55 protein-coding genes and 1 riboswitch (1 of these 56 only partly in view) are annotated in these 105,913 nt (G+C 58.2%); of the genes, 52 read left to right on the top strand and 3 right to left on the bottom strand.

Annotated features, from left to right (window positions below):
* The first annotated feature begins 82 nt into the window (after positions 1 to 82).
* From ACFFK0_RS26445 to ACFFK0_RS26430, 4 genes are all read left to right on the top strand, one after another.
* Positions 83 to 373 (top strand): HPr family phosphocarrier protein, encoded by a 291-nt coding sequence (locus ACFFK0_RS26445; protein ID WP_377473609.1) that lies wholly within the window; start codon positions 83 to 85, stop codon positions 371 to 373.
* A 122-nt stretch (positions 374 to 495) separates the two neighbouring features.
* Complete coding sequence (locus ACFFK0_RS26440; RefSeq protein ID WP_377473607.1) at positions 496 to 2,544, top strand: molybdopterin-containing oxidoreductase family protein; 2,049 nt, start codon at positions 496 to 498, stop codon at positions 2,542 to 2,544.
* Between the two features lie 145 nt (positions 2,545 to 2,689).
* Entirely contained in the window at positions 2,690 to 3,271 is a 582-nt protein-coding gene (locus tag ACFFK0_RS26435) for a TetR/AcrR family transcriptional regulator (RefSeq protein WP_377473605.1), read from the top strand.
* A 176-nt stretch (positions 3,272 to 3,447) separates the two neighbouring features.
* Positions 3,448 to 4,488, top strand: a complete 1,041-nt coding sequence (locus tag ACFFK0_RS26430) for an NADH:flavin oxidoreductase (RefSeq protein ID WP_377473603.1) — start codon at positions 3,448 to 3,450, stop codon at positions 4,486 to 4,488.
* A gap of 132 nt (positions 4,489 to 4,620) precedes the next feature.
* Here ACFFK0_RS26430 and ACFFK0_RS26425 read toward each other — a convergent pair whose 3' ends face one another.
* Positions 4,621 to 5,829, bottom strand: a complete 1,209-nt coding sequence (locus ACFFK0_RS26425) for an MFS transporter (protein ID WP_377473601.1) — start codon at positions 5,827 to 5,829, stop codon at positions 4,621 to 4,623.
* A 282-nt stretch (positions 5,830 to 6,111) separates the two neighbouring features.
* On the opposite strand from ACFFK0_RS26425, the gene ACFFK0_RS26420 reads away from it, so the two are divergent.
* The 24 genes from ACFFK0_RS26420 (at position 6,112) to ACFFK0_RS26305 (ending at position 30,336) form a co-directional block, all read left to right on the top strand.
* A complete protein-coding gene (locus tag ACFFK0_RS26420; RefSeq protein ID WP_377473599.1) occupies positions 6,112 to 7,437 on the top strand; it encodes an LLM class flavin-dependent oxidoreductase in 1,326 nt (441 codons plus the stop codon).
* Positions 7,438 to 7,450: 13 nt separating this feature from the next.
* Positions 7,451 to 7,987: a GNAT family N-acetyltransferase gene (locus ACFFK0_RS26415; RefSeq protein WP_377473597.1), complete on the top strand. Its 537-nt coding sequence runs from the start codon at positions 7,451 to 7,453 to the stop codon at positions 7,985 to 7,987.
* Positions 7,988 to 8,032: 45 nt separating this feature from the next.
* On the top strand, positions 8,033 to 8,920 hold the full coding sequence (locus ACFFK0_RS26410; RefSeq protein ID WP_377473596.1) for a transporter substrate-binding domain-containing protein: 888 nt from the start codon (positions 8,033 to 8,035) through the stop codon (positions 8,918 to 8,920).
* Between the two features lie 32 nt (positions 8,921 to 8,952).
* Positions 8,953 to 9,654, top strand: a complete 702-nt coding sequence (locus tag ACFFK0_RS26405; protein ID WP_377473595.1) for an amino acid ABC transporter permease — start codon at positions 8,953 to 8,955, stop codon at positions 9,652 to 9,654.
* Positions 9,655 to 9,669: 15 nt separating this feature from the next.
* Complete coding sequence (locus ACFFK0_RS26400; RefSeq protein WP_377473593.1) at positions 9,670 to 10,386, top strand: amino acid ABC transporter permease; 717 nt, start codon at positions 9,670 to 9,672, stop codon at positions 10,384 to 10,386.
* A gap of 32 nt (positions 10,387 to 10,418) precedes the next feature.
* Complete coding sequence (gene namA, locus ACFFK0_RS26395; protein ID WP_377473619.1) at positions 10,419 to 11,438, top strand: NADPH dehydrogenase NamA; 1,020 nt, start codon at positions 10,419 to 10,421, stop codon at positions 11,436 to 11,438.
* Positions 11,439 to 11,440: 2 nt separating this feature from the next.
* A complete protein-coding gene (locus tag ACFFK0_RS26390) occupies positions 11,441 to 12,193 on the top strand; it encodes an amino acid ABC transporter ATP-binding protein (RefSeq protein ID WP_377473591.1) in 753 nt (250 codons plus the stop codon).
* 27 nt (positions 12,194 to 12,220) lie between these two features.
* Positions 12,221 to 12,694 carry a DinB family protein gene (locus tag ACFFK0_RS26385; RefSeq protein WP_377473589.1) on the top strand — a complete coding sequence of 158 codons (474 nt, stop codon included), beginning with the start codon at positions 12,221 to 12,223 and terminating at the stop codon, positions 12,692 to 12,694.
* Between the two features lie 38 nt (positions 12,695 to 12,732).
* Positions 12,733 to 14,061 (top strand): LLM class flavin-dependent oxidoreductase, encoded by a 1,329-nt coding sequence (locus tag ACFFK0_RS26380; RefSeq protein ID WP_377473587.1) that lies wholly within the window; start codon positions 12,733 to 12,735, stop codon positions 14,059 to 14,061.
* A complete protein-coding gene (locus ACFFK0_RS26375) occupies positions 14,058 to 14,597 on the top strand; it encodes a GNAT family N-acetyltransferase (protein WP_377473585.1) in 540 nt (179 codons plus the stop codon). The genes ACFFK0_RS26380 and ACFFK0_RS26375 overlap by 4 nt, the downstream gene beginning before the upstream one ends.
* Positions 14,598 to 14,641: 44 nt before the next feature.
* Positions 14,642 to 15,256 carry a thioredoxin family protein gene (locus tag ACFFK0_RS26370; protein ID WP_377473583.1) on the top strand — a complete coding sequence of 205 codons (615 nt, stop codon included), beginning with the start codon at positions 14,642 to 14,644 and terminating at the stop codon, positions 15,254 to 15,256.
* Positions 15,253 to 15,801 (top strand): OsmC family protein, encoded by a 549-nt coding sequence (locus ACFFK0_RS26365; protein WP_377473581.1) that lies wholly within the window; start codon positions 15,253 to 15,255, stop codon positions 15,799 to 15,801. The genes ACFFK0_RS26370 and ACFFK0_RS26365 overlap by 4 nt, the downstream gene beginning before the upstream one ends.
* A complete protein-coding gene (locus ACFFK0_RS26360) occupies positions 15,798 to 16,868 on the top strand; it encodes an LLM class flavin-dependent oxidoreductase (RefSeq protein WP_377473579.1) in 1,071 nt (356 codons plus the stop codon). The genes ACFFK0_RS26365 and ACFFK0_RS26360 overlap by 4 nt, the downstream gene beginning before the upstream one ends.
* A gap of 230 nt (positions 16,869 to 17,098) precedes the next feature.
* The gene (locus ACFFK0_RS26355; protein WP_377473577.1) at positions 17,099 to 18,754 is read left to right on the top strand and encodes an ABC transporter substrate-binding protein; all 1,656 of its coding nucleotides are present in this window, start codon (positions 17,099 to 17,101) and stop codon (positions 18,752 to 18,754) included.
* Positions 18,755 to 18,766: 12 nt separating this feature from the next.
* A complete protein-coding gene (locus tag ACFFK0_RS26350; protein ID WP_377473575.1) occupies positions 18,767 to 19,708 on the top strand; it encodes an ABC transporter permease in 942 nt (313 codons plus the stop codon).
* Between the two features lies 1 nt (position 19,709).
* Positions 19,710 to 20,603 (top strand): ABC transporter permease, encoded by an 894-nt coding sequence (locus ACFFK0_RS26345; RefSeq protein WP_377473573.1) that lies wholly within the window; start codon positions 19,710 to 19,712, stop codon positions 20,601 to 20,603.
* Between the two features lie 19 nt (positions 20,604 to 20,622).
* A complete protein-coding gene (locus ACFFK0_RS26340; protein WP_377473571.1) occupies positions 20,623 to 22,728 on the top strand; it encodes an ABC transporter ATP-binding protein in 2,106 nt (701 codons plus the stop codon).
* A 43-nt stretch (positions 22,729 to 22,771) separates the two neighbouring features.
* A complete protein-coding gene (locus ACFFK0_RS26335; protein ID WP_377473569.1) occupies positions 22,772 to 23,323 on the top strand; it encodes a GNAT family N-acetyltransferase in 552 nt (183 codons plus the stop codon).
* A 3-nt stretch (positions 23,324 to 23,326) separates the two neighbouring features.
* Entirely contained in the window at positions 23,327 to 24,538 is a 1,212-nt protein-coding gene (locus ACFFK0_RS26330; RefSeq protein ID WP_377473567.1) for a M20 metallopeptidase family protein, read from the top strand.
* Between the two features lie 178 nt (positions 24,539 to 24,716).
* Positions 24,717 to 25,586 (top strand): LysR family transcriptional regulator, encoded by an 870-nt coding sequence (locus ACFFK0_RS26325; RefSeq protein ID WP_377473565.1) that lies wholly within the window; start codon positions 24,717 to 24,719, stop codon positions 25,584 to 25,586.
* A gap of 28 nt (positions 25,587 to 25,614) precedes the next feature.
* Positions 25,615 to 26,685 carry an LLM class flavin-dependent oxidoreductase gene (locus tag ACFFK0_RS26320; protein ID WP_377473563.1) on the top strand — a complete coding sequence of 357 codons (1,071 nt, stop codon included), beginning with the start codon at positions 25,615 to 25,617 and terminating at the stop codon, positions 26,683 to 26,685.
* Positions 26,655 to 27,827, top strand: a complete 1,173-nt coding sequence (locus ACFFK0_RS26315) for an amidohydrolase (RefSeq protein ID WP_377473560.1) — start codon at positions 26,655 to 26,657, stop codon at positions 27,825 to 27,827. Before ACFFK0_RS26320 ends, ACFFK0_RS26315 begins: the two co-directional genes overlap by 31 nt.
* Before the next feature lie 23 nt (positions 27,828 to 27,850).
* Complete coding sequence (solA, locus tag ACFFK0_RS26310) at positions 27,851 to 29,008, top strand: N-methyl-L-tryptophan oxidase (RefSeq protein ID WP_377473558.1); 1,158 nt, start codon at positions 27,851 to 27,853, stop codon at positions 29,006 to 29,008.
* Positions 29,005 to 30,336, top strand: coding sequence for an LLM class flavin-dependent oxidoreductase (locus ACFFK0_RS26305; RefSeq protein WP_377473556.1), 1,332 nt, complete (start codon positions 29,005 to 29,007; stop codon positions 30,334 to 30,336). The genes solA and ACFFK0_RS26305 overlap by 4 nt, the downstream gene beginning before the upstream one ends.
* A 168-nt stretch (positions 30,337 to 30,504) precedes the next feature.
* Here ACFFK0_RS26305 and ACFFK0_RS26300 read toward each other — a convergent pair whose 3' ends face one another.
* Entirely contained in the window at positions 30,505 to 30,894 is a 390-nt protein-coding gene (locus ACFFK0_RS26300) for an SET domain-containing protein (RefSeq protein ID WP_377473554.1), read from the bottom strand.
* A gap of 212 nt (positions 30,895 to 31,106) precedes the next feature.
* Between ACFFK0_RS26300 and desA the strand changes: the two genes are divergently transcribed.
* From desA to ACFFK0_RS26185, 23 genes are all read left to right on the top strand, one after another.
* Entirely contained in the window at positions 31,107 to 32,171 is a 1,065-nt protein-coding gene (gene desA / locus ACFFK0_RS26295; RefSeq protein ID WP_377473552.1) for a Delta(5) desaturase DesA, read from the top strand.
* The gene (locus ACFFK0_RS26290; RefSeq protein ID WP_377473550.1) at positions 32,129 to 33,262 is read left to right on the top strand and encodes a histidine kinase; all 1,134 of its coding nucleotides are present in this window, start codon (positions 32,129 to 32,131) and stop codon (positions 33,260 to 33,262) included. Before desA ends, ACFFK0_RS26290 begins: the two co-directional genes overlap by 43 nt.
* Positions 33,259 to 33,858, top strand: a complete 600-nt coding sequence (locus ACFFK0_RS26285) for a response regulator (protein ID WP_377473548.1) — start codon at positions 33,259 to 33,261, stop codon at positions 33,856 to 33,858. Before ACFFK0_RS26290 ends, ACFFK0_RS26285 begins: the two co-directional genes overlap by 4 nt.
* Positions 33,859 to 34,039: 181 nt before the next feature.
* A riboswitch (SAM riboswitch) is annotated at positions 34,040 to 34,165 on the top strand.
* Between the two features lie 102 nt (positions 34,166 to 34,267).
* Entirely contained in the window at positions 34,268 to 35,266 is a 999-nt protein-coding gene (locus ACFFK0_RS26280; protein WP_377473617.1) for a methionine ABC transporter ATP-binding protein, read from the top strand.
* 4 nt (positions 35,267 to 35,270) lie between these two features.
* Complete coding sequence (locus tag ACFFK0_RS26275) at positions 35,271 to 35,930, top strand: methionine ABC transporter permease (RefSeq protein WP_377473546.1); 660 nt, start codon at positions 35,271 to 35,273, stop codon at positions 35,928 to 35,930.
* Between the two features lie 40 nt (positions 35,931 to 35,970).
* Positions 35,971 to 36,810, top strand: a complete 840-nt coding sequence (locus ACFFK0_RS26270; RefSeq protein WP_377473544.1) for a MetQ/NlpA family ABC transporter substrate-binding protein — start codon at positions 35,971 to 35,973, stop codon at positions 36,808 to 36,810.
* A gap of 306 nt (positions 36,811 to 37,116) precedes the next feature.
* Positions 37,117 to 37,293: a hypothetical protein gene (locus tag ACFFK0_RS26265; RefSeq protein ID WP_377473542.1), complete on the top strand. Its 177-nt coding sequence runs from the start codon at positions 37,117 to 37,119 to the stop codon at positions 37,291 to 37,293.
* Between the two features lie 1,198 nt (positions 37,294 to 38,491).
* Positions 38,492 to 40,660 carry a non-ribosomal peptide synthetase gene (locus ACFFK0_RS26260; protein ID WP_377473540.1) on the top strand — a complete coding sequence of 723 codons (2,169 nt, stop codon included), beginning with the start codon at positions 38,492 to 38,494 and terminating at the stop codon, positions 40,658 to 40,660.
* Between the two features lie 35 nt (positions 40,661 to 40,695).
* A complete protein-coding gene (gene sbnA, locus ACFFK0_RS26255; protein ID WP_377473538.1) occupies positions 40,696 to 41,667 on the top strand; it encodes a 2,3-diaminopropionate biosynthesis protein SbnA in 972 nt (323 codons plus the stop codon).
* Between the two features lie 15 nt (positions 41,668 to 41,682).
* Complete coding sequence (sbnB, locus tag ACFFK0_RS26250) at positions 41,683 to 42,654, top strand: 2,3-diaminopropionate biosynthesis protein SbnB (RefSeq protein ID WP_377473536.1); 972 nt, start codon at positions 41,683 to 41,685, stop codon at positions 42,652 to 42,654.
* Between the two features lie 37 nt (positions 42,655 to 42,691).
* Complete coding sequence (locus ACFFK0_RS26245; protein WP_377473535.1) at positions 42,692 to 63,031, top strand: non-ribosomal peptide synthase/polyketide synthase; 20,340 nt, start codon at positions 42,692 to 42,694, stop codon at positions 63,029 to 63,031.
* A gap of 32 nt (positions 63,032 to 63,063) precedes the next feature.
* Positions 63,064 to 70,800: a non-ribosomal peptide synthetase gene (locus ACFFK0_RS26240; RefSeq protein ID WP_377473533.1), complete on the top strand. Its 7,737-nt coding sequence runs from the start codon at positions 63,064 to 63,066 to the stop codon at positions 70,798 to 70,800.
* A gap of 61 nt (positions 70,801 to 70,861) precedes the next feature.
* On the top strand, positions 70,862 to 78,517 hold the full coding sequence (locus ACFFK0_RS26235; RefSeq protein ID WP_377473531.1) for a non-ribosomal peptide synthetase: 7,656 nt from the start codon (positions 70,862 to 70,864) through the stop codon (positions 78,515 to 78,517).
* A gap of 21 nt (positions 78,518 to 78,538) precedes the next feature.
* On the top strand, positions 78,539 to 91,207 hold the full coding sequence (locus ACFFK0_RS26230; protein ID WP_377473529.1) for a non-ribosomal peptide synthetase: 12,669 nt from the start codon (positions 78,539 to 78,541) through the stop codon (positions 91,205 to 91,207).
* A gap of 20 nt (positions 91,208 to 91,227) precedes the next feature.
* The gene (locus ACFFK0_RS26225) at positions 91,228 to 93,048 is read left to right on the top strand and encodes an ABC transporter ATP-binding protein (protein WP_377473527.1); all 1,821 of its coding nucleotides are present in this window, start codon (positions 91,228 to 91,230) and stop codon (positions 93,046 to 93,048) included.
* A complete protein-coding gene (locus ACFFK0_RS26220; RefSeq protein ID WP_377473526.1) occupies positions 93,008 to 94,789 on the top strand; it encodes an ABC transporter ATP-binding protein in 1,782 nt (593 codons plus the stop codon). Before ACFFK0_RS26225 ends, ACFFK0_RS26220 begins: the two co-directional genes overlap by 41 nt.
* Positions 94,790 to 94,908: 119 nt before the next feature.
* Positions 94,909 to 95,478, top strand: a complete 570-nt coding sequence (locus ACFFK0_RS26215) for a TOMM precursor leader peptide-binding protein (RefSeq protein WP_377473524.1) — start codon at positions 94,909 to 94,911, stop codon at positions 95,476 to 95,478.
* Between the two features lie 4 nt (positions 95,479 to 95,482).
* The gene (locus ACFFK0_RS26210) at positions 95,483 to 96,772 is read left to right on the top strand and encodes a YcaO-like family protein (RefSeq protein WP_377473522.1); all 1,290 of its coding nucleotides are present in this window, start codon (positions 95,483 to 95,485) and stop codon (positions 96,770 to 96,772) included.
* Between the two features lie 34 nt (positions 96,773 to 96,806).
* Positions 96,807 to 97,592, top strand: a complete 786-nt coding sequence (locus tag ACFFK0_RS26205; protein WP_377473520.1) for a nitroreductase family protein — start codon at positions 96,807 to 96,809, stop codon at positions 97,590 to 97,592.
* Positions 97,593 to 97,620: 28 nt separating this feature from the next.
* Entirely contained in the window at positions 97,621 to 98,694 is a 1,074-nt protein-coding gene (locus tag ACFFK0_RS26200; protein ID WP_377473518.1) for an efflux RND transporter periplasmic adaptor subunit, read from the top strand.
* A complete protein-coding gene (locus ACFFK0_RS26195; protein WP_377473516.1) occupies positions 98,691 to 99,383 on the top strand; it encodes an ABC transporter ATP-binding protein in 693 nt (230 codons plus the stop codon). Before ACFFK0_RS26200 ends, ACFFK0_RS26195 begins: the two co-directional genes overlap by 4 nt.
* Positions 99,380 to 100,588 carry an ABC transporter permease gene (locus tag ACFFK0_RS26190; RefSeq protein WP_377473514.1) on the top strand — a complete coding sequence of 403 codons (1,209 nt, stop codon included), beginning with the start codon at positions 99,380 to 99,382 and terminating at the stop codon, positions 100,586 to 100,588. Before ACFFK0_RS26195 ends, ACFFK0_RS26190 begins: the two co-directional genes overlap by 4 nt.
* Before the next feature lie 20 nt (positions 100,589 to 100,608).
* On the top strand, positions 100,609 to 102,900 hold the full coding sequence (locus tag ACFFK0_RS26185; protein ID WP_377473512.1) for a baseplate J/gp47 family protein: 2,292 nt from the start codon (positions 100,609 to 100,611) through the stop codon (positions 102,898 to 102,900).
* A gap of 454 nt (positions 102,901 to 103,354) precedes the next feature.
* Here the strand turns inward: ACFFK0_RS26185 and ACFFK0_RS26180 are convergent, their stop codons facing one another.
* A complete protein-coding gene (locus tag ACFFK0_RS26180) occupies positions 103,355 to 104,326 on the bottom strand; it encodes a Gfo/Idh/MocA family protein (RefSeq protein ID WP_377473510.1) in 972 nt (323 codons plus the stop codon).
* A gap of 345 nt (positions 104,327 to 104,671) precedes the next feature.
* Between ACFFK0_RS26180 and ACFFK0_RS26175 the strand changes: the two genes are divergently transcribed.
* On the top strand, positions 104,672 to 105,913 hold the 5' portion of the coding sequence (locus ACFFK0_RS26175) for a sensor histidine kinase (RefSeq protein WP_377473508.1). The gene runs 522 nt beyond the window's last position; 1,242 of the gene's 1,764 nt are visible here — the first part of the coding sequence; the start codon lies at positions 104,672 to 104,674; its stop codon lies off the right edge, out of view.

Here is a 105,913-nt window from a genome sequence, read left to right as displayed (position 1 = left end):
TCTGGGGTGGTCAGGGAAAACCCTTGTCCCACCTGACTCGGCGAACGCCGAGAGTCTATATTTCAATAAGGAGGGATTTCCCATGAGCGTTTCGCGCCGGATTCAACTGCCTCCGAACTTCACGTTGAAGCAAACGTTGGATTTCGTAGAGGCCGCCAACAGGTTCAAAAGTAACGTCAGCTTTCACTCTAACGGTTATTTGCTGAATTGTAAGGGTGTGCTGGGCATGGTCTCGTTCTGCTTGCAGTTCCAAAGCAGAGGAGAGCTTCAATTGATCATCGACGGTCCCGACGAGGAAGAGGCGAACGCTGCATTGGAGTCCTTGCTCCATAAGGCGCCGGTATCGCCCGGACTGCTCAGGAAGGCGCTATGAACGGAAATGGCCGGCGTATGGGCGAACGATACCGCTCATACGCTTTTTTTGTTGCTTTAACGGGGGCATTCAATATGATAAGCTTTACATACTGTAGATCGAGATAGAGGAGAGTTTGCACCATGCCTAACTATACAGAATCCTTGAACGGCGTATTTTCGTCGGTATGCTCCCTGGACTGTCCGGATCAATGCGCACTGCTGGTACATAAAGAGAACGGCCGGATCGTGAAAATCGAAGGGGACCCGTCACATCCGGTAACGCAGGGGAAAATCTGCAACAAAGTGCGTCATATGGCGGATCGCATTTATGACCCCGCCCGTCTTCAATATCCGCTGCGAAGAACGGGACCGAAGGGCAGCGGACAATTCGAGCGAATCGGCTGGGAGGAAGCGATCGGCGAAATTGCCGAGCGGTGGAAGAAGCTGATCGAAACGGACGGGCCCGAAAGTATACTGCCCTACAGCTTCTACGGCAATATGGGGCGGATCGGGACGGAAGGAATGGACCGCAGGTTCTTTAACCGGCTGGGCGCAACCCGTTTGCAGTATGCGATATGCGAGGCGGCCGGCACGGTCGGCTATGCCTATACGATGGGCGGCAGCTTCGGCACGGACCCGGAAGCTACCGTCGACGCGAAGCTGCACATCATGTGGGGCGTCAATGCGGTGAGCACGAATATGCACCAGGTGATGCTTTCGGAACAAGCGAGAAGCAACGGTGCGCAGATCGTCTGCATCGACGTGCACCGGAACCGTACGGCCCGCTGGGCGGACTGGTTCATTCCGCTGAAGCCCGGTACGGACGCGGCGCTGGCGCTCGGCATTATGTACGTTTTGTTTGATGAGGGTCTCACGGACGATGCGTTCCTGCGTGAATACACAGTCGGCCACGAGCAGCTAAGGGAGCACGTCAAGCCGTACGACCCGGAGCGGGCATCTGCGATTACCGGCGTGCCCGCAGACGACATCGTCAAGCTGGCGCGCTTGTACGGCGGTACGACGCCATCGTTTATCCGGATCGGCAACGGCCCGCAGCATCACGATAACGGCGGCATGTTCGTACGGACGGTCGCCTGCCTGCCTGCGCTGACAGGGCAGTGGAAGCATCCGGGAGGCGGCGCGATTAAGGGGAACGGCGCTTACCTCGATTTCAACATGTCCGCTCTGCAGAGACCGGACTTGCGCCGAGGCGGCGCGCGCAGCGTGAACATGAATCAGCTGGGTATGGCGCTGCATGAGCTGAATCCGCCGATTCGTTCGCTGTACGTATACAATTCCAACCCTGCAGTGGTGGCGCCGAACGCGGGCAAGGTAAGGGAGGGGCTGGCGCGCGAAGACTTGTTTACGGTCGTTCACGATTTGTTCCTGACGGAGACAGCCCGGTATGCGGATATTGTACTTCCGGCGACTTCGTCGTTTGAGAATACCGATATATACCGATCTTATTGGCACCATTACATTCAGCTTCAGCAGCCGGTCATCGAGCCGTACGGCGAAAGCAAGTCGAATGTGGACGTATTCCGGCTGCTTGCGGCGGCGATGGGCTTTACGGACACGGCGCTGCAGGACTCGGAGGAGGACATGATTCGTCAAGCTCTGAATCATCCCCGCAATCCGAATTTGTCGGGTATTACGCTGGAGCGGCTGGAGCGGGAGAAGTTCGTGAAGGCGAGCAGACCGCAGCTTGTGACGGACATCCTGCGCACGCCTAGCGGTAAAATCGAGCTGTATTCGGCGGCCATGGAAAGGGACGGCTATCCGCCGCTTCCTACGTATATCCCGCTCCCGGACGAAGACGAAGCGCTGCCGTTCCGGTTCATTCCGGCTCCGAATCATCATTTCCTGAACTCGACGTTTGCGCATAACGAAAAGCATGTTTCTTTGGAAAAAGAACAGAAGCTGCATATGAATGAGGACGATGCGGCGGAGCTCGGCATTGCCGACGGCGAGGTCGTATGGGTACGCAACGGGCGGGGCGCGTGCAAGCTGCCTGTGGCCGTAGGGCGGGATGTGCTGCGGGGCGTTGTCGTCAGCCAAGGGCTCTGGGCGGACGTATCCGGCACCGGCAACCTGGTGAACGCTCTAACGCCGGACCGGTTGGCGGATATGGGGGGCGGCGCCGTATTTTTCTCCGGAAAAGTGGCCGTTGAGAAGGTCGGTAACGCATAGTTGAGACGATAAGATCGCCCCGAACCTTTCGGACGAAAGGGCTCGGGGCGTTTTGCTGCGTTCATGCGGAAGGGCTGCCGGAATAAGTGATGGAGTCTTGGCGAACGTTTTTGACTCGGCAGTCAATAACTGCTATCATGAACGTATGAGCAGACCAAGAGAATTTGATATCGATCGTGCATTGCACCAGTCCATGGAACTATTTTGGACGAAAGGCTTTAAGTCCACTTCGTTTGAAGATTTGACCCGTACGACACAGGTCAAGAAGCAAAGCTTGTACTGCGTATTTGAAGACAAGCGGGCTCTATTCTTAAAGGCGCTGGCGCTGTATCGCGTACAAACTATTGCGGTGCTGGAAGAGCTGTCCTCGCAGGAAGTGTCGCCTTTAATCAAGCTGGAGGCCATCCGCGACGTTACGCTATGCCGAAGTAACGAAACACACGGCAGAGGATGTCTTATGGTCAATTCCTCTTTGGAATTTGGAACCGGCGACGAGGAAGTGACCCGTGAAATCGAGATGATGTTTACCGAAGTAGGGCAAATACTCGAGAAGGTCATTCGCAGCGGTCAGGAGCAGCAGCTGATCACGACCCGCCATACCAGCCAAGAGCTTGCCGAATATTTGAGGAACGCGCTGCTCGGCGCGAAAATTATGGAGAAGTCGGGTGCTCCCCGGGAGCGGATCGATGCGGTTCTGCGAACGACATTTGCGCTGCTCGCTCCTTGATCTTTTTTTTTGCGAAGTTTTTGACTGCGCGGTCAAGTATGTCCTTTGCGGTAAAACCGTCATCACTAAAGTGATTCCAAGGAGGTGATCCGCCGAACGTTCTCCAGAAGCTATGTAAGGCAAACTGTTAATATCTGGTTCATCAATTATCATGTATTTGGGAGGTTATTATCGTTATGACTTATGCTCAATCGGTTCAGTCCTTGTTCAAACCGTTCACATTCGGGAAAATAACGTTATCGAGTCGGATCGTGATGGCACCGATGACCCGGCAGTTTTCTCCAGACGGGGTGCCGGGTTCGGATGTGGCCGACTATTACCGCCGCAGGGCTGAGAATGGGGTTGGCCTTATCGTAACGGAAGGTACGGTCGTCCAGCATCCGGACGCGTCCAATCAAGGTAACGTACCGCACCTTTACGGTGAGGCGGCACTCGGCGGCTGGGCCAACGTAGTGACTGCAGTTCACGAGGCAGGCGGTCGTATCATACCGCAGATTTGGCATATGGGAGCACGAGGGCATGTTGGCGATTATTCGGAATCGGATATTGCCTCGATCGTCCAATCGTTCGCGCAATCAGCCCTTGAAGCGAAACGGCTGGGCTTCGACGGCATTGAGCTGCATGGAGCGCATGGATATTTGATCGACCAATTCTTTTGGGAGAAAACGAATCCGCGTACCGACAGCTATGGCGGTGACATGGTTGCGCGCACGCGCTTCGCAGTGGAGATCATCGAGGCATGCCGCCGTGCCGTCGGGCCGGAATTCCCCATCGTACTGCGCTTCTCGCAATGGAAGGCGACAGACTACACGGCCAAATTGGCTGAATCTCCTGCCGAGCTGGAGAAATTCTTGGCGCCTTTAGTCGATGCGGGCGTCGATATGTTCCACTGCTCAACTCGCCGTTTCTGGGAGCCTGAGTTCGAGGGTTCCGATCTGAATCTTGCCGGATGGACCAAGAAGCTGACCGGGAAACCGACGATTACAGTAGGATCGGTTGGTTTGGATGGCGATTTCACGAGTCTCTTTACCGAAGGCAAAGGTGCCAATCATGCAAAGATCGACGGGTTAATCGAGAGGCTTGAACGTGAAGAATTTGATCTCGTAGCTGTAGGAAGGGCATTATTGGTTGACCCTGCTTGGGCAAGTAAAATCCGCGACGGTCGTACGGCTGAATTGATCCCCTTTACCTCCGAGGCCGTTAAAACACTTTATTAAGTAAACATTTGCATATAAATATCGTGATGGCGAAAGAGCGCTGCAAACGAGAAACAGTCTATAACGTAACGTTATTAGACTGTTTTTTCGGTTTTTCTGTTTTATTTTGATATACGTATCGGGAACGAAATTTCAATGGAGCTGGAGCGGCAGTTCCTTGGTTCTCCTTCCCGTCATACGGACATTCCAAGCGGAGAGCAGCAGCGTAACCCCCGTAAGCACAAATACGAACGGAATCCCGATCCATCCTCCCAGCAAACCGCCAAGCAGCGGCCCTGCAACGATACCGAACTGGCTGCAGGTCTGGCTGAGACTTACGGCACGGCCGCGGAACTCGGTGTTGGCGTACTTGACGATCAGCGCATTCATGGCAGGAAACACGGCGGCGAAGAACAAGCCGTAGCCGAAGCGAAGCAGACCGAAGCCGACGATGTTGTGAAAGGCGAGCTGCAGCAAATTGCCCAATGCGCCGCCGAGCAGTCCGACGAACAGCGTCTTCTCATAACCGATCCGCCCCCCGAGTTTGCCCCAGAACGGTCCCATTAGTACGGTTGCGACGCCGACCGCCGAGAACACGATGCCCGAGCTGAGCGCGGCGCTGCCGGCTCCAATGCCGAGCTGTACGACGTAAAGAGTCAGCAGCGGCTCCAGAATCGTTACGGATGTGGAGACGATGAAGATGAGCGCGAAAATCCGCAGCAGCCTTGCGTCGCCGGCAGCATGCCGGATATCGTCCCATACGCGGGAGCGTCCCCCTTGCGCAGGCCTATGGATTTCTCTCACGCCGAACATAACCATTGCGGCGGAGGCGATCGTGATGATCCCCGATGCGATGAAGCATTCTCGTAAGCCGACCCAGTGGATCAGCAAGCCTCCGGCAAAAGGGCCGAGGATACCGCCGGCCGCCGTGGCCGTCGAGATGACGCCGAGCGCGTAGCCGACATGCTTCTCCGGCGTATTGGCGCCGATGAAGGCGACGGATACGGGGCTGAACCCCGCCATCAGCCCTTGAAAGATTCGTATTGCAATGAATGAAATCGGATCGTAGACCCAATAATTTGCAAGATGAGCAAGCCCCAAGCCGATGCCGGATCGAATCAGCATCGGCTTCTTGCCGTACTTGTCGGCAATGGAGCCCCAGAACGGCGCGCATAGACCGCTAATCAGAAAGCTAAGCGAAATGGATATGCCTGCCCACACTTCCAAACCGTGCCGTATCCCGAGATCGGTTTCCAGAAAAATCGGAAAGAACGGCACGGACAGCGTATAGGCGACATGATTGAGAAACAGTCCGATCCATAAGACGAATAAGTTTCGTTTCCAATCGGATGGATGACTCATTACGTCACCTGCTTTCCATAAAATGAACTATTCATATTGTATAAGTGGGTAATGAAAGTACATTAACATGAACGGTACTTGGCGGCTAATTGAAGTTTTTTATTTCGGTATAGAGTGTGTCTATCAAAGAGGGCCGTTCCGCCTCGGGAGCATCTATAGAACTTTCCTATACTTCGATAGAACAATGCGATATACAGTTTGGGCCTGCTTTAGTATAAAGTAAAGATGCCAGAAATAATTCCGATAATACCGATTGGTATTAAAGGACAAAGGAGAGGGGCCATGACGACACGAACGTTAAAATTGGGGGCTAACTTGAACGGAGTCGGCAATAGCGTCTCGTTCTGGAGACACCCGGACATTCCCGGAGACGCGAGCGTCGACATCGAGTTTTACAAGAAGCAGGCACGCATAGCGGAGGAAGGAAAATTCGACTTGCTGTTCATCGCGGACGGTTTGTATATCAATGAAAAGTCGAACCCGCATTTCCTGAACCGGTTTGAGCCGTTAACCTTGCTGTCCGCCCTGACGGGCGCAACATCCCATATCGGTCTGGTCGCGACGCTGTCCACCTCCTACAGCGAGCCTTTTACGGTAGCGAGGCAGTTCGCTTCGCTCGATCATCTCAGCCGGGGCAGGGCGGGGTGGAATGTTGTCACTTCGCCGCTGGAAGGCTCCGCGCTGAACTTCGGTAAGGGCGGGCATCCGCAACATGCGCTTCGTTACGAAATCGCCGAGGAGCATCTGGAGGTCGTCAAGGGACTATGGGATTCGTGGGAGGACGACGCGTTCGTGAGGGACAAAGCGAGCGGCGTATTTTTTGATCCGGCGAAGCTGCATACCTTGCACCATAAGGGTAAGCATTTCTCCGTGCAGGGGCCGCTGAACATCGCCCGTTCGAGGCAGGGGCATCCGGTGATCTTCCAGGCGGGGTCGTCCGAGCCGGGCAAAGAGCTTGCAGCCAAATCGGCCGATGCCGTCTATTCCGGTCACGAGACCTTCGAGGAAGCGCGTCAGTTCTATGCGGATGTGAAAGCGAGAGCGGCTGCTCACGGGCGAAGGCCCGAAGACATTCTGATCTTCCCCGGCATCGGACCGATTGTCGGCTCAACCGAAGAGGAAGCCGAGCGTAAGTACCTGGAAATCGCCGAACTGGTCGATATTCATCAAGCGTTGAACTACTTGGGCCGCTACTTCGACCATTTCGACTTTTCGCAGTTCCCTCTCGACGAGCCGTTCCCCGATATTGGCGACCTCGGCAGCAACAGCTTCCGCAGCACGACGGACAAGATCAAGCGGGAGGCCAGGGAGCAGGGGCTTACGCTGCGCGAAACCGCACAGCGGGCTTCAACGCCGCGCAGCCATTTCATCGGTACGCCGGAGCAGGTGGCCGATCAGATCCAAAAGTGGTTCGAGGGAGGAGCGGCGGACGGCTTTAATGTCCGCACCGTCGTACCGGACGGCTTGGCGGACTTTGTGGATCATGTCGTACCGATTTTGCAGCGGAGAGGATTGTTCCGAACCGAATACGAGAGCGATACGCTGCGGGGCAATCTCGGTCTGAAGGTGCCGCAGAACCGCTATACGCTGCAGCCCGAAAACGTGTAGAGGAGCGGTGTCGATGACGACGGCGATCGAATTGCAAATCCGGGATGCACGTAACGTGGAGCGGGAGGAGGCTATCGCGCTCACGATCGAAGCTTACCGCCAGTATGAGGACGGCTTCGGACAGCCGTTCTGGAGCCAGTACATCAGCAACATTCGCAATCAGTGGGAGCAGGGCAAGGACGCGCGGCGCATCGTTGCCGAGCATGACGGCAAGCTGCTTGGAGCCGTTCTGCTGTACCCCCCGCAGGAAGGTCTGTACGAGAAGCTCGCCGCGGTCATCCCCTATCCGGAGGTACGATTGCTCGGCGTACATCCGGGCTACAGAGGCAGCGGCATCGCCACTGCGCTGCTCCGGGACTGCGCGCAGCGTGCCTTGAATTCCGGCTATGACCGGCTCGGCTTACATACGTCGCAGCGAATGCCGGACGCCGTTCGGCTATATCGTAAGCTCGGCTTCGAAAGAGCCCCCGAATTCGATTTCCCGGCGGCCGACCAAATTACGCTTGTCGAAGCATACCGCTATTCGCTTCATAACGGAATTCCCTGGTAAAACCCTATCCATATCCATATCCAGCATTCAGGAGGAAGAGAAACCATGAAAAAGATAAACAAGACTTCGATTTCCGCAACCATAACCGCAGTATCCGTACTGCTTCTCGCCGCTTGCGGGACGAAGGATGAAACGAAGCCGGCGGCTTCCGGCGGCACCTCGAATGCAGGCTCCGGCAGTACGGCGCCGGCCGCCGCCCCTGCGGCGGCAGAACCGCAGAAAGCGAAAAAAATTATCGTCGGTACGAGCGGTACGTTCAAGAACGTCACCTTCTTGGACGACAAAGGCAATTTAACCGGCTACGATATCGAGCTGACGAAGGAAATCGACAAGCGGCTGCCGGAGTACGAGTTCGAATTCAAGACGATGGAATTCCCAAGCATTCTGCTCAGCCTGGAAGCGAGCAAAATCGACCTGGCCGTTAACCAGTACGAGGTGAATCCGGAGCGTCAGGCCAAATTCCTGTTCAATGACGAAGCCTACAATATTTGGCCGAGCAAGATCGTCGTTCATAAGGATAACAACACAGTCAAGTCGATCGAGGATTTGAAGGGCAAGAAGGTGATTACGTCTCCGGGCAGCAACGGCGCAGTGTGGCTGCAGGATTACAACAAATCGCACGGCAATCCGTTCGAGATCGTCTACTCCGGCAGCGGCGGCACGAACGACGTCGTCACCCAGCTGAAAACAGGCCGGGTCGACGCTACGATCAGTACGCCGTTCGCGGTTGCGAATCAAAACCGGGATGCGGACGCTCAGCAGAAAGTCGTCGGACCGGTGCTGTATACGTCCAAAATTTACTACGTGCTGCGCAAAGACGAAACCGAGCTGAAGGGTAAGATCGACCAAGCGATCCGCGATATCAAGAAGGACGGGACGCTCGCCAAGCTGAGCAAGCAGTGGCTGGGCGAGGATTTCACGGTTACCGAATAATGCTCGCCGGAGAAGGAAGGCATGGGTGATCCATGGGGAAGGCGTTTGATTTCTCACTCATCTGGGTGTATCTCCCGAAGCTTCTCGGATTTTTGCATGTCACCTTGTTTATCGTAGCGGCTTCCGTCATTCTCGGCATCATTCTCGGCCTGATCGCTGCGCTGCCTAGACTATATCGGATTCCAATTCTGAACCGGATTGTCGTCGTGTATATTTCGTTTACCCGGGGGACGCCGATTCTCATCCAATTGTTTCTCGTTTACTACGGCGTTCCGGAGCTGCTTAAGCTCGTCGATGTGGATGTAACCGACGTACAGCCGCTCATATTCGTGGTCATTACGTACGCGCTACATTTCGCCGCTTATTTTTCGGAAATCGTCAGAGCGGCGGTGAACGCGGTCGACCGCGGTCAAGCGGAGGCGGGCTATTCGGTCGGCATGAGCAGCGCAGACGTGCTGAGACGGATCGTATTGCCGCAAGCGGCCAAAGTGGCGTTCCCGAATGTCGCCAATTTGACGATCTCCACGCTGAAGGACACGTCGCTGGCCTACACGGTTGGCGTTATGGATGTCGTCGGCAGAGCGGAAATGCTCGGTACGTCTCATCACTATCTGGAAATCTGGATCGCTCTTTCCATTATTTATTATGGCATTGTGCTGATCCTCGAATACGGGTACCGGCTTGCCGAGATCCGGATGAACCGGTTTGAGAAGTCCGTCACTGCGGCCGATTGAAGATGAGGGAGATGGATGGACATGCAAATTGATTTCAGCTTTATGCTGGAAGCGTTCCTCGCCATGCTGGGGGCGCTTCCGCTCACGCTCGTCATCTCGATCGTGCCGCTGTTTACAGGCTTTATCGTCGGGATCGTCGTCGCTTTCGTGAGGATGTACAAGGTACCGTACGTGCACCGGCTGGCGCAGTTGTACGTGTCGTTCTTCCGGGGGACGCCGCTGCTGCTGCACATCATGCTCGTATATTTCGCGCTGCCGATGATCTTTGACGCATTAGCGGTTAAGTACGGCTGGAGCGTGCGCTCGAGCGTCATCCCGCTGATGATGTTTATTTTCGTAGCGTTTACGCTCAATATCGGGGCGTACATGTCGGAGACGATTCGTTCGGGGATATTGTCGGTCAGCAGGGGGCAGCTGGAGGCGGCGTATTCGGTCGGAATGACGACGCCGCAGGCGATGCGCCGAATCGTCCTGCCTCAAGCGATGATGGCGAGCCTGCCGAATTTGCTCAGCAAATTCGTCGGGCTGCTGCACGGCTCCTCGCTGGCGTTCACGATCTCGCTGCAGGAGATTAACGGCACGGCGCATATTGCGGCGATGCGGAATTGGAAATACCTTGAAGCCTTTATTGCGGCTGCGCTCATTTATTGGGTGCTGACGATCATTGCCGAGAACGTGTCGGGGTTGCTGGAAAGACGATTGCAAGTATACAACAAGGGGGGCGTGGCGTAAGCCGTGCTGACGTCCCGGCCGTATGGAGGGAGCTGAGAGCATTGCTGTTTACCCCTATTACCTTTAGGGAGCTGACGTTAAAAAACCGCATCGTGATGTCGCCGATGAATATGTATGCTTCGGACGAATCCGGGGCAGCGAATGATTGGCATAAGCTGCACTATGCTTCTAGAGCGGTTGGCCAGACAGGATTGATTATTGTGGAAGCGACTGCTGTCGCGCCGGAAGGAAGAGTCACCAAGCGGGATCTCGGGATATGGGAGGAAGGTCATATCGAAGCATTTCGTCAAGTGACGGAGGCGGTTCGCGCCCAAGGAGCCGCCATCGGCATCCAGCTTGCTCATGCAGGACGGAAGGCGAACGTGGATCTCCCTCTGGCTGCTCCGTCGGCGATTCCGTTCAGTGACGAATCGAAAGTGCCGGAGGCGCTGAGCGAGCCGGATATCCGGCGGCTGGCGGGCATTTACGGCGCTGCGGCGCGAAGAGCCAGACTGGCGGGCTTTGACGTGATCGAAATTCATGCCGCCCACGGCTATTTGATCCACGAGTTTCTGTCGCCGGTAAGTAACAAGCGGGAAGACGCCTACGGAGGTTCGCGGGACGGCCGATTCCGCTTTCTGGGCGAAGTCGTGGAGGCGATTCGTGCGGAATGGAGCGGCCCTCTCTTCGTGCGTATTTCCGCCAATGAATATCATCCGGAAGGCAATACGCTGGATGACTATACGTATTATGCGGCTAGACTTCGAGCTGCCGGCGTCGATCTTATCGATGTCAGCACGGGCGGACTCATCCCTTTCGTTCCCGAGGTGTATCCCGGCTATCAAGTTCCGTACGCCGACCACATCCGACGCGAAGCCGGAATACCGGCGGGAGCGGTCGGACTGATCACCGAGCCGGAGCAGGCGCAGCGGATTATGGAGGAGACGCACGTCGATTTGATCTTGATCGGCCGCGAGCTGCTGCGCGACCCGTATTGGCCGCGCAGAGCGGCACGGCGGCTTGGCGCCGAGCTGAAGGCGCCTGCATCGTATCAACGGGCTTGGGAGGTGTAGCGATGGTCATTTTATCGAATATTAGCAAATCGTTCGGACGCAATCAGGTGCTGAGAGGCATCGATCTGACGGTCCGAAAAGGCGAAGTCGTGGCGATTCTCGGTCCGAGCGGCTCCGGCAAGACGACGCTGCTCCGCTGCGTCAACTATTTGGAGAAGCCAAGCGACGGATCGATTACAATCGGCGATTATCACGTCGACTGCAAGCGGGCGGGAAAGAAGGACATACATCAGCTGCGGCAGCGGACGGCGATGGTGTTCCAGCAGTACAACTTGTTCCGGCATAAGACGGCGCTCGAGAACGTGATGGAGGGACTGGTCATCGTCAAGAAGCTGCCGAAGGAGGAGGCGCGCCGCCGCAGCGTCGAGCTGCTGGAGAAGGTGGGGCTCGGCGCCAAGCTGGACTCGTATCCGTCCCAGCTGTCCGGCGGCCAGCAGCAGCGTGTCGGCATCGCGCGGGCGCTGGCGCTGAACCCGGAAGTGATTTTGTTCGACGAGCCGACGTCGGCGCTCGACCCCGAGCTGGTCGGCGAGGTGCTGGCCGTCATCCGCAAAATTGCCAAGGAAGGCATCACGATGATCATCGTCACTCATGAAATGACGTTCGCCCAAGAAGTGGCGAGCCATGTCGTCTTTATGGACGGCGGCGCGATCGTTGAGGAAGGCAAGCCGACGGAACTGTTTTACAGGCCGAAGGAAGAGAGAACGAAGCAGTTCCTGAGCCGGATTCGGCCGGAACTGACGTATTCCATTTAAGAGGGCGAAGCCCAGGGAGGTCATCCGATGAGTCACGTGGAACTGGAAGCCTTTTTATTTACGCACCATCAATTGGCGCAGGCGATCGAGGGGCTGACGAAGGAGCAGCTGACATGGAAGCCGGCTCCGGAGTCTTGGAGCGTAACGGAGGTGCTGGCGCATTTGGCCGATCATAGTATCGTCGTCTCGTTCCGCATTCGCGATATATTAGCCGGATCGACGGCTCGGCTGCCGGCCTTTCATCAAGACGCGTGGGTCAGCGGGCAAAAATCGAACGAAGGAGAGGCGGCGGACATCTTGGCGGCGTTCGAGCAGCTGCTCCGTTACAACGCTTTGCTGCTGCAGCGTTTAAGCGAGCAGGATTGGGAGAAGTCCGGCGTAAACGCAAAGGGGGAGACGGTCACGATCGCTTCCATCGTGAAAGGGTTCGCCCGGCACGTCAACAACCATCTCGGTCAGATCGACCGTATTAAACAAGCGGCCGCGGCCGCTTCCGTATAAGAGGCAGGCGCAAAGAGCCGGCAGAGGAGGAGACGATCATGACTTTGAGAAAGCAACTGAAGCTGGGTGCGATGCTGCACGGTGTCGGCAGCAGTACGTCCGCCTGGCGGCATCCCGATGCGATTGCCGATGCCAGCGTCAACTTCGAGCTCTACAAACGATGGACACAGAAAGCGGAAGCGGGAAAGTTCGATCTCGTCTTCGTTGCCGACGGCTTGTATATTACGAAAGAATCGATTCCGCATTTCTTAAACCGGTTCGAGCCGATTACGATATTAAGCGCGCTGGCCGGCGTCAGCAAGCGGATCGGGCTCGTCGGCACGCTCTCCACTTCTTACAGCGAGCCGTTCACCGTCGCCCGGCAATTCGGCTCGCTCGATACGATCAGCGGCGGCCGGGCCGGCTGGAACATCGTGACGTCACCGCTGGAAGGCTCGGCGCTGAACTACGGCAAGAAGCAGCATCCGGATCACGATCTGCGCTACCGCATCGCCGACGAGTTCATTGAAGTCGTCCGCGGCTTGTGGGATTCCTGGGAGGACGATGCGTTCGTCCGCGACAAGGCGACGGGCGTCTTCTTCGATCCGGCCAAAATGCATACGCTGAACCATCAAGGGGAATTTTTCTCGGTGAAAGGCCCGCTGAATATCGCCCGGTCCCGGCAAGGGCATCCGGTCATTTTCCAGGCGGGAACGTCCGAAGTGGGCAGAGACTACGCGGGGAAGCACGCCGATGCTATCTTTACCGGGCAAGAAACGGTGGAGGAAGCGGTCGGCTATTACCGGGATGTGAAGAGGCGCGCGGCTTCGTTCGGACGGAATCCCGATCACGTCGTGATTTTACCGGGCATTAGCCCCATCATCGGCAGCACCGAGGAAGAAGCGGAACGCAAGTACCAGGAGATCGCCTCATTAGTGTCGGCAGAGGACGCACTGCGGTATTTGGGCCGGTACTTCGAGCATCATGACTTCTCGCAGTATGAGCTGGACGCCCCGTTCCCCGAGCTCGGCGATTTGGGCAAAAACAGCTTCCAGGGGACGACGGACCGCATCAAACAGAAAGCGAAGGCGCTTGGCCTCACGCTGCGGCAGACGGCGCTTCAAGTGGCGACACCGCGCAGCAGCTTCATCGGGACGCCCGAGCAAGTGGCCGACAACATTCAGCTTTGGTTCGAACGGGGCGGTGCGGACGGCTTCATGATCGGCTCCGGCGTACCGAACGGCTTGGAGCAGTTTATCGATCAAGTCGTTCCGATTTTGCAGGAGCGCGGCTTGTTCCGCACCGAGTACGAGAGCGATACGCTGCGCGGGAACTTGGGCCTGCCGGTCCCGAAGAACCGGTATTCGAAAGAGGCGGAGCTCGTATGACGGAAGTATACCGGCTGGCCACGCTGGAAGACGCACCGGCGCTTGTGCATGTCATTTACGAAGCCTACGTGACGATTCGCGAGCTGGAGCTGCAGTGGCCTGCGGCCCATGCGGATCTCCCGCTTGTTCAAGACAACATTGTGAACAATGAATGCTACGTACTGGAGCTGGATGGCACGATTACGGCGACGCTGACGCTGTCGAAGGAGCCCCTCGCCAGGTGGGGGGACTCCGGTCTTCCGTTCGTCAAGTGGTTCGCCGTCGACCCGAGATATCAAGGCAAAGGCATCGGTACGAAGCTGCTGACCTGGGTGGAAGAGCATGTGATTCGGAATCGGCTGGGTGCTCCGGCGGTCACGCTGGCGACGGCGGAGAAGCATCCGTGGCTGCTGGCCATGTACGAAAGAAAAGGCTACGAGCGGATTCAGTCTATCGACAGAGGCAACGGGGACGGCACAATGCATTTGCTCCGGAAAATTGTGAATCGCCCGCTGTTCGAAGCGATGTACGGCGCTCAATTCGCAAAGGAACGTTAAAAGAATGCTCAATGAGCATAACCTACAAATCGGGAGGTATTTCCATGGCTATTTCCAAAGAACGGCGCGACCAAGCGTTCCGCGATGCGGTGTCGGTGCAGACCTTTATCGACCAAGCACAGGTGAATCAAAATACGCTGAGACGCAATTATGAAGCCTATCAGCTGAACGCCGAGGATCGGGCGTACTTCGCGTCGCTGCCCGAGCCGGTCGACGTGCTCGTGCTGGCGCATGACTGGTGCGGCGACGTTGCCGCCAATCTGCCGCTGTTCGGCCGCATCGACGAGGAAACCGGCAAGCTAAATGTGCGTGTCATACCCCGCGACCCGGACAATGTAGACATCGCGGAGCAATACTTGCATGCCGACGGGAAGAGCCATATCCCGACGTACGTATTTTTCAACCGGCAGGGTGAAGAGCTCGGCGTGTTCATCGAACGGCCGGAACCGATTACGGTGCTGCTGAATGAATGGAAAGAGACGTTCTGGAACGAGCACCCGGAGCTGGATGGCCGCGGCAAGCCGATCAGTCAGCTGGGAGACTCGGTCAAGAAGCAGCTCCTGACCTATATCAAGGAGAACAGATCGGAAGTGCTGGAACTGGAAAAAACGGCGATCGTGCAAGAGTTGAAGCGGATTACCGGAGGAGTGACGGCATGACGACGCTGAATGAGTATTTGCTGCAAAAGCGCGAGGCGCTGTTCGAGCGCAGAGCGAAGGCCGCGTCCCAGCCGGAGACGGCCGGAACGACGCTGCGGGCGAAGGCGCGCGCACTGGGGCGCAGCGGGGTGCGGGAAATTCGCATTCGGGATTTCCAGGTGATTAGCGATAGTCCGCCCGATTTTGCCGGTTACAACTTGGGCCCCTCCTCGCCGGAGCTGCAGCTCGGCGTTCTCGGCAGCTGCCTTACGCATATTGCCTTGATTCAGGCGGCGGAGCGGAACGTGTCGCTGGAATCGCTGGAGGTCGAGGTGGAAGCGGATATGCACCCGCTGGCCGGACGGCCCGGTTACGAGCATATTCCGGTATATCCCCACAATATCCGCTACAAGCTGATCATCGAATCAAGCGAACCGGAGGGGACGCTTCGGGCGCTGCATACGGCGATTGAACAGGTGTGCCCCATCTTCAATTTGCTCAAGCATCCGCAGGACGTGCGCGGAGAGCTGATCGTAAATTCCGCTGCCGTTGGAGCCGGCTTATGAAATTCGCTTTGTTCAGTCTGGCGATGAACATCCCGAATGCGGTCACAGGCGAAACGTTAACGACGCAGCAAAAGTTCCAAAATATTCTCAAGCAAGCGAAGCTGGCGGAGGAGCTCGGCTTTGAAGCTTATGGTATCGGAGAGCGGCACGGCCCGCCGTTCCTCTCCTCGTCGCCTCCGGTACTGCTGACGGCCATCGCCGGAGCGACGTCCCGAATTCGTCTCTTGACAACCGTGACGGTGCTCAGCGTGCTCGATCCGGTGCGTGTGGCCGAAGATTACGCGACGCTGGACCATCTGTCGGGCGGACGGCTGGAGATGATCATCGGGAAAGGGAACGATCCCCGCCATTATCCGCTGTTCGGCATCAAGGAGGAGGAACAATGGGATTCGCTGGCGGAGCGGTATGCGCTGCTTAAACGGTTGTGGAACGAAGAGCAGGTCACGTGGGAGGGGAAGTACCGGCCGCCGCTGGAGCAGGCGACCGTGCTGCCAAGACCGCTGCAGCAGCCGATACCGGTATGGCACGGCAGCGCATCCAGTCCGCTGTCGACTGAGCTGGCGGCGAAAAACGGCGAGCCGATCTTTTCCTCGAATACGTTCCACCCGATGGCCAAATACAAGGCGTTGATCGACCATTACCGCGAACGGTGGGCCTATTACGGGCGGGATCCGAAGGATGCGGTTGTCGGAGCCGGAGCGGGAAGTCTCTATATCGCCGACACGCGCGAAGAAGCGATTCGGCGCTACCGGCCATATTATAACGCGTTTCATTCCACAGATTCCGCGAAGCATAATCAGTCGCCGTTCAAGAGCTTGGAGGACAATCTGGAGAACGGGCCGACCTTGGTCGGAAGCCCGGACAGCATTATCGAGAAGCTGCTCAGATATCATTCAGCCTACGGACACCAGGTATTGTCGATCAGTGTGGACGGCTTGACGGAAGCGGAGCAGCGGGAGCAGATCGAGCGCTTTGCGGCGGAGATCGCTCCGGTGCTGCGCCGGGAAATTCCGAGCACGGTGTGGGGGCGGGGGCCGGCAGAGAAAGCGCAGGCGGTTCGTTCGTAAGCAGGTGAATATGTGCAGATCATTCCATTCAGCTTTCTTTGTCAAGAAGAAGGCTGCTTTTTATTGGAGCGGAAAGGTGAAGGGGTATAGAAACCTTCTATAGATCCATAGAAATTGTCTTCATTTTCATGGATTGACGATTGGAGCGAACCGATGATACAGTAAGGAAAATAATTCAAACATATCCAATAGGAATTATCAGTATTATTGAACAGGGGAGAGTGAACCGGATGACACGATCCAAATGGATGGCAAGCATCGCACTAGTATTTGCCGTATCGACGCTGCTCGCAGCGTGCGGAGGAGCGCCGCAGCAGGCGGGCGCAGGCTCAGCTTCGCAAACGGGTACAACTACGGGGGCATCGTCGCAAGCCGAGCAAGGCGGCGAAATTACGTATGCGCTCGCCACTTCGCCGGATAGTCTCGATCCGCACCGCTCCGGCTTGGCCGTAGCTGTAAGGGCGTTCCGGACGATCTATGACAGTCTCGTCGTCCAGCTGCCGGACAATACGATCAAGCCGTGGCTCGCTACCGATTGGACGGTTTCGCCGGACGGCAAGAGCTATACGTTCAAGCTTCGGAAGGACGTCAAATTCCATGACGGTACTCCGTTCAATGCGGAGGCGGTGAAATACAGCTTCGACCGCATTATCGATCCGGCTACGAAAGCGGCAAATGCGACCGCGCTGCTCAGGCCATACAAGTCATCCGAAATTATTGACGACTACACGATTAAGCTGAATCTGGAGACGCCGTCCGTCGCCTTCCTCGGCAATTTGAGTCAAGCGATGCTCGGGATCGTGTCCCCGACGGCAGCCAAACAGTACGGCGATCAATTCGGTAAAAACCCGGTCGGCACCGGTCCCTTCAAATTTGTAAAATGGGTCGATAACTCGGAAATTCGGGTCGAGCGAAATCCGGACTACAGCTGGGGGCCGGAGCTCGTCGTTAACAAAGGCCAATCCTATCTGGATGCGATCACGTTCAAAATCATTCCGGAGGAAGCGACCCGAATCGGCAGCGTTCAAAGCGGGCAGGTCACTGCGGCCGAAACCGTGCCGCCGCAGAACGTCGTGTCGATCAAGAGCGACGCGAAGCTGCAGCTGCTTCAAGTGAATACGGGCGGACTGCCATACACGCTGTTCTTCAATCAAGGCCGGGCTCCCTGGAACGACGTGAAGGCACGTCAAGCGGTTCAGTACGCGGTGGACATCGATTCCATCGTCAAGACGCTGTATCTCGGTACGTACCAGCGCGCATGGTCACCGCTAGCACCGAATATGTTCGGCTACGACGCCTCGCTGGAAGGCTCGATCAAGCCTGATCTCGATAAGGCGAACCGTCTGCTTGACGAGCTTGGCTGGGTCAAGGGAGCCGACGGGATCCGCGAGAAAGACGGCAAGAAGCTGACGCTGCATTATGTCGACGGCTCGCCGAACCGCGAGAAGCGCAACGATATTGCGGCGATCATTCAGCAGCAGCTCAAGAAAGCCGGTATTGCCGTAGAGATTGAAATTACGAAGGACGTTCAAACCGTCGTGTATACGAATAGAGCGTACGATTTGTACGGCAACAGCCAAGTCAATTCGGACCCGGCCGCTCTCAATTCGTTCTATCATACGCCGGCTCCCGGCGCACGTCAGACGCTCTCCAACTTGTCGGATCCGGAGCTCGATCAGCTGCTTGAGCAAGGGGTTGTGGAGGCGGATCCGGCAAAAAGGAAAGAAATTTATAAGAAAGTACAGCGATATATTATCGATAACGCCGTCATTCTTCCGGTCTATATTTTCCCATACACGGTAGGTGCCGCCAAGAGCTTGAACGGACTGAAATTCGACGCGCTCGGTTACCCGCTCTTTAACGACGTGTGGGTCAGCAAAAAATAAGGGGGCGGGAAGATGGGCAAAGCGATTGCGTATCGGCTGGTCAGCTCATTGGGCGTCATTGTAGGCTCATCCATCCTCGTATTTTGTATTTTGTATGTGCTCCCGGGCGACGTCGTCATGAACATGATCGATCCGAGCTCGATGAGTCCGGAGGCGATCGCCAATTTGCGTCGCGAGCTGGGGGTCGACCGGCCGTTTCATGAGCAATTCACGAATTATTTCTTCAATGTACTTAGCGGGGATTTTGGCAAATCGCTCGTCAACTCCGAACCGGTGCTGCCGAAAATTATCGCCCATTTCCCGGCTACGCTGGCGCTTACTTCTGCGGCTTCCGCCGTTTCGGTTATCGTCGGCATTGTGCTCGGCGTCCTATCGGCGATCCACCGCAACAAGACGATTGATATCGCAGCCAGAATGGTCGGGTTGTTCGGCATATCCATGCCGACGTTCTGGTCGGGTATCCTGCTTATTCTTATTTTCTCCGTATCGCTCGGCTGGTTTCCGGCGATGGGGTCGGAAGGACTCGCTGCGCTTGCGCTGCCGGCGCTTACGCTTGGGCTGCTGGGAGCCGGGTTTATCGTCCGTATGGTACGCAACTCGATGCTGGAGGTGCTCGGCGAGCAGTATATCACAACGCTGCGGGCCAAAGGGCTGCTGGAGCGGACGGTGATGTATCGGCATGCGCTGCGAAACGCTCTGATCCCGGCCGTGACGATGATGGGGCTTCTCATCGGGGAAATGCTGGCCGGCACAGTCGTCATTGAGACGGTATTCTCGAGACAGGGCATCGGCAGAATTATTTCGGACGCCATCATGGCCAAGGATTTGCCGGTTGTGCAGGGAGTCGTCCTGTTCTCGGCCATCGTGTACGTCATTGTGAATGCACTTGTCGACATCTCTTACACGTATATCGATCCGCGAGTCAGACGCTTGCAGAGCATAGGAGGTCATTGAGATGAAAGGTGCCGTCACGGTTAAACCTGCTTGGCGCTTCAAGAACGCTGCCGCAGCGCGAAGCCCCGCCATTTCGCATCCGAACGTCTCCCGGCTGCTGTTGTACGTTGCAGCTTTCGTGATCTTATTTTTTATCGTGTGTGCGATTGCGCCGTCGCTGTTCGCCCGGTATTCGCCGACCGATATGCAAGCGGATCGTATCATGCAGCCGCCGGGCGGGCTGCACTGGCTCGGCACCGACTATTTCGGAAGGGACATCTTCAGCGTCATCGTCTACGGGGCTCGCGAATCGCTTTTTATCGGATTTGCTTCCGTTCTCATCGGGGGCCTTGCCGGCGGTGCGATCGGGGCGGTTTCCGGATATTTCGGAGGCCGCGTGGACAGTATGCTCATGAGGATCAACGACATTGTCATGACGATCCCCGGCGTGCTTCTGGCGCTTGCCGTTGCTGCCGCTTTAGGTCCGGGCTTGTGGAACATCGTGCTTGCGGTCGCATTATCGACAATTCCGAACTATGCAAGAATCATGCGAGGCCAAATTATCAGCTTGAAGGGCCGTTCGTTCATTATGGCTTCAAGGTCGCTGGGGGCCAAGGAGCTGTCGATCTTTATCCGCCACGTATTGCCGAACTCGTTATCGCCTCTGCTCGTCATGGCGGCGATCGGCGTAGGCACATCCATTCTCACCGGTTCGGGCCTAAGCTTTCTCGGTCTCGGCGTCATCAAGGAAATTCCCGATTGGGGAGCGCTGCTGTCCCAAGGACGGGGGTATTTGACGGTGGCCTGGTGGATATGCACGTTCCCCGGCCTGGCGATTACGCTGTTCGTCTTATCCGTCAACATCATTGGAGACGAGCTTCGCGATGCCCTCGATCCGAGAAAGAGCCGTAGGTAAAGGCAGGAGGTTTGCTGGAATGGGTACATTGCTGGAAATTGACCGCTTAAGCGTTGAATTTGCAACGGCAAAAGGTGACCTGCAGGCAATCGAGGACGTCAGCTTCTCGATCTGCGCCGGCGAGGTGGTGTGTCTGGTCGGGGAATCGGGCAGCGGGAAGTCGGTCACCTCGAAAGCGATACTGCGCCTCATCGACGATGAGAACGGATCGATTACAGCTGGATCGATCACGCTGGATGGGATCGAAATTACGGGGTTGACGCAGGATACGCTGAGATCGCTGCGGGGGAAACGGATGGCCATGGTGTTCCAGGAGCCGATGGCCGCGTTCGATCCGGTATTCACGATCGGCAGCCAGATTGTCGAGACGATTCGACGCCACACGCGCCAGTGCACGGCGAATCAAGCTTGGCGTCAAGCGGTGGAACTGCTGCGGCGAGTCGGCATCCCGGAGCCCGAGCTCCGTATGAAGCAGTATCCGAACGAGCTGTCCGGGGGGATGCTGCAGCGGGCGATGATCGCCATGGCGCTTAGCTGCGATCCGGAGCTGCTCATCGCCGATGAGCCGACAACAGCGCTGGATGTGACGATCCAGGCTCAAATTTTGCAGCTGCTGCAGGACTTGAAGACCGAATACAGGATGTCGATTCTTCTCATTACGCATGATATGGGGGTAGCCGCGCAAATCGCCGACCGGATCGTTGTCATGTATGCAGGCAAGGTCGTGGAGCAGGCGGCAACGAAGGAATTGTTTGCGCAGCCCCGACATCCGTACACCCAAGGGCTTCTGCAGTCAATAACGACGATGGAGAGCGACCGGTCCCGGCGCTTGTATGCAATTCCCGGCTCAATACCGGGCTTATCCGAGATGCCGACCGGCTGCCGCTTTCATCCGCGCTGCCCGTATGCGACGGATTTATGCGTCCGGGAGGCGCCGCCGCTGCAGGACCGAGAAGGCAGACAGACCGCCTGCTGGCATGTGGAGCAGGTGCTTGCGGATAAAGGGAAAAGGCTCGTGAATCGGGTGCAAGGCGCAGCTGCGGAGGCTTCGGCTGCTGTTACAGCTATCACTGCCACCGCTACCACCTCTGCTTATGCCACCGCTGTCGCTGCTGCTTCAGCAGCGGTACGGGAGCCGGTACCGCCTCAGCTTGACACGGTGCCTCTGTTCGAGCTGCGGCAGGTGACGAAGCATTATCCGTACGGCAGATCGCTGTTCTCCAGGCAAAAGAAAGCGATACATGCGGTTGACGACGTATCGTTCTCGATTCGCAAAGGAGAGACGTTCGGCCTCGTCGGCGAATCGGGAAGCGGCAAGTCGACGCTAGGCCGCGTACTGCTTCATCTGGAGCGGCCGACCTCGGGGGCCGTCCTGTTCGAAGGCCAAGATTTGGCCGCATTATCGGGCGCGCAGCTGCGCGAACAACGCAAGCAGATGCAGATGATTTTCCAGAATCCGTACGGCTCGGTCGACCCTCGCTGGAAGATCGGCGATATTATCGGCGAGCCGTTGTCCATTCACACGTCGTTAAGCGCCGCTGAGAGGAAGGAGCATGTCCATGAGCTGCTGCAGCTTGTCGGCCTGAGTTCTGCGGCATATGACCGTTATCCGCATGAGTTCTCAGGCGGTCAACGCCAGCGGATCGGCATCGCCAGAGCGATTGCGCTGCAGCCGAAGTTCGTGTTGGCCGATGAAGCGGTGTCGGCCCTGGACGTGTCGGTTCAGGCCCAAATCATTCATCTGCTCGAAGATTTGCGCCGGCGTCTGGATGTTACATTCCTGTTTATCGGACACGGTTTGAATGTGGTTCGGTACGTATCGGACCGGATCGGCGTCATGTACTTGGGCAAGCTGGTCGAAATCGCTCCAAGCGAGACGTTGTTCCGGCACCCGGCGCACCATTATACGAAGGCGCTGATCGCCTCTGTTCCCATTCCGGATCCCGCGCACCGGCAAGAGCTGGCGGTCATTCAAGGGGAAATTCCGTCTCCGGCGAGCCCTCCGTCCGGCTGCCGCTTTCGTACGCGCTGCCCGGCCGCCACGGCAAGGTGCGCCGAGGAGCCGCCGCAGTTTCGGGAAGTAGGCGAGGGGCACTTCGTTGCCTGTCACGATCCGGTGTTTTAGAGTTGTGAAATGTTCTAACTTGACGGAAGGGGGAGGGATGAGGATGGGAAACGCAAGCGCCTTGCAGATACGGGATGCTGTGCCGGCTGACCGCGATAGCATTCGTCAAGTTGCGCTGTCCGCTTACGAGCAGTATGCGGCCGTCATGCCGGAGGAGAGGTGGCTGGCTTACCGGGAATCGATTGCCGGTTCCGTGGACGGAGAAGGTCCGATGGCAAGATTCGTCGCCGAGCTGGACGGCGAGATCGTTGGCAGCGCCCTCTTGTTTATGTCCTCGGAGCAAGCTTACGGGCGGCCGGAGCTGGCCATCGGCGGAGCGATTGTCCGATTGCTTGCGGTCGCGCCCGGCGCTAGAGGCAAAGGAGTGGCAACGGAGCTCTTGCGGGAAAGCGTCCGCCGTTCGCGGCAGCTGGGGTCTCCCGACCTGCATTTGCATACGTCGGACATGATGGCTGCAGCAGTGAGACTGTACGAACGGCTGGGCTTCGAGAGAGCTGTTGACAAGGATGTTAGCAACGGCGATACGCTTGTCAAATGCTACAGGCTCGATTTGACGAAGCCGGTTCCGTTCGAGCGGGAAACGGCGGTTACATAGTCGATGAATATGCAGCGGATTTATGCGGATATTGAAATGTTGCAAGAGGAGCTTGTCCGTCTGCGGCGGGATTTGCACCGTCACCCGGAGCTCATGTACGAGGTTCGCCGAACGGCGGGCATCGTGGCCGGGCTGCTGGAGAGCTGGGAAATCGAGGTGGAGCGTAACGTCGGAGCGTATTTCGGTGCGGGTGTAATAGGCACCTTGCGGGGAGGACGTCCGGGTAAGACGGTCGTACTGCGCGCCGACATGGACGCCCTGCCGATCGAGGAGAAGAACGACGCCGACTATCGTTCTACGGTGGAAGGCGCCATGCACGCCTGCGGGCACGACGCTCATACCGTCATGCTGCTGGGCTCCGCCAGGGCGCTAAGCAGGCATCGTGAGGAAGTCCCCGGCATCGTCAAATTTGTGTTTCAGCCTGCCGAGGAAGGAGCCAGACCGTCGCCCGGCGACGGCGTGCTGCGCAGCGGAGGGGCGGATATGATCGAGGCCGGCATTCTGGACGGCGCGGACCGCTGCTTCGCGCTGCATGTATGGCCGGAGCTGCCGATCGGTACGATCGGCGTTCACCGCAGCTATGTGCTGGCGGCGTCGACGCATTTTACCGTCGCATTCCATGGTTTGACAGGCCATCACGCCACGCCGCATCTCGCTTCCGATGCAATTACGATGGCGGCGCAGTGGATCGTCGAGATGAGAACGTTCATGTCGGCGGCCTTGAATCCGCTGGAGCCGACGGTGCTCGGCTTCGGAACGCTGCAGGCGGGTACGGTCCGTAACGCCATTGCCGACCGGAGCGAGGTGACGGGCTCGTTCCGGGCGTTCGAACCGTCGACGGTCGAGCGGATCCGGCAGGCTGCCGTCAGCCGGGCTCAAAGCGTCGCCGCCTTGTATGGCGGAACCGCGGAGCTTAGCTTCCGGATCGGGACCGCGCTGCGCAACGACAGCGAGGCGGCTTCGCTCGCACTGCAGGCGGGAGCCGAGGTGTTCGGCGGCGAGCGGGTGATGGCTCTGGAGCAGCCGAGTTTGGCCGGAGAGGATTTCGCGCTGTACACGAAACGGGTGCCTGGAGCGATGGCGCTGATCGGGATTCGAAACGAAGAGCGCGGGTTCGCTTATCCGCTGCACCATCCGCAATTTGACCTGGATGAGCGCGTTCTGTCATATGGAGCCAAAATCCATGCGGAAATGGTCCGAAGGTTTAATTCGTAAAATCCGATTGACATACTTGGTAATGGAAGATAAAGTAAGATTAACTGAAACACCGTCGACCGGGCAGCCGGAGACCTGCAAAGCTTTGTCCATTTGTCAGCATCGGGCGGAGCATTGTCAGGTCTCTGTTTGCTTCAAGGCGGACTTCCTTTATCTGCGTCAATATGGAGACATGCGTATGAATATCGAAAACATTGAAGCGTTCGTCTATGTGTTTCATTACGGAAGTTTTAACAAGGCGTCGGAAGTGCTTTTCTTGTCGCAGCCTTCGGTTACCGCACGGATCCAATCGCTGGAGCGGGAGCTGGACTGCCGGCTGTTCGACCGGCTGGGCAAGCAGGTGCAGCTGACGGAAAAAGGAAGACAGTTTCTTCCGTACGCACAGCAGCTGCTGCAAATTTACCGGAAGGGCAAGCAGCACATTCAGCGGCAGCGGACGGAGCCGAACGAGCTGCGGATCGGCTGTACGGTTTCCGTATCCAACTATATCATCCCGGAGCTGCTGCCGAAGCTGAAGCGGCAATATCCGGGGCTGCAGATCAAGCTGACGACGGCAGTGACGGACGATATCGTGCAGAAGGTGCTGAACCGCGAGCTCGATATCGGCTTCGTCCGCAATATCAGCCATCCGAACCTGCAATCGGTCAAATATTACGAGGATCCGATCCGCTTGTACGCTTATGCGGGACATCCGCTTGCGGGCTATGCCGAAGTATCTGCGGAAGAGCTGGTGGGCGAACCGTTCGTTTTCTTCGAATGCGGCTCGCTCGACTGGCTGCGCATTCACCGAATGTTCCAAAGCCTGAATACGCCGCCGGCCATCGAAATCCACACGGATAACTCCGAAAGCGCGAAGAAGCTGGTGCTGCACAAGGCGGGCATCTGCTTTCTGCCCGGACTAAGCGTTCGCAAGGAAGTGAAGGAAGGGCTGCTGCACCCGATCGAAGTCGCCGAGGTGTCGGGCGTGGCGCTGCAGACGAATATCATTACCCTGAACGGCGAACAGTCGGAAATCGTGAAATTTTTACTTGCAAATAAATTTGTTTAAACCATAAGACGTTCGGGAGATGACAAATATGACAAGAAGAGGGATTAAGCTCAGCATATTGGACCAAACCCCGGTATTGGCGGAGCAAACCGCGAAGGAAGCGTTCGCGAATACGATCGAGCTGGCGCAATTGGCGGAACGGCTTGGGTATTACCGGTTCTGGGTGTCGGAGCATCACGATTCGGAACGGGTGGCCGGCTCCTCGCCGGAGGTGCTGATTTCGCATTTATTGGCCAAGACCGAGCGGCTGCGGATCGGCTCCGGCGGCGTGATGCTGCAGCATTACAGCCCCTATAAGGTCGCGGAAAATTTTAACGTGCTTGCTTCGCTGGCACCGGGGCGTGTCGATCTCGGCGTAGGCCGTGCCCCGGGCGGTTTGCCGCGCTCGACGCGGGCTTTGCAGCAGGGCGTCACCGAGCCGGCAACGCTCGAGGGTAAGCTGATCGAGCTCCAATATTACGTAGCGAACGAAGTGCCTGCCGATCATCCGCTGGCGGGAATCGTCGCCGGACCTGTCGCGGCGCAGCCGGCCGATATCTATGTCCTGGGCACGAGCGTGGCCTCCGCGGAAATCGCCGCCGCATCCGGCTTGCCTTACGTGTTTGCGTTATTCATCAACAGCGACGAGCAGGTCGCTCACGACGCCTTCCAGGCATATGCCGAGCGGTTCCAGCCGAAGGGCGGCCGCACGCCTGAGCCGATATTGGCGCTTTCGGTTATCGCCGCCGACACGGACGAGGAAGCGGCGGAGCTTGCCGGCGATTACAAGCTGTTCAAAATCAAGCTGGCCAGCGGCCGCACGCTGACCGTCGGAACGATCGAGCAGGCGGAGGAGTTCGGCAAACAGTCGAACGAGGAATATTCGATCGATACGCAGCAGGCTCAAATCGTGAAAGGGACGAAGGAGACGGTTCGCAGCCGGCTGCTGGAGCTGCAGGAGAAGTTCGGCGTCGGCGAATTCATCGTCGTATCGACGAATGTGAAAAACTTCGAGCAGCGCAAACATTCTTATTCACTGCTGAAGGAAGCATTCGACGAATTACTGGAGGAAGAGAAGGAGGAGGCTGCATGGGAGCAAACGGCGGCGGCGCGGTCGTAAGCGCCGATACAATCAAGGAAAAGCTTGTGGCGGTGCGGCGTCATCTTCACCAATATCCGGAGCTCTCCCTTGAGGAGGTGCAGACGACGGCCTACATACGGCGGCAGCTGGAAGAGGCTGGTATCCGAATCGCCACCCAATATGCACTGCCGACCGGCGTCATCGCCGAAATTGGAGGGCTGCGCGGCGGGCCGATCGTGGCGCTGCGTGCCGACATCGATGCGCTTCCCGTTACGGAGGAGACCGGCTTGCCGTTCGCCTCGAAAGTTCCCGGCAAGATGCATGCCTGCGGTCATGACTTCCACACGGCGGCGATTCTAGGCGCCGCTTTGCTGCTGAAGGAGCAAGAGGATAAGCTTCCGGGTACGGTGCGGATCATCTTTCAGCCGGCGGAGGAAAAGGCGGCGGGAGCCGTCAAAGTGGTGGCGAGCGGCGCATTGGAAGGCGTGCGGGCGATCTACGGGCTGCACAACAAGCCGGATCTGCCGGTCGGGACGATCGGGATCCGCTCCGGTCCGCTAATGGCGTCCGCCGACGGCTTCCTCGTGGAGCTGGAAGGTGTCGGCTCCCATGCGGCCGTACCCGAGGCGAGCGTCGATCCGATCGTTGCGGCGGCTTATTTGATCACCGCGCTGCAGTCGATTGTCAGCCGCAATGTCAGTCCGCTGGACAGCGCCGTCGTCAGCGTAACGCGGCTGAACAGCGGCACGGCGTGGAACGTCATCCCGGAGAAGGCGGTTCTGGATGGCACGCTGCGGACGTTTGACGAGGAGGTGCGAGCCCGTGTCGTGAAGCGGTTCGGCGAGGTGGCGGACGGGGTCGCTGCCGCTTACGGGGCCAAAGCGTCGCTGCGCTGGCTGCAAGGGCCGCCGCCGGTTCATAACGATGCGGGGCTGGCCGCTGCTGCGGCAGATGCGGCGAAGCGGCTCGGGCTGAACGTCATAGAGCCGAAGCCGTCACCGGCGGGAGAAGATTTTGCCTTCTACCAGAAAGAGGTGCCGGGCTTGTTTATCTTCGTTGGAACATCGGGACCGAAAGAATGGCATCACCCTGCGTTCGATGTCGATGAACGGGCTTTGCCGGTAACCGCGCAATTCTTTGCCGAGCTGGCCGCCTCCGAGCTGAACCGCTTTGCGACTTAATGTAACGACGGGGAGGGGGCAGAATGAGCCAAACATTTGACGTCATCATCGTCGGCGCCGGCTCGATGGGCATGAGCGCCGGCTATTATTTGGCCCGGCGGGGAGTCCGCACGCTGATGATCGATGCGTTCGACCCGCCGCATGAGGAAGGCAGCCACCACGGGGATACGAGATTGATCCGTCATGCCTACAGCGGAGGCGCAGCGTATGTCGCGCTTGCTTTGGAAGCGGACCGGTCGTGGCGGGATCTGGAGGAGGAGAGCGGGCAGCGGCTGCTCGTCCGTTCCGGCGTCTTGAATATGGCCGACCGCACGCAGGGACGCTTTCAGCAGCGGATTCAGGATGCGCAGGGTGCCGGAGTGCGCGTAGAGCGTCTCGATGCCGACGAAATCAACCGCCGCTGGCCGGGCATCCGTCTGCCGCACTCGTATGAAGCCATGTATGAACCCGATGCGGGATACTTGCACAGCGAACGCTGTATCGCGGCTTACCGCAAGCTGGCGTTAGCCGAGGGAGCGATGCTGCTGCCCTATACGCGGGTGCAGCACATCGAGGCTGATGGCGGCGCCGTTCGGGTGCTAACGCGAGTCGGCGATTTTGCCGCCGATCGCCTCATCCTTACTGCCGGGGCCTGGTTCCCATCGCTCCAGCCGTTCGTCACGCTGCCGATCCGGGCCGTACGCAAAACCGTAGGCTGGTTTCAGTCCGAACCGGGATTGTTCGATACGGGCGCTTTCCCCGGCTTTACCTTGGCTGCGGACAACGGCGGCTACTACGGATTCCCCAGCATTGCCGGCGGCGGCGTCAAGATCGGCCGCCATGACGGCGGACTGCCGTGGCGGCCCGGGGAGACGCCTGTGCCGTTCGGCCATTGTCGCGAGGACGAATCGGATCTGCGCAGGACGCTGGAGGCGTTCATGCCGCAGGCCGCCGGCCGATTGGTAAGCTCCGCCGTATGCAAGTACGAGCTGACGCCGGATGAACATTTTATCATCGACAAGCATCCGGCTCACGAAAACGTTATCGTCGCAGGCGGCTTCTCCGGGCACGGCTTCAAATTTTCGAGCGCGGTCGGCAAGGCGCTGGCCGAGCTTGCGCTGGGCAAGCGGCCTTCCGTAGATCTTGGCCTATTTGCCTTATCCAGATTCGATACAACCGCTATTGGAGGAGAGAACCTATGAGTTCAAAGAGAAAAATCAAGCTGGGTGCGATTTTGCACGGGGTGGGCGGCAACATCTCGGGATGGAGGCACCCCGACGCGATCACGGATGCAAGCGTAAATTTCGAGCTTTACAAGCATTGGACCCGGAAGGCGGAAGAAGGCAAGTTCGATTTTGTGTTTATCGCGGACGGACTGTATATTACGGAAAAATCGATCCCCCACTTCCTGAACCGGTTCGAGCCGATTACGATCTTGAGTGCGCTGGCCGGCGTCAGCTCCAAGATCGGGCTCGTCGGCACGCTGTCGACGTCGTACAGCGTGCCGTTCACCGTGTCCCGCCAATTCGGCTCGCTCGATATGATCTCCGGCGGCCGGGCCGGCTGGAACGTCGTCACTTCGCCGCTGGAAGGCTCCGCGCTCAACTTCGGCAAGACGGAGCAGCAGCACCCGTCCCACCCGGAACGCTACAAAATCGCCGACGAATACTTGAACGTTGCGACAGGTCTCTGGGATTCGTGGGAGGACGACGCGTTCATCCGCGACAAGGAAAGCGGCGTGTTCTTCGACCCGGCCAAAATGCATACCCTGGGCCACAAGGGCGACTATTTCTCGGTCAAAGGTCCGCTGAACATCGCCCGTTCGAAGCAGGGGCAGCCGGTGATTTTCCAGGCGGGTGCGTCCGAGGCGGGCAAGAGCTTTGCAGCAAAGTGGGCGAACGCAATCTTTACCGGTCAGGAGACAATTGAGGATGCGAAGCAGTACTATGATGACGTGAAGGGTCGTGCCGCCAAGCTCGGCCGGCGTCCGGAGGACATCGTCATTATGCCGGGTATCGGTCCGATCATCGGCAGGACGCAGGAGGAGGCGGAGCGGAAATACGAGGAGATGGCCAATCTCGTTTCCATCGACAAGGCGCTCGACTTCCTGGGCCGCTTTTACGAGCACCACGATTTCTCGCAGTACCCGCTTGACGAGCCGTTCCCGGAGCTCGGCGAGTTGGGCCGCAACAGCTTCCAGAGCGCTACGGACCGGATGAAGGAGCTCGCCAAGGCGGAAAACTTAACGCTTCGTCAAGTCGCGCTGCGGGTCGCTACGCCGAAGCCGACGTTCCTCGGCACGCCGGAGTCGGTCGCCGATAAGCTGCAGGCCTGGTTCGAGTCCGGCGCAGCGGACGGCTTCATCGTCGGGGCGGCAACGCCGCGCGGGCTGGAGGAATTCATCGACGAAGTCGTGCCGATTCTGCAGCGGCGTGGGCTGTTCCGGGACGAATACGAAGCGGATACGCTGCGCGGCCATCTCGGCCTGCCGATTCCGCAAAATCGTTATACCCGGCAAGTAGTCGTATAAGTTGAGCTGTTTAATCGGCAGCTAAAAGGGCAGCGCTCCGTCCAAACGACGGGAGCGGCTGCCCTTGCTGCGTTCGCTTACGGTGAATCACCCGAAAAAGAAACCCGGAGCCGCCATGGCGCCCCCGGGTTATTGCATCATTTTCGTCCCATGACCCCAAAAATCAGATCAATCCTCAGCATCGTCTTCCAGAAACCAAAGCGGGTCGTCGCAATCGACATCGCCGTTATAGTTGATCAATATTTCTTCCCCGGCAGCGATGTCTCTATAGGCAAAGAAGTCGACGGTCAGTTTCTCAAAACTGATATCGTAGGTGGCGTTAGGCGTGTACGAATGGTTGAACAAGCTGCCGTAGCCCAAGAGAAGCGCGGAATGATTGGCTCCGTAATTAAACACATAATCCTCAAGGATCGTCTTCTCGATATGTTCGTGATCCTCATTCGGATACGTGATGACCGGCGCTTCGTGAATCAGCGTGCCTTTCGGAATCGGCTGTGTCGCAAATACGCCTCGATTGAATTCGCCGTTGCTCAGTTTGGATGTTTTAATCTCGATCATACTCGTCACCTTGTCCCCGCTTGTTACGGGTTCCTCATCGATTGTTCACAACGTTTGAAATAAAAATTATACATGAGGTGCCGCCGTTGCGCAATTCAATCGGAAAGTATATGACATTTGTCATGTCACCTCCATGACGTACATGACTTATGACGTGCTCCCAAAGATTTTATAATGAAAGGAACCGTCACGTACAGAAGGAGCGACCCTCGATGTCCGATTCCCGAATTAAACATTTGAAACATTCTATGACCCCCTATGAAAAGACGAATGTCAAGGCAAGCGTTATGCAAATTGCAAACACGATCGTACCGTTCATTGGCCTATGGTATGTCGCCTATTTGCTGCTGGACGTTTCCTATGTATTAACCTTTCTCGTTGCCGTCGTCGCAGCCTGCTTTAATGTGCGGACGTTCATTTTGTTTCACGACTGCTGCCATCAATCGTTCTTTCGAAGCCGCTTGGCGAATGGTATACTAGGTACCATTACAGGGATTTTAACGCTCGTTCCGTACGAGCAGTGGAAGTGGTCGCACACGATCCATCACGCGACAAGCGGCAATCTCGATAAACGGGGGACGGGCGACATGTGGGTCATGACCGTCGAAGAGTATGCGGAAGCGCCGCTGCTTCGCCGCATCGCCTACCGTTTGTACCGCCATCCGCTCGTATTGTTCGGACTTGGACCGGTCGCCGTTTTTCTGATCCAATATCGCTTTAACCGGAAGCAGGCACGACGCAAAGAGCGCATGAATACGTACCTGACCAACCTCGGCATCGTCCTGTTATACGCAGGCTTATGCGCGCTTATCGGCTGGAAGGCCTTCGTGCTCGTGCAAGCTCCGATCTTTTATATTTCCGGGCTTCTCGGTTTTTGGCTGTTCTACGTGCAGCACCAATTCGAGGATTCCTACTTTGAAAATGAAGACGAATGGTCATATGTGCAAGCGGCAGTGGAAGGAAGCTCGTATTACAAGCTGCCGGCGGTGCTGCAGTGGCTCACCGGCAACATCGGCTTCCATCATGTGCATCACCTGAGCCCGAAAATTCCAAACTATAACCTGGAGCTGGCTCATGAGTCGGTGCCATCGCTGCAGAAAGCGACGACGATTACGGTGAAGTCAAGCTTGAAGTCGCTGCGATTCCGGCTGTGGGACGAACAAACCAAAACATTCGTTACCTTTAAGGAAGGCATGCGGCTATCCCGCACAAGGCGGAAGGAGAACGCCACTTCATGCAATTCTGGAATCAAGTTTCACGCAAAAATACCGGGCTGAGTCCGTATGTCTGGGTTGTTTTCTATATCCTGCCGTTTTACTTTATATTTCATTCTTCATCCAGCTATGAAATCGCCTCCGGCATTGCGATGATTATCGTTTATTTAATCTGCTACGTGCTGTCCTTTGTGTCCAAAGGATGGCTCGTTTATTTCTGGACGAGTGTGCAGATCGTGATCTCCTTCGCTATGGGCTTATTGTTCGGCTATGTATACTTTTCGCTGTTCCTGGCGTTCTTCATCGGCAATCTCAAGAATCGCATCGCGTTTTTCATCCTGTATTCGATCCACATCGTCAGCACGTTCGCCGCCGTCAATTACGGGTTCGCCACGCTGAATCCCGTGCTGCTGCAGCAGCTGCCGTTCGTATTTCTATGCTTGATCGCCGTCATCCTGCTCCCGGTGAACACGTATAACCGGAACAAGGAGGAGCGGCTGAACGAGCAGCTGCAGGATGCGAATAAGCGCATTTCGGAGCTGGTCAAGCTGGAGGAGCGGCAGCGCATCGCCCGAGATTTGCATGATACGCTCGGCCAGAAGCTGAGCTTGATCGGCCTGAAGAGCGACCTTGCCCGCAAGCTGATCGAACACGACCCGAAGCGGGCTGAAGCGGAGATGATCGATGTGCGGCAAACGGCCCGAACGGCTCTGAAGGAAGTGCGGGAGCTCGTCACGCATATGCGCGGGGTCAAGCTGGAGGATGAGCTGCAGCTGGTATGGCAAATTTTGGATGCCGCTCAGATTGGGCTCAACGTGAAAGGCGACCCGAAGCTGACGAACGTCTCTCTGCTAGTGGAAAACGTGCTGTCCATGTGCCTCAAGGAGGCCGTAACGAACGTGGTGAAGCATAGCAAAGCGACGGAGTGCTCTATCGAAATTCGCCAGGAGTCTACGGAGCTGGTTGTGACGGTGCGGGACAACGGCGTCGGGATGGCCGATGCCGCACGCTCCAGATGGGGCAATGGCATTCGCGGCATGAAGGAACGGCTGGAGTTCGTCAACGGCACCTTCGACATCGTTACGGCCTGCGGTACGACAGTCGTCATGAGAATTCCGAATTCATACCGGCAGGCGGAGGAGGGAACAGAGTGATCAAGGTCGTTATCGCCGAAGATCAGAAAATGCTGTTGGGCGCGCTCGCCGCGCTGCTGGAGCTGGAGGAAGATATCACGGTCGTCGGGAAAGCGAGCAACGGCGATGAGGCTGTCAAGCTTGTAGGCCAGCTCCAGCCGGATGTTTGCATCATGGACATCGAAATGCCGGGAAAGGGCGGTCTGGAGGCGGCTGAAGAGCTCAAAGGCAGCGGCTGCAAGATCATCATCCTGACGACGTTCGCCCGTCCGGGCTATTTCGAACGGGCGCGGAAAGCCGGCGTAAACGGCTACTTGCTGAAGGACAGTCCGAGCGAGGAGCTTGCCGCATCAATTCGCAGTGTAGTTGCAGGAAGGCGAATTTACGCTCCGGAGCTGATCGACGAGGCGTATAGCGAGGGGAATCCGCTCACCGAGCGGGAAAGTGAAGTGCTTCTGCTCATGGCCGACGGCAAAAATACGAAGGAAATTGCGAACCAGCTCTTTCTGACGACCGGAACCGTCCGCAATTACGTGTCCGTCATCCTCGACAAGCTGGACGTCAGCAACCGGGTCGAGGCGATTAAGCGGTTTAAAGATAAAGGCTGGTTTAAGTGAGCATAGCGCTCACTATTTTTGTATGCGGAAAAAGTGGGGGAAGCCTGTTTGTGCGGATATACAGGGGACTTTGTTTCGTTTTGAGATTATTATCCAAGTGTTAAATAAGTATTGACTTGCAGTCCGCCGGGATTTATACTGACAACTGTTACCTTGATTATCTCATATACGTTCACACAACTTCTTATCCAGAGTGGCGGAGGGACAAGGCCCTATGAAGCCCGGCAACCAGTTCGCGGAGAGCGCTCTACGAATGGCTTGGTGCCAAATCCTTCAAAATTGCTCAGGCGGTTTTGAGAGATGAGAAGGGAGCGACATTCGATATTCGTATTCGAAGCTGCAACCTCTCTTGTCTCCGGGCAGGAGAGGTTTTTATTTTGGCAATAGTGAGGAGAGACCTATGGTGCCGATGATTCGGCTTGAAGGCATAACGAAGCAATACCATACAGGATCCAAGCAAGTGGACGCTTTATCCGGGGTCGATCTGACCGTTGCCCGCGGCGAGATCTTCGGCGTTATCGGCCATTCCGGCGCGGGCAAGAGCACGCTGCTGCGCAGCATTAATTTGCTGGAGCGTCCGAGCGGCGGGCGGGTCTTCGTTGATGGCAAGGAACTGACGGCGCTCGGCGCGAAGCAGCTGCAGTCGGAGCGGCGTCGTATCGGCATGATTTTCCAGCACTTTCATTTGCTTTCGTCGGCAACGGTGGCGGACAATATCGCGTTTCCGCTGAAGCTCGTGAAGACGCCGAAGGCGGAGATCGAGCGGAAGGTGAGCGAGCTGCTCAGCTTGACGGGGCTCGAGGACCACCGCCACAAATATCCGTCCCAGCTGTCGGGCGGACAGAAGCAGCGCGTCGGGATCGCGAGGGCCTTGGCGAATGATCCGCAGGTGCTATTATGCGATGAAGCCACTTCGGCGCTCGATCCGCAGACGACGAACTCGATTTTGAATCTGCTGCTGGATATTAACCGTCGGTTCGGGCTTACGATCGTGCTCATTACCCACGAGATGCATGTCATCCGGTCGATTTGCGACCGGGTTGCGGTCATTCACGGAGGCCGGCTGGTGGAGCAAGGTCCGGTAACCGAGGTGTTCCTGAAGCCGCAGCATCCGGTTACGCGGGAGTTCATCGAGCAGGTGACCGACCCGGTCGAGCTGCCGTCCTCAGGCGATGAGGCGGCGCGGCTGCTGAGGCTTACCTTCCTCGGCGATTCGACATACGAGCCGATCCTGTCCCGCGCGGTGCAGTCGACCGGCGTAACGTTCTCGATTCTGCAGGGGACGATCTCCAAGCTGAAGGACACGCCGTACGGGCAGCTTGTCGTCAAGCTGGAGGGAGACGGCGAAGCCGTTAAGCAGACTATAGAAACGCTGCGTGCAAACGGGCTTGATGTGGAGGTGCTGTAAAACGATGGATGTTTCCAAAATCAGTTGGCCCGAAATCGGGCAAGCGACGCTGGACACGCTCCAGATGCTCGGGTACTCCGCGCTGTTCACGTTTCTCGTCGGCCTGCCGCTTGGCATTGTGCTCTATATGACGGCGAAGGGCGGACTGCTGCAAAACGCACCGCTCTACAGTGTAATCTCGCTCGTCGTCAACGTGCTGCGGTCGTTTCCGTTCGTTATTTTGATGATCGCCGCGATTCCGCTGACCAAATTGATCGTCGGCACCTCGCTCGGGGTGGAAGGAGCGATACCTCCGCTTGTCATCGCCGCTTCGCCGTTCTTCGCCCGGCTGGTGGAGAGTTCGCTGCGCGAGGTGGACCGCGGTGTCATTGAGGCGGCCCAATCGATGGGTGCCTCGCACCTGCAGATCATTTGGAAGGTGCTGCTGCCTGAATCACTGCCGGGCCTGCTCGCCGGCATTACGATTACGACGGTAACGCTCGTGTCGTACACGGCGATGTCAGGGCTGATCGGCGGCGGCGGGCTCGGGGATTTGGCGATCCGTTACGGGTACCAGCGCTTCGAAAAGGAAGTCATGATCGTTACCGTAGTTATTTTGATTGCGCTAGTGCAGATTCTGCAGATGATCGGGGACCGACTCGTCCAACGTTTCAGCCGCAGATGATTCACATAGAAAAAAAGATAGGTTTAGGAGGAATCATACGATGAAAAGAGCTTTTGTAGCTGCAACACTGCTGTTCACCCTTGCCGCTTGCGGCAGCAAACCGGAGGCGACGACGCCGTCCGCTTCCGCTCCGGCAACGCCGGCTCCGGCCGCTGCGAAGGAAGTGACGCTGAAGGTCGGCGCTACGGCCGTGCCTCACGCGGAAATTTTGAACTACGTGAAGCCGAAGCTGAAGGAGCAGGGCGTGAATCTGGAAGTGAAAGAGTTCACGGATTACGTACAGCCGAACGTTCAGGTGAACGAGAAGCAGCTTGACGCGAACTTCTTCCAGCACACGCCGTACCTTGAAGATTTCAACAAGAAAAACAATATGAGCCTCGTCAAAGTAGCGGGCGTTCACATCGAGCCGTTCGGCGCGTACTCCAAGAAAATCAAGAAGGTCGACGAGCTGAAGGAAGGCGCTACCGTTGCGATTCCGAACGATGCAACGAACGGCGGCCGCGCGCTGGCGCTGCTGGAGAAGAACGGTCTGATCAAGCTGAAGGAAGGCGTAGGCATCGCCGGCAAAGTGAGCGACATTGCCGGGAATCCGAAGAAGCTCAAAATTAAAGAGCTGGAAGCGGCGATGCTGCCTCGTACGCTGGATGAAGTCGACCTCGCGCTGATCAACACGAACTATGCGCTGCAGGCGCAATTGACGCCGACGAAGGACGCTTTGTTCACTGAGGACAAAGACTCTCCTTACGTGAACATTCTCGTTGCGCGTGCCGATAACAAAGATTCCGAGCCGATGCAGAAGCTGGTGAAGGCGCTGAATTCGGAAGACGTCAAGAAGTTCATCGACGACAAGTACAAGGGTGCCGTCGTGCCGGCGTTCTAATCATAGCTATAACGAAAACAGACAGGGCTAATAAAGCCTGTCTGTTTTTATGTTGGGCTCAGCGGCGCGATGCCGGACCGAAGCGGCGAGGAAAGCACGGAATTTTCCAAGGAACCGGAGTTTTCATTGTTATCGAATGTAAAAAATAGGTAGGGCGCCCTAGGAGAAGTCACGGAAACGTGTTCAGCAATTTGTGCTGCAGCGGATGAAATTTTGGGACTTTAGGTCATTTTTTACATTTGAATGATTAGAATATAATAATAATAAAGCGTCATATAGAGAATACGCTGCGGAGGATACCATACTATGTCCCAATCTTACTTACTAGACATTGAAGAAGTCGTTGCGCTACTAGGGATCGATCCGGTCAGCTTCGAGCATTGGAAAGCTTGTAACGTGGCAGTAGAACGGCGAATGTTTGTGCAAGAGCTCGTATCGCCTCAAGAAAAAATAGATCGCATTGAACAGTCCGGGTCTCCGTAAAGACCCGGACTTTCGGTTTTCATAGGGGACCCGTAATGTTTGCTGTGAGCTCGTACGGCACGTCATTGCATATTTGACTTGAAAACGGCTAGCGGGAAAATATACCTCTAATTCGCGGCGTTTTGCCGATTTGCGTCATCTTGGCGGAAAAGCTCCATCTAATTTTAGGCAGCTTCGCTGTTTTGGCAGTTTGCCGGTGAATTAGGCGGAGCTTTTCCCGCTATAGATCAGAAAACCGGGCTTCGGGGGAAAATAAGCAGAGAAATTCCATCTAGTCATCATGCTTCATACGCAGCAGGACGATACCATGAAGAAGGTCAGAGAAGCTCCAGCTGTAGCTGCGGATCGCGGGTCCGAGGCGAACCGCTTTCTTGAACGACGGAAAGAATTCTGCGAATAAGTGACCAACGCGCAAAAATGTTTTTTTCCACGAACTGTCCATCCGATTGATTCGTGTTTATCGGCAATTTCGGCGGGTGGTTGATCAATAAGACGATTTATGTAAATTTACATTTAACACAATTTACACTTTGTGCAACCGATAATCAGTCCTATGAGGGGTAACGCGGAAGACAGCCGTCTACTGTTGTCTGTCTTTTTTGTAATCCAGATTACGGAAATTATGGTGCTGCCGTCCTATAGACGAAATTACCAAAATCCACTTATCTGGTACTTTTTGTATATTTTTTCATGGGTGTCTTTCCGCATCTTCGTTTGTGTGATACCATCTGTACCGACATAAATCGGGGGTGGGACAGTTAAGGCGTTTAAGAATTTGTTAACTTGAAAATCCGTGAAATAAATTTACAATTCATACAAAATATCTTAATAATATCCTCTGCAATTATTTTAAAATGCGATAACATTGCGTTAAAGTTTAGCAGTTACCTTAGAATGAGATTCGATTTCGGCGCTGGTCGGTGGCTCGCGGGCCAAGTCCCGTTGTTCTCATTCTCATGAACATACGCCATTTTCGCGAGTATTCGACAACGAATTTCCATTGGCAATGGATATCATCTTTTTTATGGAAATATGTCAATATTTTCCGAATGTAATATTGGCGTCACCATCGCGCAGCTTATGCTCCTGCATGCCAACCTCAAGCTTCATCACCTTTCGCATTTTACTTCCCAGAACTGCACAACAATACCGTAAGCTTGTCCGGAACCAAAAAATTGTCGTAGTGGAGGATCGTTTGATGATACAGAAGTCTATGCTGCATTCGTCGCTGCTGAACAAGGAAACGTACTGGAAGCATTCCGTAGGAGAGCGTTCGTTCGAGGAAGTTGAATTCTCGATTGAGGCATCTGTCAGCCGCCGTTTGAACGAATGGCCAGCTCAAGAGTCTTATTCCGTGGATACGGTGATTCACGCAGTTTGGAGCTTGCTGCTATCCCGATATGAGGACGCCGAGGAGGTCTCTTTCGAGTCTCTCGTATGGGGACCGGCTTTTCCTAACCCGATTGCCATGCACATCTCCGTGAACGAATCGGCAACTTTCGGCACACTGCTGCATATGATTCAGGATCAGTTCCGTCAGGCGTCCGTGCAAGGGAGTGGCATGGCGGACACCGAACGGACCTTGGAGCGTTCTCCTTGCGATTTTCATATTGTGACAACCGCCGTACAAGAGCAGTGGATGATTAAGCTGCTTTACGACGCATCGGTGTATGAACAAAGTGTTGTTCAGCGGATTGCGGGACATTTCGGCGTTGTGCTCGAGGCGGTGGCCGGAAACCCGGATACGGATTTAAGCGGCATCGACATCTTGACGGCAGACGAACGGCGCCAATTGAACGGCTACAACCAAGCCGTGTTCGAATTCGACAAGGAGCGCTCGATCCATCATTTGTTCGAAGAGCAGGCGGCGCTTCGTCCGGATGAGGTCGCGATCACGTGCGACGGCATCCGTCTTACATACGATGAGGTAAACCGGAATGCGAACCGGATCGCCCATTGGCTGATCGGCAGAGGCGTCGGCAGCGAGCAGCTGGTGGCGATCCTGATGCATCGTCAGCCACGGATGGCGGAGTGCATCCTTGCCGTCTGGAAGGCCGGCGCAGCTTACGTGCCGCTCGATCCGGCCTACCCGCCGGAAAGGATCAAGAGCATCGTTGCGGATTCCGGCTGCGTGATGGTGCTGACCGACTCCGGCATCTTGGAATCGCTGGGCTCGCCGGCAACCGAGCTTGCTTGCCCGGCAGCGAATTTGGATGAATTGCAGGCTGAGCTGTACGGCTGCAGCGAACACAATCCGAACGTTCATATCGATCTTCATCAGCTTTCTTATGTCATCTACACATCCGGTTCAACCGGCAAGCCGAAAGGCGCCATGGTCGAGCACATCGGGATGATGAACCATCTGTATGCAAAAATTAACGATCTGCGCATAACACCGGACAGTGTCGTCGTGCAAAATGCTTCGCACTGCTTCGACATTTCCGTCTGGCAGTTTTTTGCGGCACTGGCGGCGGGCGGTACGACGGCGATTTATCCGAACGACTTGGCTGCGGATCCGGACTCGCTGATCGATGCGGTGATTGAGGACGAAGTGACGGTGCTGGAGGTCGTTCCATCCTACCTGTCGGTCATGCTGGAGTTCCTGGAGTCGGACTTCCGGGAATTCCCGGATCTCGAGGTGCTGGTCGTTACCGGAGAAGCGCTCAAGCGCAACGTCGTCAAGCGCTGGTTCGATCTGTATCCGTCCATTCCTGTCGTCAATGCGTACGGACCGACCGAGTGCTCGGATGATATTACGCATCACATCATGCATGAAGTTCCCGAGCTGGATACGATACCGGTCGGTAAGCCGGTTCACAACTTCCACATTTACATCGTCGACAAACAGATGCGTTTATGCCCTCCCGGGGTGAAGGGCGAGATTTGCGTGTCCGGCATCGGCGTCGGACGCGGATATTTGAACGATCCGTCGCGGACGGAAGCGGTATTCATGAACGATCCGTTCTCGGAGCAGCCGAATCGCCGTCTGTATAAGACGGGAGACCTGGGACGCTGGCTGCCTGACGGGACGATTGAGTTTTTCGGCCGGAAGGACCACCAGGTGAAAATTCGCGGATTCCGTGTCGAGCTCGGAGAAATCGAGAACAAGCTGGTCGAGCATCCGGATGTGAATGAGGCGATCGTGCTCGATCTGGAGGATGAGATCGGCGCCAAATATTTGTGCGCATATATCGTCGGCCGAATAGGCCTTGATCCGGCAAGCGTCAAAGCCCATGTTACCCAGCTGCTGCCTTACTATATGGTCCCGGCTCAAATCATCCAGCTGGCCAAGATGCCGGTTACGCCGAACGGTAAAGTCGACCGGAAGGCGTTGTCGAAGCCGGGCTCGGTGTTGGAGCTCGTCTAAGCGAAAATTCGAGGGAAGAATCGAGGGAAGCAAGGATGGAGAAACGATCGATATTGGATAACGTCGGCAATACGCCTGTCGTGAAGCTGGAGCCTACGGACCTTGATCATATCCGGCTCTACGCAAAGATGGAGTCGTACAATCCGACCGGCAGCGTGAAGGACCGGGCAGCATCCTACATGCTGCGAACCTTGCTCGAGAGCGGCGAGATTAATCAAGAGACGGTTATCATTGAATCGTCCTCAGGTAATTTCGGCGTCGCTCTGTCTTCCTACTGCAAGCATCTCGGCTTGCCGTTCTACTGCGTTGTCGATCCGAACATTTCGCCGGAGAACGAGATGATCATCGAGCGGCTCAGCGCGAAGATGATTAAGGTTACGATTCCGGACGCAAGCGGCGGGTATTTGCTGACGAGAATCGAGAAGGTCAAAGAGCTCAAGCAATCGATCGTGAATTCGTATTGGATTAATCAATACGGGAACCCCCTTAATGCGGCGGCATATTACCATACGCTTGCGGCAGAGCTGTGCAGCCATTTTGACCGAATCGATTACTTGTTTATGGGCGTCAGCTCGGGGGGGACGATATCGGGTACGTCGCGCCGGGTGAAAGAGCAGTTTCCGAACTGTAAAGTCATTGCGGTCGATATGGTCGGCTCGGTCATCTTCGGCGGCAAACCGCAGAAGCGTCATATCCCGGGAATCGGCTCCAGCATGACCCCGGACATTTTGAAGACGGCAAAGATCGACGAAGTCATTCTGGTCGACGAAGCGTCCACGATCTTATCGTGCCATGAGCTGCTGCAGAACGAATTGATTTACGCCGGAGGCTCATCCGGTTCGGTGTACAGTGCGGTTAAACAATATTTCAGCGGCCGCAGGGTGACCGGGGAGCCGAATGTCGTCATGGTATTCCCGGACCGGGGCGAACGATATTACAGCACCATCTATAATCCGGATTGGTATATGTCTTTCGTTGAACCGAAGAAAACTCTAGAGCTGATCTAAAAAGGAGAGCTGAAGATGTTATATCTAAACGAAACTCATGTGAAACAGCTGGGTGTAGAGTGGAACGATACGATCGCGACGATCGGGACGGCCGTACGGTGCTTGGCGGAGGAAGATTATGCACAGCCGGTAAAGCCGTATTTGCGTTATAAAGACAAGACGAATCGGATTATTGCGATGCCGGCTTACGTCGGCGGCGATATTCAATCGGCCGGCATCAAGTGGATTGCCAGCTTTCCGAAAAACATCGACCGCGGCCTGCCACGGGCAAGCTCGGTCATGATTCTTAACGATGTCGAAACCGGACAGCCGGTCGGAGTACTCAATACGGCATTGCTCAGCGTCATCCGCACCGCTTCGGTCAGCGGACTCATGATCAAGCATTTTGTTGCGGCAAGACCGAGAGCTTCGTACAAAGTCGGCATTATCGGCTTTGGACCGATCGGGCAATATCATGCGAAGATGTGCCAGGCGGTGCTCGGCAGCAAGCTGAGCGAAATGGTGCTGTTCGACATTCGGGGCATCGACGTCGCTGCTGCGGACCTTCAGGACAAAGAGCGCGTACGTGCCGTTCAGACGTGGCAGGAGGCTTATGCCGACGCCGACATTTTCATTACGTGTACGGTTTCTTCCAAGCCTTATATTAACGAAGCGCCGAAACCGGGCTCTTTGCAGCTTAACGTCTCCCTGCGCGACTACGAAGCAGAGGCGATATATCCGTTCGTGCAGCGTTCCATTATCGTCGATGATTGGGAAGAAGTGTGCCGGGAAAAGACGGACATCGAAATGATGCATCTGCAAGCCGGCTTGCAGAAGGAACAGACGAAGTCGATCGTCGACGTCGTGATCGGCGATTGCATGCGCCAATATGATGCCGATGCGCCGATTATGTTCAATCCGATGGGCATGGCTTCGTTCGATATCGCAATCGGCAGCATGTACGCCCGGCAGGCTGTCGCCAAAGGAATAGGACAACTGCTCGACTGAAAGCCTGACTAAGAGAGACTATGGTGGAGGGAAACTGATGTACAGCTCATCGACAGTGACATATCCGTTAACCGACGCGCAGAAGAGAATTTGGTATACGGAAAATTTTTACCCGGGACTCGGTATTACGACCATTGGGGGAACGGTGCGCATCAAGACCGAGCAGCCTTTCGACACGGAGTTGATGAGACAGGCGATTCAGCACTATGTGCGGCTTCATGATACGGCCAGGTTGCGCATGTTGTACGAACCGGGCAGCGAGCCGAAGCAGTACGTGGCGCCTTACCGCCCGTTCCATATCGACATCGTGGACATGACAGGCAGCGGCGAAAGGGAGCTGGAGGCGTGGGCGGACGAAGAGTTCCGCAAGCCGATGCCGTTCTACGATGCCGACTTGTTCGAGTTCAAGATTGCCCGGGTCGGTGAGTTTGAAGGCTGGTATATCATCAAAATGAACCATACGGTGTCGGACGCGACAGGCATGGTACTGGCGAACAGCGAGATTCTCGATATTTACGTGGATCTGATCGCAGGCAAAGGGGAGCCGGAAGGACCTCGTCCTTCCTACGTGGAGTACATACAGATCGATGAGCAATATAGGACGTCGGACCGTTACCAGAAGGACAAGCAGTTCTGGAACGAAAAGTTCGCCACGATTCCGGAGTTTACTTCCTTAAAGCCGGCGGACAGCTACAATATTCGAACGGAAGCGGAGCGGGAATTGTTTGCCGTTCCGCAGGAGCTGGAGCAGCGGATCAGGGCATTTTGCCAGGAACATAACCTGGGGATATTGACGTTGTTCTTGGCGGTTCTGTACACGTACTGCTATAGGCTTACCGGCCATCAGGATTTGGTGCTCGGCACCTTCTTCGCGAACCGGACGAATGCCAAAGAGAAGCAGTTGCCCGGCATGTTCGTCAGTACGACGCCGATGCGCGTGCTGCTGGAGCCGGAAGCGGATTTCATATCGTTTGCCCGGAACGTGTTCAAAGAGCAAATGCTCGTGCTTCGTCATCAGAAGTATCCTTACAACAGTATACTGAACGATATTAAAACGAGAAGACCGGACGTCAACTCGTTGTTTGGCTTGACGCTGGAATATGTGGTGATGGGCTGGCAGGAAAAGGACGGCATGTCGTACGTGGCGCAGCAGCATTTTGTCGGCCACGAAATCAATGATTTGGCCGTTTCGGTCAAGGATCGCTACGATACCGGCGAGCTCCAAATCGCGATCGACTACCGGAAGGAAATGTTCTCGAGCGAGGACATTCATCGGATTTGCCGCCATCTGCTGATGCTGGTTGAGGACGCCGTCGTTCATCCGGACAAGAAGCTGGCGGAGCTGGAGCTGTGCCCGCCGGAGGAAAAGCGTCTCATCCTCGAGCAATTCAATGCCACGGATGCGGACATGGAGCCGGGACTTACGACAATCGCAGCATTTGAGAGGCAAGTAGAGCGCGTACCGGAGCGGATTGCCGTAAAATGCGGCGATGCGCGTGTGACATACCGGGAGCTGAATGAGCGTGCGAACCGGTTAGCTCGGGCTCTTGCCGCACGAGGCGTCGGCCGTGACGACCGGGTTGCGATTTTGCTTGACCGCAAGCCCCTCATGGTCGAATGCATCTTGGCGATTTGGAAGGCCGGCGGCGCTTATGTGCCGGTCGATCCGGAATATCCGCAGCAGCGTATTCTGGACATGATCTCCGATTCGGGGGCGCGCGTCGTGCTGACGGAATCGGGGTTTGTGACCGGAGAGCTTAAGGATGCGCTTTCCGCATGCGAATTTTATGAATTGGATTTGGCGGCTGCGGAGCTGGAGCAGCTGTCTGCAGCAAATTTAGATGTGGTTGTCGCTCCCGAACAGCTTGCCTATATGATCTATACGTCAGGCTCAACCGGCAAGCCGAAGGGCGCCATGCTCGAGCATGCCGGCATGCTGAATCATATCGATGCGATGGTGGAAGAGCTGTGCATGGACGAGTGGTGCGTCATGGCGCAGAACGCCCCGCATTGCTTCGATATTTCCGTATGGCAGTTCGTTACGGCACTCACGCTCGGCGGAACTACGGCAATTTATCCGAATGAGCTGATTTTGAATCCGCGAGCGTTCATCGCCGAAGTGGAGCAGGACGGCGTTACCGTCCTGGAGGTCGTCGTGTCGTTCATGGCGGCGCTGCTGGAGATGGAGCTTGATGTGAAGCTGTCCGCTTTGCGTTATTTACTCGTTACGGGCGAAGCCGCCAAGCCGCATCTGGTGCGTCGTTGGTTCGAGCGGTATACGCATGTCAAAGTGGTCAATGCATACGGACCTACGGAAGCCTGCGACGATATTACGCTTCATATTTTGGACCGTGCACCGGAGAGCGAAGTGATGCCGATCGGCAAGCCGGTTCGCAATTTGAAGGTGTATGTGGTCGACGAACGGATGAACCTGATGCCGATCGGCGTTGTCGGCGAGCTGTGCGTTTCCGGCATCGGCGTCGGACGCGGCTATATGAACGATCCGGAGAAAACGGCGAAAGCGTTCCGGGAAGACCCGTTCCGCCAGGAACGCGGCGTTCGTCTGTACAAAACGGGCGACTTGGCCCGCTGGCTGCCGGACGGAACGCTGGAGTATATGGGACGAATCGATCATCAGGTGAAAATTCGCGGACACCGGATCGAGTGCGGCGATATTGAAGCGCGGTTGATGAAGCACGAGGCGATTAAAGAAACGTTGGTCATCGATCGTACCGATGACGGCGGCAATAAATACTTGTGCGCTTATTTGACGGGCGCTCGCGAGCTCAGCCCGGCTGAGCTGCGGGAATTTGTGGCGGCAGAGCTGCCGAACTATATGGTTCCGTCTTATTTTATCCAGCTGGAAGCATTTCCATTGACGCCGAACGGCAAGATCGACCGCCGGGCGCTGCCGGTGCCGGATCATACGGCCGGCGGCTCGGCCACCGAATACGCAGCTCCGCGTACGGAGCTCGAGCATAAGCTGGCGGCTATTTGGCAAAGCGTGCTTGGCGTCGATCGCGTCGGGGTGCATGATCATTATTTTGAGCTGGGCGGCGATTCGCTGAAGGCAATGCTCATTATGGCCGGCATCTATAAGCAGTTTGGCGTCGAGCTTCCGCTACGCGAGCTGTTCGAGAAGCTGACCGTAGCTGGATTGGCCGGATCTTTGGAGCGCATTCTGCAGGACCCGGGAACGAATCGGTACGAGCCGATCGCACCGGTTGAGAGGCAGGAGCTGTATCCCGTTTCCTCCGCGCAGAAACGGATGTATTTGCTCAATTTGATGGAGGATGAAAGCTCGCTCGCTTATAACATGCCGGGCATGATAGCCATCGACGGGCCGCTCGAGATCGACCGATTAAACGGCGCCATGCAGGCGCTTGTGAACCGTCACGAGTCGCTGCGCACATCGTTCGTGATGGTGGACGGCGTTCCGTTCCAGAAAGTGCATGACCAAGCAGAGCTGGACATTCCTTATATTGAAGCGACAGAGGAGCAGCTGCGGGGAATCTCCGATTCGTTTATCCGGCCGTTCGATTTGACCGTCGCTCCGCTGCTTCGGCTGCAGCTCGTCAAGCTGGGCGAAGAGCGGCATAGCTTATTCATCGACATGCATCACATCATTTCCGACGGTGTATCGGTTCAAATGTTCCTTCAGCAATTCAGCGCCTTGTACCGGGGGCTGGAGCTGCCGGAGCTTAAGGTTCAGTACAAAGAATATTCCGCTTGGCATAACCGTCTGCTCGAAAGCGACGCACTGCGCGAGCAGGAAGCGTACTGGCTGAAGCAATTTGCCGGCGAGCTGCCTGTGCTGGATTTGCCTACCGATAATCCGCGACCGCCGATGCAAAGCTTCGAGGGGGACCGGTTCTGGTTCCATGCGGGCGCAGAGCTTACGGAAGCGGTGCGGCAGGCGGCGGCCAAGACGGGCACGACGACGTATATGGTGCTGCTGGCGGCATATCAGGTGCTGCTGCACAAATATACTTCGCAGGAAGATATCGTTGTCGGCACTCCGATTGCCGGGCGTACGCATCCGGATACGGAAGGCATCTTCGGGATGTTCGTGAATTCGCTGGCGGTTCGGGCGTTTCCAAAGCCGGAGTTGACGTTCGCCGAGTTCGTACAAAATATCAAGGGAACGTTGTTCGAAGCGTACGAGCGCCAGGAGTATCCGCTGGATGTGTTGATCGAGAGGCTCGACCTCGGGCGCGATACGAGCCGTAACCCGCTGTTCGATACCATGTTCGTGCACTTGGCGAACGATATTGTCGATATCGAGTTCGACGGACTGAAATTCAAAATTCATGAATTGGATGAAGGTATTTCCAAATTTGACTTATTGATAGAAGCGTTGGAATGGACCGACAATATCCGTTTCAAATTGCAGTTCTGTACGGCCCTGTTCCGTAAAGAGACGATGGATCGGCTTGCTGTGCATTATGTGAATGTGCTGCGGGCGGTAACGATGGATCCGAATGTGACCCTGGGCTCCATCGACATGCTGGCTCCGGAAGAGAAGGAGCAGATGCTGGATCAAGCTCGGGCCGCATCGGCCGAAGCTCCAAGTACCGCTTCGATCGTGCCGGTGTTTGAGCGGCTCGCTGCCGCTGAACCGAATCGTCCGGCTATCGTTTGCGACGGGATTGAATGGACTTACGGCAGCCTGAACGACAGAGCCAATCGGCTGGCCAAGACGTTAAGCAACCATGTGCCGGGGCATGGCGGCGTCGCCGTTCTGCTTGCCGACGAGTCAGCGGAGACATTCATCGGTCTGCTTGCGATTCTGAAGGCGGGATTGATCGCGGCGCCGATAGCCGCATCGTCGTCAGCCGACTTTGTGAGCAGCGTGCTTCAAGATTGCGGCGCTCAAGCGGTGCTCGGTAAAGGCATAGAGGCGGCGGTCCATGCAGATGCGTTCTTCGGTATCGCGGTCGATTTACGCAACGAGGATATGTTTGCTGCCGACGGCGGCTCACTGCCTGCGATCGGCAACCCTGACGATGCCGCCTTGTTGATGTACGGAGCACAAGGCCGTGATTTTGCCGGCTTGATGCTGACTCATCGTCAAGTTTTGGCACGGCTACGGATGGATGAAGGTTCCATTACGTTCGGTGCGGATGACGTCTGGACGGTTCTGCATAAGCCGGACTTTGAGCTTTCGCTGTGGGAATGGTTCGGCGCTCTGCTGACGGGAGGCAAGCTGGTTCTCGCACCAACGCTCGCGTTGAACCGGACTGCGGAGTCGATTCTTGCGCTGCTCGCTGCCGAAGCCGTAACGGTCGTCTGCTTGACGCCGTCGGAATGGCGGGAGCTCGTCCGCTTGGAAGCGCCGAATGGAGCCGAAAGCGGGTTGCGTCTTCGTAACGTGCTGGTTGGCGGCGAGCCGGTCCGGCCGTTCAAGCTGCGCGCCTCGGCAGGGCGCTTTGCCGGCATCAAGGTAACGGCGCTGTATGGACTTCCGGAGGCGTGCGGCTGCGTCGCTTATTCGGGCTTCGGCGATGCTATTGCTGAAATACGGCAATCGTCGTCCGCCATTTTCGTAGTGGACCGGAATGCGCAGCTTGTGCCTTATGGAGTCGCCGGCGAGCTGGTACTCGGCGGCGACACGGTAGGAACGGGATATTGGAATCGTCCGGAGCTGACGGAGCAGCGTTTCGTTACGAACCCGTTCACCGGGGAAACCCGTTTGTATCGAACCGGTGTATGGGCGAAGCGTTCGGCACTCGGAGAAATTTACGTGCTAGGCGATGTCGGTCAGCTGGTGTACGATCGCAGCTGTGTTGTAGACTTGGGCGCCGTCGAGGCGGCGTTGGCGGACGTTCCGGGTGTTGCGGATGCAGTGGTGCTTGCCGCTCAAGACGGGCAGGGAATGTCGTTATCGGCTTACTATGTCGGTGAAACGGATTTGGATGAAGCCGACCTGCGCGACCGATTGGCGGAGCGCTTGCCGGCGCACCTCGTACCGGCGGTATGGGTACGCTTAGAGCGTTTGCCGTTGACGGCGGACGGCAAGCTAGCCGTCGATTTGCTTTCGGCTCCGCTTGCAGCTCCGGCGGCTGTTGAAGCCGGCCATTCGGTTTCGCTTACGGAAACGGAAAAGCGGCTTGCCGCCATCTGGAAAGAGATTCTCGGTACGGCCGAGCTCGGCCCTCACGACGACTTCTTCCGCAGCGGCGGTCACTCGCTTAGCGCGGCGACTCTGGCCGCACGAATCTTGAAGGAATTCAAGACAAAAATTCCGCTGCGAACGATTTTTAAAAACTCTACGATCGCAGAGCTGGCCGCTCGCATTGACGAGAAGTCCGGAACCGCCGCTCCGCGCGAACGGGAGAAGACGGAAGCTCGAGCGACGGCAGCGGAGGCTTCCAATATCGGCGGCGGAGAAGCGCCGCTTACCGATAATAAAATTCGTCCTGCGGCGGTTCAGGCTGCATATCCGCTATCTTCCGCTCAGAAGCGCTTGTTCGTGCTCGATCGGCTGGAAGGGGCAGGAACGGCTTACAACATACCTGCGGCGATGATGCTGGAAGGAGCGATAGACGCCGTACGGCTGCAGCGTGCTTTTGTCAGCTTGATTCAGCGTCATGAGTCGCTGCGGACCTCGTTCAAGCTGGTTGACGGCGAGCCGCGGCAGCTTGTTCGGGATGAGGCCGAATTTGCTCTTGAAATCGGCGAGACGAGCGAAGAGCTTGTCAACGTAGCGATCGACCGCTTCGTACGCCCGTTCGATCTTGGCCAAGCGCCGCTCATCAGAGTCGGCTTAGTCAAGGTTACCGATCGGACGAATCGGCATGTGCTGCTGGTCGATATGCATCATATCGTGTCCGACGGCATCTCCATCGCTCTGATTGTCAGTGAGCTGATGCGTCTGTATGCCGGTGAAACGCTGCCGCCGCTTGAGCTGCAGTACAAGGATTATGCCGTATGGCAGCGAAGCTGGACGACTTCCGATGACTGCCGCAATCAGGAGCGGGTTTGGGCGGAGATGCTGTCCGGCGAGCTTCCGGTGCTCGAGCTGCCTTATGATTACCAGCGCCCGCCGGTGCAAAGCTTCGAAGGCGATATGCTGACGGCAGGCATTGACGACGAATTGCGTGCCGCCCTGAACCGTCTTGCCGCACAAAGCGGAGCGACGCTGTATATGGTGATGCTCGCCGCATATCAAGTGCTGCTTGCTCGTTATTCGCGTCAGGAGGACATTATCGTCGGTACTCCGGTAGCCGGCCGTCCGGGTGAAGAAACCGCCGGCATCGTCGGCATGTTCGTCAATACGCTGCCGATTCGCAGCCAGCCGGAAAGCGGATTGACCTTCCAGGCGTTCTTGGAGCAGGTCAAGGAGCGTACGCTGCTGGCGTTCGAGCATCAGCAGGTCCCGTTCGAGGACTTGCTCGAGAAGCTCAACGTCCGCCGCGATCTTAGCCGCAATCCGTTGTTCGATACGATGTTCAGCTTGAACAATATCGAGATGGAGAAGCTGGAGTTTGCAGGTGTGAACTGCACCCCGTATCCGGTTCAGGAGAAGATCGCCAAGGCGGATCTGTCGCTGGACGTTAGAGAGACAGAGCAAGGCCTGCATCTCGTGTTGGAATATTGCACGAAGCTGTTCCGCAGGGAGAGCGCCGAACGGATGCTGAACCACTACGTGGAAGTGCTCCGCTCGGTGACGGCTGATCCGACGGTAGAGCTGGGCGCCGTCGAGTTGATGACGGAGCAGGAGAAGCGGCAAATTGTGGAAAGCTTCAATGCGACGGCCGGCGAATACCCTCAAGATAAAACCGTGCATCGTCTCATTGAAGAACAAGCGGAGCGTACACCCGATGCCATTGCGGTCGCCTTTGGCGACGCCAGCTTGACTTATGCGGAGCTTAACGGGCAGGCTAACCGGCTGGCCCGCAAGCTGAGAGCGTATGGAGTCGGTGCGGATCGTCTCGTCGGGCTGATGCTGCCGCGCAGCGAGCGGATGCTCGTCGCCCTGCTGGCCGTACTTAAAGCAGGCGGAGCCTACGTGCCGATCGATCCGGAATATCCCGCCGACCGGATTGCGCTGATGCTGGAGGACAGCGACGCTCAGGTGCTGCTCACATGCAGGGCGCTGGAAGGCGCGGCCGATTATAGCCGTCCAATCGTTTATGTGGATGATCCGGGTTCGTATGCGGACGATGCATCGCAGCTGGAGGAGGCTTCTCAAGCCGGTCACTTGGCATATGTGATTTATACGTCGGGTTCGACGGGAAGGCCGAAGGGCGTCATGCTGGAGCACCGTACGGTCAACAATTTCATTCATGCGATGCAGCGTACGTTTGAGTTCGAGCCGGGCGTTTCTATGCTTTGTTTGACGACGATTTCGTTTGATATTTTCGTATTGGAGACGCTGTATGCATTAAGCTTCGGTTTACGCGTCGTCATGGCGTCGGAAGCCGAGCAGCGGGATCCGCAGCTGCTGGCCCAGCTTGTGCGCCGCGAACGCATCGATGTCATGCAGACGACACCGTCGCGTATGCAGCTGATTCGCGACAGCGCAGAAGGACTGGCATGCTTGGCGGGGCTGCGCGCCGTTCTCGTCGGCGGCGAGGCGTTCCCTCGTCTGCTGCTCGCCGACCTGAAGCGGGCGACCCGCGCCCGCATCTACAATATGTACGGCCCTACGGAAACGACGGTCTGGTCCATGGTTAAGGACTTGACGGACGAAGAGCATATCAATATCGGGTATCCGATTCTGAATACGCAAGTGTATATCGTGAACGAACGGCTGCAGCTTCTGCCGGTCGGCGTGCCGGGCGAGCTGGTGATCGCCGGCGACGGCTTGGCGCGCGGCTACAAGGACCGCGAGGAACTGACCGCGGAGAAGTTCGCTCCGAATCCGTTCCGGCCGGGGACGAAGCTGTACCGGACCGGCGACCTGGCCCGCTGGCTTCCGGACGGCAGCCTGGAATACATCGGACGCAGCGATTATCAGGTGAAGGTGCGCGGCTACCGGATCGAGCTCGGCGAGCTGGAGGCGGTATTGGCGCTTCACCCGCAGATGAAGCAGTCCGCCGTGATCGACCGTACCGATGCCCAGGGCAACAAATATTTGTGCGCGTATGTGGTTACCGAAACGCCGGAGGCGGCATCGGAGCTGCGTAAATTTATGGCGGACCGGCTCCCGGCGTACATGGTGCCTTCTTACTTCATCGAGCTTGCCGACATGCCGCTGACACCGAACGGGAAAGTGAACCGCAAGGCGCTGCCGGAGCTGTCGATGACGGCGGCGATCGGCACAGCCGAATACGTTGAGCCCCGGACAGCGCTGGAGAAGGCGGTAGCGCAGCTCTGGCAGGACGCGCTGCAGGTGCAGCGCGTCGGTGCGCTCGATCACTTCTTCGAGCTCGGCGGTCATTCGCTGAAGGCGATGTCGCTGCTGGCGAAGACGAATGCGCAATTCGGCGTCGACGTGCCGCTGCGCACGCTGTTCGAGACGCCGACCGTCGAAGCGATGAGCGCTTATATCGAAGCTGCATTGGCCGGCAGCGGACAGCAGACTGCCGATGCGCCGATCCGAAGCGAAGCGAAGCGGGATTATTATCCGTTATCGTCGGCACAGAAACGGATTTACATTTTACAGCAATTTGAGGGGAACGAAAGCACGAGCTACAACATGCCTGACGCGATGTGGATCTCGGGGACGGTGGACACGGCACGTCTGGAAGCTGCGTTCCGCGAGCTGATCCGCCGCCATGCATCGCTGCGCACCTCGTTTACGGCGATCGACGGGGAGGCCGTGCAGGTCGTGCATGAAGAGCGGGATATCCCGTTCGCCATCGAATACCGGGAATGCGATGAGAACGAAGCGGTTCGTGCGCTGGCTGACTTTGTCCGTCCGTTCGATCTTGCCGCCGCTCCGCTGTTGCGTGTGGGCTTGGCGAAGGTTGGCGGGCAGCGGTGCTTGCTCATGGTCGATATGCACCATATCGTCACGGACGGCTCGTCGATTCGCATCCTGCTCGAAGAGTTTGCGATGCTGTACCGCGGTTTGGCGCTTCCGGAGCTGCCGGTACAATATACCGATTATGCGATTTGGTCGAACGACCGTATGCAATCGTTGCGCATGGAGGCGATGGAAGCGTATTGGCTCGACCGGCTTTCCGGAGACATCCCGGTGCTGATGCTGCCGACCGATTATGCGAGACCTGCCGTGCAAAGCTTCGATGGCGACCGCATCTCCTTCTCGGCCTCGCCGGAGCTGTTCGGGAAGCTGCAGCGGATTGGCGCCGCAACCGGTACAACGACCTACATGGTTCTGTTAGCTGCCTTCTATGCGCTCCTGCACAAATATTCCGGCCAATCCGATATCGTCGTCGGCACACCGGTGGCGGGACGTACGAGCGCAGCCGTTCAGCAGCTGATCGGCATGTTCGTCGGAACGCTCGCGCTCCGTGCCCGCCCGGAGGCCGGCATGAGCTTCCGCGACTTGCTGCTGCAGGTGCGAGAGCTTTCGCTTGAAGCGCTGGAGCATCAGGAATATCCGTTTGAGCAGCTGATCGACAAGCTGGCGATCCGGCGTGATTTGAGCCGCAATCCGCTGTTTGATGTGATGTTCAGCCATCAGGCGGCCGCGCAGGCGGAAATGGCTTTCGACGGTCTTGTCTTCTCGCCTTGCGCCTTGGATAACAAGACGGCGAAGTTCGACCTGTCGCTGGACGCCTACGAGTCGGAAACGCACTTGACGTTCGAACTGGAATATGCGACGAAGCTGTTCAGCCGGGCCACGGCGGAAAGCGTGGCCGAGCATTATGTCCAGCTGCTTGAAGCGGTCGCAGCCGATCCGCAGCTGAGGTTAATGGACATCGACATGCTGACGGAAAAAGAGAAGCGCCGTCTCCTCGTCGAGTTTAACGATACGAAGCGGTCTTACCCGCAGGATGCGACGTTCCATCGCGCCTTCGAAGCGCAGGCGGCGCGTACGCCGAATCTGGCTGCGGTGACGGCAGGCGGCGTTACGCTGACTTATGAAGAGCTGAACCGCCGCGCCAATGCGCTGGCTCATGTGCTCCGCAGCAAGGGAGTTGGGCCGGATCGGATCGTCGGCGTGATGATCGGCCGTTCCGTCGAGATGATTACGGCTGCTCTTGCGGTCATGAAGGCCGGGGGCGCCTACTTGCCGATCGACCCGGAATATCCGCGCGACCGGATCGAATATTTGCTGGAGGACAGCCGGAGCTCGTGGCTCGTTACGGAGCGCGCACTGCTTCCCGCCGCTACCTTCCAGGGCGACATCGTTGTTCTGGAGGATGCGCTCGCAGCCGGAGAGGCTGAAGAGAACGTAACGGCGGGCGATGAGGCTGCTCCTCATCACTTGGCCTATATCATCTATACGTCGGGGACGACCGGCAAGCCGAAGGGCGTCATGATCGAGCATCGTCAGTACATGAACGTGGCGTATGCCTGGAAGGAGCAGTACGAGCTGGAGAAGTTCCCGGTACGGCTGCTGCAGATGGCCAGCTTCTCGTTCGACGTGTTCGCCGGCGATATGGCACGCGCGCTCTTGAACGGCGGCCAGCTGATCGTTTGTCCGAACGATGTGAAGCTCGACCCCGTATCGCTGTATGAGCTTATCCGCAGCTGCGAAATCAATATTTTCGAATCGACGCCTGCGCTGATTGCGCCGCTCATGCAGCACATATATGAGCAAGGCTTGGATGTTTCCTTCCTGAGATTGCTGATTCTCGGCTCGGACAGCTGTCCTGTCGAGGAGTTCCGCAAGCTGCTGAACCGCTTCGGCGGGCAAATGCGGATCATTAACAGCTATGGGGTGACAGAGGCGGCGATCGATTCGAGCTATTACGAGGAATCGGTCGACGCGCTGCCAGCGGCGGGCAGCACGCCGATCGGCAAGCCATTGCCGAACATGGCCTACTATGTGCTTGACACGGCAGGCAAGCTGGCGCCGATCGGCATTGCCGGCGAGCTGCACATCGGCGGGGCCGGCGTCGCCCGCGGCTATTGGGGCCGGGAAGAGCTGACGGCCGACAAATTTATTGCGAACCCGTATATCGAAGGGGATCGTCTGTACCGGACCGGTGACCTGGCGAAGTGGATGCCGGACGGAAACATGCTGTTCCTCGGCCGGGACGACCATCAAGTGAAGGTGCGCGGCTACCGGATCGAGCTCGGTGAAATCGAAGCGCGGCTGCTGCAGCATCCGGACATCCGCGAAGCGGTTGTCGTCGCACGGGAGGGTGCCGATGCCGACAAATATTTGTGCGCGTATATCGTTGCAGCCAGACAGCCGACGTTCCAAGAGCTGCAGGCGCATTTGGCGGAGGCGCTGCCGTCCTACATGGTGCCGTCTCATCTGGTCGTACTGGAGCGGATGCCGCTGACACCGAACGGGAAAATCGACCGCAGAGCGCTGCCGGAGCCGGCGGGACTTCAGCTGAAGGCGACGGCCTATGCCGCGCCGGCAACGGAAACGGAAAAGCGGCTCGTCGAGGTGCTGGAAGCGGTGTTGGGTACGACAGGCATCGGTGTAAACGACGATTTCTTCCAGCTGGGCGGGCATTCGTTGAAGGCCATGTCACTCGTATCGCACGTACACAAGGCGTTTGGCGTGGCGCTGCCGCTGCGACTCGTCTTCGAAGCGCCGACTGCAGCGCAAATGGCGCGGTTCATCGACGAGGAGACGGGAGCCGCTGCTCCATTCGCCGCGATTCTGCCGATCGAAGCCCGCGAATCGTATGAGCTGTCGTCGGCACAGAAGCGACTGTATATTTTGAATCAAATCGAAGGCGCAGGAACGAGCTACAACATGCCGGATTCCATGCTGCTGGAAGGACCTGTAAATCCGTCGAAGGTGGAAGCGGCCTTCCGGGCGCTGATCCGCCGCCATGAGTCGCTGCGCACATCGTTCCATATGGAAAATGGGGAACCGGTACAGCGTGTGCATCCGGATACTTCATTCCAGCTGGAGGTTGCGGAAGGTTATGACGCCGATCCGGCACAGCTGGAGCGTCTGGCCGACGAGTTCGTTCGCCCGTTCGACCTTAGCCGTGCGCCGCTCCTCCGTGTAGGGCTGGTGAAGCTCGCGGAAGACCGGCACCTGTTCCTGTTCGATATGCATCATATCGTTTCCGACGGCGTATCGATGAGCATTATCGTGAACGAATTCGCCGCCTTGTACGCCGATGCCGAGCTGCCTGAGCTGAGCGTGCAGTACAAAGATTTTGCAGCTTGGCAGAACGGTTTGTTCACATCGGACTATTTGCGGAAGCAGGAAGCGTACTGGCTGGAGCAGCTGTCAGAAGACTTGCCGGTGCTGGACCTGCCGACCGATTACCCGCGGCCGTCGATTCAAAGCTTCGAAGGAGCGCGTCTTTCGTTCGGTACGGGCTCGGAGCTGCGCGATCAGCTGAATCGCCTCGCGGCCGATACCGGAACGACGCTGTACATGGTGCTTCTGTCCGTCTATAACGTATTGCTGTCCAAATACAGCGGTCAAACGGACCTGATTGTCGGCACGCCGACGGCAGGGCGGTCGCATGCGGATTTGGGCGGCATCGTCGGGATGTTCGTCAACACGCTTGCGATTCGCACGCAGATGGATGAACGGATGACGTTCCGTGAATTGCTTGCCGTTGTGAAAGGCCGTCTGCTCGGCGCATACGAGCATCAAGATTATCCGTTCGAGCTGCTGGTGGAGAAGCTGGGCGTCACGCGCGATCTGAGCCGCAATCCGGTGTTCGACACGATGTTTATTTTGCAAAATACCGATGAACAGCCGTTCCAGCTGGAAGGCGTCACGTTCCGCCCGTTCGAAACCGAGCAGGTTATGACGAAGTTCGATTTGACGCTTGAGGCAACGGAGACGGAGGAAGGCATCGAATTTGTGCTCGAATACGCGACAAAGCTGTTCGGCAAAGCGACAGTAGCCCGTATGTCCCGCCAGCTTATGCAGCTTATCCGGGCCGTAACCGGGCAGCCTGACGCGAGCATTGCCTCGCTGAGCCTGCTGTCGGAAGAAGAGGTACGCCAGCTGACCGTCTCCTTCAATCAAACGGCAACGGTGCCGCCAGCCACGGAGCTGCTGCACGGGCTCATCGAGGAGCGCGTGCGCCTCGCGCCGGAGCTCCCGGCGATCGTCTTCGGCGGTATGACGCTGACCTACCGGGAATGGAACGAGCGTGCGAACCGTCTTGCGACCACGCTCCGCACGAACGGCGCCGGTCCGGAACGGATCGTGGCCGTACTGGCGAACCGCTCCGCCGATATGGCGGTCGCGCTGCTGGCGGTGCTAAAGTCCGGAGCGGCCTATGTGCCGATCGATCCTGATTATCCGCAGGAGCGGATCGAGTATATGCTGGCGGACAGCAGAGCGGATATATTGCTTACGCAAACCGGGATTAGCTCGGCGGCGACGTTCGGCGGCATCACGTTCAGGCTGGACGACGCGGATTCCTACACCGGAGACGGCGCTGATCTTGAGCATATCAACAGGCCGGCGGACCTTGCCTATGTCATCTACACGTCGGGAACGACGGGGCGCCCGAAGGGCGTTATGATCGAGCACCGCAGCATCGTCAATACGATCGTTTGGCGCTGTGACGAGTACGGCTTTGCTCCGGGCGACCGGGTATTGCAGCTGCTGTCCTACGCCTTCGACGCCTTCGTCGGCAGCTTCTTCGCTCCGATGGCGGCCGGCGCGGCTTCGGTAATCGTCCGCGACGATGAAGCCAAAGATCCGGTAGCGCTGAAGCGGTACGTTGCGACGGAACGAATTACACATTTCAGCGCGGTGCCGAGCTTATACGGCGCACTGCTCGATATGCTCAGCCCGGAAGAGGCGCAGCCGCTCAAGGCGGTGACGCTTGGCGGGGAGAAGGTACCTCCGGCATTGATCGCCAAAAGTGCGGCGCTCAATCCTCAGCTGAAGCTGCATAATGAATACGGTCCGACGGAAAGCAGCGTCGTTACGACGATCTTGAGCGGTCTTGACGCCGGCAAGCCGGTGACGATCGGCTCGCCGATTGCGAATACGCGCGTATACATCGTGGACAGCTCGATGCAGCTGCAGCCGATCGGAGTCCGCGGCGAGCTGTGCATCGCAGGTCGCGGTCTTGCCAGAGGGTATCTGAATCAGCCGGAGCTGACGGCGGACAAATTCGTGCCTTGTCCGTGGGAGCCGGGCGAGCTGATGTACCGTACCGGCGACTTGGCCCGCTGGCTGCAGGACGGGACGATCGATTTTGTCGGACGTGTCGACCACCAGGTGAAAATCCGCGGCTATCGGATCGAGCTCGGGGAAATTGAGGCAAGTTTGCTGCAGCAGGATGAAGTGAAAGAAGCCGTTGTACTGGCTCGCAGCGACTATAGCAGCAGCGGCACGTACTTGAGCGCGTACCTTGTCATGGAGGCTGGAGCGGTTGTGCCGCAAGACCTGCAGTCGAGATTGGCGCGCCAGCTGCCGGCTTACATGATCCCTTCCTATTTCATCGTGCTGGAGAAGCTTCCGCTAACTCCGAACGGTAAGCTCGACACGAAGGCGCTGCCGGCTCCGGATCCGGAGCTGATGGGACAGCGCGATTACGCTCCTCCGGAAGACGAGCTTGAGGCGAAGCTGGCCGGATTGCTCGAAGAGCTGCTGCGTGACGTTATGGCCGCTGAACGAGTCGGCATGACGGACAATTTCTTCGCGCTCGGCGGCCATTCGCTGAAGGCAATGATGCTCGTATCGCAGCTGTACCGGGAGTTCCAGGTGGAGGTGCCGCTTCGCACAGTATTCGAAACGGCGACGATTCGCGACCTGGCCGCATACATCCGATCCGCAGCGGCGGCGGCAGGAGATCTCTCTCTGCGCCCTGCACCTGAAGCGGAGTACTACCCGCTTTCTTCCGCCCAGATGAGGCTGTTCGTTCTCGATCAGCTGGAAGGAGCGGGCACCGGATACAATATGCCGGGCGTTCTGCGCCTGACCGGTACGCTGGATCGCGGCAAGCTGGAGTCGGTATTCGTCCGGCTGATCCGCCGCCACGAATCGCTGCGCACATCGTTCCATTCAGTGGATGCACAGCCGATGCAGCGGGTACATGCCGATGCGGAGCTGACGTTCGAATGGATGGAATCGTCCGAAGCTGACGCGCTTCAGCTGATCGAGCAGTTCGTTAGACCGTTCGACCTCGCACAGGCGCCGCTGCTGCGCGTCGGTGCCATCCGTCTGACCGACCGGGCTGAGGAGCACCTCTTGCTGTTCGATATGCACCATATCGTATCCGACGGTGTGTCGATGAGCGTGCTCATCCGTGAATTCGTGCAGCTGTACCGCGGCGACGCGCTCGGAGAGCTTGAAGTGCAGTATAAGGACTTCGCCGTATGGCAGCAGCAGCTGTTCCAATCCGAAACGATGCGCAAACACGAAGCGTTCTGGCTGGACCGTTTCGGCGACGAGCTGCCAGTGCTGGACTTGTCGACCGACGCGCCGCGACCGGCCGTCCGCAGTCTGGAGGGCGCGTATTACGCCTTCGGCGCCGATGCGGAGCTGCTGCGCTGTTTGAACAAACTCGCTGCCGATACAGGTTCGACGCTGTTTATGGTGCTGCTAGCGGTTTACAAGGTGCTGCTATCGAAATATACGAACCAAACCGATGTCGTCGTCGGTACGCCGATTTCCGGGCGTACGCATGCCGATACGCTCAACCTGATCGGCATGTTCGTCAATACGCTGCCGATGCGCAGCCGTCCGGAAAGCGGCAAGACGTTCCTTGAGTTCCTGGAGGAAGTCAAACGGGGAGCCTACGAAGCTTACGAGCATCAGGATTATCCGTTCGAGACGCTGGTCGAGAAGCTGCAGCTTCATCGCGATTTGAGCCGGAACCCGTTGTTCGATACGGTATTCATTTTGCAAAATATGGACCGTGAAGCGGTCGTGCTGGATGGTCTGACCGTACAGCCGTACGACTACGAAAACGCCGTCTCGAAGTTCGATCTGACGCTGATGGCGATTGAGGAAGAAGGAAGGCTGGCGCTGAGCTGGGAGTACAGTACGGCGTTGTTCCGCGCAGAAACGATGGCCAGAATGGCCGGCCACTACGTACAGCTGCTGCGGGAGGCGGTATCGGATCCGACGCGGGCGCTAGCCGAAATCGATATGCTTAGCCCTCAGGAAAAGCAGCAGCTGCTGAACGATTTCAATGCGACCGGTACGATCGACACGCCGTCCGAAACGCTGCACGGATTGTTCGAGCTGCAGGCGGCGGCGGTGCCGGAGCAAACGGCGCTCGCGCTTGGTTCGGAGCGGATGACGTACGGACAGCTGAACGAGCGAGCGAACCGGCTCGCCAGAACGCTTCGGGACCGCGGCGTGAAGCCGGAATGCGTCGTGGGCGTCATGGCGCACCGTTCGTTCGACATGATCGTCGGCATGCTGGCCGTGCTGAAGGCAGGCGGCGCGTATATGCCGATCGATCCGGCTTACCCGGCCGATCGCATCGCGTACATGCTGGACAACAGCGAAGCGGAATTCGTGCTGGCGCAAGCGGAGCTGATCCCGGCCGATGCCGAATCGACGGCGATCTGGCTGGATTTGGCCGACGAGTCTCTGTATGCGGGAGATGGAGCCGATCTTGCGCCGGCAAGCGGTCCGGATCACCTGGCTTATATCATCTATACGTCGGGTACGACCGGCAAGCCGAAGGGCGTTATGATCGAGCACCGCAGCATCGCCCGCAATATTTGGTGGCGTAAGGAAGAATACGGCTTAACGACGGCAGACAGCGTGCTGCAGCTGTTCTCGTTTGCCTTCGACGGCTTCGTTACATCGTTCTACACGCCGATTGTGGCCGGCTCCACCGTCGTCCTGTTAGGCGAAGACGACGCGAAGAACCCGGTGTCGATCAAGGACAGCATCGTCCGTCATGGCGTTACGCATTTCATCTCCGTACCGAGCTTGTATGCGGGTGTGCTGGAGTGCATGAGCGAGCAGGATGCGGCTTCGCTGCGGATCGTTACGCTGGCAGGCGAGAAAGTAACGAATAATGTGGTTGCCCTGAGCAAAGCGGTTCGCGCCGGCGTGGAAATCGTCAACGAGTACGGACCGACGGAAAGCAGCGTTGTGGCGACGATCGAACGCGACCTGCAGCCTGACGGCACCATTACGATCGGCCGTCCGATTCAAGGCACGAACATTTACATTCTCGGCGCGGACGGACAGCCGGCTCCGGTCGGCGTAGCCGGAGAGCTGTGCATTGCCGGCAGCGGCCTGGCCCGCGGCTATGCGCAGCTGCCGGACATGACGGCGGAACGGTTCGTCCGCAATCCGTTCGAGCCGGAAGCCCGGATGTACCGGACCGGCGATGCCGCACGCTGGCTCCCGGACGGCCGGATCGACTATATCGGCCGTATCGACCACCAGGTAAAGGTGCGCGGCTACCGGATCGAGCTGGGCGAGATTGAAGGCGCACTGCTTCGCCAGACAGGAGTAAAAGAAGCGGTCGTACTCGCATTGGACGATCATCGCCAGCAGAAATACTTGTGTGCTTACGTGACCGCCGACGGGCAAGTCGATGCTGCAGCTGTTAAGGCATCGCTTGGCTCCGTTCTTCCGGAATACATGGTGCCGGCGTTCATTGTTCAGCTGGAGCGTTTGCCGGTAACGCCGAACGGCAAGGTGGACCGCCGGGCTTTGCCGGCGCCGGACCGCGGCAGTGTGACGGACGCAGCGGCGTACGAAGCGCCGGCCAGCGAACGCGAGCACGTGCTTGCCGGGATCTGGCAGGATGTGCTCGGCATCGAGCGGATCGGTACGCAGGACCATTTCTTCCACCTTGGCGGCGACTCGATCAAAGCGATTCAGGTTGCGGCCAGGCTGAACAAATACGGTCTGCGTCTCGAGGTCCGCGACTTGTTCCGCTACCCGACGATCGCCGAGCTGAGTCCGAGGCTGCAGGCCGCCCAGCGGACGATCGAGCAGGGGCCGGTCGAAGGCGAAGCACCGCTTACGCCGATTCAGCGCTGGTTCTTCGAACGGCAGTTTACGGATATGCACTATTGGAATCAAGCGGAGCTCATCTACAGCAAGAGTCCGCTGAGCGAAGCGTCGCTGCGTCAAGCTTTCCGCAAGCTCACCGAGCATCATGATGCGCTGCGGATGAGATTCGCGATGCACGAAGGCGTTGTACGGCAAATCAATGCGGGCGCTGCCGAAGGGGAGCATTTTACACTGGACGTTATTGAGCTTCACGGCCGTTCCGAGGAACAAGTGCGGCAATCGATCGCACGGCATTCTGCGGCAATTCAAGAAGATATGGATTTGGCGCACGGGCCGCTCGTCAAGCTCGGTCTATTCCGGACCGAAGAAGGCGACCACCTGCTGATCGCAATTCATCATCTGGTTGTCGACGGCGTCTCGTGGCGCATTCTGTTCGAGGATTTCGCGGACGCCTACAGACAAGCGGAAGAAGGCAAGCCAGCTGAAGATATCGCGCTGCCGGCCAAGACCGATTCGTACCGTTACTGGGCTCAGCAGCTGGCTGAGTATGCGGCGAGCGACAGACTGCGGCAAGAAGCGGAATATTGGAGCAAGCTGAGCGACCGGCCGGTCGCCGCTCTGCCGAAGGATCATGCCGCGGGCTGCAATCTCGTCAAGCATATGCGTTCGATCGAGCGGCAGCTGTCTTCGGAAGCGACGGACCAGCTGCTGAAGGATGCGAATACCGCGTACCGGACGGAAATCAACGACTTGCTCATGACCGCGTTGGGGCTTGCCCTGAAGGATTGGAGCGGAAGCGCGCTGCATGCCGTCAATCTGGAGGGACACGGCCGCGAGCCGTTTACCGAGCAGGTGGACATTACGCGAACCGTCGGCTGGTTTACGTCCCAGTATCCGGTCGTCCTCGATATGGAGAAAACGGACGATCTCGGGTATACGATCAAGCTGACCAAGGAATCGCTGCGGCGTATTCCGAACAAGGGCGTCGGCTACGGGATTTTGAAGTATATGACGCGTGAGCTGGAAGGCATGGAGCTGACTCCGGAAATCTCCTTTAACTACTTGGGGCAATTCGACAGCCGCAGCGGCAATAGCGAAGACGGCGACGGAGCTATGCGGCCTTCCGCGTACGATGCAGGCTTGCCGTTCAGCTTAGAATCGGAGCGTCCGGCGCCGCTGGACGTCACCGGAATCGTTGCGGACGGCGTACTGAAGCTGGCGCTCCATTACAACGGATTGGAGTATGAGGCTTCGACGGCGGAAGCGCTGATCGAGCGCTTCATGGCCCGTCTGCTGGACGTCATCGGGCACTGCCTACGCCAAGAGACGTCGGAGCTGACGCCGAGCGATTTGGGCGATGACGATCTGACCCTCGAAGAGCTGGACAGCTTGCTCGAATCGATAGAACTGTAAATAATCAAGGCCAACTTCGCGCGAGGTGAACGATGAAAAAAGCGGATGCGATTCAAAAAGTATACCCTCTGACTCCCATGCAGGAAGGCATGCTGTTTCACGCCTTAATGGATTCGGAATCGAGCGCCTATTTTACGCAGATGGTGGCGACGCTGCACGGAGACGTTCGGCCGGAATGGTTCGAGCGGAGCTTGAACCGGGTCGTCGAGGAGTTCGATATTTTGCGGACGGCGTTCGCGCATCAAAATTTGCAGCGTCCGCGGCAAGTCGTATTCCACGAGCGTCCGGTCAAGCTGCATGTCGAGGATTTGCGCGAGATGGCGGGCGATGAGCAAGAACGGCGCATCGATGCGTACAACGACGACAATCGCAAGCGCGGCTTTCATCTGGCGAAGGACGTGCTGCTGCGGGTCGCCCTGTTCCAGCTTGAGGACCGTTCGTTCCGTCTCGTTTGGAGCCATCATCATATCCTGATGGACGGTTGGGGCTTCGGCGTCATCATTCAGCGCTTGTTCCAGGTGTACGCCGACCTGCGCGCGAATCGGCCGGTTTCGGCACAAACGATATATCCTTTCGGGGATTATGTAAAATGGCTGGAGAAGCGGAACAAGGAACAATCGCTTGCGTATTGGGAGTCGGCGCTTGCCGGCTTCGATACGCAGACGACGCTGCCGGGGCGCAAGGACGGCGCTTCGGCGTCGTCCGGCGAGTACCGTCAGGAGCAGCTCGAATTCGTCATCGACGAGGCGACGACCGAGAAGCTGACCCGTATGGCGAGAGGCTGCGGCGCTACGCTGAACAGCTTGTTCCAAGGCGTGTGGGCCGTGCTGCTTGCCAAATATAACCGGACCGGCGACGTCGTCTTCGGTTCGGTCGTATCGGGGCGTCCTTCCGAAGTGCCCGGCATTGAGCAAATGGTCGGATTGTTCATCAATACGGTGCCTGTTCGCGTACGGATGGACGGCGGCATGTCGTTCGCGCAGCTGGCCAAGTCGATTCAACAGTCAGCCGTCGATACCGAGGCGCACAGCTATCTGCCGCTTTATGAAGTGCAGAACCGGTCGGAGCTGAAGCAGGCGCTGCTGGATCACATTATCATTTTCGAAAATTATCCGCTCGGCAAAGAGGTTGAGGGACAGAGCGCGGAGGAGACGATCGGCTTCCAGACACAGGTGGAACGCGTCTTCGAGCAGACGAACTACGATCTGAACGTGATCGTTGCCCCGGGCGAAGACCTGTTCGTGAAGCTGAGCTATAACGCGAATCGGTTCGACAGCGGCGTCGTCAGCCGGGTGGAAGGCCATCTGCGTACGCTGATCGAGCAAATTCTCGACAACCCTGCCGTCGGCATCGAGGAGCTGGAGATCGTCACCGAAGCGGAGCGGCAGGAGCTGATCGGGCGGTTCAACGCAACAAGCTCGGACAATGGAGCCCCTGCTGCACTTGTGCACGTTCTGTTTGAGGAGCAAGTGCGCCAAACTCCGGATCTGCCGGCCGTCGCTGCGGGTAGTGAGCAGCTGACCTACAGGCAGCTGAACGAGTCGGCGAATCGTCTTGCCCGTTCGCTTCTGGATCGTGGTGCCTCCGGCCGGGTCGTGGCGGTGATCGCGCGGCGATCGGCGCGTATGGCGATTGCCCTGCTTGCCGCCTTGAAGGCTGGCGCCGCTTATTTGCCGATCGATCCCGAGGCTCCCGCCGACCGGATCCGGTTCATGCTTGAGGACAGCGGCGCTTGTCTGGTGCTGGCGGAGAACGGCCTTGCGGACGACTGCGGCGTGCCGGTCATCGATCTCGGCAGCGAGCAGTCCTTTGCAGCCGACGCGTCGGAGCTGGTTTCAAATGCGCAGCCGGGGGATTTGGCCTACATCATCTATACGTCGGGAACGACCGGCAAGCCGAAGGGCGTAATGATTGAGCACCGCAGCATCGCTAACACTCTGCTGTGGCGGCGGAAAGAGTACGGCTTCGGACCGGGTGACCGCACACTCGTCTTCTTATCGTTTGCCTTCGACGCTTTCGTCAGCACGTTCTTTACGCCGCTGCTGTCGGGCGCGGCCGTCGTGTTCGCGAAGGACGAGGAGGCGAAAGATCCGATCGCGCTGAAGCGGCTCATTGCGGCTGAGCGTATCACGCATGTCAGTACGGTTCCGGCAATGTTCCAGGCGATTCTGGACGCCATTACGCCGGAGGAGGCGCAAACGCTCAAAGTGGTAACGCTTGGCGGGGAAAGCATTACCGAGGGCGTTGTCGCTGCGGCGCGCGACATCCATCCCGGTCTTGAGCTCGTGAACGAGTACGGTCCGACGGAGAGCAGCGTCATTACGACGTTCCTGCGTCACGCCGAGCAGCGCGAGTCCTTCACGATCGGCCGGCCGATCGCCAACACGGAGGTATGGATTGTCGGCGCCGATATGCGTCTGCAGCCGGTTGGAGCGGCAGGCGAGCTGTGCATCTCCGGGGCAGGTCTTGCCCGCGGCTATTTGAACCGCCCGGAGCTGACGGAGGCCGCGTTCGTTCCGCATCCTTACAAGGAAGGCGAACGCTTATACCGGACAGGCGACGTGGCGCGCTGGACGGCGGACGGTGAAATCGAGTTCGTCGAACGGATCGACCACCAGGTCAAAATTCGCGGCTACCGGATCGAGCTCGGCGAGATCGAAGCGGCGCTGCGCAAGACGGCTTCCGTGAAAGAAGCGGTTGTTGTCGCGATCGTGGACGGGAGCGGGTCGAAGCAGCTGTGCGCGTATGTAACCGGAGCTGGCGAACGTGTCGATGAAGCCGAGCTGCGCTCTTCGCTTGCCGCCGACCTTCCGGCTTACATGATCCCTGCATGGTTTGTGAAGCTGGATCGGCTGCCGCTGACGGCGAACGGCAAGGTCGACCGCAAGGCGCTGCCCAAGCCGGAGGGGGCACTGGCGGCACAGCGTGAATATGCCGCGCCGGCTACGCTGCTCGAAGCGAAGCTGCAGCCGATTTGGCAGGAGGTGCTGCAGGTCGACGCGGTCGGGGCGACCGACCACTTCTTCGAATTGGGCGGGCATTCGCTTCGGGCGATGACGCTCGTCACCCGCCTGCAGAAAGAGCTGCAAATCGACGTGTCGCTGAAAGTGCTGTTCGACCGTCCGACGATTCGGGACATTGCCCGTTATATAGAAGGGGAGCCGGAGGAAGCCGGCGGCTTCGCATCGATTGAGCCCGCCGAGCCGCGCGACACGTATCCTCTGTCGTCCGGTCAACGGCGCATGTTCGTCATTTCCCGGTTTGAGAACGCCGGGACGGCGTATAACATGCCGGATGCGATGCTGCTCGAAGGGCCGCTTGATATCGAGCGGCTTGGCGATGCGCTGCGCAAATTGATCGAGCGCCATGAGCCGCTGCGCACGTCGTTCGAGCTGCTCGGCGAGGAGCCGGTGCAGCGCATCCATCCGACGGCCGAGCTCGAGCTGGAGCTGATGGAAGCGGCGGACGAAAGCGGCGCGGAGCGTCTCATCGGCGAATTCATCCGTCCGTTTGACTTGGGACGCGCTCCTCTTGTACGTGCCGGTCTCGTCCGGCTCGGCGAGCAGAAGCATGTGCTGCTGATCGACCTGCATCACATTATCGCGGACGGCGTATCCATCGGCGTATTGATCCGCGATATGGCGGCGATCTATGCCGGCGAGCCGCTGCCGGAGCTGCGCATCCAATATAAGGATTATGCCGTATGGCAGGCCGGAGCCGACTATGCGGAGCGGCTGAAGGAGCAGGAGGCTTATTGGCTCGGCTTGTATGCGGACGGTGTGCCTGCCGTCGATATGCCGACGGACTACCCGCGCCCGATGGTCCGGTCGTTCGAAGGGGCCCGGCACGAATTTACGGCTGACGCTCAGCTCGCTTCGCAGCTTCGCAAGCTTGCCGCCGAGCAAGGCGCTACGCTGTTCATGCTGCTCTTCGCAGCCTATAACGTACTACTTTCCAAATACACCGGCCAGGAAGACTTCGTCGTCGGCACGCCGATCGCCGGCCGCAGCCACGACGATGTGCGCGACATGGCGGGCATGTTCGTCGGCACGCTTGCCCTTCGGTCGCAGCCGCAGCCGGAGCTGGCGTTCCGTGACTATTTGGCGGCCGTCAAGCAGCATTGTCTCGACGCATTCGGCCGTCAGGACTATCCGTTCGAGGAGCTGGTGCAGAAGCTGGGCCTCGCCCGCGATATGAGCCGGAATCCGATGTTCGATACGATGTTCCTGATGCAAAATATGGAGAAAGCGGAGCTATCGCTGGACGCTTTGAAGCTGTCCGCTTTCCCGCAAAACAATAACATCGCCAAATTCGATTTGACATTCGGCGTCATCGAACGGGATGATGGCTTCCTGTTCAGCATCGAGTATGCGACCGCTTTGTACGGTGCGGAGACGGCAGAGCGTCTCGGCCGCCACTACGTTCAGCTGCTGCAAGCGATCGCCGCTGCCCCCGAACGGCGCTTGGCCGAGCTTGACATGCTGGATGAAACCGAGAAGAGCATGCTGCTGAGCGGCTACAACGATACGAAGGCCGGCTTCCCTCAAGACGAGACGATCGTCTCGCTGTTCGAGCGGCAGTCGGAGCTGATGCCGGACCGGATCGCCGTATCGTTCGATGCCGTGCGGCTGACATATCGCGAGCTGAATGAACGCGCCAACGTACTTGCGCACAAGCTCCGCGAGCAAGCCGGGGTCGGCCGCGACGATCTCGTCGCGCTGCTACTGGACCGCTCCGCGGACATTGTCGTCGCGATGCTTGCCGTCCTTAAGGCCGGCGGTGCGTACGTGCCGATCGACCCGGCTTATCCGGAAGACCGGATCCGCTTTACGCTGGAGGACAGCGCGCCGAAGGCGCTGCTGACCGCTTCCGAGCATACCGGCCTTGCCGGCGGTAGCGGCGGCGTCGTGCTCGAGCTCGACAATCCGGCGCTGTTTCAGGGAGATACAAGCAATCCCGCACACGTCAACGAGCCGAACGATCTCGCTTATATTATTTTCACCTCCGGTACGACAGGCCGTCCGAAGGGTGTCATGATCACGCACCGCAACGTCGTTCGCCTGCTGGTGAACGATCGGCTGCAGTTTGATTTTAACGAGGGCGACGTGTGGACGCTGTTCCATTCGTACTGCTTCGACTTCTCCGTGTGGGAAATGTACGGCGCTCTGCTGTACGGCGGGCAGGTCGTCGTCGTACCGCGCCATGTCGCGCAAAATCCGCAGGATTTCGCCGATTTGCTGCGCCGGGAGAAGGTCACCGTACTGAACCAAACGCCTACGGCGTTTTACGCTCTCATCCATGAGGAGATGCAGCGCCAGGACAGCGAGCTTGCCGTCCGCTACGTGATCTTCGGCGGCGAGGCGCTCAATCCGGTCATGCTGAAGCCTTATCGCGGCAAGTATCCGCAGACGAAGCTGATCAACATGTACGGCATTACGGAAACGACCGTGCATGTCACGTATAAAGAAATTACGGAGCTCGAGATCGAGACTAACGTTTCCAACATCGGTAAGCCGATCCCGACGCTGACGTGCTACATTTTCGATGCGCGGGGACAGCTGGTGCCGGTCGGCGTCACCGGCGAGCTGTACGTCGGCGGCGACGGCGTCGCCCGCGGCTACTTGAACCGCGAAGAGCTGACGGCCGCCCGTTTCGTGCAGAATCCGTACAATCCGGAGGAGCGGCTGTACCGGTCCGGCGACTTGGCCCGCCGCATGGCCAGCGGAGAGATGGAGTACCTGGGACGCATCGACCATCAGGTCAAAATCCGCGGCCACCGCATCGAGCTCGGCGAAATCGAGACGGTGCTGCTCAGCCACGACCGCATCCGCGAAACGACGGTCATCGCCCGCGACGATGCCGGAGGCGGCAAATCGCTGTGCGCTTACTTTGTAGCGGAGAGCGAGCTCACCGTGCAGGAGCTGCGCGAATTTGCGCGAGGCTCGCTGCCGGATTACATGGTCCCCGCGCATTTCGTTCAGCTGGAGCGCATCCCGCTGACGTCGAACGGCAAAATCGACCGCAAAGCGCTGCCCGAGCCGACTGTCGGCGTTGCCACCGGGGCCGCCTACGTTGCACCGCAATCGATCCGCGAGCAGCTTCTCTCCGATATTTGGCAGGAAGTGCTAGGCGCCGCACAGGTCGGGGCAGAGGACAATTTCTTCGCGCTTGGCGGCGATTCGATCAAGGCGATTCAAGTCGCGGCCAGACTGGCCGCACACGGCTTGAAGCTGGAGATGAAGGAGCTGTTCCAATATCCGACGGTCGGCGAGCTGGCGCCTCGTCTGAAAGCCGCTTCGCGCTCCATCGACCAAGCTCCGGTAAACGGAGAGGCCATACTGACGCCGATTCAGCACTGGTTCTTCGAGCAGCGCTTCACGGAGGCGCATCATTGGAACCAGTCGGTCATGCTGTACAGCCCTCAGCCGATGAAGGCGGAAGCCGTACGCGCCGCGTTTGACGCAATCGTCCGTCATCACGATGCGCTGCGCTTCGTCTTCCGGACGGGCCCGGACGGCGCCGTAACGGCATACAACCGCGGACCAGACGACGGAACGTCTTATGCATATGATTTTATTAATTTGACCGGCGAGGCCGATGACCGGCTGGCGTTAACCCGCCATGCTCAGAAGCGGCAAAGCTCAATCGATCTGGCCGAAGGGCCGCTGTTTGTTACCGTTCATTACCGTACCAGCGGCGGCGACCATTTGCTGATGATCGCGCATCATCTCATTATTGACGCGGTTTCTTGGCGGGTTATTCTCGAAGATCTTGAGACCGCCTATGGCCAAGCGGCCGCCGGAGAGCGGGTCGCGCTTCCGCTGAAGTCGGATTCGTTCGTCTACTGGTCGCAGCAGCTGCAGAATTACGCGTCGAGCCCGCTGCTGCTGCGCGAGGCCGACTATTGGCGCGAGCTGGAGTCGCTCGGTGCGAAGCCGCTGCCGCGCGATGGCGGGCAGGAGGGACGGGGCCGCTTTACCGATCTGCGCAAAGCGCAGTTCGAGCTGTCCGAAGCGGAGACGGAGCTGCTCCTGAAGCAGGCGGGCCGCGCCTACAATACGGAAATCAACGATTTGCTGCTGACGTCACTCGGACTTGCGGTCCAGGAATGGGCGGGGCTCGATCACGTGTGCATCAACCTGGAGTCGCACGGACGCGAGCAGATCGCCGAAGCCTTGGACATTTCCCGCACGGTCGGCTGGTTTACGTCGCAGTACCCGGTCGTCCTCGACATGACCGCCTTCCGGCAGGCAGAGGGCGGCAGCGAAGCGGCTCTATCGCGCCAAATCAAGGAGACGAAAGAGCAGCTGCGCGCCGTTCCGAACAAAGGGATCGGATACGACATTTTGAAATATTTGACCCCCGCGGAGCTGAAGCCGGCCGGATTGCGCTTTGACCTCAAGCCGGATATTTGCTTCAACTACTTGGGTCAGATCGACGGAGACGTTACGAACCCGACCTTCGGCATGTCCGATTACAATAACGGATCGCCGGTCAGCCCGGAGGCGGAAAACAGCTATGCCTGGAACGTCTCCGGCATCGTTGAAGACGGACGGCTGCTTATGACCTGCGACTACAACAGCCTGGAATTCACGCAGCCGTCGCTGGAGCGGTTTATGTCGGTTTACCGGAGCAAGCTGGAGCAAGTGATCGCCCACTGCACAGGGCGCGGCGATGCCGAGCTGACGCCGAGCGACATTTCCTCGAAGGGTATGACGATGGACGAGATGGACGATATTTTTGATTTGCTGGAAGAGAAGTTGAACTGACGGGGACGAGCGGCAACACCGTCGAGGCTCGGAACGGCCATACTTGCAAAAGAGGTGCGAAATGTCATCGTTTAAGAAAGAACACGTGAAGGACATGTATTATTTGTCCCCGATGCAGGAAGGGATGCTGTTCCATACCTTGCTGCATCCAGGCGGGGCGTATTTCGAGCAAATGACCGTCCGTATTCGCGGCGAGCTGGATATCGCTCTGTTCGAGCAAAGCATGAACCGGATCATCGAGCGGTACGATGTGTTCCGAACGACGTTCCTGTATGAGAAAATCAAGCGCCCCGTGCAGGTCGTCCTCAAGCAGCGCTCGCTGCAGATCGAGGTTGTCGACGTGACCGGGCTGCCGGCGGACGAGCAGCTGGCGCGCCTCGAAACGTTCAAGCGCAAGGATCGCGAGACAGGCTTCGACCTGTCCCGCGACATCCCGACGCGGATGATCGTATTCAAGCTGGGCGCAGGCGAGTACGAAATGATTTGGAGCCACCACCATATTCTGATGGACGGCTGGTGTCTCGGCATTATCATCAACGAGCTGTTCAAAATTTACGGTCACCTGAAGCGCGGCGAGACGCCGGCGCTGCCTCCGGTGCAGCCGTACAGCACGTACATCCAGTGGCTGGAAAAGCAAAACAAGGAAGAGGCGCTCGGCTACTGGCGCGAGCTGCTCGGCGATTACGAGCAGGCGGCATCGCTGCCGAAGCGGGCTGCACCCGGCGGCCTTTACAAGCAGGCCGAGCTGAAATTTTCCTTCGGCGTCGACTTGTCGCGCCGCCTTCAGGAGCTGGCGAGCAAGTGCCAGGTGACGCTGAACACGCTGTTCCAAACGTTGTGGGGCGTGCTGCTTCAGCGCTATAACCATACGGATGATATCGTATTCGGCTCGGTCGTGTCCGGACGGCCCTCGGAGCTGCCCGGCATCGAAACGATGGTCGGCTTGTTTATTAATACGATTCCGGTCCGCATTCGTTCGGCCGGCACAGAGACGTTCTCCGAGCTGACGGCCGCCGTGCAGCGGCTTGCGGTCGCTTCCGAACGCTTCGATTACATGCCGCTTTACGAAATTCAAAACGTTACGCCGCTGAAGCAGGACTTACTGAACCATATCGTCGTCTTTGAAAACTATCCGATCGAGAAGGAAGTAGCGGAGAGCGGCTCGGAGGACGTGCTCGGCTTCGATGCGAGCGATGTCAGCATGTTCGAGCAGACGAGCTACGACATGAATATTCTGGTGCTGCCAAGCGAAGACGTTACCGTCAAGTTCAATTTCAACGCGGCCGTTTACGATCCGGCCATGCTGGAGACGCTTGGCGGGCATTTGCGGATGCTGGCTGAGCAAGCCGTCGCCGATCCGGGCATCGCCGTCAGCGCCATGCGCCTTATCACCGGGCATGAGGAAGAGCTGCTGGCCCGATTCAACGATACGGCGGCCGATTATCCTGCGGATCAAACGGTACATGGCTGGTTTGAGGAGCAAGCCGGCCGGACGCCGGATGCGGTCGCGGTCGTATTCGGCGGGCAGCGGGTCACCTACGGCCAGCTGAACGACAATGCGAACCGGCTGGCTCATGCCCTGATTCGGCATGGGGTAGCACCGGACCAGCCGGTCGGTATCATGGCCGATCGATCAATCGAATACGTGACCGGCGTCCTTGCCGTCCTGAAAGCGGGAGGGGCGTTCGTGCCGATCGATCCGGACTATCCGGAAGACCGGGCCTCCTATATGCTGGATAACAGCGGGGCGAAGCTGCTGCTGACCCAGCTGCAGCTTGTCGGGAAAGCATCGACGATCGCCGGTAAAGAACGCGAGCTGCTCCTGCTGCAGCCGGAGCTGTACGCCGCGGAGTCCGCCCGGAATCCGAATGCCGGTGCAGCTTCGGGCAGCCTGCTGTACGTCATCTATACGTCGGGCACCACCGGACGGCCGAAAGGCGTCATGCTCGAACATAAAAATTTGGTAAATTTACTTGCATTTGAATTTCAGAAAACAAATGTTTCCTACAATGGGAAGGTACTACAATATACGACAATCTCTTTCGACGTTTGCTATCAGGAAATATTCTCGACCTTGCTGTCAGGCGGAACGCTTCATCTCATCGATAACGATACGAAGCGAAGCGTCGAGAAGCTGACGGCTTACGTCACACAAGAGGAAATTCCGGTGCTGTTCCTGCCGGTGTCGTTTCTGAAATTCGTATTCAACGAGCAAGAATATGTGGATATGTTTCCTTCCTGTGTCCGGCACATCATTACAGCGGGCGAACAGCTTGTCGTCCCGAACCGGCTGCGTACGTATTTGCGGGAGCGCGGCGTGACGCTGCACAATCATTACGGCCCTTCGGAGACGCACGTCGTAACGACGCTGACGATGTCATCAGAGGAGGACATTGCCGAGCTGCCGACGATCGGCCGGCCAATTTCCAATACGAGCATTCATATCGTAAGTAACGGTCTGCAGCTGCAGCCGGTCGGTATCGTAGGCGAGCTGTATATTGCCGGAGACAGTGTCGGGCGCGGCTATATCGGCAACGATGAGCTGACGGCGGAGAAGTTTACGGAAAGTCCGTTCCGTACCGGCGAGCGAATGTACCGGACCGGCGACCTTGCGCGCTGGCTGCCGGATGGCGAGATCGAGTTCCTCGGACGAATCGACCATCAGGTCAAAATCCGCGGCCACCGCATCGAGCTCGGCGAAATCGAATCGCGCCTGCTCAATCATGCGTCGGTTACGGAAGCCGCCGTGCTTGCCTACGACGACGGCAAGGGCGGCAAATATTTGTGCGCCTATGTGGCTGCGGCGGAGCAGCTGACCGCGGCCGAGCTGCGCGAGCATGTGCTTGCGGCGCTGCCCGACTACATGGTGCCGTCGTATTTCATCCAGCTGCCGAAGCTGCCGCTGACGCCGAACGGCAAGACCGACCGGCGGGCGCTGCCTTTGCCGGAAGGCGGCCCGAACGGCGGAGAAGCGTTCGTGGAGCCAAGAAACGAGCTGGAGCGGACGCTGGCAGCGATTTGGTCGGACGTACTCGGTGTGGAGCGGGTCGGCATCCGCGATAATTTCTTTACGCTGGGCGGTCATTCGTTGAAAGCGATGATGCTCGTCTCGCGCATGAACAAGCAGTGCGAGACCGATGTGCCGCTGAAGGTGCTGTTCGAACGGCCGACCATTGAGGCATTGTCCGCTTATATGTCCGGCTCCGATGCCGAGGCGTCGGCGGCGCCGTCGTCGATTCCTCGGGCTCCGGTACAACAGTTTTATCCGGTATCTTCGGCGCAAAAGCGGATGTTTGTGTTAAGCCAGCTGTCCGGCGTTCATACCGGATACAATATCCCCGGCGTATTTATCCTTGAAGGCGAGCTGGATTTGAACCGTTTCCAGTCTGCTATGGAGAAGCTCGTCGACCGTCACGAATCGCTTCGGACTTCATTCGAGGTCGTGAATGGCGAGCCGGTGCAGCGTGTACACGATAAGGTGCCATTCAGTGTGACTGTGGTCGAGGCCACCGGTCTGCAGGTGGAACCGGAAGCGCTGGCAGAGCGATTCATACGCCCGTTCGACTTGACCTCAGCGCCGCTGTTCCGCGCTGAATTGGTCAAGCTGGCCGGCAATCGTCATCTGTTCATGTTCGACATGCATCACATTGTTGCCGACGGCGTATCGCTGAGCATCATTATCGGTGAGTTCACCGCACTGTATCGCGGCGAAGTGCTGCCGCAGCTGCGGATCCAATACAAAGATTACGCCGTATGGCAGAACGGCACTTTATCGTCCGATGAGCTGAGCAAGAAAGAAGCGTACTGGCTGGAGCGGTTCGGCGGCGAGGTGCCGCTGCTCGATCTGCCGACCGATCTTCCTCGTCCTGCTGTAAGGAGCTTCGCGGGTCACCATCAGTCGCTGCAGCTGACGCCGGAGCTTTCGGGACAGCTGGAGCGGCTGGCCGCCAAGGAAGGCGCAACCTTGTACATGGTGCTGCTGGCCGCCTATTACGGGCTGCTGTACAAATATACCGGACAGACCGACATCATCGTCGGCACGCCGGTGGCGGGACGTACTCACGCCGATCTGGAGCCTGTCGTCGGCATGTTCGTCAACACGGTGGCGCTGCGCGCAGCGCCAGAAGGCGGCAAAACGTTCCGCCAATTGCTGGCGGAAGTGAAGCAGGAAGCGCTGCAGGCGTTCGATTATCAGGATTACCCTTACGAAACGCTGCTGGAGAAGCTGAACATTCCGCGCGACTTGAGCCGTAATCCGCTATTTGACGTGCTGTTCATGGTGCAAAATATGACGCCGGCGGGCGGAGAGCCGGATGGCCTTGAGCTGACGCCTTGCACGTTCGGCAATCCGGTTTCGAAATTCGATCTGACGATGCTGGCCGAGCCGTCCGAAACGGGGATTACCCTTGGAGTCGAGTACTGCACCGCACTGTTCCGCGAGCAGACGATCGAGCGCATGCTCCGGCATTTCGCCGAGCTGCTGGATGCTATCGTCAGTGCACCGGATGCGCCACTTGCCGAAATCGCCATATTGACGGAGAGCGAACGGCGCGAGCTGCTGGTTTCGTTTAATGCAATCGGCGCCGAGTTTTCCGCGAACCGCTCGATTCCCCAGCTGTTCGACGAACAGGCGGCACGCACGCCCGAAGCTCTCGCCGTCCGTATGGACGATCGAAGACTCTCGTACGGAGAGCTCCAGTCGGAGTCGGCGCAGTTGGCGGCTGTGCTTCGCCGAGCCGGTGTCGGCGCCGAAACCATCGTCGGTGTCATAATGGAACGTTCGGTCGAGATGGTCGTGACGATTTTGGCGATTCTCAAGGCGGGAGGCGCCTACGTGCCGATCGATATCGATTATCCGCAGGAACGGATTCGTTACATCGTTCAGGACAGCGGCGCCAAGCTGATCGTAACGAGAGAACGGGAACGGGATCAAGTGGCGGGACTCGTCGGCGACGGACCGCAGTTAATCGCATATGAATCGGTAACGGCGCATGCAGCGGCCGATGCTGAAGACACGCCGCTCCCGGCGGTTCGTCCGACGGATCTGGCTTACGTCATCTATACGTCCGGGACGACCGGAATGCCGAAAGGCACGATGCTGGAGCATACCGGTATCGCCAATCTGCAGATGTATTTCCGCGAGCATTACGGCATAGGACCGGGAGACCGCATCGCGCAGTTTGCTTCATCCTCGTTCGATGCGTCCGTCTGGGAAATGTTCATGGCGCTGCTGACCGGAGCGAGCCTCCATCTCGTGCCGAAGGATGCGCTTAACGATTACGTTAGCTTTGAAGCGTTCATGAATCGGGAAGAGATTACCGTCGCGACGCTGCCGCCGACATTTGCCGTGCACCTTGAGCCGGAGCGTCTGCCGCATGTGCGCCGCCTGATTACCGCAGGGTCGGCGACGACGCGGGAGCTGGTCGGCCGCTGGCTGGGCCGGGCCGCCTACGTGAACGCGTACGGACCGACGGAGACGACGATATGCGCGACCGCCTGCGAGGTGACCGAGCAGCTGCTGGAATCGCCGGGCTCCGTGCCGATCGGCGGACCGCTGCCGAACACGAGCGTCTACATCGTAAACCGTGACGGCCAGCTGCAGCCTGTCGGCGTTCCCGGCGAGCTGTGTGTCGGCGGCGTCGGACTTGCCCGCGGCTATTTACACCGTCCGGAGCTGACGGCGGAGAAATTCGTAGCGAATCCGTTCGTTTCCGGCGAGCGGATGTATCGGACCGGCGACCTGGCGCGCTGGCTGCCGGACGGTCATATCGAATATATGGGCCGCATCGACCATCAGGTCAAAATTCGCGGCTACCGGATCGAGCTGGGAGAGATCGAGGCGTCGATGCTGAAGCATCCCGAGCTCACGGAAGCGATCGCGATCGCCCACCGCGACGAGCGGGGCGATGCGTACTTGTGCGCTTACTATACAGCGGAGACCGCATTGGACGCAGCCGATCTGCGCGAGCATTTGTCCGCGCTGCTGCCGAGCTTCATGCTGCCTTCGCATTTGATCCGGCTGGAGCGAATGCCGCTGACTTCGAACGGGAAAATCGACCGTACCGCCTTGAAAAAGCCGGCGGAGCTCGGACTTGACGGCAGCGCAGCCTACGAGGAACCGCGCACGCCGACCGAAAGGACACTGGCCGAAATGTGGTCCGAGCTGCTCGGTGTACCGCAGGTTGGACGAAACGACGATTTCTTCCGCCTGGGGGGCCACTCCTTAAAGGCGATGAGTCTGGTTGCCAAAGTGGTCCAGTCGTTCGGCGTCAAGCTGGAGCTGTCCGCACTGTTCGAGAGAACGACACTCGCAGCGCTTGCATCGGCGATCGACGGAGGCGACCGCGAGCCGCTGCCGGCCATCGAGCCGCTGCCTTTGCAGCCGCATTACGAAGTATCGCCGGCACAGCGCCGGATGTTCATCATGCACCAGTACGAGAGCGGCGGCACCGGCTATAACATGCCGGGGGCGATGGTTGTCGAAGGGGAGCTGGACCCGGATCGACTGGAGGATGCGTTCCGCGCGATCATAAAGCGTCACGAAGCGTTCCGCACGACGTTTACGACGGTTGGCGGTGAGCCGGTTCAAGTGATTCATGACGATGTTCCGTTCGAAATGGCGTTCCGGGATGCCGGCGGCCGCGATATCGATACGCTGCTGCGCGAATTCGTTCAGCCCTTCGAGCTTGAACAAGCGCCGCTGCTTCGCGTCGGCTTGATCGCATTGGACCGCAGCCGTCATCTGCTGCTGATCGATATGCACCATATCGTCTCCGACGGCGTGACGATGTCCGTTCTGATCGGCGAGCTGGCCGAGCTGTATGCAGGACGCGAATTGCCGGAGCTGAAAGTGCAGTATAAAGATTTTGCCGCATGGCAGAACCGGCTGTTCGCTTCCCCGGCGTTCGAACGGATGGAAGCCTTCTGGTCCGGCCAGTTTGCCGGCGGAGCGCCTCAGCTGGCGTTGCCGACGGATTTCCCGAGACCCAACAAACGTTCGTTCCAAGGCGATTCGATTACGTTCCACGCCGGAGCTGAGCTGCGGCGGCAGCTGCACCGGGTTCGCGAAGAGACGGGAGCGACGCTGTTCATGCTGCTCCTGGCCGCTTATAACGTGCTGCTGGCCAAATATGCGGGCCAAGACGACATCGTGGTAGGGACTCCGGCCGCCGGCCGTCCGCATGCCGAACTGGAAGGCGTCGTGGGCATGTTCGTCAACACGCTCGCGCTGCGCAACTATCCGAGAGCGGAGCTGACGTTTGCCGACTTCGTCGCCGATCTGAAGGCGCGGACGCTGGCGGCGTTCGAGCACCAGGATTACCCGCTTGAGCAGCTAGTGGCGAAGCTGGAGCTCCATCGCGATCTCAGCCGCAATCCGCTGTTCGATACGGTATTCAGCATGCAAAATATCCAAGGCCGAAACGATTCGGACGACTTGTTGAACGGACTTTCATTTACGCCGTACGAAGCGGGCAGCACGATCGCCAAGTTCGACTTGACGCTGTCGGCTATCGAAGAAGACGAAGGCATCCGGTTCTGCTTCGAGTACGCAACGTCGCTGTTCCGCAGGGATACGGCAGACAGGCTGGCGACCGATTTGCTTAAAGTTCTGGAAGCTGTAGCGAACGATCCGAACGTACGAATTGCCGACATCGTGTTGATCGAGGCGGGACAGCTGGACAATGTGCTGGGAGATAACGTACAGTTTCATTTTTGATTCGGTTGGAGGAGCCCGCGAATGATCGATAAAATTGCTCAACAGATGCTGCTGACTAGCGGCCGCTACGAGAAAGAGAAACTATACTGGGCAAGCAAGCTTCAGAACGACCTCGGCATGAGCGAGTTTCCGCGCGCGGCGCGCGGAGACTCCGCTTCGGCGGATTCGGGTGCGAATGCCGGTTCGATCCGGCATTCGCTGTCCCCCGAGCTGGCCAGCCGACTCCTCGGCATCGGCCGTACAGGCTACGGCGTGTTCATGCTGCTGCTGTCCGGGGTCAGCTATTTGCTGCATCGGTACGCATCCGCCGGTGAAGTGCGGATCGGCATGCCGATTTTCAAGCAAAACCAGCCGGCGAACGAGCTCATGAACACGATGCTGGTCATTCAAACCGAATACGAGAGCAGCTTCGCGTTCCGCGACTGGGCTGGAATCGTGCGGCAGGTGGTGACGGATGCGAATGAGCATCAGAACATCCCGTTTCTGGCGCTGGCCGAGCTGGCGCAAATTCCGGTTCAGGCCGACGGGACGGCCGAAGTGCCGACGCTCGTTATGCTGGAAGGGGTTCATGACCGGAGCTATATCGCTCCGATTCGTTCCAGCATATGTTTTGTATTCAGCATGGGAGCCGATCGGATCGATGTCACGATCGAATACGATCCGCGGCGTTATACCGAAGCATACGCGGCATCGCTTGCCGTTCATCTCGAGCGAATACTTCGCGCGGTGGAGACGCCGGACGAGCCGCTCTCCCGCCTGGAGCTGCTTACTGCGGAAGAGCGCGAGCTGGTTGCTGTGCAATTCAACCGGACGCAGTTGGATCTGCCGCAGCGCGTTACGCTGCACGGATTATTCGAGGAGCAGGCGAAACGTTCTCCCGGGCAGACCGCCGTCGCACTCGGCACTGCCCGGCTTACCTATCGCGAGCTGAACGCCCGCGCCAACCGGCTCGCCCGGACGCTGCGCGAAAGAGGCGCATTGCCGGACACGGTTGTTGCCATCGTCGCCGAGCGCTCCTTGGACATGATCGTCGCTTTGCTCGCCGTTATGAAAGCGGGAGCTGCCTATTTGCCGATCGATCCGGCCTACCCGGAGGAACGAATTGCTTACCTGCTGGAGGACAGCCGTGCGACACTCGTCGTGACGCAGTTCGCTGCGCCTGCAGGCTTCGATGAGGCGGCGGCGGTCAACCTCAACGATGAGGCGTCCTTTGCTGCCGACGACAGCGATCTTGCACCGCTGGCCGGCCCCGAGCACTTGGCCTATATCATCTATACGTCCGGTACTACAGGAAAACCGAAGGGCGTCATGATCGAGCATCGCGGGGTAACCAACTCGATTCAATGGCGCGCCGGTGAGTATGCCCTGAGCGAGCAAGACGTCGTCCTGCAGCTGTTCTCGTTCTCGTTCGACGGCTTTGTAACGAGCTTCTTTACGCCGATCATCTGCGGCTCGACCGTTGTGCTGCTGACGGAAGACGACTCGAAGGATCCGCTTGCCATCCGCAGACATATCGCCGAAGCCGGAGTGACGCATTTCATCTGCGTGCCGAGCTTGTACAACGCAGTGCTGGAAAGCATGACGGAGGACGACGCCCGCAGTCTGCGCATCATCACGGTTGCCGGAGAACGGATGACGGATGCGGTCATCGAGCGCAGCAAGCGGCTGGCGCCGCAGGCGGAGCTCGTCAATGAGTACGGACCGACGGAGACGAGCGTCGTGGCGACGATTTGCCGCGATCTGAAGGCGGGAGAGCCGGTGACGATCGGCGTGCCGATCGCCAACACGCGGGTATATATCGTTAATGAGCAGGGCCAGCTTATGCCGGTCGGCGTACCGGGCGAGCTGTGCATTGCGGGCAAAGGACTGGCGCGGGGGTACTGGAATCGCGCCGAGCTTACCGCGGATAAGTTCGTCGCCTGTCCGTTCGAGCCGGGCGAGCGGATGTACCGCACCGGAGATTTGGCTCGGTGGCTGCCGGACGGACGGATCGACTACATCGACCGGATCGATCACCAGGTCAAAGTTCGGGGCTACCGGATCGAGCTGGGAGAGATCGAAACGGTGCTGCTGCGCCAGCCGTCGGTGAAGGAAGCCGTCGTCTTGGCCCGAGACGATGCTTACGGTCAAAAGATGCTGTGCGCCTATATAACGGCCGAAGACGAAACAGCCTTGCTCGGTTTGCGCGAGCGTCTATCCGCCGAGCTGCCGTCCTACATGGTTCCGGCTCATCTGATTCAGCTGGCCGATATGCCGCGTCTGCCGAACGGCAAGCTCGACCGCAAAGCGCTTCCGGAGCCGGACGGCGCTGCGTCAGCCGAAGAAGAAGCCGTTTACGAGGCGCCTTCGACGGAGCTTCAGGAGCGGCTGTGCGCGATGTGGCAGGAGCTGCTGGGCGCGGACCGGATCGGGATCAAGGATCATTTTTTCAAACGGGGCGGCCATTCGCTCAAGGCGATGATGCTGCTGTCGCAAATGCATAAGGCGTTCGGGGTCGAGGTCCCGCTGCGCATCGTGTTCGATTCGCCGACCGTGGAAGGCATCGCCGCCTATATCGAGGAGCAGCGCGGAGCGGGTGCAGGTAACCGGTACGCGGACATCGAGCCGGTGCCGGCACGAGCCTATTACCCGGTATCTTCAGCTCAAAAGCGGATGTTCGTCGTGTCCACGCTCGAAGGCTCGGGCTCTAGCTACAATTTGCCGAATGCGATGATCATTGAAGGCGAGCTGGACGTCGCCCGGCTTCAGCACGCATTCCGCCAGCTTGTGTCGCGTCATGAGACGCTGCGGACGCGGTTCGTCTCGATGGACGGCGAGCCCGTGCAGATCGTTGAAGAGAGCGTCCCGTTCGACATCCCGTATTTGGAGACGACGGAGGATCAGATCGATGCCGTCGTAGAAGCGTTCGTCCGGCCGTTCGATTTGGGCGACGCACCATTGTTCCGGGTCGAGCTCTACAAGCTGAACGACAACAAGCATCTGCTGCTGTACGACATGCATCATATTATTTCCGACGGCGTATCGTCAGGCATCGTCGTGCGCGAATTCGTGGAGCTGTACCAAGGGGGAGAGCTGCCGGCCCTCCGAGTGCAGTACAAAGACTATGCGGTGTGGCAGCAGGAGCGGCTCGGAACGGAAGCGGGCTCGCGTCAGGAGCAGTATTGGCTGAACCGGTTTGCCGGACCGCTGCCTGTGCTCGACCTGCCGACCGATTTCCCGCGTCCGCCGGTGCAAAGCTTCCAAGGCGGCGTCGTGTCGGCGCAAGCGGAACGGGGGCTGCTCGACAGGCTGCAGGAGCTTGCCAAGCGTACGAATACGACGCTTTACATGGTGCTGTTTGCCGCTTACAACGTGCTGCTCGCCAAATATTCGGGCAAGGACGATATCGTCGTCGGCTCACCGACGGCAGGGCGTCAGCATGCCGACACCGAGCCGCTGATCGGCATGTTCGTAGGCACATTGGCGATGCGCAGCAGACCGGAGGCAGGGAAGACGTTCGCCGCGTTTCTGGAGGAAGTGAAAGCGACGACGCTGGAAGCGTTCGAGCATCAGAGCTATCCGTTCGAGTCACTGATCGAGAAGCTCGACCTTCAGCGCGATATTTCCCGCAACCCGCTGTTCGACACCATGTTTATCGTGCAAAATATGGACCTCGATTCGCCGGCGCTGCCTGGCTTGAACATCGTTCCGGTCGGCTCGAAGGGCACCGTGTCCAAGTTCGATCTGTCGCTTCAGGCGAGAGAAGCCGAAGAGGGCTTGCTGTTAAGCGTTGAATACAGCTCCGCTCTGTATCGGGAAGCGACGATCGCCCGGATGATCGGTCACTACGTTCGTATTTTGGAAGCCGTCGTCGCGCGTCCCGAAACGCAGCTCGGCGAGATCGAAATGATTACGGCCGAAGAGAAGCGGGTCATTATTCAAGACTTCAACCTTACGCGTTCAAGCTACCCGCGAGACGCGTCCGTCGCCGAGCTGTTCCGGCAGCAGGCTGCTTTGACGCCGGATCACCCCGCGCTTACGTTCCGCGGCAAAGCGCTGACTTACCGCGAGCTGGACGAGCGCTCGAACGCGCTCGCGAACCGGCTGCTTGCTCATGGCGTCGGCCGCGAGGAGGCCGTCGGCATATACTCCGAACGCTCGATGGACATGGTGGTCGCCATCTTGGCCGTGCTGAAAGCGGGCGCGTCATTCGTCACGCTCGATCCGGCGTATCCGGAAGAGCGCATCCGTCACATGCTGGAGGACAGCGCCGCCTCCGTATGCTTGAAGTTCGAGGCTGAGCCCGCCGGCGAGTTTGGCGTAGTATGGTTTGATTTGGCGGACGAGTCGCTGTATTCCGGAGATAAGGCCGATCCTGACGTGAGGATTGGTCCGAACGACCTCGCCTACTATATGTATACGTCCGGCTCGACCGGCAAACCGAAAGGCGTCATGGTCGAGCAGCGCGGCATCGTGCGGCTCGTCAAGCAGTCGAATTACACAAGGTTCGAAGCTGGAGACAGCTTGCTGCTGACCGGCGCCGTCGGCTTCGATGCGATTACATACGAAATATTCGGCATGCTGCTGAACGGGCTGACGCTCCACGTGGTGGACAAGGATGTGCTGCTGAGCGCCGATCTGCTGGCGGAGCACATTCGCCGTCTTGGCGTGACGCTTATGTGGATGACGACGCCGCTGTTCAATCAGCTGTCCGAGGTTCGTCCCGACGTATTCGCGGGTATCAAGCAAATCATTATCGGCGGCGAACTGATCTCCATGCGGCATGTCAACCGGGTGCGCCGCCACTGCCCGGGCATCGAAGTGTTCAATGCGTACGGACCGACGGAAAACACGACGTTCTCGACCGGCTTCCCAATTTTGCAGGACTATGAGGAACCGGCGCCGATCGGCAAGCCGATTTCCAATTCTACGGCCTATATCGTCGATGCGGCCGGCTATTTGCAGCCGATCGGCGTGCCCGGCGAACTGATCGTCGGCGGCGACGGCGTTGCCCGCGGCTACGCCAATCTGCCGGAGCTGTCCGCAGATAAATTCGTTCCGAACCCATATGCTCCAGGCGAGCGGATGTACAAATCGGGCGATCTGGCCCGCTGGCTGCCGGACGGCAACATCGAATATCTCGGTCGGATCGACCTGCAGGTGAAAATTCGCGGCTACCGCATCGAGCTTGGTGAAATCGAAGCGGCGATCATGAAGCTGAGCGGCATGAAGGCAACGTGCGTCGTCCCGGTCACGGATCCGAACGGTCAGAAAGTGCTGTGCGCGTACTATGTATGCGAGGAACCTAAGACGGCAGGCCAGCTGCGCGAGTCGCTGTCCCGCGAGCTGCCGTCCTATATGGTGCCGCTGTACTTCCTGCAGCTGGAGCAGTTCCCGCTTACGTCCAATGGCAAAATCGACCGCCGGGCGCTGCCCGCGCCGGATTACGACGCGGCAGCGGCGGCGGGAGCCGATTACGTTGCGCCCCGCAATGAGACCGAAGCGGCCGTCGCATCGCTTTGGGAGGAGACGCTCGGCGTGAAGCAGGTTGGCGTCTACGACGATTTCTTTGCGCTTGGCGGCCATTCGCTGAAAGCGATGACGCTCTTGTCGCGCCTGAAGCAGCGCTTCGGCGCCGACGTCCCGCTGCGCGCGCTGTTTGAAGCGCCAACCGTAGCGGCGCTTGCGGCCTATATCGACGGTGTCGATAAAGCGGCGCTCATTGCCATCGAACCTGCCCCCGAGCAGGCATATTATCCGCTGTCGCCCGCGCAGAAGCGATTGTTTGTGCTGAGCCGTTTCGAAGGCGCAGGCGTCAGCTATAACCTGCCTCGAGTCATGACGGTCGAGGGCGAGCTGGAGCCGGAGCGACTGGAAGCCGTGTTCCGTCAGCTCATTGCGCGTCACGATGCGCTGCGCACGTCGTTCCGGCTTGTCGACGGCGAGCCCGTCCAGTTTATTGCCGATCCGGAAGAGCTGGAGTTCGCCATCGCCCGCCATGAGGCCTCGGAAGCGGACGTTCCGGCCATCGTGCAATCGTTCATTCGTCCGTTCGATTTGGAGACGGCGCCGCTTCTTCGCGCAGAGCTCGTCAAGCTGGAGCCGCAGAAGCACGTGCTGCTTTGCGACATGCATCATATCATTGCCGACGGCGTGTCGATGAGCATCTTCATGAAAGAATTTACCGAGCTCTACGAAGGAGCCGAGCTGCCGTCTCTGCGGATTCAATATAAGGATTACGCCGTATGGCTGGACAGCGGGGAAGGCCGTACGGTCATGAGCCGGCAGGAAGCGTATTGGCGCGAAGCGTTCGCGGAAGAGATTCCGCTGCTCGCCCTGCCGACGGATTACCCGCGTCCTGCGGTGAAGAGCTTCGAAGGCTCGAACGTAGCGGTGCGAAGCGGGGCCGAGCTCAAGAGCGCGTTAGATCGCCTCGCGGCCCGGACCGGCGCTACGCTGTACATGGTGCTGCTTGCCGCCTATCAGGTGCTGCTGCACAAGTACAGCGGCCAGGACGACATCATCGTCGGCACGCCGGTGGCCGGGCGTCCGCATGCGGACGTCGAGCCGGTGATCGGCATGTTCGTCAATACGCTTGCCCTGCGCGGTCGTCCCGAGCCGCTGAAGACGTTCGAGCAGCTGCTGGACGAAGTGAAGCGGACGACGCTGGACGCGCTCGACAACCAGCATTACCCGTTTGACGCGCTGGTGGAGCAGCTGAACGTGCCTCGCGACTTGAGCCGCAACCCGCTGTTCGACACGATGTTTTCGCTCCAGAACATCAATATGGATACAAGAGAAATGACCGGCCTGCAGATCGAACCGTATCCGTTCGAGGGCGGCGCCGCCAAGTTCGACTTGTCTCTGGAAGCTACGGCGACGGACGACGAGCTGGTCGTCAGCTTCGAATACGGGAGCGCCTTATTCCGTCACGATACGGTGGAGCGGATGGCCGGTCACTACTTGAACATTTTGGCTGAAGCAGCGGCCAATCCGCAGCTGACGCTGGCGGAAATCGATATGGTGTCCGAGCGGGAAAAAATGCAAATCCTGGAGCAATTCAACGATACGGCAGCCGAATATCCGTCGCAGACGACGCTGTACCGGACGTTTGAGGCGACGGCGGCGGCTGCGCCGGACCGGGTTGCCGTCATAGACGGGGAGCGAACTTTAACCTACGGCGAGCTTAACGAGCGAGCGAACAGGCTTGCCCGCAAGCTTCGCTCCGAAGGGGTCGCGCCGGACCGTATTGTACCTCTTCTCATGGAGCGCGCAGCCGAGATGATCGTGGGCATTCTGGCCATTCAGAAGGCGGGCGGGGCGTACCTGCCGATCGATCCGGAATTCCCCGAGGACCGGATTCAGTACATGCTGGACGATTCCGGAGCCGAGTGGCTCCTTACCCAAACGAAGCATGCCGGCAAAGCCCGCGCCTTGTTCGAGGGCGGCAGCGTGCTCGACCTGAACGATCCGGCTTCGTACGAAACCGATGGCTCGAATCTCGAGCCGGCAGCGGGACCGCGCAATTTGGCTTATGTCATCTATACGTCGGGCTCTACGGGCAAGCCGAAGGGCGTCATGATCGAGCACGGCGCAGCGATGAACCGGATCCACTGGATGCAGAAGGCGTATCCTTTGAGCGATAGCGACGTGATTTTGCAGAAGACGCCTTATACGTTCGACGTGTCGGTATGGGAGATGTTCTGGTGGGGCTTCGTCGGCGCGGCGGTCTGTTTCTTGAAGCCGGGCGGCGAGAAAAACCCGGAGGAAATCGTCTCCGAAATCGAGCGCAGCGGCGTGACGACGATGCACTTCGTTCCGTCCATGCTGAGCTTGTTCCTGGATTACATCGAGGGTGAAAGCGATGCGCATGTGAAGCGGTTGTCCGGACTGCGCTTTGTGTTCGCCTCCGGCGAAGCGTTGCAGCTTGCCCATGTGCAGCGGTTCAATCGCATGATTTACAGCCGATGCGGCGCCAGATTGATCAATTTGTACGGACCGACGGAGGCAACGGTCGACGTCTCTTACTACGATTGCTCGACAAGCGTTGAAAGCGGCATTGTGCCGATCGGCAAGCCGATCGACAACATCCAGCTGTACATCGTCGGTGACGGAGTCCGGCTGCAGCCAATCGGCGTGCCCGGCGAGCTGTGCATTGCCGGCGTCGGGGTTGCGCGCGGGTACGTGAACAAGCCGGAGCTGACGGACGAGAAGTTCGTCGACAATCCGTGGAGCCCCGGCATGAAAATGTACCGCACCGGCGACCTGGCCCGCTGGCTGCCGGACGGCACTATCGAATATTTGGGACGGATCGATTTCCAGGTCAAAATTCGCGGCTACCGCATCGAGCTCGGCGAGCTGGAGACGGCCTTGCTCAAGCACGACGCCGTTCGCGAAACGGTCGTCGTCGCGCTTGAGGACGAAGAGAAGCTGTACTATTTGTGCGCGTACTTTACGGCCGACCGCGAGCTGACGGTAACGGAGCTGCGCGAGCACCTCGGACGCGACCTGCCTTCCTATATGATTCCGGCGCATTTCGTTCAGCTGGAATCGATGCCGCTGTCGCCGAACGGGAAAATCAACCGTAAGGCGCTGCCGAAGCCGGAAGGGCGAATCGCCACGGGCACGGAATATGTGGCACCGCGCACACCGACCGAGGAGCTGCTGGCGGGCTTGTGGCAGGAAGCGCTCGGCGTCGAGCGCATCGGCGTGCACGATAGCTTCTTCGCACTGGGCGGCCACTCGCTGAAGGCCATGTCGCTGCTCGCCCAGACGCATAAGACATTCGGCATCGAGCTGCCGCTTCGCTTCCTGTTCGAATCGCCGACGATCGAAGCGGCCGGGCGTTATATCGACGAGCAGGCGCGCGGTACGTATCAAGCGATCGTTCCCGCGCCGAAGCAGGAATATTATGCAGTATCTTCCGCGCAGAAGCGGATGTTTATATTGAACTTGTTCGAAGAAGGCGGCGAAAGCCTGGCTTACAATATGCCGTCTGTCGTCGGATTGGAAGGGCCGGTTGACGCGGAGCGCTTCGAGCAGGCGCTGCAGCAGCTCATCGCCCGCCATGAATCGCTGCGCACCTCGTTCCACACCGTGCAGGGCGAGCCGATGCAGCGCATCCATGATGAAGCTCCGTTCCGCTTGGAGCGGCTTGTAGCCGCATCCGAGGAAGCTGCGGCCAAGGCTCTCGACGGCTGGTTCCGTCCGTTCGATCTGGCGCAGGCGCCGCTGCTCCGTGCTGCGCTGATCCGCATCGAGGACTGCGGCAAGCATGTGTTCGTCTATGACACGCATCATATCGTTTCGGACGGCGTGTCCGGCACGATTTTCATAGAAGAGCTTATCCGCTTGTATGAAGGCGAGCAGCTGCCGCAGCTTGAGCTGCATTATAAAGACTTTGCGCTTTGGCAGAACGAATGGATGGCAGGCGAGCAGTTCCTCCGACAGGAGCAGTATTGGCTTGCGCAAATGAGCGGCGTGCCGGTGCTGGAGCTGCCGACCGACCTGCCGCGTCCTGCGGTGAAGAGCTTTGCCGGCGCGGTTCGGGAGTTCGAAGCAAGCACAGAGCTCGTCGAAGCGATGGAGCGCCTCGCCCGCGACAGCGGTGCGACGCTGTATATGGTGCTGCTCGCGGCATTCAAGGTGCTGCTGTCCAAGTATTCGGGCCAATCGGACATCGTCGTCGGGTCGCCGATCGCCGGCCGGTCCCATGCCGACACGGCGGGCATGCTCGGCATGTTCGTCAACTCCTTGGCGATCCGCAGCGACGTGAGTGCCGGGAAGACGTTCCGGGAGCTTGTTGCGGACGTGAAGACGACCGTTCTGAGCGCCTTCGAGCACCAGGATTATCCGTTCGAGCTGCTCGTGGAGAAGCTGCAGCTGACGCGCGATTTGAGCCGCAATCCGCTATTCGATACGGTGCTCGTCTGGCAGAACGCCGGAGGAGCGGACGCGGAGCCCGAACAAGCGGACCGCGGCGGCGAGCTGCGGATCGTACCGTTCGGGCAAGAGCACACGGTATCCAAGTTCGATCTATCGCTTATCGCTGCACCGCACGAGGGCGCACTCCGGCTTAGCTTCGAATACAGCACGGCGTTGTTCCATGAGGAGACGATTGCCCGCATGACCGAGCATCTGCTCCAGCTGCTCGAAGCGGCTGCAGCCGCTCCGGATCAAGCTGTCGGCACCATCAGCCTGACGACGGAAGGGGAGCTGGTGAAGCTGCGGGACTGGAACGCTACGGCGCGCGAATATGCAGGTTCGTCTCTGCTGCACGGTCTGTTCGAGGAGCAGGCCGAGCTGATGCCGCAGCAGCCTGCACTTGTACAAGGCAGCATCACCTATACGTACGCACAGCTGAATGCGAAGGCGAACCGGCTGGCGCGCTCGATCCGCAGTCTCGGCGCAGGCGGCACAAGCCATCGCGTCGCCGTCATCGCCGACCGGACGCCGGAAATGGTCATCGGTATCCTCGCCGTATTAAAAGCGGGTGCCGCTTACGTACCGGTCGATCCCGACTATCCCGCGGACCGGATCCGCTACTTGCTGGAAGACAGCGGCGCCTCGCTCGTGCTCGGCAGAGGCAGCGCGGTTCCGGATGCGGTCCGCAGCTATGAAGGGGTCAACGTGATCGATCTCGACAACGCCGCATCGTATCATGACGCCGATACGAAGCCGGACTGGAGCGTCTCGCCGGATGATGTGGCCTATGTCATCTATACGTCGGGCACGACCGGCAAACCGAAAGGCGTTATGATCCGCCATCGCAGCATCGCCAATACGGTCAAATGGCGCCGCACCGAGTTCGGCTTCGGCCCGCAGCACAGGGCGCTGCAGATCATGTCGTTCGCCTTCGACGCCTCGGTCATTTCGCTCTTCACGCCGCTGGCCTCAGGCACGACGTCGTACATGGTGCCGGCCGCGGAAGCGAAAGATCCGATCGTGCTCAAGAAGCTGATAACGCTGCACGGCATTACGCATCTGAACGGCGTACCGAGCTTGTTCGGCACGATCATCCATCTGCTCGAGCCTGCCGAAGCCGAGTCGCTGCAGCTGATCCTGCTCGGGGGCGAGCCGATTACGAGCGGATTGGTCGAAATGACCAGGAACAAAAATGCGCGCGTAGAGCTCGTTAACGAGTACGGTCCGACGGAGAGCAGCGTTATGGCAACATTCATGCGCGGCCTCGAACCGAACGTGCCGATAACGATCGGCAGACCGATTGCGAATACGCGGATATACATCGTCGACGACCAGCTGCGGCAGCAGCCGATCGGCATCAGAGGCGAGCTGTGCATCGCAGGCGACGGGCTGGCCAAAGGCTATTTGAACCAGCCGGAGCTGACGGACGACAAATTCGTCGACTGTCCGTTCGAGCCGGGCGCGCGCATGTACCGGACCGGCGACGCGGCGCGGTGGCTGCCTGACGGCACTATCGAGTTCTGCGGACGCATCGATCAGCAGGTGAAGGTGCGCGGCTACCGGATCGAGCTGGCTGAGATCGACGCCGTGCTGCTGAAGCAGCCCGGCGTCAAGGAAGCTACGACGCAAGCGTGGGATGACGCCCAAGGCCAAAAATATTTGTGCGCGTACATCGTTGCGGATCGCGACGAAGCGGTTGCGGCAGCGAGAGAGAGGGCTGCGTCCGAGCTGCCGGCGTACATGGTGCCGCCGCACTTCGTTCGATTGGAACGGCTGCCGCTGACGCCGAACGGCAAAATCGACGCCCGCGCCCTGCCGAAGCCGGATACGTCTATCGCTCGTGCGCCATATGCCGCGCCGCGGACGGAAGACGAGAAGAAGCTGACGGCCGTATGGGAGGAGCTGCTCGGCATAGGGCAGATCGGCATCAACGATCCGTTCTTCGAGATCGGAGGCAACTCGCTCAAAGCGACGATGCTGACGGCCCGCGTCTACGAAGAGCTGCACGTGGAGCTGCCGTTCATCGCCGTCTTCCAATATCCGACAATTGCGAAGCTGGCCGGCTACATGGCCCGCCGCCGCGTCGAGCGCAGCGACGACCGGCCGGTCACGCTGCTGAACCGCCAGGCGCAGCGGTCGTTGTTCTGCTTCCCGCCGGTAGCCGGCTACGGCTTCTACTATCAGGAGCTGGCCGGACTGCTGGAGGAGGCGAATATAGCGGTATACGGCTTCGACTTCATCCAGAGCGACGACAGGTTCGAGCAGTATGTGAAGCATATCCGTACGATTCAGCCGGAAGGACCTTACCGGTTGATGGGCTACTCGGCGGGCGGCAATCTGGCCTTCCGCGTCGCTCAAGAGCTTGAAGCGGCAGGCTGCAGCGTCTCGGACATCATCATGCTGGACGCGGAGCCGAAGAAAAAAATCATTCAGCAAACCGCCGAAGAGACGCAGCGGGAAATCGGCAAGGTGATCGAGCAGGAGGCGGAAGGGGCGCAATACGGCGCATACCTGCAGAACGAAGCCGTTCGCGACACGGTGTTCCGCCACATGGTCGGCTATATGACCTTCCTGAACGAGCTGGACAACAGCGGAACGGTGGCCGCCGACATCCACTTGATCGAATCGGAAGGAAAGAGCCTGAATATCTTGCAGCGGCAGGCGAGCTGGAGCAAGCATACGACGGGACGCCAAATCAAGCATAAGGGCGCAGGACCGCACGAGGACATGCTGGAGCCCGCCCATCTGCCTGCCAACGCGGCATTGATCCGACAAATCCTGGGCTGACCGGGGAAGGAGAACGCAACATGTTCAAGCTGGCCAAAACAATGAAACCGTACGTCCATTGGGTAGTGCTCAGCATTACGGCATCGCTCGTCGTCGCCGTCATCGACATCTGGCTCGGCTTGTTCGTCGAGCGGCTCGTCGACGGCGGGGCCGGCGAGCTCGCCCTCGGGCTCGGTTCGCCGCTCGCGCTGCTTGCATGCTTTACAGTGCTGGGGGCACTAGCCAGCTATGCCAACAAATATGCGCTGACGCGCTTCAGCGCGAAAGCTTTGCGCGACATCAGGCGCGATCTCGTTCATCATCTCGGCCAAACGACCGTCGGCGCGCTGGAGAGCCGCCATTCCGGCGACCTCGTATCGCGGTTGACGAATGATACGGCGGTGCTGCAAAACTTTTTCCTGCTGCACTTCGCAAATTTGTTTTACATGCCGGTGCTCTTTGTCTGCTCCTTGACGATCCTGCTGCTGACCTCCTGGAAGCTGGTGCTGTTCAGCCTGCTGATGCTTCCGGTGGCGATGATCGTCACCAGCGTGCTGGTATTCCCGATGAACAAAATGTCGGAGCAGCTCCAGGAACGGCTCGGCTCGGCCAACGCGATCGCGCAGGATACGATCGGCGGCATTCCGATGCTGAAGGCGTTCAACATGTTCCGGGACATGGCGGTCAAATACCGGGCGGCGATGGAGCTTGTGCTCGAGAAGAGCCTGAAGGTTGAGCGGAGGCGCGCCTGGATTACCCCGGTTTCGCTCATCATGCTGTCGAGCCCGATCATATTTGCCGTTTCGTTCGGCGGCTATTTGATCGGTCAAGGCGAGCTGACCGCGGGCGGCATGGTTCTGTTTCTCATGATGCTCAACTATTTGATGCAGCCGCTTTCGATGGCGCCGGTGCTGTCGGCTCAGGTGCAGGAGGCGAAGGGTGCCGCCAAGCGTCTGTTCGACATCCTGGAGCTTCCGGTGGAGCCCTCAGGGCGGCCGGAGCCCGTGCTTGATCAAAAGGCGGCACCGATCGAGCTGGAGCGCGTATCGTTCGCCTACGCCGGCAAAACGAACGTGCTGGACGGAATTTCGTTCGTTCTTCCCGCAGGACGCAAGATCGCTCTGGTCGGTCCGAGCGGAAGCGGCAAAAGCACGATCCTGAAGCTCGTTTGCGGGTATTACGGCATGAAGACAGGCCCGGACGGCGACGGGGAAGAAGGCTGGTCCGGCGATATTCGCGTATTCGGCCATTCCATGACGGCATGGGATCCGCACGCGCTGCGCGATAAGCTGTCCATCGTCTCCCAGGATACGTTTTTGTTTCCGGTTTCCGTAGCCGACAACATCGGATACGGCCGTCCCGGCTGCAGCAGAGACGACGTGATTCAAGCCGCCCGTTCGGCCGGAGCCCACGATTTCATCATCGAGCTGCCCGACGGCTACGACACGGTGCTTGGCGAACGCGGCGCCAGATTGTCGGGAGGCCAGCGACAGCGGCTGGCCATCGCCCGGGCGATGCTGAAGGATGCGCCGATCCTGCTGCTGGATGAAGCGACCTCGGCGCTCGACACCCAGTCGGAAGCCGTCGTTCAAGAAGCGCTGGAGCGGGTGATGGACGGCAAAACCGTGCTCGTTGTCGCTCACAGGCTGTCGACGATCAAGGGAGCGGACCTTGTCCTTGTGCTTGATGAAGGGCGTATTGTCGAGCGGGGAACGCATGAGTCGCTGATCGCTCAGAACGGCTTGTACGCCAAGCTATATTTAAAGCAATTTGTCATGGAAGAAGGCGACGAGCCGAACGGTTCGAGAGGGGGACTGCAGCATGTTCATATCGAAGACGCTTTTGCAAAACAGCTGGGCTGAGCTTCGCCGCATGCTCATGCTTCTCGGCCCTCGCCGGAAAGCGTATTTCGTCGGACTTATCGGAGACAGCATGGTGCACGGCAGCATCAGCATCGCCCTTGCCTTCGTGTTCAAGAGCTTGCTGGATTTCGCGGATAAAGGCGATCGAAGCGATTTTTATCAATCGATCATGATTGTGAGCGGCACATTTTTGACTATCGCCCTGATATCGCCGATATTCTCATACATTTACATGAGCGTCGTGAAGAAGACGATGGTCGAGCTGCGCACGCGGCTCTACGAGCATCTCGGGGATTTGCCGGCGCGGTATTTCGAAGAACGGCATTCGGGCGACCTCATTTCCCGGACGACGAGCGATGTCCAGACGATGGAGAAGGTTTACGTCGAGCACGTGAAGTCCGTGCTGACGGACATTTTTACGCTGATCGGCTCCGTTGTATCGATGTACATTCTGGACTGGCGCTTTGCTATCGTGCTGACGCTGCTCGGAGGGGCGGGTATTGCCGCCAACACCGCCTTCGCCGGCCCGCTGCGGCAAACGGGCGAAAAGCTGCAGGGGCAGATGGGCAGGATGACGGAGCGATTGACGGACATTTTGGCAGGTTTACAGGTTATGAAAATGTTTCGTTTACATTCGATCGTAACCGGTAAATATGACGAAGCGAACGAACGGGTAGCCGACCTGACGCTGGAGCAGGGGCACCGCAGCGGGCTTCTTGAAGCCGTCAACTTTCTGATTAATTTCCTCAGCTTTGGCGGCATCCTTGTGATCGGCATCTTGTTGTATGCGCAAGGTATTCTCGAGCTTGGCACGCTTGCCGCGATCGTGCAGCTTCAAATGAGCGTGACGATGATTTTCCTGCAGCTGGGCAGCGTCGTATCGCTGATGCAGAGCTCGCTGGCCGGCGCAGCGCGCGTCTTCGAGGTGCTGGAGGAGCCGGCGGAGAAGGAGCGGTTTGCTTCCCGCGAGGAAGAAGCGGGATTGCGCAGCGATGCGATGCTGGAGTTCCAAGATATCGGCTTTGCCTACGAGCCGGACGCGCCGGTGCTTGGCGGGTTCGAGCTGGCGGTGAAGCCGGGGCAAGTTGCGGCGCTCGTCGGGGCGAGCGGAAGCGGCAAAAGCACCGTGTTCAAGCTGCTGCTCGGCTTCTACGAGACGCAGCGCGGGGCGATCGGTATCGCGGGCAAGCCGATGTCGGCCTACACGCTAGCTGAGATCCGCAGCATGATCGCATACGTGCCGCAGGATGCGTATTTATTCGAAGGCACAATCGAGGACAATATTCGTCTCGGCAAGCCCGATGCGTCGCAGGAAGAGCTTGTCGATGCGGCGAAAGCGGCCTTCGCCCACGATTTTATATCGGAGCTGCCGGAAGGGTACGCGACGATGGTCGGGGAACGGGGCGCCAAGCTGTCGGGCGGGCAGCGCCAACGGATCGCCATAGCGCGCGCCCTGCTCAAGAACGCTCCGGTGCTGCTGCTCGACGAAGCGACGTCGGCACTCGACAACGAGTCCGAGTATTGGGTTCAGCAGGCACTGCAAAGGCTGATGCAAAACCGGACCGTGCTGGTCATCGCACATCGGCTTACAACGGTACAGGATGCCGACATGATCTGCGTCATGGAGCGCGGCAAGGTCGTCGAGCAGGGAAATCATACGGAGCTGCTGAATCGGCGGGGCGTGTACGCGGGGCTGTATGAATATCAGTTTGACCGAGATAAGGAATACGCAGCGATTTAGCCGGATTTCACAAAAGATTCATGAAACGTTTACCTTCGATGCATTGAAAGACCACCGGTCATAAGGTATGGTAGTGCTTGGTATTGCTGGTGTTCTATAGGTGATAAGGAGGCTTCAACTTGCATCGTCCAATTGTGGCAGTTACATCAGACGGGAATCCTCATTCCGCACTCGTACAAGCCGTCCGTACGGCCGGTCTCGATTTGGTTTGCGTGCAGAAGGCTGAGGATATTCCCCCGGGCACGGAGCTTACGGTGCTGTTCGACGCCGAGCGGGAAGGAACGGTATTTAACGACGCCGCCTTTGCCCGGAAGCTGGCCTGGCTGCCCGTTCAATGCTCCGGCGCCAGCGCCCGGATCGGTCCGATCGTCGTTCCGGGAGAGACGAGCTGCTACCGCTGCGTCAAGCTGCGGATGCAGTCGCACGGTGCGGATGATATGCCCGGTGTGCAGCCGGCGAACGGGCTTGCCTATTCATTGCTAATGCACGTCATTGCGCAAGAATGCCTCAAATGGCTGAGAAGGCGGGAAACCGGCGATTTGCCGCTAACGTACCAGCATATGCTTGAATTCGACGCATACCGGCTGCAAGGAGACGTACAGCCGGTATACAAAATACCGACGTGTCCGACATGCGGCGTACCTGCCGTTATGCTGCCGCAGGCATGGAGGAAAGAGGTGGCTTGGTAGCGTTATGCAAGGTTCGCTCATTCAATATGGAGGAGCTCCGTCTTTACAGCCGCCGTACAATTTTTGCGTCGGTTCCCGCGTCGGCATCGTAGGCAGGCTTGTGTCGCTGCCGCCCGACGAGGGCGGACTGGCAGCATGCGTATCGTTTGCGGTTTCGGCCGACACGTGTACGTGGCAGACGGAGCACAACGGGAGATGCTCCCGCATCGTGCGGAGCGTCGGACTGACGATGGAGCAGGCTGAGGAAGCCGCCGTTTCGGAGGCTGTGGCGCGTTATTGCTCCGCTTACGTCCAGCTGGAACGAACCGTGCTCGCTTCTAGGCGCGACCTCGGCGAAGGAGCGCTTTGTCCGGACCGGATCCCGCGGTTCCTGAAGGAACCGTTTGCACCGGCGGACGACAGCTTGCCCGACGAACCCATTACGGAATCGACTTTGCTGCGCTGGGTGCCCGGCATCAGCTTTACCTCGCATGCGCCGGTATGGGTGCCGGCCTCGGCGGTATGGCCGTCTTACATCCCGACGGAAAGGAAGGAAGCCGCTGTCCGATCCGGATCGGCGGCGACGGGACTCGCTTGCGATACGACGGTGGAGCATGCGGTGCTTCGCGGGCTGCTGGATGTCCTTAAGAACGAATCGTATACGATCATGCAGTTTCACCGATGGTCCCCGCCGAAGCTCGAGCTGCATACTTGCCCAGATCTTATGGGACAGTTCCGGCTTTTTCAGGAGAAGGAGCGCTTCGCATTACACGTGATGCGGATGACGACGAATGCCGGCATTCCGGCTTCGTTCAGCGTACTAATAACCAGGCGCGGCCAGGTTATTACCGGTGCAGGGGCGGGACTGACGGAAGAGCAGTCGGTAACGGAAGCTTTGCTGCAGCTGGCCGGTAATTACAAGAGCTGTAAGCCGGCGCTGCTGGGTATGGAGCCGGAGCATATTTATTCTTTGGAAGCGGCGTCGTGCCTGACGGCTGTCCATACAGAGCATGGATTGCCGATCCTGACCAAGGAAGAAGCGGAATTTGCCATCGCTTCGGAGAAGCGCTTGCCGGTTACGGTCGACGAGCGTCTGCTGGTCGGACAAACGGCCGACCGTGTGCACCGGATCGTGCAAAGCCTCAAGCATCACAAAGTCGATGTCGTCGTTGTCGATGTGACCACGGAAGATGTCCGCAAGCTGGGACTATGTGCGGTTAAAGTCATCGCGCTCGGGGCTGCCGGACTTGTAAGTGCCGGCAACGAATGGACGCCGAACGACCGTTTGTCGTCCATGCCTGTCAAGCGGGGCTAGTTGAAGTGGCTGCTGCGAAAGGGGGAGGAGTACGTTGCATTCCGACACGACGCACATCGGCTGGAGACGGGACCAGCAGCAATTGGCCTATTTATTTCACGCCCAATCGGTATTCGGCGAATATGAATTTTTGATGCACCGTTCACGTCTGGCGTCGCTGCAGAAGCAAACGCCTCGGCTTGGGCTGGAGCTGCGGGCCGTAAAGCAATTCGTGTCCGTTCCCGCCATCAAGCTGCATACGCCACGCAATCCCGATGAATTTCCGGTTCCGGCCGGAATGGAGCCATGTCTCGGCTTGCTGGCCCAGTTTCACCGCTTGCGCTCAAGCGGCGGAGCCGCATCCGGCGATGCGCTTGCCATTGGCAAGGAGCTGCAAATTCCGCCCCAGCATCTGGACCAGCTCGAAGTGTACTTTTTGTTCAAATGCGGACGAAGCGGACAGGACTATTTGTTTTATTTGCATACGTGCAAGGCTGAGCTGCAGCTGCTGCAATCGAATCCGGCGGAGCCGCTGACCCGGTATATGCCCCCATACGCATCGGAAGAATGGCATGAAGACAGCCGCGCATGGACAGGAGTAGTGCTGTGCACGGCGAATCTGCAGCGGGCGGGAATGCTGTTCGGAGACAGGGGCTATCGCGTTTGTTTTCTGGAAGCGGGCAGAATGACGGAGCAGCTTCGGCTGTGCGCGGAACAATCGGACGGGGTGACGGCAACCCACGTAGCGGTTTTTTACGACCGGGCAATTCACAGCTTGCTGGGTATCGACGGCGTCACCGAAGTGTGCACCAGCAGCTTGATTTTGACCGCGAGCCGGTAATCGACACAATATTGAGGAGGACTCCGTTTTGAAAAAAGCGATATGGGGCGTCGTGATCGTAGTGATCGTAGCGGTCATTGCCTTGGGTTTCGTGTTGTCGGGAGGGGAAGGACAGGCGAGCAACCTGGAGACGGTCACCGTCGAGCAGGGGACGATCGCGGATACGCTGTACGTGAACGGGAAAGTCGAATCGGAGAGCGAGACAACGGCTTATACCGAAATGTCCGGCAAAATCACGAAGCTGTTTGTGCGTGAAGGCGATACGGTTGCGGCGGGTCAAGTTTTGCTGGAGCTGGATACGACAGAGCTTCAAGAGCAGCTGGCCCGGGAAGAGACGAATCTGCGGATTATCGAGGAGGAGCGCACCAAGGAAATCAAGCAGCATTTTGACGAGTTCAAGAAGAGCCGGTTCGAGCAGGGAACTTCGGCGAACGTGAAGGCCGAGCAGCCGGACGGGTCTCTCTACGAGCTGAAGAAGCGTAACCAGCAGCTGACGATCGAATCGATTCGCGCCAAGCTGCTGCTCGCTCAAGTGAAGGCGGCGGCGGGGGGCGTTATTACCGAGCTGCAGGCCGCTGTCGGACAAACGGTCACCGGCGGCGCTTCGGTCGCAACGATCGTCGATTTGCAGAAGCTGCGGATTAAAGCGAATTTGAACGAGCTCGACGCAGGGAAGGTCAAGGCCGGCATGGATACGGTCATCTCGGGAGACGCCTTCTCGCAGCAATTTAAAGGAAAAGTGCAGAGTCTCGCAGCCATCGCCCAGACCCCCCAGACGGGAACCTCCAAGGAGCCTTATGTGGAAATGACCGTGAAGCCGGAGAACGCGACCGCCGAGCTGAAGCCGGGCTTTACGGCGGCCATTGCGGTGACGCTGCCGGCCACGCCTCGCCCGATCGTGCCGCATGCAGCCGTTCTATCCGAAGCCGGAAGCTCCTATGTATTCGTCGTTAAGGATGGAGTGCTGGCGAAGACGGCTGTCACGACCGGCAGCGAAAATGAAAGCATGATCGCCATCGAAAGCGGCGTCTCCGCCGGTGACCGGATTGTAGCTCAAGCGAGCGACAAGCTCCAGGACAAAGCTAAGGTGAATGTGCAATGATTACGCTTAGCGGTATTCAAAAAATTTATCGTATGGGCGAAACCGAAGTCCATGCGCTAAAAACCGTCGATTTGCACATCGCCGAAGGCGAGTTCGTCGCTATTATCGGTTCCTCCGGCTCCGGCAAGTCTACGCTGATGAACATTCTCGGCTGTCTGGATACCCCGACGCACGGCGTATACGAATTGGACGGCCAGCAGGTGCAGTCGCTGTCCGAGCGCCAGCTGGCGCTCGTGCGCAACCGCAAGATCGGCTTCGTGTTCCAGAACTTCTACTTGCTCTCGCGCCAAACGATACTGCGCAATGTGGAGCTGCCGATGGTATACGGCGGCATCGACAAGACGTCCCGTATCAAGCGGGCGAAGGAGCTGCTCGAGAAGGTCGGTCTCGGCACACGGCTGACGCACAAGCCGAGCGAGCTTTCAGGCGGCCAGCGGCAGCGCGTCGCGATCGCCCGCGCCTTGTCGATGCAGCCGTCGATCCTGCTGGCGGACGAGCCGACGGGCAATCTGGATACGAAGACGTCCCATGAGATCATGGCGTTGTTCAGCCAGCTGAATGACGAAGGGGTGACGGTCATTCTTGTCACGCACGAGCCCGATATCGCGGAGCAAACGAAGCGCATCCTTCGCTTCGGCGACGGGCGGCTTCTCGAGGACCGCGCGAACGACAGGCGGGTGTCCGTATGAATTTGATGGAAAATATTATGCTCTCCATGGAAGCGCTCGTCGCCAACAAAATGCGGGCGTTTCTGACGATGATCGGCATCGTCGTCGGCGTCACTGCGGTCGTCACGATCGTATCCATCGGTGAAGCCGGCAAGACGTCGGTCGTGTCCAGCATTTCCAAGTACGGCGACGGATTCTTTACGCTGCTGCCGAGCAGCGGGACGGATGTGCAGTATAATATTGCGCCCGACATGGGCGATCTGGAGCAGGTGCGCAAGGTGCCCCGCGTCGAAATGGCGACCGGGACGCTGACGATTTTGGCCGATGCCAAAACCGAGCGCTCGCGGGAGACGAAATCGCTGATCATTTCGGGGACGACGAACGAGCTGTCCAAGATTGAGAAGATGACGATGCTGGCCGGACGGTTTTTCAGCTCCGCGGAAGAACGGTCCCGGCAGAAGGTCATCGTCGTCGAATCCGATTACGCCAACCTTGTCTTCGGCTCGCCGCAGGCGGCGATCGGCGCGAAGCTGACGATCGGGAGCAGCTTGTATCAGATTATCGGCGTTACGAAGACGGAGCGCAACTTGTTCAGTCCTCCGGTGAAGACGGAGTACCAGGCATATATGTCGATTTACGTGCTGCCGCGTTCCAACGATAACGGGACGGTTACCTTCTCGGCGCTTTATGTGAAAGCCGACACGAAGGAAGAGGAAGCTTTGCAAAAGATTATGACCGATGTCAAGAAAACGGTCGCCAAGCGTCACAATACGACGGACAAAACGTACTCTACGCAAACCGCTGCGGAAGTGGAGCAAAACGTATCGTCGGTATTCAGCATCTTACAGGTCATTATCGGGTCTATTGCCGGTATTTCGCTCTTTGTCGGCGGTGTCGGCGTCATGAACATTATGCTCGTTTCCGTAACGGAGCGGACGAGAGAGATCGGCATCCGCAAGGCGCTAGGGGCAACGCCCGGCACGATTATGGGCCAGTTTCTCGTCGAGGCCGTATTCCTCTGCTTGCTGGGGGGGACGGCGGGTGCCGGCTTCGGATTGCTCGCTTCGTATATTTTTGCGCTGGTTTCCGGCTGGCCTTATTCCGTTTCCATTGGCGCGATTGTGCTGGCTTTCGGATTTTCCGCGGGCGTCGGTTTATTCTTCGGCATATATCCCGCACGCAAGGCGGCTCGGATGCAGCCGATCGATGCATTACGCTACGAATAGTGACGGGAGGATTTACAGCAATGACCCCAATGAAAAAATATTTGAACTTGACGTTGTCCGCCGCTCTGGCAGCAACGCTTTGCGCCGGCTCGTTTGCGGCGGACGGCAATTTGTTCGCCGGCCGGGCCCATGCGGCGGAAGCGGCGGCCGTACTGCCGGAGCCGCTCGTCGGCATCGCCAAGCTGGACGGTGCCCGCACGGCGGAGGTGCGGAATATGTACATCATTCCCGGGGCTTCGTCGACGCAATTGACGTTCAAGGTTCGCGTTTACAACAACGACGACCGGGAAATGTTTTTCATGGATTATGGGATGAGGGTATTCAGCGCCGACGGCGGGGAGCTGAACGCCAAGCTGCTGGCCAAGGATAAATCGAAGAACCGCATCGGACCGCATGCTTATGAAGATTTCACGTATGCCGCCGACATCCCGCTGCCGTTTCAGTTCCCCGGCGTTACGTTCAAGTTCGTCATGTGGGATATGAACTATGTCAATTACGAGCGTCCGCTCAGCCAGATCGTTACTGCGGCCGATTATTCGTTCGTTACCCCGCAGGGCAGGACGAGAGTGGCCGACGTCGCCGGCACACAGCTGGAGATCGGCATTCCCGAGGCGCGTCTTTCCCGCAATGAGAGAAACTGGCTGCCGACGGTATGGCTTACGCTGAACAATGTCGGCATCAAGAGCATAGAAGCCCCCGGTGTTCAAGCTTATTTACGGGCTGCCGACGGTGCGCTGTACCCGCTTACGATGAAGCCGCTGGCCGATAAGGCGCTCAATCCCCGCGCCGCGAAGCGGACGGAGTGGACGGCGACCGTTCCGGCGACGGTGCCGACGGAAGGCTGGCAGGTCGTGCTGACCGAGCCGGAAAGCGGTCAAACGGCGGAAACCGCCGAGCCCGCTGAAGTGCGTCTGCCGATCGCAACCCTCGAGCTCCCGGCATTTACATCTTCGACTTCCGGCCAAGCCCAGACGGAGTATGCGATCCAATCCGCAACAGGCCTGTTCGGCGTAACGCTGAATGCCCTGGAGCGGATGCCCTGGGAAGAGAACGATCTTGTTTCGGCGGACATTACGCTTGTCAACAAAGGGGAAGAGGCGCTTCCGCTGCCGGAGCTGCTCGGGTATTTCCTGCTTGACGGCAAAGTCAAGGTCGAAGCGAAGGCAGTGCGGTTAGCCGAACAAATCGGCATCGCGCCGCAAGGCCAGGCGAGGATCCGTCTATACGGCAAAATCCCGTACACCTATTCGTTTGCCAAGGCGAAGCTCGTGCTTCAGGAGAAGGAAAAGGCCGAGGACGGCGGGACGGATCGTACGGTCGAGCTGCTGACGCTCGAATCGGACCAGACGACGCTGAACATGCCGCTTGTCGCTGAGGGCCAAAGCTGGTTAACAACCAATGCCGGCCGAGAAGCGGAGCTGACGGTACGGAAGGTTCAAGTGTACGAATCGGAGCTCAACGATTTGTACGTGGCGGAGCTGCTCGTTCGCAATCAAGGGCTTCGTCCCCGTGCGATCGGCGAGCGGACCGCGTTCTTGAAGATGGAAGGAGGCGCACTGTTCCCGGCTACGCTGACTCAGTCCCGTGCGAAGCTCGCACCGACGGGGAGGGCGCTTGTCACCGTCTCGGCTGTACTGCCGAAAGGTCTTGTGCAGGAGGGCAAGCGGGCGGAGGCGCTGCTCGTCGGAGATTCCGTGACAGACGGAGCGCTGACAGCATCCGCGGGCACAACCGATACGGTCGGCACCGGGACATCGACGGCTGCAACAGCAAGCGGCGGTACGGAAACTGCTGCGGCAGGCACGGGGGCGCAAGCTGCCCAGTCAGCCCAGTCTGCTCGGCCGGATGCTTACGTGAATGCGGCAATGTTCGCTCTTCCGGCGCCGCAGCGTAACACGGCCGATACATTGCTCGGTCTGGAGCTGTACCCGTTCACGGTTTCCTTTAGCAAATTCGCTTCGTCCGTCGATTTCGTGAACAGCCAGCTGACGATCCGTTTCCACTACAAGCTCGGTCAAGACCCGTCGGTGCTGGCGAATACGGAAGGCCGCAAGGTCATCCTCGAATTTGTCGACGGCAAGGACAGCACGATCAAATTTACTCAGGAGCTTTCTTTGGGAGCGGCCTACGCCAAGGAGGGCGCGCTCACGCTCGGGGAAGCCGATTACGAATTTATGAAGGTTGACAAGCAGATGGTTCCGAACATGTCGTTCAGCACGCCGTATACACTGAATGTTTACGACGTTATGCCTGGCGGCGAAAGAAGGCTAGTTGCAGCGCAGAAGCTGAGCTGGCTCAGCTTGAGGCCATAATGGAAGATCCGGGCAGTCCTTCGGGGCTGCCCTTTTTTGTGGCAGTTAGCATGGGAAATAACGGTGCGCTGCAACAGCAAGCCATACGAAGACCGTTATCCACACCATTATAATTAAGCTTCCTGCAAACCAATTTGTCGGTTTCCCATCATTTATGCGTTCCTCCGCTTTACCCGTACATTCCTGAATGACTGCTCCGGGTATCATCTTCAATGCCAACGCGTGCGCTCCAAAACTTTGGCCGCTATCTGTTCTTGAAATTGGGCGACTTATAAAAAAAATATCGCAGCCCCCACTCATTTCCTGGAGACTGCGTCTTGATAATTTCAATGTGGGTACATTCAGCTAACGGTCTGCAGCGTGTTCGGCAGTTCAATCCCTATGCCGGTATGGACCCGGTACGTACGGATGGGCGGAGGCTTATTTTTGACGATTCAGCTCGCACCGCATACGTTCAATTGGCGCGCATCCGATCCATGACGGCACTTGTTCGTGCAGCGCTCACGCCTGTGCTTGCACAGACGCCGGTACCGGTCAGCTCGTCGACAATGCTCTGGATGAGCGGCTGCTGAATATGCTCCGGCATGTTGAAGCCGATCTCATGGACGGTGCCGTCCGCATCGATCAGCTGCACCGGCTCCGTGCCGTAGGTGGAGAAGCGAATAGAGCCGGAGCTGCCGACGATTTCGTTCATCTCCGCATAACGCGAAGCCGTGAAGCACCAAACGCCGGTACCGTGTGCGCCGGATGCAAAAGTGAAATGGCCCGACACGATATCGTCGGTTCCATATAAGCCGGCTTGGTTGGCGGCCCGTCCTGCCGCATGCCCGATCGGTCCTAACAGGAAGTCGAGAATGTCGAGCGTATGCGAACCGACGTCAAGAAATTTGCCGCCGCCGGCTATCGAGGGCTGGACTCGCCATGAACCGTTGCCGGCGAGTTCGTCCGCCGTCGGCGGGGCATGATGGACGACGTTCACGAACCGAACCTGCCCGATACGGCCGCTGTCGATCCACTCCTTGATAGCGAGAAAACGGGGCAGCGCCCGCCGGTAATACGCCACGAAGAGCGGCACTCCGGCTTTCTCAAAAGCATCCAGCATCGTCCGGCATTCCGGTTCATTCATGGCCATCGGTTTCTCGACGTAGGCCGGTTTGCCTGCCTGGGCGCATAGCAGCGCATATTCCAGGTGACTGGACGGCGGCGTAGCAATGTATACCGCATCAACCTCACGGTCGTGTATCAGTCGCTGCGCATCGTCGTACCATCGCGGTACGCCGTGCCGCCTCGCATAGTCGGCCGCAAGCTCGCCGTTTCGCCGCATGACGGCGATCAGCTCCGAACGGTCCGCTTTGCGGAAGCCCGGTCCGCTCTTGATTTCCGTTACGGCTCCACAGCCGATGATTCCCCAGCGTACTTTGTCCACAAGCTCGACTCCTCTCCAATCCGGTCAAAGCGGTAAAGCGGCGGCGTGTGCTCCGCTCGGAGGACGGCAAACCGATAAGTTTATTACCGCTTCGACCCGGTGCCATTCAAATTGCTCTTACGGCAGACTCGAAATAACCCCGCAAGAGAAGGGTATCAAAATCATTAAAAAATATGATACGATAATGTTCGACACAATTTGGTATCGCGGCTAGGTATCGCCGTGCCCCAGCATGGAGTAATCGTTTGCAAGGATCCGCTCATTGTCCGTTCACTGCCGTTTCGTATACGTCGTCCGCTATAGTATATCATATTTTTATTTTACCAATATAAGGAGAGAGAGAATTTGCTTGCACGTCTTCGCAGAGCGCCGTTACTGATGGCGCTTGTCTGTCTAGTTGTCGTCATTACGCTTAACGCAGTGTACTATGTTCACTTCAGAACGAGCTTGATCGATAACCAGAAGGTGCAGATGAACGTTCTGTTCAACAGCGTTCGAACGGCGATCGAGACGACGGCAGCAGGGGAGAAGCTTGTCGAGGATATGGTCGGCGAAAACTTGCGCACGGCTTCAATTGCCGCATTGTACAAGCTGGACCCCGACATCGATAAGGTAACGAACGAGGAGCTGGTCGAGCTCAGCGAAACGCTGAACATCGCCGGCATTACGTTGTTTAAGCAAACCGAGGACGATATCGTCGGCTTGAAGTCGTCCGATCCGAAAGAAATTAATGTCAGCTCCAAAGGTTGGGATACTTACTATAAAGCGTTTCAGCAAATGCTGGACCTGAAGCCGGTTGACGTCGGCATCGGTCAAACGTTTCCGTACTACTGGAGCGGTCCTAAGGATACGTCGACCACGAATCAGACATCGGTTGATAAGTGGGGTTATTATTACGACGGTACGACGAATTATATCATAGACCCTTTCGTGCACGATACGCATATGGCCCAGTATTACGAAGAAGCCGGCGTTGACCGCACCATTCAGAAGCTGGTGGACTATAACGAGGAGATGTCTTTGGAAATTTCGGTGCTCAATCCGGATAAGCTGCTGGGCATCGATACGGAGATTGGAACCGCCGATTATTGGTTTTCGGAAAGGCTTGTACTGTTCGGCGACTACCGTACGCAAGATCCGGATGAGCTGTATTATGCCAGGAAAGCGATCGATACGATGCAGCCGGTGTATTACACGACGGTAAGTAACGGAAGGCACGTGTTCAAGAGCTTTAACCCGCTTGATATCGACTATTTGAAGTTCAGCAGGGACAGGCCGCCGCTGCTGATCGAAATATCGACGGACTACACGAAGCTGCAAGCAAGCCTGGACCGGCAGCTCAATCAATCGATTTTGTTTATCGCGGTTTCGACCGTCATCGCCATTTTGATTATCGGACTGTATTTAGCCATGATTCGCAAGCTGCGTGAACGGGTGGCACTATCGGTTCAGGAGGCTTACGTCGGCAATATCGATTCGTTGTTTCACCGGGTCCGGGAGCAGCGGCACGATTACAACAACCACTTGGCGGCCATTCATGCGATGGCTACGATGGGCAAATTCGCTGAATTGAAGGAGTATACGAAA

Origin of the sequence: Paenibacillus chartarius, assembly GCF_042432825.1 — a bacterium.
GTDB classification, from domain to species: Bacteria; Bacillota; Bacilli; order Paenibacillales; family NBRC-103111; genus Gordoniibacillus; species Gordoniibacillus chartarius.
The sequence above is the reverse complement of the archived record's forward strand: the minus strand, read 5'-3'. Positions and strand labels throughout refer to the sequence as shown.

Coding starts and splice junctions, on each gene's coding strand:
- ACFFK0_RS26445 (WP_377473609.1), top strand. CDS start 83: ATGAGCGTTTCGCGCCGGATTCAACTGCCTCCGAACTTCACGTTGAAG.
- ACFFK0_RS26440 (WP_377473607.1), top strand. CDS start 496: ATGCCTAACTATACAGAATCCTTGAACGGCGTATTTTCGTCGGTATGC.
- ACFFK0_RS26435 (WP_377473605.1), top strand. CDS start 2,690: ATGAGCAGACCAAGAGAATTTGATATCGATCGTGCATTGCACCAGTCC.
- ACFFK0_RS26430 (WP_377473603.1), top strand. CDS start 3,448: ATGACTTATGCTCAATCGGTTCAGTCCTTGTTCAAACCGTTCACATTC.
- ACFFK0_RS26425 (WP_377473601.1), bottom strand. CDS start 5,829: ATGAGTCATCCATCCGATTGGAAACGAAACTTATTCGTCTTATGGATC.
- ACFFK0_RS26420 (WP_377473599.1), top strand. CDS start 6,112: ATGACGACACGAACGTTAAAATTGGGGGCTAACTTGAACGGAGTCGGC.
- ACFFK0_RS26415 (WP_377473597.1), top strand. CDS start 7,451: ATGACGACGGCGATCGAATTGCAAATCCGGGATGCACGTAACGTGGAG.
- ACFFK0_RS26410 (WP_377473596.1), top strand. CDS start 8,033: ATGAAAAAGATAAACAAGACTTCGATTTCCGCAACCATAACCGCAGTA.
- ACFFK0_RS26405 (WP_377473595.1), top strand. CDS start 8,953: ATGGGGAAGGCGTTTGATTTCTCACTCATCTGGGTGTATCTCCCGAAG.
- ACFFK0_RS26400 (WP_377473593.1), top strand. CDS start 9,670: ATGGACATGCAAATTGATTTCAGCTTTATGCTGGAAGCGTTCCTCGCC.
- ACFFK0_RS26390 (WP_377473591.1), top strand. CDS start 11,441: ATGGTCATTTTATCGAATATTAGCAAATCGTTCGGACGCAATCAGGTG.
- ACFFK0_RS26385 (WP_377473589.1), top strand. CDS start 12,221: ATGAGTCACGTGGAACTGGAAGCCTTTTTATTTACGCACCATCAATTG.
- ACFFK0_RS26380 (WP_377473587.1), top strand. CDS start 12,733: ATGACTTTGAGAAAGCAACTGAAGCTGGGTGCGATGCTGCACGGTGTC.
- ACFFK0_RS26375 (WP_377473585.1), top strand. CDS start 14,058: ATGACGGAAGTATACCGGCTGGCCACGCTGGAAGACGCACCGGCGCTT.
- ACFFK0_RS26370 (WP_377473583.1), top strand. CDS start 14,642: ATGGCTATTTCCAAAGAACGGCGCGACCAAGCGTTCCGCGATGCGGTG.
- ACFFK0_RS26365 (WP_377473581.1), top strand. CDS start 15,253: ATGACGACGCTGAATGAGTATTTGCTGCAAAAGCGCGAGGCGCTGTTC.
- ACFFK0_RS26360 (WP_377473579.1), top strand. CDS start 15,798: ATGAAATTCGCTTTGTTCAGTCTGGCGATGAACATCCCGAATGCGGTC.
- ACFFK0_RS26355 (WP_377473577.1), top strand. CDS start 17,099: ATGACACGATCCAAATGGATGGCAAGCATCGCACTAGTATTTGCCGTA.
- ACFFK0_RS26350 (WP_377473575.1), top strand. CDS start 18,767: ATGGGCAAAGCGATTGCGTATCGGCTGGTCAGCTCATTGGGCGTCATT.
- ACFFK0_RS26345 (WP_377473573.1), top strand. CDS start 19,710: ATGAAAGGTGCCGTCACGGTTAAACCTGCTTGGCGCTTCAAGAACGCT.
- ACFFK0_RS26340 (WP_377473571.1), top strand. CDS start 20,623: ATGGGTACATTGCTGGAAATTGACCGCTTAAGCGTTGAATTTGCAACG.
- ACFFK0_RS26335 (WP_377473569.1), top strand. CDS start 22,772: ATGGGAAACGCAAGCGCCTTGCAGATACGGGATGCTGTGCCGGCTGAC.
- ACFFK0_RS26330 (WP_377473567.1), top strand. CDS start 23,327: ATGAATATGCAGCGGATTTATGCGGATATTGAAATGTTGCAAGAGGAG.
- ACFFK0_RS26325 (WP_377473565.1), top strand. CDS start 24,717: ATGAATATCGAAAACATTGAAGCGTTCGTCTATGTGTTTCATTACGGA.
- ACFFK0_RS26320 (WP_377473563.1), top strand. CDS start 25,615: ATGACAAGAAGAGGGATTAAGCTCAGCATATTGGACCAAACCCCGGTA.
- ACFFK0_RS26315 (WP_377473560.1), top strand. CDS start 26,655: ATGGGAGCAAACGGCGGCGGCGCGGTCGTAAGCGCCGATACAATCAAG.
- solA (WP_377473558.1), top strand. CDS start 27,851: ATGAGCCAAACATTTGACGTCATCATCGTCGGCGCCGGCTCGATGGGC.
- ACFFK0_RS26305 (WP_377473556.1), top strand. CDS start 29,005: ATGAGTTCAAAGAGAAAAATCAAGCTGGGTGCGATTTTGCACGGGGTG.
- ACFFK0_RS26300 (WP_377473554.1), bottom strand. CDS start 30,894: ATGATCGAGATTAAAACATCCAAACTGAGCAACGGCGAATTCAATCGA.
- desA (WP_377473552.1), top strand. CDS start 31,107: ATGTCCGATTCCCGAATTAAACATTTGAAACATTCTATGACCCCCTAT.
- ACFFK0_RS26290 (WP_377473550.1), top strand. CDS start 32,129: ATGCAATTCTGGAATCAAGTTTCACGCAAAAATACCGGGCTGAGTCCG.
- ACFFK0_RS26280 (WP_377473617.1), top strand. CDS start 34,268: ATGATTCGGCTTGAAGGCATAACGAAGCAATACCATACAGGATCCAAG.
- ACFFK0_RS26275 (WP_377473546.1), top strand. CDS start 35,271: ATGGATGTTTCCAAAATCAGTTGGCCCGAAATCGGGCAAGCGACGCTG.
- ACFFK0_RS26270 (WP_377473544.1), top strand. CDS start 35,971: ATGAAAAGAGCTTTTGTAGCTGCAACACTGCTGTTCACCCTTGCCGCT.
- ACFFK0_RS26265 (WP_377473542.1), top strand. CDS start 37,117: ATGTCCCAATCTTACTTACTAGACATTGAAGAAGTCGTTGCGCTACTA.
- ACFFK0_RS26260 (WP_377473540.1), top strand. CDS start 38,492: ATGATACAGAAGTCTATGCTGCATTCGTCGCTGCTGAACAAGGAAACG.
- sbnA (WP_377473538.1), top strand. CDS start 40,696: ATGGAGAAACGATCGATATTGGATAACGTCGGCAATACGCCTGTCGTG.
- sbnB (WP_377473536.1), top strand. CDS start 41,683: ATGTTATATCTAAACGAAACTCATGTGAAACAGCTGGGTGTAGAGTGG.
- ACFFK0_RS26245 (WP_377473535.1), top strand. CDS start 42,692: ATGTACAGCTCATCGACAGTGACATATCCGTTAACCGACGCGCAGAAG.
- ACFFK0_RS26240 (WP_377473533.1), top strand. CDS start 63,064: ATGAAAAAAGCGGATGCGATTCAAAAAGTATACCCTCTGACTCCCATG.
- ACFFK0_RS26235 (WP_377473531.1), top strand. CDS start 70,862: ATGTCATCGTTTAAGAAAGAACACGTGAAGGACATGTATTATTTGTCC.
- ACFFK0_RS26230 (WP_377473529.1), top strand. CDS start 78,539: ATGATCGATAAAATTGCTCAACAGATGCTGCTGACTAGCGGCCGCTAC.
- ACFFK0_RS26225 (WP_377473527.1), top strand. CDS start 91,228: ATGTTCAAGCTGGCCAAAACAATGAAACCGTACGTCCATTGGGTAGTG.
- ACFFK0_RS26220 (WP_377473526.1), top strand. CDS start 93,008: ATGTTCATATCGAAGACGCTTTTGCAAAACAGCTGGGCTGAGCTTCGC.
- ACFFK0_RS26210 (WP_377473522.1), top strand. CDS start 95,483: ATGCAAGGTTCGCTCATTCAATATGGAGGAGCTCCGTCTTTACAGCCG.
- ACFFK0_RS26195 (WP_377473516.1), top strand. CDS start 98,691: ATGATTACGCTTAGCGGTATTCAAAAAATTTATCGTATGGGCGAAACC.
- ACFFK0_RS26190 (WP_377473514.1), top strand. CDS start 99,380: ATGAATTTGATGGAAAATATTATGCTCTCCATGGAAGCGCTCGTCGCC.
- ACFFK0_RS26185 (WP_377473512.1), top strand. CDS start 100,609: ATGACCCCAATGAAAAAATATTTGAACTTGACGTTGTCCGCCGCTCTG.